General features: G+C 73.8%; 115 protein-coding genes, 1 tRNA gene and 2 pseudogenes (2 of these 118 cut by a window edge). 50 read left to right on the top strand and 68 right to left on the bottom strand.

Going from position 1 to position 110,076, the window contains the following annotated elements; translation table 11 throughout:
* On the bottom strand, positions 1-393 hold the 5' portion of the coding sequence (locus tag ACIBPB_RS22940; RefSeq protein ID WP_396841522.1) for a DsbA family protein. Its footprint begins 231 nt before the window's first position; 393 of the gene's 624 nt are visible here — the first part of the coding sequence; the start codon lies at positions 391-393; its stop codon lies off the left edge, out of view.
* A gap of 225 nt (positions 394-618) precedes the next feature.
* Here ACIBPB_RS22940 and pepN point away from each other — a divergent pair, with 225 nt between their 5' ends.
* Complete coding sequence (gene pepN / locus ACIBPB_RS22935) at positions 619-3,165, top strand: aminopeptidase N (protein ID WP_396841521.1); 2,547 nt, start codon at positions 619-621, stop codon at positions 3,163-3,165.
* A gap of 83 nt (positions 3,166-3,248) precedes the next feature.
* Positions 3,249-3,812, top strand: coding sequence for a Uma2 family endonuclease (locus tag ACIBPB_RS22930; protein ID WP_396841520.1), 564 nt, complete (start codon positions 3,249-3,251; stop codon positions 3,810-3,812).
* Positions 3,813-3,878: 66 nt separating this feature from the next.
* Here the strand turns inward: ACIBPB_RS22930 and ACIBPB_RS22925 are convergent, their stop codons facing one another.
* The 14 genes from ACIBPB_RS22925 to ACIBPB_RS22860 all read right to left on the bottom strand — a co-directional run bounded on the left by ACIBPB_RS22925 (position 3,879) and on the right by ACIBPB_RS22860 (position 17,036).
* Positions 3,879-4,292, bottom strand: a complete 414-nt coding sequence (locus ACIBPB_RS22925) for a DUF5130 family protein (protein ID WP_357318659.1) — start codon at positions 4,290-4,292, stop codon at positions 3,879-3,881.
* A complete protein-coding gene (locus ACIBPB_RS22920; protein WP_396841560.1) occupies positions 4,279-4,566 on the bottom strand; it encodes a hypothetical protein in 288 nt (95 codons plus the stop codon). The genes ACIBPB_RS22925 and ACIBPB_RS22920 overlap by 14 nt, the downstream gene beginning before the upstream one ends.
* Before the next feature lie 74 nt (positions 4,567-4,640).
* The gene (locus ACIBPB_RS22915) at positions 4,641-6,104 is read right to left on the bottom strand and encodes an amidase (RefSeq protein WP_396841519.1); all 1,464 of its coding nucleotides are present in this window, start codon (positions 6,102-6,104) and stop codon (positions 4,641-4,643) included.
* Positions 6,105-6,202: 98 nt separating this feature from the next.
* Positions 6,203-7,219: an amidohydrolase family protein gene (locus ACIBPB_RS22910; protein ID WP_396841518.1), complete on the bottom strand. Its 1,017-nt coding sequence runs from the start codon at positions 7,217-7,219 to the stop codon at positions 6,203-6,205.
* A complete protein-coding gene (locus ACIBPB_RS22905) occupies positions 7,219-7,743 on the bottom strand; it encodes a 3-hydroxyanthranilate 3,4-dioxygenase (RefSeq protein ID WP_396841517.1) in 525 nt (174 codons plus the stop codon). Before ACIBPB_RS22905 ends, ACIBPB_RS22910 begins: the two co-directional genes overlap by 1 nt.
* Positions 7,740-8,162, bottom strand: coding sequence for a RidA family protein (locus ACIBPB_RS22900; RefSeq protein ID WP_396841516.1), 423 nt, complete (start codon positions 8,160-8,162; stop codon positions 7,740-7,742). Before ACIBPB_RS22900 ends, ACIBPB_RS22905 begins: the two co-directional genes overlap by 4 nt.
* A complete protein-coding gene (locus ACIBPB_RS22895) occupies positions 8,159-8,932 on the bottom strand; it encodes a 2-keto-4-pentenoate hydratase (RefSeq protein ID WP_396841515.1) in 774 nt (257 codons plus the stop codon). Before ACIBPB_RS22895 ends, ACIBPB_RS22900 begins: the two co-directional genes overlap by 4 nt.
* Positions 8,929-10,044, bottom strand: coding sequence for a 4-hydroxy-2-oxovalerate aldolase (gene dmpG, locus ACIBPB_RS22890; protein WP_396841514.1), 1,116 nt, complete (start codon positions 10,042-10,044; stop codon positions 8,929-8,931). Before dmpG ends, ACIBPB_RS22895 begins: the two co-directional genes overlap by 4 nt.
* Complete coding sequence (locus tag ACIBPB_RS22885; protein ID WP_396841513.1) at positions 10,041-11,027, bottom strand: acetaldehyde dehydrogenase (acetylating); 987 nt, start codon at positions 11,025-11,027, stop codon at positions 10,041-10,043. The genes dmpG and ACIBPB_RS22885 overlap by 4 nt, the downstream gene beginning before the upstream one ends.
* 76 nt (positions 11,028-11,103) lie before the next feature.
* Entirely contained in the window at positions 11,104-11,898 is a 795-nt protein-coding gene (locus ACIBPB_RS22880; protein ID WP_396841512.1) for a 2-keto-4-pentenoate hydratase, read from the bottom strand.
* 119 nt (positions 11,899-12,017) lie between these two features.
* A complete protein-coding gene (locus tag ACIBPB_RS22875) occupies positions 12,018-13,499 on the bottom strand; it encodes a 2-hydroxymuconic semialdehyde dehydrogenase (RefSeq protein ID WP_396841559.1) in 1,482 nt (493 codons plus the stop codon).
* 20 nt (positions 13,500-13,519) lie between these two features.
* Entirely contained in the window at positions 13,520-14,851 is a 1,332-nt protein-coding gene (locus ACIBPB_RS22870; RefSeq protein WP_396841511.1) for an FAD-dependent oxidoreductase, read from the bottom strand.
* On the bottom strand, positions 14,848-16,143 hold the full coding sequence (gene kynU / locus ACIBPB_RS22865) for a kynureninase (RefSeq protein ID WP_396841510.1): 1,296 nt from the start codon (positions 16,141-16,143) through the stop codon (positions 14,848-14,850). The genes ACIBPB_RS22870 and kynU overlap by 4 nt, the downstream gene beginning before the upstream one ends.
* A 14-nt stretch (positions 16,144-16,157) precedes the next feature.
* Positions 16,158-17,036 carry a tryptophan 2,3-dioxygenase gene (locus tag ACIBPB_RS22860; protein ID WP_396841509.1) on the bottom strand — a complete coding sequence of 293 codons (879 nt, stop codon included), beginning with the start codon at positions 17,034-17,036 and terminating at the stop codon, positions 16,158-16,160.
* Positions 17,037-17,184: 148 nt separating this feature from the next.
* On the opposite strand from ACIBPB_RS22860, the gene ACIBPB_RS22855 reads away from it, so the two are divergent.
* The 3 genes from ACIBPB_RS22855 (at position 17,185) to ACIBPB_RS22845 (ending at position 19,161) form a co-directional block, all read left to right on the top strand.
* Positions 17,185-17,655, top strand: coding sequence for an Lrp/AsnC family transcriptional regulator (locus tag ACIBPB_RS22855; RefSeq protein WP_396841508.1), 471 nt, complete (start codon positions 17,185-17,187; stop codon positions 17,653-17,655).
* Positions 17,656-17,781: 126 nt separating this feature from the next.
* Positions 17,782-18,291, top strand: a complete 510-nt coding sequence (locus ACIBPB_RS22850; protein WP_396841507.1) for a hypothetical protein — start codon at positions 17,782-17,784, stop codon at positions 18,289-18,291.
* Positions 18,292-18,303: 12 nt separating this feature from the next.
* Entirely contained in the window at positions 18,304-19,161 is an 858-nt protein-coding gene (locus ACIBPB_RS22845; protein WP_396841506.1) for a class F sortase, read from the top strand.
* Positions 19,162-19,170: 9 nt separating this feature from the next.
* Here the strand turns inward: ACIBPB_RS22845 and ACIBPB_RS22840 are convergent, their stop codons facing one another.
* The gene (locus ACIBPB_RS22840; protein WP_357318612.1) at positions 19,171-19,710 is read right to left on the bottom strand and encodes an HNH endonuclease; all 540 of its coding nucleotides are present in this window, start codon (positions 19,708-19,710) and stop codon (positions 19,171-19,173) included.
* A gap of 445 nt (positions 19,711-20,155) precedes the next feature.
* Between ACIBPB_RS22840 and ACIBPB_RS22835 the strand changes: the two genes are divergently transcribed.
* From ACIBPB_RS22835 to ACIBPB_RS22820, 4 genes are all read left to right on the top strand, one after another.
* Positions 20,156-21,307: an epoxide hydrolase family protein gene (locus tag ACIBPB_RS22835; protein ID WP_396841505.1), complete on the top strand. Its 1,152-nt coding sequence runs from the start codon at positions 20,156-20,158 to the stop codon at positions 21,305-21,307.
* Between the two features lie 157 nt (positions 21,308-21,464).
* Positions 21,465-22,511, top strand: a complete 1,047-nt coding sequence (locus ACIBPB_RS22830; RefSeq protein ID WP_396841504.1) for a mechanosensitive ion channel family protein — start codon at positions 21,465-21,467, stop codon at positions 22,509-22,511.
* A gap of 243 nt (positions 22,512-22,754) precedes the next feature.
* Positions 22,755-24,116, top strand: coding sequence for an MFS transporter (locus ACIBPB_RS22825; RefSeq protein ID WP_396841503.1), 1,362 nt, complete (start codon positions 22,755-22,757; stop codon positions 24,114-24,116).
* A gap of 76 nt (positions 24,117-24,192) precedes the next feature.
* Entirely contained in the window at positions 24,193-24,582 is a 390-nt protein-coding gene (locus ACIBPB_RS22820) for a globin (protein WP_396841558.1), read from the top strand.
* 27 nt (positions 24,583-24,609) lie between these two features.
* Here ACIBPB_RS22820 and ACIBPB_RS22815 read toward each other — a convergent pair whose 3' ends face one another.
* The 4 genes from ACIBPB_RS22815 to ettA all read right to left on the bottom strand — a co-directional run bounded on the left by ACIBPB_RS22815 (position 24,610) and on the right by ettA (position 28,133).
* On the bottom strand, positions 24,610-25,194 hold the full coding sequence (locus tag ACIBPB_RS22815) for a YbjN domain-containing protein (RefSeq protein ID WP_357318603.1): 585 nt from the start codon (positions 25,192-25,194) through the stop codon (positions 24,610-24,612).
* Positions 25,195-25,325: 131 nt separating this feature from the next.
* Complete coding sequence (locus ACIBPB_RS22810) at positions 25,326-26,003, bottom strand: hypothetical protein (RefSeq protein WP_396841502.1); 678 nt, start codon at positions 26,001-26,003, stop codon at positions 25,326-25,328.
* Positions 26,000-26,443, bottom strand: coding sequence for an acyl-CoA thioesterase (locus tag ACIBPB_RS22805; protein ID WP_396841501.1), 444 nt, complete (start codon positions 26,441-26,443; stop codon positions 26,000-26,002). Before ACIBPB_RS22805 ends, ACIBPB_RS22810 begins: the two co-directional genes overlap by 4 nt.
* 13 nt (positions 26,444-26,456) lie before the next feature.
* On the bottom strand, positions 26,457-28,133 hold the full coding sequence (gene ettA, locus ACIBPB_RS22800; protein WP_396841500.1) for an energy-dependent translational throttle protein EttA: 1,677 nt from the start codon (positions 28,131-28,133) through the stop codon (positions 26,457-26,459).
* Between the two features lie 317 nt (positions 28,134-28,450).
* Between ettA and ACIBPB_RS22795 the strand changes: the two genes are divergently transcribed.
* Both ACIBPB_RS22795 and otsB read left to right on the top strand, forming a co-directional pair.
* Entirely contained in the window at positions 28,451-29,851 is a 1,401-nt protein-coding gene (locus tag ACIBPB_RS22795) for a trehalose-6-phosphate synthase (RefSeq protein ID WP_357318594.1), read from the top strand.
* Positions 29,852-29,883: 32 nt separating this feature from the next.
* Entirely contained in the window at positions 29,884-32,448 is a 2,565-nt protein-coding gene (gene otsB / locus ACIBPB_RS22790; RefSeq protein ID WP_357318757.1) for a trehalose-phosphatase, read from the top strand.
* 80 nt (positions 32,449-32,528) lie between these two features.
* Here the strand turns inward: otsB and cobA are convergent, their stop codons facing one another.
* The 3 genes from cobA to cobC all read right to left on the bottom strand — a co-directional run bounded on the left by cobA (position 32,529) and on the right by cobC (position 36,176).
* Positions 32,529-33,899, bottom strand: coding sequence for a uroporphyrinogen-III C-methyltransferase (gene cobA / locus ACIBPB_RS22785; protein WP_396841499.1), 1,371 nt, complete (start codon positions 33,897-33,899; stop codon positions 32,529-32,531).
* A 76-nt stretch (positions 33,900-33,975) separates the two neighbouring features.
* A complete protein-coding gene (gene cobT, locus ACIBPB_RS22780) occupies positions 33,976-35,049 on the bottom strand; it encodes a nicotinate-nucleotide--dimethylbenzimidazole phosphoribosyltransferase (protein WP_396841557.1) in 1,074 nt (357 codons plus the stop codon).
* Complete coding sequence (cobC, locus tag ACIBPB_RS22775) at positions 35,049-36,176, bottom strand: Rv2231c family pyridoxal phosphate-dependent protein CobC (RefSeq protein WP_396841498.1); 1,128 nt, start codon at positions 36,174-36,176, stop codon at positions 35,049-35,051. Before cobC ends, cobT begins: the two co-directional genes overlap by 1 nt.
* A gap of 133 nt (positions 36,177-36,309) precedes the next feature.
* On the opposite strand from cobC, the gene ACIBPB_RS22770 reads away from it, so the two are divergent.
* Entirely contained in the window at positions 36,310-38,442 is a 2,133-nt protein-coding gene (locus tag ACIBPB_RS22770) for a transglycosylase domain-containing protein (RefSeq protein WP_396841497.1), read from the top strand.
* Between the two features lie 108 nt (positions 38,443-38,550).
* Here the strand turns inward: ACIBPB_RS22770 and ACIBPB_RS22765 are convergent, their stop codons facing one another.
* On the bottom strand, positions 38,551-39,120 hold the full coding sequence (locus tag ACIBPB_RS22765; RefSeq protein WP_046566243.1) for a GNAT family N-acetyltransferase: 570 nt from the start codon (positions 39,118-39,120) through the stop codon (positions 38,551-38,553).
* Positions 39,117-40,754 carry a cobyrinate a,c-diamide synthase gene (locus ACIBPB_RS22760; RefSeq protein WP_396841496.1) on the bottom strand — a complete coding sequence of 546 codons (1,638 nt, stop codon included), beginning with the start codon at positions 40,752-40,754 and terminating at the stop codon, positions 39,117-39,119. Before ACIBPB_RS22760 ends, ACIBPB_RS22765 begins: the two co-directional genes overlap by 4 nt.
* A 134-nt stretch (positions 40,755-40,888) precedes the next feature.
* Between ACIBPB_RS22760 and ACIBPB_RS22755 the strand changes: the two genes are divergently transcribed.
* Entirely contained in the window at positions 40,889-41,701 is an 813-nt protein-coding gene (locus tag ACIBPB_RS22755) for an SURF1 family protein (protein WP_396841495.1), read from the top strand.
* A gap of 151 nt (positions 41,702-41,852) precedes the next feature.
* On the opposite strand, the gene ACIBPB_RS22750 is transcribed toward ACIBPB_RS22755, so the two are convergent.
* The 4 genes from ACIBPB_RS22750 to ACIBPB_RS22735 form a co-directional block, all read right to left on the bottom strand.
* On the bottom strand, positions 41,853-43,433 hold the full coding sequence (locus tag ACIBPB_RS22750) for an ATP-dependent DNA ligase (protein WP_396841556.1): 1,581 nt from the start codon (positions 43,431-43,433) through the stop codon (positions 41,853-41,855).
* Positions 43,434-43,574: 141 nt separating this feature from the next.
* Positions 43,575-43,781 (bottom strand): hypothetical protein, encoded by a 207-nt coding sequence (locus tag ACIBPB_RS22745; protein ID WP_357318566.1) that lies wholly within the window; start codon positions 43,779-43,781, stop codon positions 43,575-43,577.
* A 128-nt stretch (positions 43,782-43,909) separates the two neighbouring features.
* Positions 43,910-45,274: a dipeptidase gene (locus tag ACIBPB_RS22740; RefSeq protein WP_396841494.1), complete on the bottom strand. Its 1,365-nt coding sequence runs from the start codon at positions 45,272-45,274 to the stop codon at positions 43,910-43,912.
* A gap of 21 nt (positions 45,275-45,295) precedes the next feature.
* Entirely contained in the window at positions 45,296-45,961 is a 666-nt protein-coding gene (locus tag ACIBPB_RS22735) for a uridine kinase (RefSeq protein ID WP_396841493.1), read from the bottom strand.
* A gap of 132 nt (positions 45,962-46,093) precedes the next feature.
* On the opposite strand from ACIBPB_RS22735, the gene ACIBPB_RS22730 reads away from it, so the two are divergent.
* Positions 46,094-46,495 (top strand): rhodanese-like domain-containing protein, encoded by a 402-nt coding sequence (locus tag ACIBPB_RS22730; protein WP_396841555.1) that lies wholly within the window; start codon positions 46,094-46,096, stop codon positions 46,493-46,495.
* Positions 46,496-46,597: 102 nt separating this feature from the next.
* Here ACIBPB_RS22730 and ACIBPB_RS22725 read toward each other — a convergent pair whose 3' ends face one another.
* The 3 genes and pseudogenes from ACIBPB_RS22725 to ssb form a co-directional block, all read right to left on the bottom strand.
* The gene (locus ACIBPB_RS22725) at positions 46,598-48,136 is read right to left on the bottom strand and encodes a cobyric acid synthase (RefSeq protein WP_396841492.1); all 1,539 of its coding nucleotides are present in this window, start codon (positions 48,134-48,136) and stop codon (positions 46,598-46,600) included.
* A 173-nt stretch (positions 48,137-48,309) separates the two neighbouring features.
* Positions 48,310-49,278 (bottom strand): annotated as a pseudogene (locus ACIBPB_RS22720) (cobalamin biosynthesis protein); the annotation flags it as partial.
* Positions 49,279-49,389: 111 nt separating this feature from the next.
* Positions 49,390-50,208 carry a single-stranded DNA-binding protein gene (gene ssb, locus ACIBPB_RS22715; RefSeq protein WP_396841491.1) on the bottom strand — a complete coding sequence of 273 codons (819 nt, stop codon included), beginning with the start codon at positions 50,206-50,208 and terminating at the stop codon, positions 49,390-49,392.
* A 315-nt stretch (positions 50,209-50,523) separates the two neighbouring features.
* On the opposite strand from ssb, the gene ACIBPB_RS22710 reads away from it, so the two are divergent.
* Positions 50,524-50,946 (top strand): HPF/RaiA family ribosome-associated protein, encoded by a 423-nt coding sequence (locus tag ACIBPB_RS22710; protein WP_396841490.1) that lies wholly within the window; start codon positions 50,524-50,526, stop codon positions 50,944-50,946.
* Between the two features lie 197 nt (positions 50,947-51,143).
* A complete protein-coding gene (locus ACIBPB_RS22705; RefSeq protein WP_396841489.1) occupies positions 51,144-52,172 on the top strand; it encodes an alpha/beta hydrolase in 1,029 nt (342 codons plus the stop codon).
* Between the two features lie 10 nt (positions 52,173-52,182).
* On the opposite strand, the gene ACIBPB_RS22700 is transcribed toward ACIBPB_RS22705, so the two are convergent.
* Positions 52,183-52,923 (bottom strand): hypothetical protein, encoded by a 741-nt coding sequence (locus ACIBPB_RS22700; RefSeq protein ID WP_396841488.1) that lies wholly within the window; start codon positions 52,921-52,923, stop codon positions 52,183-52,185.
* Positions 52,924-53,090: 167 nt separating this feature from the next.
* Between ACIBPB_RS22700 and ACIBPB_RS22695 the strand changes: the two genes are divergently transcribed.
* Positions 53,091-53,163, top strand: a tRNA-Arg gene (locus ACIBPB_RS22695).
* A gap of 73 nt (positions 53,164-53,236) precedes the next feature.
* Here ACIBPB_RS22695 and ACIBPB_RS22690 read toward each other — a convergent pair.
* Both ACIBPB_RS22690 and ACIBPB_RS22685 read right to left on the bottom strand, forming a co-directional pair.
* Complete coding sequence (locus ACIBPB_RS22690) at positions 53,237-54,382, bottom strand: tyrosine-type recombinase/integrase (protein WP_396841487.1); 1,146 nt, start codon at positions 54,380-54,382, stop codon at positions 53,237-53,239.
* Positions 54,379-54,930: a hypothetical protein gene (locus tag ACIBPB_RS22685; protein ID WP_396841486.1), complete on the bottom strand. Its 552-nt coding sequence runs from the start codon at positions 54,928-54,930 to the stop codon at positions 54,379-54,381. Before ACIBPB_RS22685 ends, ACIBPB_RS22690 begins: the two co-directional genes overlap by 4 nt.
* 162 nt (positions 54,931-55,092) lie before the next feature.
* On the opposite strand from ACIBPB_RS22685, the gene ACIBPB_RS22680 reads away from it, so the two are divergent.
* The 6 genes from ACIBPB_RS22680 to ACIBPB_RS22655 all read left to right on the top strand — a co-directional run bounded on the left by ACIBPB_RS22680 (position 55,093) and on the right by ACIBPB_RS22655 (position 58,337).
* The gene (locus tag ACIBPB_RS22680; RefSeq protein ID WP_396841485.1) at positions 55,093-55,299 is read left to right on the top strand and encodes an excisionase family DNA-binding protein; all 207 of its coding nucleotides are present in this window, start codon (positions 55,093-55,095) and stop codon (positions 55,297-55,299) included.
* Complete coding sequence (locus tag ACIBPB_RS22675) at positions 55,296-55,583, top strand: hypothetical protein (RefSeq protein ID WP_396841484.1); 288 nt, start codon at positions 55,296-55,298, stop codon at positions 55,581-55,583. Before ACIBPB_RS22680 ends, ACIBPB_RS22675 begins: the two co-directional genes overlap by 4 nt.
* Complete coding sequence (locus ACIBPB_RS22670; protein ID WP_396841483.1) at positions 55,580-56,857, top strand: AAA family ATPase; 1,278 nt, start codon at positions 55,580-55,582, stop codon at positions 56,855-56,857. Before ACIBPB_RS22675 ends, ACIBPB_RS22670 begins: the two co-directional genes overlap by 4 nt.
* Positions 56,858-56,943: 86 nt before the next feature.
* On the top strand, positions 56,944-57,147 hold the full coding sequence (locus ACIBPB_RS22665; RefSeq protein WP_396841482.1) for a hypothetical protein: 204 nt from the start codon (positions 56,944-56,946) through the stop codon (positions 57,145-57,147).
* 66 nt (positions 57,148-57,213) lie between these two features.
* Positions 57,214-57,951, top strand: coding sequence for a hypothetical protein (locus ACIBPB_RS22660; protein WP_396841481.1), 738 nt, complete (start codon positions 57,214-57,216; stop codon positions 57,949-57,951).
* Between the two features lie 104 nt (positions 57,952-58,055).
* Positions 58,056-58,337: an HNH endonuclease gene (locus tag ACIBPB_RS22655; RefSeq protein ID WP_396841480.1), complete on the top strand. Its 282-nt coding sequence runs from the start codon at positions 58,056-58,058 to the stop codon at positions 58,335-58,337.
* A 154-nt stretch (positions 58,338-58,491) separates the two neighbouring features.
* On the opposite strand, the gene ACIBPB_RS22650 is transcribed toward ACIBPB_RS22655, so the two are convergent.
* From ACIBPB_RS22650 to ACIBPB_RS22595, 12 genes are all read right to left on the bottom strand, one after another.
* The gene (locus ACIBPB_RS22650) at positions 58,492-58,728 is read right to left on the bottom strand and encodes a hypothetical protein (RefSeq protein WP_396841479.1); all 237 of its coding nucleotides are present in this window, start codon (positions 58,726-58,728) and stop codon (positions 58,492-58,494) included.
* Positions 58,729-58,871: 143 nt separating this feature from the next.
* Positions 58,872-60,890: an FtsK/SpoIIIE domain-containing protein gene (locus tag ACIBPB_RS22645; RefSeq protein WP_396841478.1), complete on the bottom strand. Its 2,019-nt coding sequence runs from the start codon at positions 60,888-60,890 to the stop codon at positions 58,872-58,874.
* A gap of 2 nt (positions 60,891-60,892) precedes the next feature.
* Positions 60,893-61,084 (bottom strand): hypothetical protein, encoded by a 192-nt coding sequence (locus ACIBPB_RS22640; protein WP_396841477.1) that lies wholly within the window; start codon positions 61,082-61,084, stop codon positions 60,893-60,895.
* Between the two features lie 2 nt (positions 61,085-61,086).
* A complete protein-coding gene (locus tag ACIBPB_RS22635; RefSeq protein WP_396841476.1) occupies positions 61,087-61,854 on the bottom strand; it encodes an ABC transporter permease in 768 nt (255 codons plus the stop codon).
* Positions 61,851-62,045, bottom strand: coding sequence for a hypothetical protein (locus tag ACIBPB_RS22630; protein ID WP_396841475.1), 195 nt, complete (start codon positions 62,043-62,045; stop codon positions 61,851-61,853). Before ACIBPB_RS22630 ends, ACIBPB_RS22635 begins: the two co-directional genes overlap by 4 nt.
* Complete coding sequence (locus tag ACIBPB_RS22625; RefSeq protein ID WP_396841474.1) at positions 62,042-62,485, bottom strand: DUF6907 domain-containing protein; 444 nt, start codon at positions 62,483-62,485, stop codon at positions 62,042-62,044. The genes ACIBPB_RS22630 and ACIBPB_RS22625 overlap by 4 nt, the downstream gene beginning before the upstream one ends.
* Before the next feature lie 338 nt (positions 62,486-62,823).
* The gene (locus tag ACIBPB_RS22620; RefSeq protein WP_396841473.1) at positions 62,824-63,234 is read right to left on the bottom strand and encodes a hypothetical protein; all 411 of its coding nucleotides are present in this window, start codon (positions 63,232-63,234) and stop codon (positions 62,824-62,826) included.
* Between the two features lie 49 nt (positions 63,235-63,283).
* Positions 63,284-63,610, bottom strand: coding sequence for a hypothetical protein (locus ACIBPB_RS22615; RefSeq protein WP_396841472.1), 327 nt, complete (start codon positions 63,608-63,610; stop codon positions 63,284-63,286).
* Positions 63,611-63,776: 166 nt separating this feature from the next.
* A complete protein-coding gene (locus tag ACIBPB_RS22610; RefSeq protein WP_396841471.1) occupies positions 63,777-64,754 on the bottom strand; it encodes a hypothetical protein in 978 nt (325 codons plus the stop codon).
* A 248-nt stretch (positions 64,755-65,002) separates the two neighbouring features.
* The gene (locus tag ACIBPB_RS22605; protein WP_396841470.1) at positions 65,003-65,335 is read right to left on the bottom strand and encodes a hypothetical protein; all 333 of its coding nucleotides are present in this window, start codon (positions 65,333-65,335) and stop codon (positions 65,003-65,005) included.
* Positions 65,336-65,609: 274 nt separating this feature from the next.
* Complete coding sequence (locus ACIBPB_RS22600) at positions 65,610-66,149, bottom strand: hypothetical protein (RefSeq protein WP_396841469.1); 540 nt, start codon at positions 66,147-66,149, stop codon at positions 65,610-65,612.
* A 171-nt stretch (positions 66,150-66,320) separates the two neighbouring features.
* Positions 66,321-66,893, bottom strand: coding sequence for a histidine phosphatase family protein (locus ACIBPB_RS22595; protein WP_396841468.1), 573 nt, complete (start codon positions 66,891-66,893; stop codon positions 66,321-66,323).
* Between the two features lie 181 nt (positions 66,894-67,074).
* Between ACIBPB_RS22595 and ACIBPB_RS22590 the strand changes: the two genes are divergently transcribed.
* Positions 67,075-67,596 carry a SigE family RNA polymerase sigma factor gene (locus tag ACIBPB_RS22590; RefSeq protein ID WP_396841467.1) on the top strand — a complete coding sequence of 174 codons (522 nt, stop codon included), beginning with the start codon at positions 67,075-67,077 and terminating at the stop codon, positions 67,594-67,596.
* The gene (locus ACIBPB_RS22585; RefSeq protein WP_396841466.1) at positions 67,596-68,825 is read left to right on the top strand and encodes a hypothetical protein; all 1,230 of its coding nucleotides are present in this window, start codon (positions 67,596-67,598) and stop codon (positions 68,823-68,825) included. The genes ACIBPB_RS22590 and ACIBPB_RS22585 overlap by 1 nt, the downstream gene beginning before the upstream one ends.
* Before the next feature lie 7 nt (positions 68,826-68,832).
* On the opposite strand, the gene ACIBPB_RS22580 is transcribed toward ACIBPB_RS22585, so the two are convergent.
* A complete protein-coding gene (locus ACIBPB_RS22580; RefSeq protein ID WP_396841465.1) occupies positions 68,833-68,955 on the bottom strand; it encodes a hypothetical protein in 123 nt (40 codons plus the stop codon).
* A gap of 68 nt (positions 68,956-69,023) precedes the next feature.
* On the opposite strand from ACIBPB_RS22580, the gene ACIBPB_RS22575 reads away from it, so the two are divergent.
* The 4 genes from ACIBPB_RS22575 to ACIBPB_RS22560 all read left to right on the top strand — a co-directional run bounded on the left by ACIBPB_RS22575 (position 69,024) and on the right by ACIBPB_RS22560 (position 73,033).
* On the top strand, positions 69,024-70,202 hold the full coding sequence (locus ACIBPB_RS22575) for a sensor histidine kinase (RefSeq protein WP_396841464.1): 1,179 nt from the start codon (positions 69,024-69,026) through the stop codon (positions 70,200-70,202).
* Between the two features lie 55 nt (positions 70,203-70,257).
* Complete coding sequence (locus ACIBPB_RS22570) at positions 70,258-71,532, top strand: hypothetical protein (protein WP_396841554.1); 1,275 nt, start codon at positions 70,258-70,260, stop codon at positions 71,530-71,532.
* Entirely contained in the window at positions 71,502-72,218 is a 717-nt protein-coding gene (locus ACIBPB_RS22565) for a response regulator transcription factor (protein ID WP_396841463.1), read from the top strand. Before ACIBPB_RS22570 ends, ACIBPB_RS22565 begins: the two co-directional genes overlap by 31 nt.
* A gap of 74 nt (positions 72,219-72,292) precedes the next feature.
* On the top strand, positions 72,293-73,033 hold the full coding sequence (locus ACIBPB_RS22560; protein ID WP_396841553.1) for a hypothetical protein: 741 nt from the start codon (positions 72,293-72,295) through the stop codon (positions 73,031-73,033).
* Between the two features lie 120 nt (positions 73,034-73,153).
* On the opposite strand, the gene ACIBPB_RS22555 is transcribed toward ACIBPB_RS22560, so the two are convergent.
* The gene (locus tag ACIBPB_RS22555) at positions 73,154-73,906 is read right to left on the bottom strand and encodes a lysophospholipid acyltransferase family protein (RefSeq protein WP_396841462.1); all 753 of its coding nucleotides are present in this window, start codon (positions 73,904-73,906) and stop codon (positions 73,154-73,156) included.
* Between the two features lie 98 nt (positions 73,907-74,004).
* Between ACIBPB_RS22555 and ACIBPB_RS22550 the strand changes: the two genes are divergently transcribed.
* Complete coding sequence (locus tag ACIBPB_RS22550) at positions 74,005-74,388, top strand: VOC family protein (protein ID WP_396841461.1); 384 nt, start codon at positions 74,005-74,007, stop codon at positions 74,386-74,388.
* Between the two features lie 100 nt (positions 74,389-74,488).
* On the opposite strand, the gene ACIBPB_RS22545 is transcribed toward ACIBPB_RS22550, so the two are convergent.
* From ACIBPB_RS22545 to ACIBPB_RS22520, 6 genes are all read right to left on the bottom strand, one after another.
* Positions 74,489-76,549 (bottom strand): glycogen debranching N-terminal domain-containing protein, encoded by a 2,061-nt coding sequence (locus ACIBPB_RS22545; protein ID WP_396841460.1) that lies wholly within the window; start codon positions 76,547-76,549, stop codon positions 74,489-74,491.
* Positions 76,549-76,920: an SCP2 sterol-binding domain-containing protein gene (locus ACIBPB_RS22540; RefSeq protein ID WP_396841459.1), complete on the bottom strand. Its 372-nt coding sequence runs from the start codon at positions 76,918-76,920 to the stop codon at positions 76,549-76,551. Before ACIBPB_RS22540 ends, ACIBPB_RS22545 begins: the two co-directional genes overlap by 1 nt.
* Positions 76,921-77,134: 214 nt before the next feature.
* Positions 77,135-77,551, bottom strand: a complete 417-nt coding sequence (locus tag ACIBPB_RS22535) for a CBS domain-containing protein (protein ID WP_396841458.1) — start codon at positions 77,549-77,551, stop codon at positions 77,135-77,137.
* A gap of 114 nt (positions 77,552-77,665) precedes the next feature.
* The gene (locus ACIBPB_RS22530; RefSeq protein ID WP_396841457.1) at positions 77,666-78,691 is read right to left on the bottom strand and encodes an aspartate-semialdehyde dehydrogenase; all 1,026 of its coding nucleotides are present in this window, start codon (positions 78,689-78,691) and stop codon (positions 77,666-77,668) included.
* Between the two features lie 224 nt (positions 78,692-78,915).
* Entirely contained in the window at positions 78,916-80,262 is a 1,347-nt protein-coding gene (locus ACIBPB_RS22525; RefSeq protein ID WP_396841456.1) for a M16 family metallopeptidase, read from the bottom strand.
* Positions 80,263-80,344: 82 nt separating this feature from the next.
* Positions 80,345-81,637, bottom strand: coding sequence for a M16 family metallopeptidase (locus ACIBPB_RS22520; protein ID WP_396841455.1), 1,293 nt, complete (start codon positions 81,635-81,637; stop codon positions 80,345-80,347).
* Positions 81,638-81,718: 81 nt separating this feature from the next.
* Here ACIBPB_RS22520 and ACIBPB_RS22515 point away from each other — a divergent pair, with 81 nt between their 5' ends.
* Positions 81,719-82,483 carry a phosphodiesterase gene (locus tag ACIBPB_RS22515; RefSeq protein ID WP_396841454.1) on the top strand — a complete coding sequence of 255 codons (765 nt, stop codon included), beginning with the start codon at positions 81,719-81,721 and terminating at the stop codon, positions 82,481-82,483.
* Here the strand turns inward: ACIBPB_RS22515 and ACIBPB_RS22510 are convergent.
* Positions 82,450-82,665 (bottom strand): hypothetical protein, encoded by a 216-nt coding sequence (locus ACIBPB_RS22510; protein ID WP_046566263.1) that lies wholly within the window; start codon positions 82,663-82,665, stop codon positions 82,450-82,452. The genes ACIBPB_RS22515 and ACIBPB_RS22510 overlap by 34 nt on opposite strands.
* 331 nt (positions 82,666-82,996) lie before the next feature.
* Between ACIBPB_RS22510 and ACIBPB_RS22505 the strand changes: the two genes are divergently transcribed.
* The 3 genes from ACIBPB_RS22505 to ACIBPB_RS22495 all read left to right on the top strand — a co-directional run bounded on the left by ACIBPB_RS22505 (position 82,997) and on the right by ACIBPB_RS22495 (position 84,859).
* Complete coding sequence (locus tag ACIBPB_RS22505; protein ID WP_396841453.1) at positions 82,997-84,082, top strand: 3-deoxy-7-phosphoheptulonate synthase; 1,086 nt, start codon at positions 82,997-82,999, stop codon at positions 84,080-84,082.
* A gap of 288 nt (positions 84,083-84,370) precedes the next feature.
* Positions 84,371-84,604, top strand: a complete 234-nt coding sequence (locus tag ACIBPB_RS22500) for a hypothetical protein (RefSeq protein ID WP_396841552.1) — start codon at positions 84,371-84,373, stop codon at positions 84,602-84,604.
* A gap of 42 nt (positions 84,605-84,646) precedes the next feature.
* Positions 84,647-84,859, top strand: a complete 213-nt coding sequence (locus tag ACIBPB_RS22495) for a hypothetical protein (RefSeq protein WP_396841452.1) — start codon at positions 84,647-84,649, stop codon at positions 84,857-84,859.
* Positions 84,860-84,984: 125 nt separating this feature from the next.
* Here the strand turns inward: ACIBPB_RS22495 and ACIBPB_RS22490 are convergent, their stop codons facing one another.
* The 3 genes from ACIBPB_RS22490 to ACIBPB_RS22480 all read right to left on the bottom strand — a co-directional run bounded on the left by ACIBPB_RS22490 (position 84,985) and on the right by ACIBPB_RS22480 (position 86,237).
* A complete protein-coding gene (locus ACIBPB_RS22490; RefSeq protein ID WP_396841451.1) occupies positions 84,985-85,524 on the bottom strand; it encodes a DUF1360 domain-containing protein in 540 nt (179 codons plus the stop codon).
* A 72-nt stretch (positions 85,525-85,596) separates the two neighbouring features.
* Positions 85,597-85,920 carry a hypothetical protein gene (locus ACIBPB_RS22485; RefSeq protein ID WP_357318465.1) on the bottom strand — a complete coding sequence of 108 codons (324 nt, stop codon included), beginning with the start codon at positions 85,918-85,920 and terminating at the stop codon, positions 85,597-85,599.
* Positions 85,920-86,237, bottom strand: coding sequence for a DUF6158 family protein (locus tag ACIBPB_RS22480; RefSeq protein WP_357318462.1), 318 nt, complete (start codon positions 86,235-86,237; stop codon positions 85,920-85,922). The genes ACIBPB_RS22485 and ACIBPB_RS22480 overlap by 1 nt, the downstream gene beginning before the upstream one ends.
* 122 nt (positions 86,238-86,359) lie before the next feature.
* Between ACIBPB_RS22480 and ACIBPB_RS22475 the strand changes: the two genes are divergently transcribed.
* Complete coding sequence (locus tag ACIBPB_RS22475; RefSeq protein ID WP_396841450.1) at positions 86,360-86,779, top strand: hypothetical protein; 420 nt, start codon at positions 86,360-86,362, stop codon at positions 86,777-86,779.
* A gap of 26 nt (positions 86,780-86,805) precedes the next feature.
* A complete protein-coding gene (locus ACIBPB_RS22470) occupies positions 86,806-87,135 on the top strand; it encodes a DUF3817 domain-containing protein (RefSeq protein WP_396841449.1) in 330 nt (109 codons plus the stop codon).
* 10 nt (positions 87,136-87,145) lie between these two features.
* On the opposite strand, the gene ACIBPB_RS22465 is transcribed toward ACIBPB_RS22470, so the two are convergent.
* The gene (locus ACIBPB_RS22465; RefSeq protein WP_396841448.1) at positions 87,146-87,670 is read right to left on the bottom strand and encodes a DUF6232 family protein; all 525 of its coding nucleotides are present in this window, start codon (positions 87,668-87,670) and stop codon (positions 87,146-87,148) included.
* A 500-nt stretch (positions 87,671-88,170) separates the two neighbouring features.
* On the opposite strand from ACIBPB_RS22465, the gene ACIBPB_RS22460 reads away from it, so the two are divergent.
* A complete protein-coding gene (locus tag ACIBPB_RS22460; RefSeq protein WP_396841447.1) occupies positions 88,171-89,139 on the top strand; it encodes an NlpC/P60 family protein in 969 nt (322 codons plus the stop codon).
* A 74-nt stretch (positions 89,140-89,213) separates the two neighbouring features.
* On the opposite strand, the gene ACIBPB_RS22455 is transcribed toward ACIBPB_RS22460, so the two are convergent.
* The 3 genes from ACIBPB_RS22455 to ACIBPB_RS22445 all read right to left on the bottom strand — a co-directional run bounded on the left by ACIBPB_RS22455 (position 89,214) and on the right by ACIBPB_RS22445 (position 92,522).
* Positions 89,214-90,203: an RNA polymerase sigma factor RpoD/SigA gene (locus ACIBPB_RS22455; RefSeq protein ID WP_396841551.1), complete on the bottom strand. Its 990-nt coding sequence runs from the start codon at positions 90,201-90,203 to the stop codon at positions 89,214-89,216.
* Positions 90,204-90,663: 460 nt separating this feature from the next.
* Positions 90,664-91,611 (bottom strand): N-acetylmuramic acid 6-phosphate etherase, encoded by a 948-nt coding sequence (murQ, locus tag ACIBPB_RS22450; RefSeq protein ID WP_396841446.1) that lies wholly within the window; start codon positions 91,609-91,611, stop codon positions 90,664-90,666.
* On the bottom strand, positions 91,608-92,522 hold the full coding sequence (locus tag ACIBPB_RS22445) for a MurR/RpiR family transcriptional regulator (RefSeq protein WP_396841445.1): 915 nt from the start codon (positions 92,520-92,522) through the stop codon (positions 91,608-91,610). Before ACIBPB_RS22445 ends, murQ begins: the two co-directional genes overlap by 4 nt.
* Positions 92,523-92,835: 313 nt before the next feature.
* Here ACIBPB_RS22445 and ACIBPB_RS22440 point away from each other — a divergent pair, with 313 nt between their 5' ends.
* Entirely contained in the window at positions 92,836-93,525 is a 690-nt protein-coding gene (locus tag ACIBPB_RS22440) for an SDR family NAD(P)-dependent oxidoreductase (RefSeq protein WP_396841444.1), read from the top strand.
* Here ACIBPB_RS22440 and ACIBPB_RS22435 read toward each other — a convergent pair.
* Entirely contained in the window at positions 93,510-94,241 is a 732-nt protein-coding gene (locus ACIBPB_RS22435; protein ID WP_396841443.1) for a dTMP kinase, read from the bottom strand. The two genes, ACIBPB_RS22440 and ACIBPB_RS22435, sit on opposite strands and share 16 nt — an antisense overlap.
* A 154-nt stretch (positions 94,242-94,395) precedes the next feature.
* Here ACIBPB_RS22435 and ACIBPB_RS22430 point away from each other — a divergent pair, with 154 nt between their 5' ends.
* The 5 genes and pseudogenes from ACIBPB_RS22430 (at position 94,396) to ACIBPB_RS22410 (ending at position 96,807) form a co-directional block, all read left to right on the top strand.
* Positions 94,396-94,974 (top strand): nucleotidyltransferase, encoded by a 579-nt coding sequence (locus ACIBPB_RS22430; protein WP_357318434.1) that lies wholly within the window; start codon positions 94,396-94,398, stop codon positions 94,972-94,974.
* A gap of 56 nt (positions 94,975-95,030) precedes the next feature.
* Complete coding sequence (locus ACIBPB_RS22425; RefSeq protein ID WP_357318733.1) at positions 95,031-95,240, top strand: hypothetical protein; 210 nt, start codon at positions 95,031-95,033, stop codon at positions 95,238-95,240.
* A 10-nt stretch (positions 95,241-95,250) separates the two neighbouring features.
* A pseudogene (locus ACIBPB_RS22420) lies at positions 95,251-96,028 on the top strand (metallophosphoesterase).
* A complete protein-coding gene (locus tag ACIBPB_RS22415) occupies positions 96,019-96,162 on the top strand; it encodes a GPGG-motif small membrane protein (RefSeq protein ID WP_165435832.1) in 144 nt (47 codons plus the stop codon). The pseudogene ACIBPB_RS22420 and the gene ACIBPB_RS22415 overlap by 10 nt, the downstream one beginning before the upstream one ends.
* Positions 96,163-96,309: 147 nt before the next feature.
* Positions 96,310-96,807: a TspO/MBR family protein gene (locus ACIBPB_RS22410; protein ID WP_396841442.1), complete on the top strand. Its 498-nt coding sequence runs from the start codon at positions 96,310-96,312 to the stop codon at positions 96,805-96,807.
* A 37-nt stretch (positions 96,808-96,844) separates the two neighbouring features.
* Here the strand turns inward: ACIBPB_RS22410 and ACIBPB_RS22405 are convergent, their stop codons facing one another.
* Entirely contained in the window at positions 96,845-97,624 is a 780-nt protein-coding gene (locus ACIBPB_RS22405; RefSeq protein WP_396841441.1) for a peptidoglycan DD-metalloendopeptidase family protein, read from the bottom strand.
* 264 nt (positions 97,625-97,888) lie between these two features.
* Between ACIBPB_RS22405 and ACIBPB_RS22400 the strand changes: the two genes are divergently transcribed.
* The 5 genes from ACIBPB_RS22400 (at position 97,889) to ACIBPB_RS22380 (ending at position 104,155) form a co-directional block, all read left to right on the top strand.
* On the top strand, positions 97,889-99,229 hold the full coding sequence (locus tag ACIBPB_RS22400; protein WP_396841440.1) for an ABC transporter substrate-binding protein: 1,341 nt from the start codon (positions 97,889-97,891) through the stop codon (positions 99,227-99,229).
* Positions 99,230-99,300: 71 nt separating this feature from the next.
* On the top strand, positions 99,301-100,347 hold the full coding sequence (locus tag ACIBPB_RS22395) for a carbohydrate ABC transporter permease (protein ID WP_396841439.1): 1,047 nt from the start codon (positions 99,301-99,303) through the stop codon (positions 100,345-100,347).
* Position 100,348: 1 nt separating this feature from the next.
* Complete coding sequence (locus ACIBPB_RS22390; protein WP_396841438.1) at positions 100,349-101,308, top strand: carbohydrate ABC transporter permease; 960 nt, start codon at positions 100,349-100,351, stop codon at positions 101,306-101,308.
* Between the two features lie 60 nt (positions 101,309-101,368).
* Entirely contained in the window at positions 101,369-102,442 is a 1,074-nt protein-coding gene (locus ACIBPB_RS22385) for a LacI family DNA-binding transcriptional regulator (protein ID WP_396841437.1), read from the top strand.
* A 69-nt stretch (positions 102,443-102,511) separates the two neighbouring features.
* Positions 102,512-104,155 carry a glycoside hydrolase family 13 protein gene (locus ACIBPB_RS22380; protein ID WP_396841550.1) on the top strand — a complete coding sequence of 548 codons (1,644 nt, stop codon included), beginning with the start codon at positions 102,512-102,514 and terminating at the stop codon, positions 104,153-104,155.
* A gap of 55 nt (positions 104,156-104,210) precedes the next feature.
* On the opposite strand, the gene ACIBPB_RS22375 is transcribed toward ACIBPB_RS22380, so the two are convergent.
* The 3 genes from ACIBPB_RS22375 to xylA all read right to left on the bottom strand — a co-directional run bounded on the left by ACIBPB_RS22375 (position 104,211) and on the right by xylA (position 108,414).
* Positions 104,211-105,629 carry an MFS transporter gene (locus ACIBPB_RS22375; protein ID WP_396841436.1) on the bottom strand — a complete coding sequence of 473 codons (1,419 nt, stop codon included), beginning with the start codon at positions 105,627-105,629 and terminating at the stop codon, positions 104,211-104,213.
* Positions 105,630-105,766: 137 nt separating this feature from the next.
* Positions 105,767-107,215, bottom strand: coding sequence for a xylulokinase (gene xylB / locus ACIBPB_RS22370; protein ID WP_396841435.1), 1,449 nt, complete (start codon positions 107,213-107,215; stop codon positions 105,767-105,769).
* Between the two features lie 11 nt (positions 107,216-107,226).
* Positions 107,227-108,414 carry a xylose isomerase gene (xylA, locus tag ACIBPB_RS22365; RefSeq protein WP_396841434.1) on the bottom strand — a complete coding sequence of 396 codons (1,188 nt, stop codon included), beginning with the start codon at positions 108,412-108,414 and terminating at the stop codon, positions 107,227-107,229.
* 49 nt (positions 108,415-108,463) lie between these two features.
* Between xylA and ACIBPB_RS22360 the strand changes: the two genes are divergently transcribed.
* Together ACIBPB_RS22360 and ACIBPB_RS22355 are read left to right on the top strand one after the other, a co-directional pair.
* Positions 108,464-109,723: an ROK family protein gene (locus ACIBPB_RS22360; RefSeq protein WP_396841433.1), complete on the top strand. Its 1,260-nt coding sequence runs from the start codon at positions 108,464-108,466 to the stop codon at positions 109,721-109,723.
* Positions 109,724-109,855: 132 nt separating this feature from the next.
* Positions 109,856-110,076 carry the start of a PP2C family protein-serine/threonine phosphatase gene (locus ACIBPB_RS22355; protein ID WP_396841432.1) on the top strand. It continues 1,444 nt past the right edge of the window, so only the first 221 of its 1,665 coding nucleotides appear in the window; the start codon lies at positions 109,856-109,858; its stop codon lies beyond the right edge, outside the window.

Here is a 110,076-nt window from a genome sequence, read left to right as displayed (position 1 = left end):
CAGCGCCTCGTCGTACTCGGTGGAGTCGGCGGCGTCGGCCAGCGCCGGGTCCAGCCCGACGTCGGTGAGCGCGCCGACCAGCAGCTCCCGGCCGAGCTCCTCCTTGCCGAGGTGGATCCGGGTGCCCAGGGCGGTGTAGAGGCGGGCCAGCACCTCGCCGCCGTGCGCCTGCTCGACGGCGATGCAGACCCGTACCGGGCCCCAGCCCTTCTGCATCAGGTCCTGGTACTGCTCGGGCAGGTCCCGCCCCTCGTTCAGCACGGACAGGCTCATCACGTGGAAACGGATCTCCACGTCCCGGACCTGCTCGACCTCCAGCAGCCAGCGGGAGGTGATCCACGCCCACGGGCAGAGCGGGTCGAACCACATGTCCACAGCGACACGTTCGGTCACGGTGATATCCCTTCACGACTTCGCGCGCCGGACCCCGGCGCGCCGCTACCCCGATCCTCACCCCGCGCGGCATCGACCGGCACCGGAATGAGAGCGTGACCTCGGCCACCGCCGCACGTCCGTGCATGGAAGACTCGGTTTCGGGCCGGTCGTCACGAGCTGGCCGGTGAGACGCTGCCGCGGGGCGCGGCGAGACGAGTGGGATGGAGACGAACAGTGCCGGGAGTGCGCAACCTGAGCCAGGTCGAGGCCACCGAGCGGGCCCGCCTGCTCGACGTGACCGGGTACGACATCAGCCTTGACCTGTCGACCGCCGTACAGGCCGGGGGCCGGACGTTCCGCTCGGTGACCGAGGTCCGGTTCCGCTGCGCCGAGCCGGGAGCGAGCACGTTCATCGAGACGGCCGCCGACTCGGTCCACGCCGCGACGCTCAACGGTACGCCGGTGGACCTCTCCGGCTGGTCCGCGGAGAACGGGCTCACCCTGACCGACCTGGCCGAGGAGAACGTCCTCGTGGTCGACGCCGACTTCGCCTACTCGAACAGCGGCCAGGGCCTGCACCGCACCGTCGACCCGGTCGACGGTGAGACCTACCTCTACAGCCAGTTCGAGACGGCCGACGCGCAGCGCGTCTTCGCCTGTTTCGACCAGCCCGACCTGAAGAGCGTCTACACCTGGCACGCCACCGTCCCCGAGCACTGGCGGGTGGTGTCCAACATGCCGGTGGCGCGCGAGGAGCCGGCCGGCGAGGCGCTGAAGACCGTCCACTTCGCCGAGTCGGCCCGGATGAGCACCTACATCACGGCGCTCTGCGCCGGGCCGTACCACGAGGTGCGGGACAGCCACGACGGCATCGACCTGGGTGTGTTCTGCCGGGCCTCGATGGCGCGCTACCTGGACGCCGACGACCTGTTCCTGATCACCAAGCAGGGCTTCGACTTCTTCCACGAGCAGTTCCAGGTGCGCTACCCGCTGCCCAAGTACGACCAGCTCTGGGTGCCGGACTTCAACGCCGGCGCGATGGAGAACTTCGGCTGCGTCACGCACGCCGAGTCGCACTACATCTTCCGCTCCCAGGTCACCGACTTCGAGTACGAGCAGCGGGCCAACACGATCCTGCACGAGCTGGCGCACATGTGGTTCGGTGACCTGGTCACCATGCGCTGGTGGAACGACCTGTGGCTGAACGAGTCGTTCGCCGAGTGGGCCAGCCACTGGTGCAACACCCACGCCACCCGCTTCGCCGAGGCGTGGACGACCTTCCTGTCGATCCGCAAGAACTGGGGTTACCGGCAGGACCAGCTCTCCTCCACCCACCCGGTCTACTGCGAGATGCCGGACCTGGAGGCGGTCGAGGTCAACTTCGACGGCATCACGTACGCCAAGGGCGCCAGCGTGCTCAAGCAGCTCGTCGCGTACGTGGGCGAGGAGCCGTTCCTGGCCGGCCTGCGGGCGTACTTCGGCAAGCACGCGTGGGGCAACGCCACCTTCGACGACCTGCTGTCGGAGTTGGAGACGGCCTCCGGCCGGGAGCTGCGCAAGTTCGCCGCCCAGTGGCTGGAGACCGCGCAGGTCAACACGCTGCGCCCCGAGGTGACGATCGGCGCCGACGGCGGGTACGAGCGGGTGCTGGTCCGCCAGGAGGCGCCGGCCGGGTACCCGACGCTGCGGACCCACCGGATCGGGGTGGGCCTCTACGACCTGACCGACGGGCGGCTGGTCCGGCGGGAGCGGGTCGAGGTGGACGTGACCGGCGAGGTCACCGAGCTCACCGCGCTGCACGGCAAGCCGGCCGCCGACGTCCTGCTGCTCAACGACGACGACCTCACGTACACCAAGCTGCGGCTGGACGAGCGGTCGATGGCCACCGTGGTGCAGCACATCTCGGGCTTCGACTCGTCGCTGGCCCGGGCGCTGTGCTGGACCGCCGCCTGGGACATGACCCGCGACGCGGAGCTGTCCGGCCGCGACTACGTGGCGCTGGTGCTCGCCGGGCTGCCGGCGGAGACCGACATCAACCTGGTCACCGCGACCCTCCGGCAGGCGACCACCACGCTCACCTTCTACGTCGATCCGGCCTGGGCGCCGACCGGCTGGGCCGACCTGGCCCGGACCGCGCGGACCGCGCTCGCCGCGGCCGAGCCGGGCAGCGGCTTCCAGCTCGCCTGGGCCCGGGCGTACGCCTCCGCGGCCCGCTCCGCCGAGGACCTGGCCACGCTGCGCGGCTGGCTCAACGGCGGGGAGGTGCCGGCCGGGCTGACCGTGGACACCGAGCTGCGCTGGACGGTGCTGCAGTCGCTGGTGGCCAACGGCGCGGCGGGCACCGCCGAGGTGGAGGCCGAGCTGGCCGGCGACCGCACCGCCAGCGGCGAGCGGGAGGCGGCGTACGCGCACGCGCTGGTGCCGACCGCGGAGAACAAGGCGGCGGTGTGGGCGCAGCTCACCGGCCCGGAGGCGCTGCCGAACTGGCGCAACCGGGCGCTGCTGCAGGGCTTCACCCACCCCGCGCAGGTCGAGCTGACCGCGCCCTACCGGGACCGGTACTTCGCCACCGTGGCGCAGGTGTGGGCGCAGCGGGACAGCGAGCCGGCGCAGGAGTTCGTCCAGCTCGCCTACCCGGCGTACCTGGTCGACGAGGACACCGTGACGGCCACCGACGGCTGGCTGGTTCAGGAGGGTCACCCGGCGCCGCTGCGCCGGCTGGTGGCCGAGGGGCGCGACGGCGTCGTCCGGGCGCTCAAGGCCCGCGAGCGGGACGCCCGCAGCGCCTGAGGAAGCGGCACCCGGCCGGGGCCGGCGTGGGCGGGAACCCACGCCGGCCCCGGCCGTTATCGTGTGGAGAGGAGGTGGACGTGATGGCACAGCCGACCCACGAGTGGCGCCCACCGGAGAGACGCTGGCGTGAGCAGGACCTTCTCGACCTGCCCGAGAACGGAAGCCGTTACGAGCTCATCGACGGAAGCCTGCACGTGACGCCACCTGCCGGGCCGGACCACCACGAGTTGGCCGACGACATCCGGATGTCGCTGCGCCAGGCGGCCCCGGCAGGCTGGCGAGTGATTCGCGAAATCGGCGTGCGCATCCCCGACGGCAATCTGATCCCGGACATCACCGTGCTCAAGCCGGACGCGCCCCGGGGCCAGTTGTGGACGGATCCGGCCGACGTCGCGCTGGTCGTCGAGGTGGAGTCGCCCAACAGCCGTCGCCATGACCGGTTCACCAAGCCGGCGCTCTACGCCGAGGCCGGCATCCCGCACTACTGGCGGGTGGAGCGGGGTGACTTCGGCCCGGTGGTATACCGCTACCAGCTGGCGAAGGGCGTGCACTACGACCCGCTCGGCACGATCGGGCCGGACGACCCGGTGCAGGTCGACGAGCCCTGGCCGATGCGCCTCGACCCGAGCGCCTGGCCTCGCTGAGTCGAGCACGAAGAAGCCCGGCCCGCGTTGCTCGCGGACCGGGCTTCGTCGTGGGTGCGGGTCGGCTCAGCCCTTGCCGGCGTGGCTGGCGAGCTGGTCGAGGCCCTGGATGACGCCGCCGGCCAGGTCGCCGCCGCCGAAGGAGGCCACCATGGAGAGCGCGGCGAGCTTGGCGTAGGTGTCCGGGATGCGCTTGCGGGCGTACCGGCCGGTGACGATCTCCAGCTGGCGCTGGTTGGGCGACACCGCGATCAGCACCGAGCGGTCCGGCTCGGCGAGCTGCCGGTGCAGCCGCTCGGCGTGCTCCCGGATCGGCTCGTCGAGGCCGCCCACGTAGACCGAGAAGACCAGCCCGGTGCCCTTGTCGGCCAGGCGCAGCGCCTCGTCGATGCGGAGCAGCTGGCGGGTCGAGAAGGGCCCGTCCAGCACCTCGGGCGGGTTACCGACCCCCGCCGCCGCCTGCTTCTCACCAACGGTCACTTGCGCCTCCGGTTCCACCGGCCGGCGCCTCCCGGCCGGCCAGTTCCTGCTTGCGGCTGGTCAGCGCCGGCGCCTGCGCGCCGGCGGCCAGTGCGGTGCCGGCCGAGTCGGCCAGCTGCTCCGGACGGCCCAGGAACCAGACCGGAGTGAAGTCGAAGCGCCGGCCCGGCCGGTAGCGCTTCGCGCCGCCACCGCCGCCACGGCCGCTGCCGGCGAACACCAGGCCGGCGATCACCAGCACCACGGCCGCCGGGATGCCGACGAAGACCACCAACGTCTCGGTAACAGACAATCCCAACGCCCCCAGGCGGAAAGAGAGACCAGGAATGCTCCGGGTCGGGTGGACGGTCATTCCGACGCGTACCCGATCCCGCTTGTGATGTTCACGTTAGCGGAGCCGGCCGCCCGCCAGATTGCGGGGTGCTGATCCCATCCGCCACAGGCGTGCTCCAGTTGCGCGGCAGCACCGATCAATGTCGCGTCGGCACCGTACCGGCCGGTGAGCAGCACCCCGACGGGCAGCCCGTCGGCGGTGCGACCGACCGGCAGCGAAACGGACGGGTCGCCGGTGACGTTGAAGATGGCGCAGTACGGCGAGAACCGGCGCTGCTGGTCGAAATCGTCCGCCGGGTCGAGGCCGGCGAACGCGCCCACGGGCGCCTGCGGGGCGGCCAGCGTGGGGCAGAGCAGCAGGTCGCAGCCGGCGGTGCGGCGGACGCCGAGGCGTACCTGGGCCTGGAGTTCGCCGAGCGCGGCCATCAGCGCGCCGGCGCCGACGGCCGCGCCCCGCTCGCGCAGGAACCGGGTCAGCGGCAGCAGGTCGCTCTCCCGCCCGCCGGGCACCGGGGCGAGCGCCAGCACGTACCAGACGGTCTCGAAGAGCGGCCAGGCCGCGGGGCCGAGCGGCGCGGGAACCTCGACCACCTCGTGGCCGGCCGCGGTGAGCAGCTCGGCGGCCCGGTCGACGGCGGCCAGGCAGTCGGGGTGCACCGGCACGTCGGCGAGCATCGGCGCGGTGAAGCGGCCGATCCGCAGCCGGCCCGGGGCGGCGTCCCGGGCGGCGGCCAGGTAGCCGCCGGCGGGCGGGACCGGCGGCAGGTACGGCTCGCCGGGCACCGGCCGCGCGAGCACGTCGAGCAGCGCCGCGACGTCGGTGACGGTCCGCCCCAGCGGGCCGTTGGTGGGCAGCCCGAATGCGCCGAAGCCGAGCGGGCCGCCGGAGACCAGCCCCCGGCTCGGCTTGTAACCGACCAGGCCGCACAGGGACGCCGGGATGCGCAGCGAGCCGCCGCCGTCGGAGCCCTGCGCCACCGGTACGAGGCCGGCGGCGACCGCCGCGGCCGCGCCGCCGCTGGACCCGCCCGCCGTGTACGCGAGGTGCCACGGGTTGCGGGCCGGCGGCGCCACCAGGCCCTCCGAGTAGAGCGAGCAGCCCAGCTCGGAGGTGGTGGTCTTGCCGAGGCTGACCAGTCCGGCGTCGGCCATGAGCCGCACCACGTCGGCGTCGACGGGCGGGACGAAGTCGGCGAACGCGGCCGAGCCGAAGGTGGTGCGTACGCCGGCGGTCAGCGTCAGGTCCTTGATCGCGGTCGGTACGCCGTGCAGCGGCCCGCGCTCGTCCACCGGCGCGGCGTCGGCGGCCCGCGCGGCCGCCCGGGCCCGCTCGGGGGTGACGGTGACGAACGCGCCGACGGTGTCGGCTAGCGCGTCGACCCGGCGCAGCTGGTGCTCGACCAGCTCCACGCTGGACAGCTCACCCCGGCGGATCGCGGCGGCCTGCTCCAGCGCGGTCAGGTCGTGCGGCTCGGCCATACCGCCATCCTGCCCGTTGATCGCGGCTTAATCGACTCACCGTGCGGCAAGTCGGCCGGTCCCTGTGCAGGGACACCCCGACTCGCCGCGGCTCGGTGTCAGCCGTGCAGGAAGCGCAGCGCGTTGCCGCCGAGCAGCTTGTCCCGCTGGTCGGCGGTGAGGAAGTCGGCCTTGTGGACCACCTGCCCCACCGGCCGCTCCCCCAGCGGATACGGGTAGTCGCTGCCGACCAGCACCCGGTCCTCGCCCAGCGTGTCGACCAGCAACCGCAGCGCGGCCGGCTCGAACACCACCGAGTCGACACTGAACCGGTCGACGTAGCTGCTGGGCGGGGCGGTGGAGGCGCCCCGGACCAGGTCGCCACGGCGGTGCCAGGCGTTGTCGGCCCGGCCCAGCCAGAACGGGAAGCTGCCGCCGCCGTGCGCGAAGCAGATCCGCAGCGTCTCCGGCACCCGGTCGAAGACCCCACCGAGGATGAGCGCCAGCACGGACAGGTGCGTCTCGGCGGGCATCCCGGCCAGCCAGCGGGCCATCCAGCGGTCCAGCCGGGGGCCGCCCGGCATGTCCCACGGGTGCACGAAGACCGGGGCGCCCACCTGGGCGCAGTGGGTGAGGAACTGCACGATGCCGGGGTCGTCGAGGTCCCGGTCGCCGACGTGGTTGCCGATCTCCACCCCGGCGTGCCCGGCCGCCAGGCAGCGGTCCAGTTCGGCGCAGGCGGCGTCCGGATCCTGCAACGGCACCTGGCAGAACGGCACCAGCCGGCCACCCCCGGCGGCGGTGACCTCCAGCGTCAGGTCGTTGAAGATCCGGGCCACCTTGACCGCCTGGTCGGCCGGGCGGTCGTAGCTGAAGAAGACCGGGGTGGGCGAGACCACCTGCACGTCCACCCCGTCGGCGGCCATGTCGGCGAGCCGGGTGCCGGCATCCCAGCACTCCGCGCCGACCGGCCGGAACTCCGTCCCGCCCACCATGATCATGGCGGCGCGTTCGGAGTCCACCCGCAGCCAGGGCCAGCCGGACCCGCCGCAGGCCGCGGCGAGGTCCGGCCATCCCTTCGGTACGACGTGCGTGTGCACGTCCACCAGCGGGGACCGCGCGGCAGATCCGGTCATCAGCCCTTGCCCGGGTGCAGCGCGCCGCAGTTGGTGCAGGTGCGGGCCTTCTCGTCGGCGTAGAACGCCTGGAACACCGGGGGCAGGTCGGCGGCGATGTCGCGCACCTGGAGCTCTACCTCGTGCACAAGGTGGCTGCACTCGGGGCAGTACCACCGGAACTTCTCCAGGGTGCCCTCCTCGCGGACCCGCTCGATGACCATGCCGATCGAGCCGGCCTCCGGCCGCTGCGGCGAGTGCGGGGTGTTGCGCGGCAGCATCCACATCTGGCCCTCGCGGACGTGCACCGTACGCGGGCCCTCCGGCAGCATCAGGTTGATGTGCATGTTGCCCTTGACCTGGTAGAAGAACTCCTCGTACGGGTCGACGTGGAAGTCGGTGCGCTGGTTCGGGCCGCCCACCACCATGACGATGAAGTCGTCGCTGCCGGGCAGCATCTCCTTGTTGCCCACCGGCGGCTTGAGCAGGTGCTGGTTCTCCCCGATCCAGCCGGAGAAGCTGAACGGCTCGGCGATCTCACTCATGACGGACCTCCCGACGGTAGTAGGGCCACGGCCTGCATCTCGATCAGCAGGTGCGGGTGCGGGAGCTGGTGCACGGCCACCGTGGTCCGGGTCGGACCGGTGGCGTCGAAGAACTCCGCCCACACCTCGTTGTAGCCACCGAAGTCGTTCATGTTGACCAGGTAGCTGGTGACCTGCACCAGGTCGGACAGGTCCGCCCCGACCGACGCCAGCAGGTCGCCGATGTTCTCGATCACGGCCCGGGTCTGGGCGCGGATGTCCAGGTCGGTGGTGCCGAACTCGTCCACCGTCACGCCCGCGAAGGTGTTGTCCGGCCGCCGCGACGACGTGCCGGACACGAAGACGAACCCGCCGGCCACCTTCACGTGCGGAAACGCCCCCCGCGGCACGGCCTTCCCGGCCACCACCCGAGCGGTCACGACGCAGCTCGCAGCGACGCCGTGCCCAGCTTCTCGACGACGGCGCGGACGTGCGCGCCCGGGCGCAGCGGCACGGCGGCGGTGGCCGCGCCGGCCAGGAACACCCAGCCCTCGCGCAGCCGCACGCCGTGCCGGCCGGCCAGCCGCAGGCCCTCGTCCAGGGCGCGGCGCGGGTCACCGAGGATCGCCGCCGTCGAGCCGACCTGGGCCACCCGCCCGTCGATCTCCAGCAGCACGCCCAGGTTGTCCAGCCCGTCCGGCACCGGCGACCAGGGGCCGACCACGAACGCCGCGGCCGAGGTGTTGTCGGCGATCACGTCCGGCAGGGAGAAGGTGAAGTTCGCGTACCGGGAGTCGATCAGCTCGATCGCCGGGGCCACCGCGCGGACCGCCTCGGTGAACGCGCCGACCGGTTCGCCGGGCTCGGGAAGGCGGTCCAGCAGGAACGCCACCTCGGGCTCGACCCGGGGGTGGATGAACTCGGCCACGTCGACCGTGCCACCGTCGGGCACCCGCATCACGTCGGTGAGCCGGCCCCAGATCACCTCGTCCACGCCCACCTGGGCCATCTTGGCCTTGCTGGTCAGCCCCATCTTCAGCCCGATCAGCCGCTCACCCCGGTCCAGCCGGCGTTGCAGCAGCGCGGTCTGCACCGCGTACGCGGCGTCGACGTCGAGGCCGGTCTCGGCGGCGAGCTGCGGGATGGCGCTGGCGGTGTCGGCCGCCGCGCCCAGCTTCTCGGCGATGCCCGCGATGTCCGGCCCGATCATGCTGCGCCACCTTTCGTTCGCGGCTCCGGGGCCCGCGGGCCCGGCTCACTCCCGGCGTTCCCCGCCTCCGTGCCGGCGAGGTCGAGCGCCACGTCCACGATCATGTCCTCCTGGCCGCCGACCATCCGGCGCCGGCCCAGCTCGACCAGGATCGACCGGACGTCCACGCCGTACTTCGCGGAGGCGCGCTCGGCGTGCCGCAGGAAGCTGGAGTACACGCCCGCGTACCCCAGGGAGAGCGTCTCCCGGTCCACCTGCACCGGCCGGTCCTGCAGCGGCCGGACGACGTCGTCGGCCGCGTCCATCAACGCGAACACGTCGCAGCCGTGCTTCCAGCCGTGCAGTTCGGCGACGGCCACGAAGACCTCCAGCGGGGCGTTGCCGGCGCCCGCGCCCATGCCGGCCAGCGAGGCGTCCACCCGGACGGTCCGCCCGGACGGGGAGCCGAGCGGCCCGGCGCCGAGGATCCGGCCGTGCTCGACCGCCACCACGCTGTTCGCCACGCCCAGCGACAGGTTGTGGTGGGCGTGGATGCCGATCTGCGTCTGCGGCTCCAGCACCTGCCGGTACGCGTCGACCCGCTCGGCCACGTCGGACATCAGCAGCCGGCCGCCGGAGTCGGTCACGTACACGCAGTGCGCCCCGTACGACTCCATGAGCTTGGCCTGGGCGGCCAGCCCGGCCGGGTCGTTCATGTGCGACATCATCAGGAACCCGGCGACGTCCATGTCGTTCTCCCGGGCCCAGGAGATGTGCTGGGCGGAGATGTCCGCCTCGGTGCAGTGGGTGGCGATCCGCACGCTGGTCACCCCGAGCGCCTTCGCCGCCTTGAGGTCGGCGATGGTGCCGATGCCGGGCAGCAGCAGGGTGGTGAGCCGCGCGCTGGTCAGCACCTCGGCGGCCGCGGCGATCCAGTCCGCGTCGCCGGCCGCGCCGTGGCCGTAGTTGACGCTGGAACCGGCCAGCCCGTCACCGTGCGCGACCTCGATCGCGGCCACCCCGGCCGCGTCCAGCGCGGCGGCGATGGTCCGCACCTGGTCCACGGTGTACCGGTGGGCGATTGCGTGCATGCCGTCGCGCAGCGTCACGTCCTGGATGTAGAGGTCGGTCATGCGATCCCCCCGTTGTGCGCGACCGCGGGGCTCCGCTCCGCCGCGCTCCTCGCGCTCACCCCGGCCGCCGTCCGGAGCGCGACCAGCCGCTCGGCGGTGCGCAGCGCGGCCGAGGTCATGATGTCCAGGTTCCCGGCGTACGCGGGCAGGTAGTGCCCGGCGCCGGAGACCTCCAGGAAGACCGAGACCTGGAGCCCGGTGAAGTGCCGGCCGAGCACCGGCGCGTAGGTGTCCACCCGGTCGAACTGCACGTCCTGCTTGAGCCGGTAGCCGGGGACGTACTCCTGCACGGTGGCCACCATGTCGGCCACCGAGGCGGCGATCGCGGCCCGGTCGGCGTCGGCGTCCGGGCAGAGGCAGTAGACGGTGTCCCGCATCAGCAGCGGCGGGTCGGCCGGGTTCAGCACGATGATGGCCTTGCCGCGCCCGGCGCCGCCGACCACCTCGATGGCCCGGGCGGTGGTCTCGGTGAACTCGTCGATGTTGGACCGGGTGCCGGGGCCGGCCGACTTCGAGGCGATCGAGGCGACGATCTCCCCGTACGCGACCGGGGTGACCCGGCCGACCGCGTGCACGATCGGCACGGTGGCCTGCCCGCCGCAGGTGACCATGTTGACGTTCGGCTCGTGCAGGTGCTCGTCGAGGTTGACCGGCGGGACCACGTACGGGCCGACCGCGGCCGGGGTCAGGTCGACCACGGTCCGGCCGTGCGCGCGCAGCACCTCGTCATGGCGGCGGTGCGCGCCGGCCGAGGTGGCGTCGAAGACCAGCTCGACGTCGGCGAACTCGGGCATCGCCACCAGGCCGTCCACGCCGTCGGCGGTGGTCGCCACGCCGAGCCGGCGGGCCCGGGCCAGACCGTCGGAGGCCGGGTCGATGCCGGCCATCGCGACCATCCGCAGGTCGGTGCTGAGCCGCAACACCTTGATCATCAGGTCGGTGCCGATGTTGCCCGACCCGAGCACCGCCACCCCGACACTCATGCCGGCACTCCGCTTCGCTTCGTGCCGCCATGAGGCACCAGGCGGCTGCGTTGATGATTCGCTGGCTGACGCTCGCTCATCGCGTCTCCTTGGAGAAACAGGTCCGCACCGAGCCGAGCCCGGAGATCCGCGCCTCGTACCCGGCGCCCGGCGTCACCGGCACCATCGGGCCGAGCGCCCCGGACAGCACCACGTCCCCGGCCTTGAGCGGGTCGCCGGCGCGGGCCATGGTGCCGGCCAGCCACTCCAGCGCGTGCAGCGGGTTGCCGAGGCAGGCCGCCCCGGCGCCCACCGAGACCGGCTCCCCGGCGCGCTCCAGCACCATGCCGGCCAGCCGCAGGTCCACGTCGGCGAGCCGGCGCGGCGCGGTGCCGAGCACGAAGAGACCGCTGGAGGCGTTGTCCGCCACGGTGTCCACGATGGAGATGTCCCAGCCGGCGATCCGCGAGTCGACGATCTCGATGGCCGGCAGCACGTGGTCGACGGCGCGGAGCAGGTCGACCGTGGTGACCCGCTCGTCCGGCAGGTCCCGGCCGAGCACGAAGGCAATCTCCGCCTCCACCCGCGGTTGCAGCAGCCGCCCGATCGGCACCTCGACCCCGTCCGGTACGGCCATGTCGTCGAAGAGCACTCCGAAGTCGGGCTGGAAGACGCCGAAGCTCTCCTGCACCGCCCGGGAGGTGAGCCCGATCTTCGCCCCCACCCGACGGTAGCCCTTGCCGAGCCGCTGCCGGGTGTAGACCTGCTGCACCTGGTAGGCGGCCTCGATGTCGCCCTCCGGCAGCAACCGGCCGCGCAGCGGCGGGCAGGGCTTCTCGTCCTGCCGGGCCATGGCCAGTTCCCGGTTGGCGGCCTCGATGTCGACGGTCATGCCGGCTCCTCGCGTTCGCTCACGGCGCTGCGTGCGGTCCGCCGCTCCGGCCCGCTCCGCGCGCTCACGATGCCGGCCATTCTGCCCGCCGCGCGCACCACCGCCGGTCCCCCGCCCGCTCACGACAGGTCCACGCAGACGTTGGTGAGTTCGGAGTAGAAGTCGAGCGAGTGCACGCCGCCCTCCCGGCCGATGCCGGACGCCTTCACCCCGCCGAACGGGGTGCGCAGGTCGCGCAGGAACCAGGTGTTCACCCAGACGATCCCGGCGTCCAGCCGGGCCCCGGCCCGGTGCGCGCGTCCCACGTCCCGGGTCCAGACCGTCGCCGCCAGGCCGTAGTCGGTGCCGTTGGCCAGGGCGTACGCCTCGTCCTCGTCGTCGAACGGCGCGACGTGCACCACCGGTCCGAAGATCTCCTCCCGGTTGGTGCGGGCGTCCGGCCCCAACCCGGTGAGCACCGTCGGCTGCACGTACGCGCCGCCGTCGCGGGCGTCGCCGAAGCGCGGCGTCCCGCCCCCGGCGCGCACCTCGGCGCCCTCGGTACGGGCCAGGTCGTAGTGGCCGAGCACCTTGTCCCGGTGGCTGTGCGAGATCAGCGGCATGTTCACCGTCGCCTCGTCCGCCGGCCAGCCGTACGCCAGCTCGTCGGCGCGCTTGGCCAGCCGGGCGGTGAACTCCTCGAAGACCGGCCGCTGCACGTAGATCCGTTCGGTGCAGAGGCAGACCTGGCCGCCGTTGGTGAAGCTGGACCGGACCGAGCCGGCCACCGCGGCGTCCAGGTCGGCGTCGGCGAAGACCAGCCCGGCGTTCTTGCCGCCCAGCTCGAAGCTGACCGCCTTCACCCCGTCGGCGGCGGCGCGCATGATGGCGCTGCCGGTGGCCGACTCGCCGGTGAAGGTGATCGCGTCCACGCCCGGGTGCCGGGTCAGGTGCTCGCCGGCCGAGCCGGGGCCGAAGCCGTGCACCAGGTTGAACACGCCCGCCGGCACGCCGGCCGCGGCCATCACCTCGGCCAGCAGGGTGGCCGAGGCGGGGGTCTCCTCGCTGGGCTTCACGATCACGGCGTTGCCGCAGGCCAGCGCGGGGGCCACCTTCCAGGTGAGCAGGAGCAGCGGCAGGTTCCACGGCACGATGATCGCGACCACGCCGACCGGCTTGCGGACGGCGTAGTTCAGCGCCCGGCCACCGGTCGGAGTGACCGTGGTGAACGACTCGGTCGGCGCCGTCGCCACGATCTCGGCGAACGCCCGGAAGTTGGCGGCGCCCCGCGGGATGTCCAGCGTGCGGGCCTGGGAGATGGCCTTGCCGGTGTCCGCCACCTCGGCGGCGACCAGGTCGTCGAAGCGGCGTTCCAGCTCGTCGGCGACCCGGCGCAGCACCTCGGCGCGCTCCCGCTCACCCATCCGCCCCCACGGCCCGCGCAGCGCCGCCCGGGCCGCGGCGACCGCGTCGTCCACCACGGACGACGACGCCTCGACCACCTCGAAGACGGGTTCGCCGGTGACCGGGCTGCGCTTGGTGAACCGGGTGCCGGTGTCGGTGAACGCGCCGCCGACGAAGTTGCGCAGCAGGCCGGGGCCGTCCGGCGCCTGCCCGGCCATCAGCCGGGGATCCCAGAGCGTCATCGCCGCCTCCCGCGCCCGACCGCCAGCACGGCGCCGGCCAGCGCGGCCAGCGCGCCCGCCGCCACCGCCCCCACCACCTGGTACTGCCGGCGCACCCGGCGGCGCACCTGCGCGTACGGGGTGGTGGAGAAGGAGACCAGCTCGTACTGCGACACGTACCGGCCGGGCAAGGCCCGCTCCAGCGCGTGCTCGATCTTCTTGCGGGTCTGGAACACCGGGGAGGCGACCTTGTCCCGCATCTCCACGAAGTTGGCCAGCGCCATCCGGGCGATCGCCTCGGCGTTGGCCTGCCGGCGGTGCTGGAACAGCGGCAGCGCCGACGCCCACTGATCCCCGCACTCGTCCAGGCAGCGGTCCAGCTCGACGACGTCCTCGAAGGCGCAGTTCGCGCCCTGGCCGTAGAACGGCACGATGGCGTGCGCCGCGTCGCCGAGCAGGCCCACCTTCCCGGCCACCTGCCAGGGCGTGCAGCGGACCGTGCCGAGCACGCCGACCGGGTTGTGCTGGTAGTCGTCGACCAGGTTCGGGGCGAGCGGCACCAGGTCCGGGTAGTGGGTGGCGAAGTACCGCTCGACGGCCGCCGGGCTGCCCAGCGAGGCGAAGCTCTCGGTGCCGTGGGTGGGCCAGAACAGCGTGCAGGTGAACGAGCGGTCCGGGTTGGGCAACGCGATCATCATCGAGGTGCCGCGCGGCCAGATGTGCAGCGCGCCCGGGTCCAGGGCGAACTCGCCGCCGATCGGCGGGATGGTGAGTTCCTTGTAGCCGTAGTCGAGGAAGTCCAGGCTCTCGGTCAGCACCCCGTACCCGAGCAGCTGCCCGCGCACCGCGGAGCCGGCGCCGTCGGCGCCGAGGACGACCGACGCGGTCTCGGTGACCTTGCCCTGCGGGGTCTCGAAGGTCATCTCGCCGCTGGCCGGGTCGAGGCCGACCAGCCGGTGGTCGAAGGCGATCCGCACGCCGGGCCGGGCGGCGGCGGCGGTGAGCAGCGCGTTGTTCAGCGCGCCCCGGCTGATCGAGTTGATCGCCCGATCGCCGGAGACGCTGTACGACTGGAACTGCGCCTCCCCCTCGACCGGGTGGATCATCCGACCGCGCATCGGCAGCGCGTCGGCCATCACCTGCTCGTCCAGGCCGATCCGGCGCAACGCGTCCAGCCCCCGGTCGGAGAGCGCCAGGTTGATCGAGCGGCCCCGCTCCACCGTCCCGGTGCGCGGGTCGGGTCGCCGCTCGTAGAGGGCGACCGGGTAGCCGCGCCGGGCCAGGAAGCAGGCCAGCAGGCAGCCGGCCAGCCCGGCGCCGACGACGGCGATCTCGTCGCGTTCGGTCATCGGTTCTTCTCCACCGTCGCGGCCAGCGCGTCGGCGACCCGCCAGCAGTCGTGGTACGTCGAGTAGAGCGGCACCGGGGCGAACCGCACGATGTCCGGCTCCCGGGCGTCGGCGATCACGCCGTGCTCGTGCCGCAGCCGCCGGGTCAGCTCGTTGGCGCCGCCCACCGCGCCCCCGGCACCCGTCCCGATCCGGACCGAGAGCTGGCAGCCCCGCCGCTCGGGATCGCGCGGGGTGACCACGGTCAGCGGCCGGTCGGCGGTCACCTCGTCGAGCAGCCGTTCCAGGTAGCCGGTGAGCCGGAGGCTGCGCTCCCGCAGCGCCGGCATGCCGACCGAGTCGAACAGCTCCAGGGAGGTACGCACCGGCCCCATCGCGAAGATCGGCGGGTTGGAGATCTGCCACGCCTCGGCGGTGGCCGGCGGCCGGGACACCGGGGTCATCTGGAACCGGGTGGCCGCCTCGGTGCTCCACCAGCCCTCGAAGCGGGGCAGCGTCGGGTCACCCAGGTGCCGCTCGTGCACGAAGACGCCGGCCAGCGCGCCCGGCCCGGAGTTCAGGTACTTGTAGGAGCACCAGGCGGCGAAGTCGACGTCCCAGTCGTGCAGGGCCAGCGGGACGTTGCCGACCGCGTGCGCCAGGTCCCAGCCGACCACCGCGCCGGCGGCGCGGCCGGCCGCGGTGATCGCCGGCAGGTCCATCAGCTCGCCGGTCAGGTAGTTGACGCCGCCGAGCAGCACCAGCGCGACGGTGTGCCCCTCGGTGGCGAGGAAGTCGAGCACGTCCTGCGTCCGCAGGGTGTCCTCGCCGGGGCGCGGCTTCAGCCGGACCACGGTGGTGTCCGGGTCGAGGCCGTGGAAGCGGGCCTGGCTGCGCACCGCGTAGCTGTCCGAGGGGAAGGCGCTGTCCTCGATGACGATCCGGGTGCGCTCCCCCGCCAGCCGGTAGAAGCTCACCATCAGCAGGTGCAGGTTGACCGTGAGGGAGTTCATCACCACGGTCTCCGCGGGGAGCGCGCCGACCAGTCGCGCGGCCGGCGCGGTCAGCAGCTCGTGGTACGGCAGCCAGGGCCGCTCCGCCTCCAGGTGCCCCTCGACGCCCAGCCGGCGCCAGGCGTCCAGGTCGGCGAGGAGTTCGTCGCGGGTGGCCCGGGGTTGCAGGCCGAGCGAGTTGCCGGCCAGGTACGCCGCCTCCGGGTAGCGGCCGCCGTCGGCGGGCGGCACCAGGAACAGGTGCCGGTGACCGGGGTCGTCGGCGTCGAGCTTGCGGGCTTCGACTTCTTCGGTGTGCATGTCCTGTTCTCCGGTCACATCGCGGTGCGGGCCGACCACAGCTCGGGGAAGACCACCCGGGCCATGCTGCGCTGCAACCATGCCAGGCCGGCGGAACCACCGCTGCCGACCTTGGCGCCCATCGAACGCTGCACGGCCTTGATGTGGTGCCAGCGCCAGTCGCCGAATCCCTCGGCCACCTCGGTCAGCGCGTCGCCGAGCAGCCGCAGGTGGTTCTCCGGGCCGGCGTCGCCGTAGATCCGCACCCAGGCGGCCTCGACGGCCGGGTGCGCCTCGTGCTCGGCCGACACGTCCCGGGCCAGCAGGTCGTCGGGGAGGTCGAAGCCGCGCCGGGCGAGCAGGGCGACCACGTCGTCCCAGAGGCTCGGCGTGCCGAGCGCGGCGGTCAGCTCCGCGTGCACCTCGGCCTGCCGGCGGAACGGCCGGATCAGCGCCGGGTCGCGCAGCCCGAGCAGGAACTCCAGCTGGCGGTACATCGCCGACTGGAAGCCGGAGCCCTCGCCGAGCCGGTCCCGGAACCGGTTGAAGTCGGCCGGGGTCATCCAGCGCAGCCCCTGCCAGGCGGCGTTGAGGCCCTCCAGGTGCAGGGCGGCCCGGCGCAACGGCGGCAGCGCCTCCCAGATCCGGTCGGCCCGCAGCTCCCGCTGGGCGTGCCGCAGCTCGTGACAGGTCAGCCCGAAGTACAGCTCCATGATCTGGCTGACCATCAGGAAGGACATCTCGCCGGGGTCGTCGCTCAGCGGCTGCTGGAGCCGGTGCAGCGTGCTCGCCCGCACGTACGCGTCGTAGGGCACCCGGTCGCTGAACTCCAGCGTCGGCTCGCCCCCGTTACGCGCCGCCCTGGCCGCCCGCTGCTGCGGGGTGGCCGGACGGACAACCGTGGTCTGTTCCACCCGTCGTCTCCCTCCGTACGCGCGGTAGAGGCCATGATGCCGGGGGTGGATCGGCAGATGGAATGCCTGTTCAACGGCGGTACGGTGGGAGCACTTCTCACTCTGAAGGCTTCTGCCGCATTCGACTTCACGGAAGAAAGGTCACCGCGTGGACGACATGGACTGGGCCCTGCTGCGCGAGCTCCAGGCCGACGCCCGGCTCTCCTACAGCGAGCTGTCCCGCCGGGTGCACCTGTCCCCGCCGGCGGTGGCCGAGCGGGTCCGCCGGCTGGAGGAGTCCGGGGTGATCACCGGCTACCACGCCCGGGTGGACCTGACCCGGGCCGGCCGGACCGTGCTCGCGATGATCCGGATGTCCTGCTACGGCTCGCGCTGCATCCTCAACGACCCCGAGGTGGCGGACTGGCCGGAGATCATGGAGATCCACCGGATCACCGGGGACGCGTGCAGCATGCTCAAGGTCGCGGCCGGGTCGATGGGCGAGTTCGAGGCCGTCATCGACCGGCTCGCCCCGTACGGCCAACCGTCCAGCACGATGGTCCTCTCCACCCCGCTGGACTGGCACCCGGTCACCCCGCTGCCGCCGGCCGCGCCGCCCCCGCCCGGCCGCCGCCGCTGAGCCTGGGCGGACGGGCCGCCCGGGGGTTGGCCGCCGGGCGCCCGTTAACACCCGAACCCCCCGGGAATGCAGGCCCCCACTGCCCGTCAGCAGGATTCCGGTGCACCGCGCCGGAAGGGGGGAATCATGCGAGGGCTCCTGTCCCGCCGCGCCATGTCGGCCGTGCTGAGCGTGCTCGGCCTGGTCGCGGCGTTCGTCCTGATCGGTGTCTCCCCGGCCCGGGCCGGGGAGAACGTCTTCGTCGAGGTGACGCCGAACAGCGCCCAGGCCGGCACCCGGGTGAGCATCCGGGCCAGCTGCGACAACAACAACGACCGGCAGGCCCAGGTGAACTCGGACGCCTTCGGTCGGGTCGTGCTCCGGCCGAGCAACGGCTTCCTCACCGGCGCGGTCACCATCCCGGGCAACAAGGCGCCCGGCGACTACCCGGTGAACCTGACCTGCTCCAACGGCAACACCGCCTCGACCATGCTCACCGTGCTGAACATGGCGCAGCCGAGCAAGGGCCCGGCGACCGGGGGTGGCGGCACCGCGGGCGGCCGCGGCGCCGGCTCGCTGCTGCTGGTCGGCGGTCTGGTCGCGGTGGCGGTGGTGGCGGGCGTGAGTGCCCGGCGCAAGACCGGTAGCCGCTTCTGACGGGGCGCGGCCATGGCCCGCTCATCGCGCCGCCACGACCGCCCCCGGTCGCAGCCGGACCGGGGCCCACGCCGGCCGGGCCGGCACCGGGCCGGATCGGCGGCCGGGACCGGCGTCCGCCTGGTGTCCCGCGCCGCGCGCCGGTTCGCCCGCGCCGCCGGGCACGCCTTCTCGGCCAGCGTCACCACCACCGAGCCGCCGACCCGCCCGGTCCCGGCCCGCACCAGGGCCGCCGGCCAGCCGCGGTACGCCGGCCAGCGCGGCCCGGGCGCCCCGGTGCTGGTGGTCGCCGCGCTGATGGCGCTGATCGTGGCGATGCTCGGGGTGGAACGGGTGACCGGGATCAGCGTGCTGCCCGAGCAGCTCACCGCCGGGCTGCGCCCGCCGCCGAAGAAGTTCCCCGTGCTGACCGCCAGCCCGCCGACCGACCTCAGCATCAACGACATCGACCTGCGGGCGCCGGTGCACCGGGTCGGCCTGGCCTCCGACGGCAGCATCGCCGTACCGGACGTCGGACGTGCCGGCGAGGTCGGCTGGTACGACCAGGGCCCCACCCCCGGGCAGTACGGGCCGGCGGTGATCGTCGGGCACGTCGACACGACCACCGGACCCGCCGTCTTCCACGACCTGAAGAACCTCGACGACGGCGACCGGATCGAGGTGACCCGCGAGGACCACTCGGTCGCCGTCTTCGAGGTGACCCGGATCGAGCGCTACGGCAAGGAGCGCCTGCCGGTGGCGGACGTGTACGGCGACTTCAGCCGCCCCAACCTGCGGCTGATCACCTGCGGTGGGCGCTGGGTGGGCGGCGAGACCGGGTACGCCGACAACCTGGTGGTGTACGCCTCGCTGGTGCAGGCGCGGCGCTGAGCGGCCGGGTCAGGCCGCCTCGGACTCGGGCTCGCGCAGGTCGAGCCAGTCCGCCCAGCGCGGGTCCGGCGCCCGGTGCCCGAGCACCCGCCACGCCGTCCCTTTGGGGATCGCCGGCGGGTTGTGCAGCCGCCAGCCCAGCTCGGCCGGGGTCTTGTCGCCTTTGGTGTGGTTGCACCGGGCGCACGCCGCCACCACGTTCTCCCAGGCGTGCCGGCCGCCCCGGCTGCGCGGGAAGACGTGGTCGATGGTCTCCGCCGGCCCGCGGCAGTACGCGCAGCGCCAGCCGTCACGGGCGAAGATCGCCCGGCGGGAGAGCCCGATGTGGGTGCGGTACGGGACCCGGACGTAGCGGGTCAGCCGGACCACCGAGGGGACCGGCAGCGCGTTGCGCGCGCTGTGCAGGATGCCGTCGCCGTCGGCGACGCAGACCGCCTTGGCGGAGAGCACGAGGATGGCGGCCCGACGCACCGACACGACACACAGCGGCTCGTAGGTGGCGTTGAGAACCAGCGCACCGGAGCCCGCGGTGGGTCGTATGTCAGGCATCGCGCTCACCCTCCCGGTCCAGCCGCTCCTGCCGCTGTCGCGCCGGGCCCGCCCCCGCGGGCAGCGGGGAACGACACCGACGCCGGCCGGATCACCGACGTCCGTTGCGCCCATCGTCCCTGATCGCGCCCCGGATTGCACGCACGAATCTGGCTTCGGGCCGGCGGATCACCCGCATTGGGCGGATCTCCGCTCCGGCCGGGGTGATTCCTGGCGTGGTCTGCCGTCGTTCCACAGCCCTTGTCGGTATCGGTCGCGCCCCGGCGGGACCTGCGTCCGATGATCTTCGGGCTGGCGGCGGGGAGGGCGGTGTGGGTAGGGTGATCAAGTCAGCGATGAGGGGAGGTGAGCCCGGTGAACACCCAAGATCACGTCTGGGCGCTCCACCCGGCCATCCCGGTCCGCTGACTTCGCGTCGGGGAGCGCCTTCCTGACCGGAGGAACAATGACCTTCTCCCCGTTCCGTATCGACGTATCCGACGAGGTACTCGATGACCTGCGGGCCCGACTGGCCCGTACCCGCTTCACGGACCGCAGCGGCGATCGGCCGTGGCAGGCCGGCGCGGACCCCGACTACCTGCGGGACCTGGTGTCCTACTGGGCCGACGGGTTCGACTGGCGGGCCCGGGAAGCCGAGCTCAACGCGTTGCCGCATTACCAGGCCCGGATCGGCGGCCGGCGCCTGCACTTCCTGCGCCTGCCCGGGGTGCGTCCGGCCGGCGCGCCCGCGCCGCTGCCGCTGATCCTCGGCCACGGCTGGCCCAGCAGCTTCGTGGAGATGTTGCCGCTGGCCGATCGCCTGACCGATCCCGCGAAGTACGGGGCCGACCCCGCCGACGCATTCGACGTGGTGGTGCCCTCACTGCCGGGCTTTCTGTACTCGGAACTGCCGAAGGGTCCGCTCACCCGGGCCGCGATGGCGCAGACGCTGCACCTCTTGATGACCGACGTCCTCGGCCACCAGCGTTACGGCGCCTTCGGCGGGGACGTCGGCGGCGTCGTCACCGGCTGGCTGGGCGCCCGGTATCCCGAGCAGGTGGTCGGCATCCACATGATCCACCCACCGTTCCCGGCCAGCTTCGACTCCCGCCCGCTGTCGCCGGCCGAGCAGGCGTTTCTCGATGCCGAGGCGGCGTACGACCAGACCGATGGCGGGTACAGCGCCATCATGGGCACCCGGCCGGACACCATCGCCGCGGCGCTGGCGGACTCGCCGGCCGGACTGGCCGCCTGGCTCGTCGACAAGTACCGGGACTGGAGCGACAACCACGGGGACCTGGAAAGCCGGTTCGACCGGGACACCCTGCTCACGATCATCACCCTGTACTGGGCGACCGGCGCGATCGGCTCCTCGTTCCGGCAGTACTTCGACTACCACCACAACGGTCCACGACCTGACATCACGGTGCCGGCCGCGTTCACGGTGAGCACCGAACCGTCGATGGTCGACTTCCCGCGCGAGATCGCCGAACGCGCCTGCACCGACATCCGGCACTGGAGTGAACCCGGCCGGGGTGGACACTTCATGCCGCTGGAGGAACCGGACCTGCTCGCCGGCGAACTGAGGCGGTTCTTCACGTCGCTGCGCCCGAACTGACCAGCGCGGGAGCCGGGTCACCTCGGCCCGGCTCCCGCGCCCGGTTCGACCCACGTCGATCGAGAAGCCCGGCGCCGGCCGTGCCTGACACGGTCCGCCCCGTGGGTGACGGTGGGTCACCGATCACCGCCCGGCCGGCGTGCGGTACGAAAGCAGGGTGAACGTCTCCGAGCTGATCGCCACGTTGTTGTCCGCCGTTTCCGACCGGCGCCCGGACTGCCAGGGCAGCAGCTCCTGCGAGTGGGTGTACAAGGTCACCAACTCCGCCTGGTTCGCCGAGAGCAGCTACTGGATCCTGTTCAAGCCGCTGCGGGTGATCCTGATCCTGCTGCTGGCCGTGGCCGCCCGCTGGGCGCTGCACCGGACGATCAACCGGCTGGTCCGGACCACCACCGAGGGCGCCGTGCCCACCATGCTGCGGCCGCTGCGGGAGCGGATCCCCAGCGCCTCGCTCAGCCCGGAGCAGTTCGTGCCGGAGCGCCGCCGCCAGCGCGCCGAGGCGATCGGCTCGGTGCTGCGCAGCCTGGTCACCGCGTTCGTGTTCGGCATCGCGCTGCTGATGGTGCTCAAGGAGTTCAGCTTCGACCTGGCCCCGCTGCTGGCCAGCGCCGGCATCGCCGGCGTGGCCCTCGGCTTCGGCGCGCAGAGCCTGGTCAAGGACCTGATCGCCGGTCTGTTCATGCTGATCGAGGACCAGTACGGGGTGGGCGACACGGTGGACCTGGGCGAGGCGACCGGGGTGGTCGAGGCGGTCGGCCTGCGGGTCACCACGGTGCGGGACGGCCGGGGCGTGCTCTGGTACATCCGCAACGGCGAGATCGTCCGGGTCGGCAACAAGAGCCAGGGCTGGGCCCTGGTGGTGGTCGACCTGCCGATCGGCTTCGCCAGCACCGAGGAGGCCACCGCGGTGCTGCGTACCGCGGCGGCCTCGGTGGCGATGGACCCCGAGCTGGCCCCGCGGATCGTCGAGGAGCCGGAGGTGCTCGGCGTGGAACAGATCACGGTCGACGGCTCGGTGATCCGCACCGTGGTCAAGACGACCGCCGACGGGCAGTTCGCGGTCGGCCGGGAGCTGCGCCGCCGGCTGGCCGAGGCGCTGGAGAACTCAGGCATCACCGCCCGGATCGCGGCGGCCCGGCTCTACCCGGGGATGCCCGCACCGGCGCCGGCCCAGGGCGAGACGGGCACCGGCGGGCCCACCTGAGCCGCCGCCACACGGCCCGCTCCGGGGGACCGATTTCGGGGGTCGCGCTCCGTGCGGCCCCTCGGGTATCGTCCGTTCGTTCAGTCGGACAAGCGACGATCGATCCGTTCACCCTAGCTGTGGTTCAGACAATCGGGCAGAATCCGGTGAACACGCTTTCCTGAGCGTGCCCGTGTCCTCGCTGATCCGAGATCTGACGACGGTCCCCGGTCAGGCCATCACGAGTGGCCGACGCCGGGGGCGATGGAGGCGACGGTGTCCGACGAGCGACCCGCCCCGGAGGGCCCGGCGACCTTCCACGACGTGTTCGGTCAGGCCGAGTTCCGCGCGCTCTTCGCCGCCACCGCCCTGTCCTGGATCGGCGACTACATCGCGAAGGCCGCCGTCACCCTCCTCGTCTACCGGCAGACCGACTCGGTGGCGCTCTCCGCCGCCGCGTTCGCGGCGAGCTACCTGCCCTGGCTGGTCGGCGGCCCGGTGCTCGCCGCGGTCGCCGAGCGGCACCGCTACCGGCAGGTCATGGTGACCTGCGACCTGCTCCGGATGGCGCTGATGGTGCTGGTGGCGCTGCCCGGAGTGCCGCCGTGGGCGGTCCTCGTCCTGCTCTTCCTGGCCACTCTGGCCAACCCGCCGAGCCAGGCCGCGCGCTCGGCGGTGATCCCGCAACTCCTGCACGGCGACCGGCTGGTGGTCGGGCTCTCGGTCATCTCCAGCGCGGGGCAGGCGTCCCAGGTCCTCGGTTACCTCATCGGCGCCGCGATCGCCGCGTTCAGCCCGCCCGCCGCCCTGCTGGTCAACGCGGCCACCTTCGCGGCGTCGGCCGCCCTGGTCCGCTTCGGCCTGCGGAACCGGCCGTCCGCGATGACCGCCGCGCACCGCAGCCACCTGCTGCGGGAGACCGCCCAGGGCTTCCAGATCGTCTTCGGTCAGCCGGTCCTGCGGGCCATCGCCGTGCTGGTGTTCAGCGCGATGCTCTTCTCCATCGTGCCGGAGGGCCTGGCCGCCGCCTGGGCGACCGAGCGCAGCGGCGGGGCGCTGAGCAACGGCAGCGCCCAGGCGGTCATCATGGCCGCCAACCCGGTCGGCTACATCCTCGGCGGGCTGGCGGTCGGTCGGCTGGTCAGGCCGGCCCGGCGGCTGACCCTGATGCGCCCGCTGGCGGTCCTCGCCCCGCTGGTGCTCGTCCCGGCCCTGTTCGACCCGCCGCCGGTGGTGGTGGCGTTGCTCGCCGCGGCCTGCGGCTTCGCCGTCGCCGGGGTGGTGCCGGCGGCCAACGGGCTGTTCGTCCGCGCCCTGCCGGACGGCTACCGGGCCCGGGCGTTCGGGGTGATGGCCAGCGGCACCCAGATCATCCAGGGCGCCGCGGTGCTGGTCACCGGCCTGCTCGCCGAGCGCTTCGCGGTCCCCGCCGTGGTCGGCGTGTGGAGCGCCGTCGGCGTGGTGCTGATGCTGGCGGCGGCGCTGACCTGGCCGCGCCAGGAGACGGTGGACGCCGCGGTCGCGGCGGCCAGCCGCGCCGACTCGGCGGGCCCGGAGGGCCACCGACCGCACGTTCCGGCCCGTCCGGCCGGCGACCGGGCCCGGCGCCGGCACGCGGTCACCTGACCCGACCGGCGGTGGGCGGCGGCCAGCCCGCGACCGGACCTGGCAGGATGGGTGGGTGACTTCCCCAGGCGAGTCGATGACCCTCTTCGAAGCGGTCGGCGGCGAACCCACCTTCCGCAAGCTGGTGGACGAGTTCTACGCCGGTGTCGCCACCGACCCGTTGCTGCGGCCGATGTATCCCGAGGAGGACCTCGGCCCGGCGGCCGACCGGTTGACCCTCTTCCTCATGCAGTACTGGGGCGGCCCGCACACCTACTCCGAGCAACGCGGCCATCCCCGGCTGCGGATGCGGCACGCGTCGTTCCGGATCGGGGCGGCCGAGCGGGACGCCTGGCTGCACCACATGCGGCGGGCGATGGACCGGCTGGACCTGCCACCGGAGATCGCCGCCGCGTTCTGGGACTACCTGGAGCGGGCCGCGTACTTCATGGTCAACGTGATGGAGGATCCGGCGGCCGGGGCCTGACCGCGCCGGGCCCCGACGTCCCGCCGGTCAGAGCAGCGCGCCCTCGTCGTGCAGCCAGTCGACGAACGTGGTCGCCACCGCGGCGCCGCAGTCGAGCATCTCGACCAGCAGCGCGTCGTGGGTGCCCGCGCCGAGCGGGACCTGGAGTTCCGCGTAGATCGGCAACTGGCCGCGCTCGGTCGGGTCGCCGATGTACGCCTTGCAGAACCGCCGGGTGTGGTTCCACTCGTTGACCACCCGGTAGGCCCGGTCGGCCCAGTCCGGCGGCACCGTCGCGTGCGGCCGGGCCCGCATGACCAGGATCTCGTCCTCCGGCCCCTCCAGGGTGACCAGCACGGCGTGCCGCTCCCACATGGCCAGCAGGTTGCCGTCGCCGTCGGCCAGGTAGCGCACGTCGAGCAGGTCGAGCGCCTCGCAGACCCGGCTGAGCGTGACCGGCGCGACAGTGGCCGGCATGTCGGCGATCACCGACCGCTCGGCGGCCACGTCGTCCGCCGGCTGGCGGGGGGTCGGTGGTCCGACCCGGACGTTCTCCTCCACTGTGATCCCGGTTCGAGTTTCCGGATCGCCGCCGCCGGCGGCGGGACCTGGGCGCCATGACCACCACGGCATCGCTCGCGCACCTCACTCCCCAGCGGATCCAGCCGCCTACGGTGCGTTGGATCCGAGGATGGACGGTACCCGGACAGCCGGGTTGAGGCATCCCCCCAACGGCCGCCCCAAACCGGAAGAACGAATAGGGGTCATCCTTTCGGCCGACCCACGGTCGGCCTCAGCGCGAGTTCCGCGACCTTCCGCGACCAGGTCGCTCCGTACGGTCCCACGAGTCCGACCCATCGGCCGGCCACCCGCACCTGGACGTCGCCGGGGCCGAGAAAGCCCATCCGGACCAGCCCCTGGACCAACCGCTGCGACACCTCCACCGGCGCGTCCGGCGCGTCGTCCGGGGTGACCACCACCGCCACGTGGTCCAGCAGCGCGTCCCGCACCATCCGCTGCCCCACCGCGCGGCCACCCACCCCGTGGGCGACCGCCTCGCGCAGCGTCCCGGCGGCCGCGGTGGCGATCCGGCGAACCTCGTCGGCGGGCAGCGCCTCCACCGCCCGGCTCGCCGCCGGCGGCAGCGCCCAGCGCCACCCGTCGTCCCGGCGCCGGGGCAGCGCGGAGCCGCCCGCCTCCAGTTCGCCGAGCAGCTCGGCGGCGGCCACCGTGACGTCGCCGGGCGCCGAGCCCGCGACGGTACGGACCACCAGCACCTCCCACGGCAGCCGGGCCCAGAGCGCGGTGCGTCCCGCGTCCGGCACCGGCCGGAGCCGGACCAGGGCGCCCCGGTCCAGCCGGACCAGCCGGGCCAGGAAGGCGCCCGCGTCGGCCACCCCGGACAGCCCGTGCCCGACCGCCGGCCCGGCGCCCCCGGTCACGGCGCCGTCCCGGGGGCGTACCGGAGCAGGAAGGCCCGCTCCTCCGGGGAGATCCGGCGCGGTCGCTGCGCGGCCAGGTCGAACGGGACCAGCACCGAACGGGCGGTGCTGGCCAGCACCTCGCCGTCGTACAACTCGTAGGCGACGGTGAACGAGGCGGCCCGCAACTGCTCCACCCAGAGCTCGATCCGGACCGCCGGGGCGGCCTCCGCGGTGGCCCGGCCCAGCGCGTAGTCGACCGGGCGCAGGTAGTCGACCTCGTGCCGGCGGATGACGACCCCGTCGGCGAACGAGCCCACTCCCCAGGCCCTGCCGCCGGCGAACATCATCGCCACCCGGGCCTCCTCGTAGAGGGTGAGGAAGCGGGCGTTGTTGACGTGCCCGTACGCGTCCAGGTCGGACCAGCGCAGCGCGCAGTGGTAGACAAACCGGTCAGCCAAGGGTCAGCACCGGTCAGTCACGGGTGAGCTTGCGGTAGGTCACCCGGTGCGGACGGGCGGCCTCGGCGCCCAGCCGGTCGATCTTGTTCTTCTCGTACGCCTCGAAGTTGCCCTCAAACCAGAACCACCTGGCCGGGTTCTGGTCGTCGCCCTCCCAGGCCAGGATGTGCGTGGCGACCCGGTCCAGGAACATCCGGTCGTGGGAGATGACCACGGCGCAGCCGGGGAACTCCAGCAGCGCGTTCTCCAGGCTGCCGAGCGTCTCGACGTCGAGGTCGTTGGTCGGCTCGTCGAGCAGGATCACGTTGCCGCCGATCTTGAGGGTCAGCGCCAGGTTGAGCCGGTTCCGCTCGCCACCGGAGAGCACCTTGGTCGGCTTCTGCTGGTCCGGCCCCTTGAACCCGAACGCCGCGATGTAGGCCCGCGACGGCATCTCGACCTTGCCCACCATGAGGTGGTCCAGCCCGTCGGAGACGACCTCCCAGACGGTCTTGTCGCCGGCCAGGCCCTGCCGGTTCTGGTCGACGTAGGACAGCGAGACGGTGGGGCCGACCTTGACCTCGCCGGCGGTCGGCTGCTCCAGCCCGACGATGGTCTTGAACAGGGTGGTCTTGCCGACGCCGTTGGGGCCGATGATGCCGACGATGCCGTTGCGCGGCAGCGAGAACGACAGGTTGTCGATCAGCACCCGGTCACCGAACGCCTTGGTCAGGCCGTGCGCCTCGATGACGGTGCTGCCCAGACGCGGGCCCGGCGGGATCTGGATCTCCTCGAAGTCCAGCTTGCGGGTCTGCTCCGCGGCGGTGGCCATCTCCTCGTAGCGGTCGAGGCGGGCCTTGGACTTGGTCTGCCGCGCCTTCGCGTTGGAGCGGACCCACTCCAGCTCCTCGTCGAGGCGCTTCTTCATCTTCGCGTCGCGGCGACCCTCGACCGCCATCCGGGCGGCCTTCTTCTCCAGGTAGGTGGAGTAGTTGCCCTCGTACGGGTAGGTCCGGCCGCGGTCCAGCTCGAGGATCCAGTTGGCCACGTTGTCGAGGAAGTACCGGTCGTGGGTGATCGCGATCACCGTGCCGGCGTACTTGGCAAGGTGCTGCTCCAGCCACTGCACGCTCTCCGCGTCCAGGTGGTTGGTGGGCTCGTCGAGCAGCAGCAGGTCGGGGGCCTCCAGCAGCAGCTTGCACAGCGCCACCCGGCGCCGCTCGCCACCGGAGAGCTGGGTCACGTCGGCGTCCGGCGGCGGGCAGCGCAGCGCGTCCATGGCCAGTTCCAGCTTGGAGTCGATGTCCCACGCGTCGGCGTGGTCCAGCTCCTCCTGGAGCTTGCCCATCTCCTCCATCAGCTCGTCGGAGTAGTCGGTCGCCATCTGCTCGGCGATCTTGTTGAACCGCTCCAGCCGGGCCTTGGTCTCGGCGACCGCCTCCTCGATGTTGCCGAGCACGGTCTTGGCGTCGTTGAGCGGCGGCTCCTGGGCCAGCATGCCGACGGTGTAGCCGGGCATGAGCCGGGCCTCGCCGTTGCTCGGCTGGTCCCAACCTGCCATGATCTTGAGGAGGCTGGACTTACCCGCGCCGTTCGGGCCGACCACACCGATCTTGGCCCCTGGCAGGAAGTTCAGCGTCACGTTGTCGAGCACGACCTTGTCGCCGTGCGCCTTGCGCGCCTTTTCCAGGACGTAGATGAACTGGGCCACGGTGCGGGCTACCTCCGTCGGTTGCGATCGCGAGCTTGTGGGGCGCGGGCGCGGACGGCGAGGTCCGCCCGCCGCCGGCCGGCAGCCGGCCGCGCGCACGCCATCGTCAATCCTGACAGGTACGCCGGGCTGCGCCCACATCGCCCCGCCCGGCGGGCCAGCCGGCGGGCAGAGGCGGGCCCGGTGTCGACAAGATCACGAGGGGGGTTCGGTGGATCTGGAACGGGTAGGTGACTCCGGCACGGGGGAACAGACGCCGCAGCTACGCTCAGTACGCTCATCGCGGTGGACCCGTCAGCACCCGGAGGTGGCCGATCGTGACCGTCCGTAGCTCCTTTGTCGTAGTGGCGAACCGCCTGCCGGTCGACGAGGTGAGCACACCCGAAGGGCGGCAGTGGCGGCGCAGTCCGGGTGGGCTGGTGACCGCGCTGCATCCGGTCCTGGCCGAACACCAGGGCACCTGGGTCGGCTGGGCCGGGGGCACCGGCGCCGCCCCGGAGCCGTTCGACCTGGAGGGGATCCGGCTGCACCCGGTGCCGTTGAGCGCCGAGGAACTCGAGCGCTACTACGAGGGGCAGTCGAACGCGACGATCTGGCCGCTCTACCACGACGCGGTGGAGACGCCGGCCTACAAGCGCCGCTGGCGCGAGGCGTACCGGCTGGTCAACGCGCGGTTCGCGGAGGCCGCCGCGGATGTCGCGGCCGAGGGCGCGACGGTCTGGGTGCAGGACTACCAGCTCCAGCTCGTGCCGGCGATGCTCCGCGAGCTGCGGCCGGACCTGCGGATCGGGTTCTTCCTGCACATCCCGTTCCCGCCGATCGAGCTGTTCATGCAGATGCCGTTCCGCACCGAGATCCTGCGCGGCCTGCTCGGCGCCGACCTGGTCGGCTTCCAGCAGCGGCTGGCCGCGCAGAACTTCGTCCGGTTGGCCCGGCACCTGCTCGGCCTCCGGTACGAGGGGCAGATGATCCAGGTCGACGGGCGGCAGGTGAAGGCCGGCGCGTTCCCCATCTCGATCGACACCAAGGAGATGGAGCGGATGGCCGCCGACCCGGCCATCCAGGCCCGGGCCAAGCAGATCCGCGAGGAACTGGGCAACCCGAAGACGATCGTCCTGGGCGTCGACCGGCTCGACTACACCAAGGGCATCGAACTCCGACTGAAGGCCTTCCGCGAACTCCTCGCTGACGGAAAGTTGACAGTTCCGGACGCGGTTATGGTGCAGGTCGCCACGCCGAGCCGCGAGCGGGTCGAGCACTACCAGGCACTTCGCGTCAAGGTGGAACGCGAGGTTGGTCGGATTAATGGCGAATTTGGACGGGTCGGCGTGCCGGCAGTGCATTATCTGCATCAGTCGTACAGTCGCTCCGAACTCGCCGCGATGTACGTCGCGGCAGACGTGATGATGGTGACCCCGCTGCGAGACGGAATGAATCTGGTGGCCAAGGAGTACGTCGCATCGCGCGCCGACCAGGGCGGCGCGCTCGTGCTCAGTGAGTTCGCCGGCGCCGCCACCGAGCTGCGCCAGGCGTTCCTGTGTAACCCGCACGACCCCGACGCGGTGAAGGACGCGCTGCTGCGCGCCGTGCACGTCGAGAAGCCCGAAGCCCGCCGCCGGATGCGGATCATGCAGCGCCACCTGCGCAGCCACGACGTGGGGCACTGGGCGAAGTCCTTCCTGACCGAACTGGGCGTGCCCGATGCGGAGGCCGCGTGAACTCCCCTGCCCCCACCACCGGGCACGTCGGGATGCTGGACCCCGAGCTGCGCGCCGCCATCGGCCGGATCGCGCGCGTCCCGCAGCTCCTGGTCGCCTGTGACTACGACGGCACCCTCGCGCCGATCGTCGAGGACCCGAGCAAGGCCGTACCGCTGCCCGAGTCGGTGGCCGCGGTCCGCGCCCTCGCGTCGCTGCCGCAGACCAGCGTCGCGGTGGTCTCCGGCCGCGCGCTGCGCGACCTGGCCACGCTCTCCCGGCTGCCCAGCGAGGTCCACCTGGTCGGCAGCCACGGCTCCGAGTTCGACATCGGCTTCGTGGAGCGGCTCACCCCCGAGCTGATCGCGGTCCGCGCCCGGCTCCGCGCCGAGCTGCGCGAGATCGCCGCCGCGCACCCGGGCATCCGGCTGGAACGCAAGCCGGCCAGCGTGGCCGTACACACCCGGGGGGTCGACCCGCAGGTCGCCGCGGCGGCCGTCGAGGCCGTCCGCAACGGCCCGGCCACCTGGGAGGACGTCACCGTCACCCAGGGCAAGGAGGTCATCGAGCTGTCGGTGGTGGCCACCCACAAGGGCACCGCCGTCGACCAGCTCCGCACCCAGCTCGCGGCGAGCGCGGTGCTCTTCATCGGCGACGACGTCACCGACGAGAACGCCTTCGGCAACCTGCACGGGCCGGACGTCGGCATCAAGATCGGCCCGGGCGAGACCCGGGCCGACTACCGGGTGGCCGAGCCGATCGAGGCGGCCCGGGCGCTCGGCCTGCTGCTGGAGACCCGGCGGCACTGGCTCTTCGGCGAGCGGGCGGTGCCGATCGAGCGGCACTCGATGCTGGCCAACGGGCGGACCGTCGCGCTGGTCACCCCGGCCGCCAAGGTCACCTGGCTGTGCCACCCGAAGCCCGACTCCGCGGCGATCTTCGCCGACCTGGTCGGCGGCAGCCCGGCCGGGCACTTCACCGTGGGCCCCGAGCGCGCCGGCATCCCGCTCGGCCAGCGCTACCGCAGCAACACCATGACGGTGGAGACCCGCTGGTCCGGGCTGACCGTGACGGACTGGCTGGACCTGCCCGCGCGGGAGACCACCCCGGACGGCCCGGCCGTCGTCACCGGCGACTCGACGCTGGTCCGGGTGCTCAGCGGCACCGGCCGGGTCCGGGTCGAGTTCGCCCCGCGGCCGGAGTTCGGCCAGGTGGCCGTGCAGCTCCAGCCGCTCGACGACGGGCTGCTGGTGCTCGGCTCCAACGAACCGGCCGCCCTTTACTCCCCCGGCGTCGAGTGGGAGGTCACCAACGACGGCGGGTACGAGTCCGCCAAGGCCGTGGTGGATCTCGCCGCGGCCGGCGGCCAGGTCGTGCTGGAGCTGCGCTTCGGCACGCACAGCCTGGAGCACCACCGGGTGCCGATCCACGAGCGGCAGGCCGCCGCCGAGCAGCCCTGGAAGGACTGGGTCGGCACGCTGCGGCTGCCGACCACCGCCCGGGACCTGGTGGCCCGCAGCGCGCTCACCCTGCGCGGGCTCTGCCACGAGCCGACCGGCTCGATCCTCGCCGCCGCGACCACCTCGCTCCCCGAGGAACTGGGCGGGGTCCGCAACTGGGACTACCGCTACTGCTGGCTGCGGGACGCCGCGATGACCGCCCGGGCGCTGGTCGACCTCGGCTCCACCGAGGAGGCGGAGGGCCTGCTCCGCTGGATCGACGGCGTGATCGACCGCACCGGCGGGCACCCGGAGCGGCTGCACCCGCTCTACACCGTCGACGGCTACGAGCTCGGCGCCGAGGCGGTCATCGACACCCTGCCCGGGTACGCCGGCTCCCGGCCGGTCCGGGTCGGCAACCTGGCCAACCACCAGCTCCAGCTCGACGTGTTCGGCCCGGTCGCCGACCTGATCGCCGCGGTGGCCGACGCCCGGGGCTCGGTCCGGGAGGACGAGTGGCGGGTGCTGGAGAACATGGTCGAGGCGGTCCGCCGCCGCTGGCACGAGCCCGACCACGGCATCTGGGAGGCCCGGCTGCCGCCCCGGCACCACGTCTTCTCCAAGGTGATGCTCTGGATGACCGTGGACCGGGCGCTGCACGTGGTACGCCAGCACGGTGGCGAGGACCGGCCGGACTGGGTGGAGCTGCGCGACCGGATCGCCGACAACGTGCTGGAGCACGGCTGGCACCCGGAGGCGGAGGCCTACAGCGTCGCCTACGGGTACGAGGAGATGGACGCCTCGTCGCTCTGGATCGGCATCTCCGGCCTGCTCGCCGGCGACGACCCGCGCTTCCTCTCCACGGTGCTGAAGATCGAGGCGGAGCTGCGCAGCGGCCCGGTCGTCTACCGCTACCACTGGGACGACGGCCTGCCCGGCCGGGAGGGCGGCTTCCACATCTGCACGGCGTGGCTGATCGAGGCGTACCTGCGCACCGGCCGGCGCAGTGACGCCGAGGAGCTGTTCACCCAGATGATCGACACGGCGGGCCCCACCGGGCTGCTCCCCGAGCAGTACGACCCGCTCGCCGAACGCGGCCTGGGCAACCACCCCCAGGCGTACAGCCACCTGGGCCTGATCCGCTGCGCCCTGATGCTCGACAACATGCTCAAGCAGTAACCCTCAGCGGCGGCCGCCCGCGCCGTTGCGCATGAAGTTGTGGTCACCCGCACCGCCGCGGCGTGACCACAACTTCATGATCAGCCCTCGGCGTCCTCCGCCGGGGCGGCGCCGGCCGGTGGGGTGAGGGCGTGGACGACGTCGCCGATGACCACGATGGCCGGTGGGCGGAGGGCGGCGGCGGCCACGTCGGCGGCCACCGCGCCCAGCGTGGAGCGCAGGGTCCGCTGGCCGCTGGTGGTGCCCTCCTGGATCACCGCGGCCGGGGTCCGCGCCGGCCTGCCGTGCGCCACGAGGGTGGCGCTGATCGCGGCGAGGTTCTTCAGGCCCATCAGGATCACCAGGGTGCCGCGCAGGCCGGCCAGCGCGTCCCAGCGGACCAGCGAGGCCGGCGAGTCGGGCGCGACGTGTCCGGAGACCACGGTGAACTCGTGCGCCACCGCCCGGTGGGTGACCGGCACACCGGCCACCGCGGGCACCGCGACCGCGCTGGTCACCCCGGGCACCACGGTCACCGGCACGCCCGCCGCGGCGCAGGCCAGCAGCTCCTCGCCGCCCCGACCGAAGACGTACGGGTCGCCGCCCTTGAGCCGTACCACGACCTTCCCGGCCAGGGCCCGGTCGACCAGGATCCGGTTGATCTCCTCCTGGGCGCGGGACGGCCCGTACGGGATCTTGGAGGCGTCGACCAGCTCGACGTCCGGGCGCAGCTCGTCCAGGAGCAGCCCGGGGACCAGCCGGTCGGCGACCACCACGTCGGCCTCGGTGAGCAGCCGCCAACCCTTCAGGGTGATCAGCTCGGGGTCGCCGGGCCCGGCACCGACCAGCGCCACCCGACCTCCGGCCGTCCCGGCCGGCACGGCCGAACCACCAGGGACGGCCGGATCATCAGGCGCGGCCAGGTCACCCGGCGCGGCCGAGCCACCCGGCGCAGCAGGGCCACCCGGCGCGGCAGGGCCACCGGGCGCGGCCGGGAGCCCACTCCGGGCCGCGAGTAGCTCGCGGACCGCGTCGCGGACGGCCATCGCGCGGCGCGGGTCGCCGCCGCCCAGCACGGCCACGGTGACCGGGCCGTGCCGGGTCACCGCCGGGGTCCACGCGGAGGCCGCCGCCCGGTCGTCGGCGCGGACGCAGAAGACCCGGCGTTCGGCGGCGGCGGCGCTGACCGCCGCCGCGGCCATCCGGTCGTCGATGGCCACCTGGACCAGCCAGGCGCCGTCCAGGTCCTCGGGGACGAACCGGCGCGCCGCCCAGTGCAGCCGGCCGGCGTCGGCGTGCGCCCGCAGCGCCGGGGTCAGCTCGGGGGCGACCAGCAGGACGTCCGCGCCGGCGTCGAGCAGCGCCGGCACCCGCCGGGTGGCCACCGCTCCCCCGCCCACCACGACCACCCGGCGGCCGGCCAGCCGCAGCCCGAGGGGGTACGGGTTGCCGGCACCGCCCGGCGTACTCACGCCGCCGCCTCGGGCGAGGCGGGGTGCGGTCGCGGGGCCACGCCGTGGGCCGCCCGCGACCAGCCTGCTGCCCCGCTCACTTCTCGGCCACCCCGGCCGAGTCGAAGGTGGCCACCTCGTGCAGCACCCGGACCGCCCCGGTCACCACCGGCAGCGCGAGCAGCGCGCCGGTGCCCTCGCCGAGACGCAGCCCGAGGTCGACCAGGGGTTCGAGGTCGAGGTGCCGCAGCGCCACGGTGGCACCCGGCTCGGCGGACCGGTGGCCGGCGATCATCGCGCCGACCGCGTCCGGGGCGAAGGCGGCGGCGGCGAGCGCGGCGCTGACCGCGATCACCCCGTCCAGCAGCACCGGCACCCGGCGGGCGGCGGCACCGAGGATCAGCCCGGCCAGCGCCGCGTGCTCCAGCCCGCCGACGGCGGCCAGCACGCCCAGCGGGTCGGTCGGGTCGGGGGCGTGCCGTGCCAGCGCCGCCCGCACCACGCCGACCTTCCGGGCGTACGTCTCGTCGTCCACCCCGGTGCCGCGCCCGGTGACCTCGGCCGGGTCGGCGCCGGTGAACGCGGCGACCAGCGCGGCGGCCGGGGTGGTGTTGCCGATGCCCATGTCGCCGGTGAGCAGGATGCCCGCCCCGGCGTCGACCAGGTCCCCGGCGACCCGGATGCCGATCTCCACCGCGGCCCGGGCCTCGTCCCGGGTGAGCGCGGCGGTGCCGGTCATGTCCCGGGTGCCGGTCCGGACGTTCGCCGCCACCAGCCGGGGGCCGGCGGCACCCGGGGCGGCCGGGTCCACCGGCAGCGGGGTGGCCACCCCGACGTCGACCACGGTGACCGAGGCGCCGGCCTGCCGGGCGAACGCGTTGACCACCGCGCCGCCGGCCAGGAAGTTGCCGATCATCTGGGCGGTGACCTCCTGCGGCCACGGGGTGACGCGCTGGGCGTGCACGCCGTGATCACCGGCGAAGATCGCCACCGCGGCCGGCTCGGGCAGCGGCGGCGGGCAGTTGCCGGCCAGCCCGGCGAGGCGGACCGACAGGGGCTCCAGGGCGCCCAGCGAGCCGGCCGGCTTGGTGAGCCGTCCCTGTAGTTCCCGCGCCGCCGCCATGGCGGCCTCGTCCAGCGGTCGGACCGCCGCGACGGTGGATTCCAGCATCATGCCTCCAGGATCTCGGCCAGCACGTCGATGAACGCGTCGGTCGTCGCCGGATCGCGCACCGCGATCCGTAGCCAGTCCGGGCCCAGCCCGGGAAAGGTGTCGCCCCGGCGGACCGCCCAGCCACGCTCGCGCAGCCGCTCCCGGACCTGGTCGGCGCCGGGCCGGTGGACCAGGACGAAGGCGCTGGCCGGGCGGCCCGCGACGCGTACGCCGGGCAGGGCGGAGAGGCGCGCCACCAGGTGCTCGCGGTCGGCGGCGAGCCCGGCGGCGATGGCGCGCTCGGCCGCGACCGCGGCCGGGGAGGCGCAGGCGGTGGCGGCGGCGAGCGCCGGGGTGGAGACCGCCCAGAGCGGCTGGGCGGCGGCGAGCCGGTCGAGCAGCGCCGCCTCGCCGAGCAGGTAGCCGACGCGCAGCCCGGCCAGCCCCCAGGTCTTGGTGAGGCTGCGCACCACCAGGAGACCGGGCAGGTCCCGGCGGTCGGCGAGGGACTCGGGCTCGCCCTCGACGCCGGGGGCCAGGGTGGTGTCGGCGAACGCCTCGTCGACGACCAGCGTCCGGCCGGGTCGGGCCAGTTCGGCGAGCGCGCCGGCCGGGTGCAGCACGGAGGTCGGGTTGGTGGGGTTGCCGACGATCACCAGATCGGCGTCGGCGGGCACCCGGGCCGGGTCGAGGCGGAAGTCCTCGGCCGGGTCGAGCAGCACCCGCTCGACGGCGTGCCCGGCGGCGCGCAGGGCGGCCTCCGGCTCGGTGAACTGCGGGTGCACCACCACCGGCCGGCGGGCGTCGCGCAGCGCCCGGGCGATCAGCACGAAGCCCTCGGCCGCGCCGGCGGTGAGGAGCACCTCCTCCGGGGGGCGCCGGTGCCGGGCGGCGACGGCGGCGCGGGCCGGCGCCGGGTCGGGGTACGCGGCCAGCCCGCCCAGCGCGGCGACCAGCGGGTCGGCCAGCCAGTCGGGCATCGGGGCGCGGCGCACGTTGACCGCCAGGTCCACCAGGCCCGGGGTGGCCTCGGCGTCCCCGTGGTGGCCGAGGTCCGGCTCGACGGCTGCCGGTCGCGGCGCGCCGCGCTGGGGTTGCCGTACGTCCGGCCCGGCTTCGGTCGTTCCGGTCAGCTGAGCACGCATGTCCGCGATCCTGCCGGGAAGGCGACGCCCGGGACAGCAGGTCCCGGCGTGGGCCGCGTCACCACCGCGCCACCCGGTCGCCCGTTTATGAATTCTTCTCATTTCTGAATCGGAAATGTCATAGCTTGACCCTGTGAGCAACCGACCCCTTGCCTCCGCCGGTCGTGCCATTCCTCTCCTCCGCGCCGGGCTGATCGCCGGCATCGTGGTCGCCGCCGCGGCGTACCCACTCGCCGCCGTCACCGGCCTCGGCGCCAAGGCCACCGCGCACGCCGTGCAGCAGAAGACGGACATCCTGAAGACCGCGCTGCCCGCCGAGACGTCCTACGTCTACGCGCCGGACGGCAAGACCGTGCTGACCATGTTCTACGAGGAGTACCGGCAGTACACCAAGATCGAGGACATGTCGCCGAACATCCAGCAGGCGATCGTGGCCGCCGAGGACAACCGCTTCTACCAGCACCACGGCGTCGACCCGAAGGGCGTCGCCCGCGCCTTCGTCTCCAACGCCCGCTCCGGCGGGGTCTCCCAGGGCGCCTCCACCATCACCATGCAGTACGTCCGGATGGCCCTGCGGGACAGCGCCAAGACGCCGAAGGAGGTCCAGGAGGCCACCCAGCAGACCAGCCTGCGCAAGGTCAAGGAAATGCGGATGGCGCTGGACATCGAGAAGCACCTGACCAAGGAGCAGATCCTCGAGCGCTACCTCAACTCGGCCTACTTCGGCCACCGGGCGTACGGCATCTACGCGGCCTCGCAGATCTTCTTCTCCAAGACCCCGGCCACCCTCAGCCCGGTCGAGGCGGCCACCCTCGCCGGCCTGGTCAAGTCGCCCTCGGAGTACGACCCGATCACCTCGGACCAGAAGGACGCCACCGCCCGGCGCAACTATGTGCTCGACAACATGGCCCGCCTCGGCTACCTGTCGCCCAACGCCGCCACCGCGGCCAAGGCCGAACCGATCCGGCTCAAGCTCACCGACCCGCCGAACGACTGCGCCTCGATCGACGACAAGTACCGCACCTGGGGCTTCTACTGCGACTACCTGAAGAACTGGTGGAGCGCCCAGCCGGCGTTCGGCGAGAACCGGCTGGAACGGATGGACAAGCTACGCCGCGGCGGCTACCGGATCGTGCTGGCCCTCGACCCGAAGATCCAGGCGGCGGCCGAGAAGAACGTGGGCGCCAAGGACAACACCGGCAGCCCCTTCGCCAACGGCGTGGTGGTCGCCGAACCGGGCACCGGGCGGATCAAGGCGATGTCGGTGAACCGCACCTACTCGCTGGACCTCAGCCAGAACGGGCCCAGCTCCAACCCCGAGGCCGGCCCCAAGGTCAAGGCCAACTATCCGAACACGGTCGCGCCACTGCTCGGCGGCGGCACCCTCCCGGGCTATCAGGCGGGATCGACGTTCAAGATGTTCCCGATGCTCGCCGCGCTCAACGCCGGCATGCCACTGTCCACCGCGTTCGACTCGCCGTACCGGTACAAGTCCGCCGTGTACGACGGCTGGGCCCCGTCCAACGCCAGCGGCGCGATGACCGGCCGGCAGACCATGTGGTCCGGCTTCGGCAAGTCGGTCAACACGTACTTCGTGCAGCTCGAGGAGAAGGTCGGCGCGGACACGGGCGTACGCCTCGCCGAACAGCTCGGCCTGCGCTGGCGTACCGACGTGGACCGGGACCAGGCGTCACCGGGCAAGGCGAAGAAGTGGGGCGCGTTCACCCTGGGCGTCTCCGACGCCACCCCGCTGGAGATGGCCAACGCGTACGCGGCCGTGGCCGCCGACGGGCGGTACTGCGAGGCGATCCCGGTGAACTCGATCATGAACCGGGACGGCACGCCGGCCACGTACACCACCCCGGGCGGGGTGCAGCGCGAGGTCGCCAAGCCGCGCTGCCGGCAGGTGGTCAGCGCGGACGCGGCCCGGGCGGCCACCGACGCGGCCCGCTGCCCGACCGGTGACACCCCGGCCAAGGGCAGCTGCGGCGGCTGGTCGACCGCGGACAGCGTCCGGGGCACGGTCGGCCGGCCGGTCGCCGGCAAGACGGGTACCACCGACAGCACCCGGTCCGCCTGGTTCGTCGGCTACACCCCGGAACTGGCCGCGGCGAGCTTCATCGCCGACCCGGACAACCCGTTCAACGCCGTCGGCGACGGCCAGTCCCAGATCCCGGTGAACGCGGTCGCGATGACCCTGCGGGACGCCCTGAAGGGCCAACCCACCCGCCAGTTCACCCCGCCGTCGGACCAGATCGTCGGCTGACCCACCCTGGACCGCCCGGGGGTGCGCCCGGGTTAGTGGATCAAGAGGTTTGCGCGCGGGATCACCCGATACCCGCGGGCAGACCTCTTGATCAACTCTTGCGGACCGTCAGCGCAGGTCGGCCGCGACGAACGACCACAGTTCCAGGTCGACCCGGGCGCCCCGGACGAAGCCGGCGTTGCGCAGCAACCCCTCGTAGCTGAAGCCGGCCTTCTCCGCCACCCGCCGGGAGGCCACGTTCCCCGGCGCCACCCGCAGCTCCACCCGCTGGAAGCCGTGCTCCAGGATCAACGCGATGGCCAGCGCGTCCACCGCCTCGGCGGCCAGGCCGTAGCCACGGGCGTCCGGGGCGATCGCGTACGACACCTCGGTGAGCCGGGCGCCCCAGTCGGTGCGCCGGGTCCACAGGCAGCCGACCACCCGCTGGTCCTCCCGGCGGAGCACCCCGTAGTGGTCGCCCTCCCCGCTGTCCCGCCGCTGCCGGGCCAGCTCGGTGCACCAGGCCCGGCCGTCGATCTGCCCGGACGACTCGGCCAGCGGCAGCCACCGCTGGGTCTGCCGGTCGGCGAAGACCGCGTCGACCGCGTCGGCGTCGGCCGCCGCCAGCGGGCGGACCTCGGTGCGCGGGGTGGAGACGGTCAGCGCCGGGAAGCGGCGCACGGCGACCTGCCCGATCACGCCGTGGCCTCCGCCGGAACCAGGGCCGCCGCGACCAGCCGGGCCGCGATCTCCGGGTACGCGGCCCAGTGCGGCACGAGCTGCGAGGCGTGCACGCCCCGCCAGACGAAGCCCTCCGGCGAGCCACCCTCCCAGCTCCACGCGGCCCGCTCGCCGGCCCGCGGGGTGAGCACCGCGGCGTGCTGCTTGTGCCCGACCACGGTGGCCCCGGCCGGCGCCACCACGCTGTCGGTGCGCGCGGTCGCCGCCCGGTAGCCGATCACCAGGCCGTCCCGGCTGGCGCCCACCGCGTCCAGCACCCCGCACATCGGCAACCCGTCCAGCTCCCGAGCCAGCCAGAGCAGGCCGGCGCCCTCGGCGATCACCGGCCGGCCGGTACGCGCCAGCTCGGCCACGGCAATGCAGAGCCGGCGGTTGGCGGAGAGCCGTTCCGCGTACGTCTCGGGGAGGCCGCCGCCGACGACCAGCGCGCGGGTCCCGGCGGGCAGGGCCTCGTCGCGCAGCGGGTCGACGATGACCACCTCGGCGCCCGCGGCGCGCAGCAGCTCGGCGGTCTCCGGATGGCTGTAGCTGCCGCCCGGGCCGCCGGCCAGCGCCACCACCGGCCGCTCCCCGGCCGGCGCTGCTCGGCCGGACGTCGTCCCGCCGGGCACGGTTCCGGTGTCGGCGGCTGCGGTCGGCGCGGCTCCGTCGGGCGTCATTCCGCCCGGCGCGGCTCCGTTGGAGGCGGCTCCGTCGGGCGTCGTTCCGCCCGGCGCGGCTCCGTCGGCGGCGGCTGCGGTCGGCGCGGCTCCGCCCGGCGCCGTTCCGCCGGGCGCGGCTCCGTTGGACGCCGCTCCGGCGGGCGGGGACCCATCAGACGCGGCTCCGGCGGGCGGGGCTCCGTTGGACGCGGCTCCGGTCGGCTGCGGCGACCACGGCGTGACGGTCAGCTCCGGGGCCGAGCCGGCCAGCGCCAGCAGCCGGTCCAGGTCGACGGTGGCGGTGACCGCCTCGCCGAGCCGGCGCACCGCGCGTTCCGCCTCGGGGTCCCGCTGGACGACCGGGACCATGCCGTGCCGCCGGGCGGGCAGCACCGGGGGCAGCTCGTGGCGGCGCAGCGCGCCGTAGACCGGCACGCCGACGTCGTCGAGCGCCTCGCGCAGCATCGCCTCGTGCCGGGGCGACGCCACCCGGTTGAGGATCACCCCGCCCAGCCACAGCTGCTCGTCGTACGCCCGGAAGCCGTGCACCAGGGCGGCCACCGACTGGCCCATCGCGGCCACGTCCACCACCAGCACCACCGGGCTGCGCAGCGCGGTGGCCACGGCGGCGGTGGACTCGGTCTCGGGGTGACCGGAGATCGAGTCGTAGAGCCCCATGGTGCCCTGCACCAGCGCGAACCCCGCCCCGCTCGCGCCGTGCGCGAAGAGCGGCGCGATCCGCTCGGGGCCGACCAGCCGCGGGTCCAGCACCCGCCCCGGACGACCGGCCGCCAGCCCCAGGTAGGCCGCGTCCACCTGATCCGGCCCGATCTTGAAGCCGGCCACGTCCAGTCCGCGGTCGGCGAGGGCGGCGAGCAGGCCGAGCGAGAGGGCTCCGGTGCCGTGCCCCGAGGAGGGGGCACTCAGCACCACGCGCGGCACGACGGTCATCATCGACTCCTGGTCCGGGTGGTTTCCGCCCGCGTGACCATACCCGCCCGAGCCGACACGTGGCGGCCGCCGGCCGGCCCGATTCGGGCCGGCGCAGCTCAGTGGCGCCGCTCATACGGGTAGCCTTGGCCAACGTGTACCGGTTCCTGCTGACCCCGCGCTGGCTTGGCTATCTCGCGCTGACCCTGGTCGCCGCCGCGGTGATGGTGTTCCTCGGCAACTGGCAGCTGGACCGCTACCGGGGCCGCACGGCGGTCAACGAACGGATCGACGCGGGCGCCACGATGAGCCCGGCCCCGCTGCACGACGCCCTGCCCGCCCCCACCGGTGGGCCCGGCAGCACCGGCCCGGCCCCCGCCGAGCGGGTCACCTGGACCAAGGTGACCGCCACCGGCCGGTACGACACCGCCAACGTGGTCCTGGTCCGCGGCCGGACCGTCGACAACAAGGTGGGCTTCGAGGTGCTCACCCCGCTGGTCCTCGCCGACGGCACGGCGGTGCTGGTCGACCGGGGCTGGATCCCAACGGCCCCCGGTGCCGGCGCCACCGCCCAGCCGTCGGTGCCGGCCGCGCCGGCCGGCGACGTGACGCTCACCGGCCGGGTGGTGCCCAGCGAGAGCGGCGGCACCGTCGGCCGGCGCGACGGCAAGCTGGAGACCCGGCGGATCAGCGTGGCGCGGATCGCGAAGCAGCTGCCCTACCCGGTGGCCGGCGGCTACGTCCTGCTCGACGAGCAGACGCCGGCCGCCGACCCGGCCTTCCAGGCGGTCCCGATCGGGCACACCAACAACTGGCAGAACTTCGGCTACGTGGTCCAGTGGTGGATCTTCGCGGCCATGAGCCTGGTCGGCTACGGCTGGGTGGCCCGGCGCGAGGCCCGCCGGCTGGCCGGCCTCGACGGCCCGCGCCAGCCCGTCGACCGGGCCGCCGAACCGACCCCCGCCTGACGGCCCCGCACCTGCCCCGGCCGGCCCCTCGACCACCCCGCCCCGGTCGACCCCGCGCCAGTCCCGGCCGGCCCCTCGACCACCCGTCCCGGCCCGCCGCGATCGTCCGTCCCGACCGACCCCGAACACCCGTCCCGGCCGGTCCCGGGGATCAGCCGACCCGGCCGGCGTGGATGGCCCGGACCGCGTCGATCGTGTCCGCCTCGGCGGCGGTCTTGTCGTGCCGGTAGCGCACCACCCGGGCGAAGCGCAGCGCCATCCCACCCGGGTAGCGGCTGCTCGTCTGCACCCCGTCGAAGGCGATCTCGACCACCTGCTCCGGCCGGACCCGGACCACCCAGTCGCCCTTCTCGACCGCCAGGTCGAGGAAGCGCTCGGTCTGCCAGCGCAGCAACTCGTCGGTGAGCCCCTTGAACGTCTTGCCGAGCATGACGAACTCGCCGGTGTGCGGATCCCGCGCGCCCAGGTGCAGGTTGGACAGCCAGCCCTGCCGGCGGCCGCTGCCCCACTCCACCGCCAGCACCACGAGGTCCAGGGTGTGCCGGGGCTTCACCTTCACCCAGGCGGTGCCGCGCCGCCCGGCGTCGTACGGGGCGGCCGGGTCCTTGACCACCACCCCCTCCTGGCCGGCGTCGATCGCCGCGGCGAAGGCGGCGCCGGCCTGCTCCGGGCCGTCCACCTCCAGCCGGCCCACCAGCAGGGTCGGGTCGACCGCGCCGGCCAGCGCCGCCCACCGCTCCCGGCCGGGCAGGTCGATCAGGTCGGCACCGTCCAGGTGCAGCAGGTCGAAGAAGTACGGCGTGAGCACCGTGTCGCCGGTGCGCTCGGCGGCGGCGAGCACCGCGGGCGCCACCGGGGTGCGGCCGGTGGTGCTGGGCGTGGTGCGCCGGGCGGCCCGGCTGGACGTCTCCTGGAACGGCAGCGGCCGCCCCTCGGCGTCGAGCCCGATCGCCTCGCCGTCGAGCACCAGCTCCCGCGCGGGCAGCGCGCGCACGGCGGCCACCACCTCGGGCAGCCGGGTGGTGATCTCGTCGAGGCTGCGGGTGAACACGGCGATGTCCTGCCCGGACCGGTGCACCTGGATGCGGATGCCGTCGAGCTTGACGTCGACCACCGCCGGGGTGCCGGTGGCGGTCAGCGCCTCGTCCACGGTCGGCGCGCTCTGCGCCAGCATCGGTGCCAGCGGGCGGCCCACCTGGAGCCCGAACCCGGCCAGCGCCGCGGCGCCGCCGGAGAGCGCCGCGACCGCCACCGCGCGCAGGTCGCCGGCGAGCAGCAGGGCCCGGCGTACGGCGGTCAGCGGCACCTCGGCGGCCCGGGCCACCGCGTCGGCGAGCAGCCCGGCCTGGGCGCCCTGCCGCAGCTCGCCGCTGAACAGGCCGACCAGCATCCGCTGCTCGTCGGCGGTGGCCGCGGCGAAGAGACGGCCGACCAGCTCGCGCCGGCGGGCCTGCGAGCCGGCGCCCCGGACCGCGGCGAGCTCCGCGACGGCCGCGTCCACCGCGGCCACGGTCAGGGTCGGCTCGGCGGCCGGTGGCGGCAGGTCGCGCAACCCGGCCCAGCCCACCCCGGTCTGTCGTTGGCGCAGCTCACCGGCGAGGTAGCCGGCGCCGGCCGGGACCTCGTCGGGGTCGAGCGAGCGCAACGCCGCGGCGAGCAGCTCCACCTTGGCCCGCCGGCCGCTGGTGGCGCCCACCGCGGCGGAGGTCGCCGCCAGGTCGAGGAACCGCACGTCCCTCATCCTGCCAGCCACCACCGACACGGCGGGCTCTCCCCGGCCGGGCGACGGGTCCCGAAACGCCGCCCGACCGGAGCCACCGCCGACAGGGCCGCCGCCCCCGGACCGGTACGCCCCCGGGCCGGCCCGTGCGGCTCAGGCCGAGACCGGCTCCTCGATCCGCAGACCCCGGCCGCGCACCTCCTCGGCGATCCGGCTGAGCAGCCCGTCGAGCGCGACCAGCGCGGCCGACAGGTCGCCGAGCTGTGCCTTGAGCGTGTCCTCGGGCCACGCGGAGACATCGACGTCCCCCAGAGCGCTGACGGCGGCCTGCAGCCGCGCCATCTCGTCATTCGTACGCATGTACGAGAGGCTATAACACCCCGTCGCCCGACACACCGCAAACTCCGACATCGAGCGCGAAGTTACGGTTCCGACACCTCAGGGCCGATTTCGCGCCCCCCCGTGGCCCGCCGGCCAGCCGTTCCGGACTACCGGCCCGCGCCCGCCTCGGCGACCTTGGCCAGCAGCAGCGCCTCGGCCAGGCAGACCCGCGCGAACTCGCCCAGGTGCAGGCTCTCGTTCGGGCCGTGGGCCCGGGCGTGCGGGTCCTCCACCCCGGTCACCAGGATCGCCGCCTGCGGGAACATCTCCTGGAAGGTGGCGATGAACGGGATCGAGCCGCCGACGCCGATGTCCACCGGGTCGGTGCCGTCCCAGGCGCCCCGGAACGCCGCCCGTGCCGCGTCGAACATCGGGCCGGTGGCGTCGATGACGCACGGTGCGCCGTCGTGCTCGAAGGTCACGCTGACCCGCGCGCCCCACGGGGCGTGCCGCTCCAGGTGGGCGGTGAGCGCCGCGTACGCCTTCTTCGGGTCGTCGCCCGGCGCCAGCCGTACGCTCAGCTTCGCCTTGGCCGACGGGACCAGCGCGTTCGGCGCCTCCCCGGTCGCCGGCGCGTCCACGCCGAGGATGGCCAGCGCCGGCTTCGTCCAGAGCCGGTCGGTGATCCGGCCGGTGCCGAAGAGCTGCACGCCGTCGGCCAGGCCGGCCTCGGCGCGGAACCGCTCCTCCGGGTAGTCGACGGCGGCGCCCTCCCGGCCCACCAGGCCCGCCACGGTCACGTTCCCGGCCTCGTCGTGCAGCGTGCCGAGCAGCTTGACCAGCGCGGTCAGCGCATCCGGGACGGCGCCGCCGAACATCCCGCTGTGCACCGCGTGGTCGAGGGTGCGTACCTCGACGAAGCAGTTGACGATGCCGCGCAGCGAGGTGGTCAGCGCGGGCACGCCGACGTCCCAGTTGGCGGAGTCGGCGATCACGATCACGTCCGAGGCCAGCTCGTCGCGGTGCTCGGCGAGCAGCCGCTCCAGCGAGTCCGAGCCGTACTCCTCCTCGCCCTCGATGAAGAGCACCACCCCGACCGGGAGCCGGTCGCCGAACGCGCGCAGGGCGGCGACGTGCGCCATGATGCCCGCCTTGTCGTCGGCGGCGCCCCGCCCGTAGAGGCGGCCGTCCCGCTCGACCGGCTCGAACGGGTCCGACTCCCACAGCGCGCGGTCGCCGACCGGCTGGACGTCGTGGTGGGCGTACATCAGCACGGTGGGCGCGCCGGGCGGGGCCGGCTTCGTTCCGATCACCGCCGGCTGGCCACCGGAGCGCACGATCTTCGTGTCGAGGCCGCAGCCGCGCAGCAGCTCGGCCACCGCCTCGGCGGAACGCTCGACGTGCGAGTGGTCGAAGCCCTCGAAGGCGATGCCCGGGATGCGGACGAGGCGTTCGAGGTCGGCACGGACTCCGGGCAGTTCACGCTCGACGGCGGCCCGCACCTCGGACTCGGAGATGATCGGTGTGGTCATGACCGGCATCGTATGCCGGCCTTACCGAGGCCACCCCCCGAGCCCGCCGGCCGATGCCGCCGGCGCGCACCGGCGAACGTAGTAGCGGGCCGGGTCGTGCGGCAGGTCGGGGGCGCCGTCGACCACGACGTCCGCCGCCGGTTCGGTGCCGTCGGCCGCGAAGTGCGCCCGCTCCCCCGCGTGCCAGCGGCGCAGCTCGGGCAGGATCTCCGCGCCGTCGCGGACGAGGGCGCGGGCCAGCCGCAGCCCGGCCGGCGCGGTGACGAAGACCGACAGGGTCAGCTCCGGCCGCACCTGGGCCCGCGCGGCGCTCACCCCCTCCACGATCAGCACCGGCCCGGCCGGGACCGGCACCGGCCGGTCCAGGAAGGTGCGGCGCACCCAGCTGTACCGGCGGTAGCCGCCGGGCCGGCCGGCGCGGACCGGCGCGAGCACCCACTCCTCCAGCCGGGGCCAGAAGGTGAGCTGGTCGTCCCAGCCGTCGAGCAGGTCGTCGGTGCGGACCACCGGCGGCCGCCCACCGCCGGGCAGGGCGGCGACGGCGTCCGCGAGGCGGGTCGCGAAGACGCTCTTGCCCGCGCCGCTCGGCCCGTCGACCGCCACCAGGCGGGTACGCCCCAACCGCGCCGGCCCGGCCAGCACCCGCCGGGCCAACCCGGCGTACGCCTCGACCACCGCGACCGTCACCCGGCCGAGGCTAGCCGCCGGGCCGCGTACGCCCGGGGCGTCCCCCGTCCGCTGGATCCTGCGGTGGCGCAGCCCGTTCCCCGGGCGGGGCCGCGTCGCCGGCGTCATCATCGGGTGGTGCTCCATGACGTGATGTGTCCGGGCGTCGACGCCCTGCTGGAACAGGCCCGGGCCGGGCTCCGCCGGCTCACCCCGCACCAGACCGTCGAGGCGGTCCGCAACGGGGCGCTGCTGGTCGACACGCGAACCGAGACGCAGCGCCGCGAGCAGGGCGAGCTGCCGGGCGCGATCGTCATCGACCGGACGGTGCTCGAGTGGCGGCTGGACCCGGCGAGTGACTGGCGGATCCCCGAGGCCACCGGTTACGACCGGGAGATCGTGTTGGTCTGCCGGCAGGGCTACAGCTCCAGCCTGGCCGCCGCCAGCCTGCAGACGCTCGGCCTGCGCCGGGCCACCGACATGATCGGTGGCGTGCAGGGTTGGCGGGAGGCCGGCCTGCCGATGTCCGACCGCCCGGCCGACGTGCGCTACTGAGGACGCGCCGGGGCCGGCTGCCGAGGTGTGGCGGGCGCGATGAAGCTGGCCGGCGAGCGTCGGTGGGGCCGCGCGGACCGGAGCACGCCTCGCTGCCGCGAACTAGTGGGGTGCGCCGGGCGGGATGAACGGCAGGCCCGGCGGCGGGCCGGCCTCGATCAGCCGCCACAGCGCGTCGGTGTCGAGATGCTCCTCGACCAGGTCGCCGAGCAGGTCCAGGGTGCGCTCGCGGGCGGCGGCGAACTCGGTGTCGGGCGCGACCTTGAAGCCGGTACGCCCGGCGAGCCGGGCCACCTCGGTGAGGAACCGGCGGCGGAACTCGTCGGACTCGAACGCGCCGTGCCAGTGGGTGCCGTGCACGGCGCCGAGCCGGGCGCCCTCCCCGGTGCCGTCGGCGTGGCGCAGCAGCGGCGGCAGGGCCGGGTCGGCCGCCGAGACGTACCCGTGGTGGATCTCGTAGCCGTGCACCGGGACGTACCCGTCGGCGGTGCCGCTGGCCCGGCGGACGGTCTTGCGCGGGTCGAAGGTGATCTCGATGGGCAGCAGGCCGAGCCCGGGCACGCTGCCCCGCCGGCTCTCCACCGGATCGTGGATCGCCCGGGCCAGCATCTGGAACCCGCCGCAGATGCCCAGCAGGGGCCGGCCGGCGGCGGCGTGCGCGGTCACGGCGTCGGCCAGCCCGGTCTCCCGCAGCCAGGCCAGGTCGGCCACGGTCGACTTGGACCCGGGCAGCACCACCAGGTCGGCGGCGGCCAGTTCGGCGGGCTCGACGGTCAGCCGGACCCGGACACCGGGCTCGGTCGCGAGGGCCTCCACATCGGTGGCGTTGCTGATCCGGGGCAGCCGGACCACCGCCACGTCGAGCCAGTCGGTGCCGCGTGGCGCGGCCGGCCGGCCCAGCACCCGCCCGTAGGCGAGCGAGTCCTCGGCGTCCAGCCAGAGGTCCAGCTCCCAGGGCAGCACCCCGTAGGCGGGGCGTCCGGTGACCCGGTGCAGCATGTCCAGCCCCGGCTGGAGCAGCCCACGGTCGCCGCGGAACTTGTTGATCACGAAGCCGGCGACGAGGGCCTGGTCGGCCGCGTCGAGCAGGGCCACCGTGCCGAACATCGAGGCGAACACGCCGCCCCGGTCGATGTCACCCACCACGATCGTGGGCAGGCCGGCGTGCCGGGCCAGGCCCATGTTCACGTAGTCGCCGCCCCGCAGGTTGATCTCGGCGGGGCTGCCGGCGCCCTCGCAGATCACCACCTCGTACGCCGCGCGCAGCTCGGCCAGGGCCGCGTAGGCCGTCTCGGCCAGCCGGGGACGCAGCTCGCGGAAGTTGCCCGCGGTGACCGTGTCGACCGCCGCGCCGAGCAGCACCACCTGGCTGGCGTGGTCACTGCCCGGCTTGAGCAGCACCGGGTTGAAGCGCAGGTCGGGGGTGAGCCCGCAGGCCGCGGCCTGCATGGCCTGGGCCCGGCCCAGCTCGCCGCCCCGGCCGTCCGGCCCGACCACGACCGCCGAGTTGTTGGACATGTTCTGCGCCTTGAACGGCGCCACCCGCACCCCACGGCGGTGCAGCCACCGGCAGATGCCGGCGGTGAGCACGCTCTTGCCGGCGTCGGAGGTGGTGCCGGCGACCAGCAGCCCGCCGCTCATCGGCCCGGTCGCCCGGGTGCCGTCGCCGGGGCCGGACCGGGCCGGGGCAGCGCGCCCCGGCGGTGGTCCGCGCTCCGGCGGCCCGCCCCGCCGCGCTGGTCCGGGTCGGGGTGACCTTCCGCCGCGCGGCGCACCGAAAGGCTCGGGTGCGCCGCGGCGCCGGGCCGGTGCCGGCGCAGGCCGCGCAGCGCGGCGCGGCCGGCCACGCCGGCCAGGCGGCCCACGGTCACCGGATACGCCGCGGCGAGACCGAGCGCGGCCAGGCCGACGGCGCCGGAGATCCGGGCGGCGCGGGTCAGGTGCCGGGCCTCGGGACGGGGGCCGTCGCCGAGGAAGGGTCGGGTCTCGGCCCGGCCGAAGTAGACGTTGCGCCCGCCGAGCCGGACGCCGAGCGCCCCGGCCATCGCCGCCTCGCACTGGCCCGCATTGGGACTCGGGTGGTCGTTGCGATCCCGCCGCCACACGTGCAGGGCGGCCCGGCGGTCCCCGTGCGCGACCGGCGCGACGGCGATGGTCAGCAGCCCGGTGAGCCGGGCCGGGGCCAGGTTGAGCAGGTCGTCCAGCCGGGCCGCCGGGGTGCCGAAGCGGGCGTACCGGGGTGAGCGGTGCCCCACCATCGCGTCGAGCGTGTTCGCCGCGCGGTAGCCGAGCAGCCCGGGCAGCCCGGCGACCGCACCCCAGAGCAGCGGGGCGACCACCGCGTCGGAGGTGTTCTCCGCGACCGACTCGACGGTGGCCCGGGCCAACTCCGGCTCGTCCAGCGTCGACGGGTCCCGGCCGCAGAGGTGGTTGAGCCGGCCCCGGGCGGCGGGCAGGTCACCCCGGCGCAGCGCCCGCGCCATCAGCCGCGACTCGTGGCGCAGGGTGCGGCCGCCCAGCACGCTCCAGGTCCCGGCGGCCACCAGCGCCGCGCGGGCCAGCGGCCGCCGCCGGGTGGCCAGGGTCGCGGCGACGCCGAGCAGGACCGGGCCACCCACCGCGAGCGCGGTGAACCCGGCCCCGGCGGTCCGGTCGGGCCGGTAGACCCGCCGCTCCAGCGCGCCGGCGGTCCGGCCGAAGCCGGCCACCGGGTGCCAGCGGCGGGGATCGCCGAGCAGCGAGTCCAGGGCGTACCCCGCCACCAGCCCCGCCGCGTTCGCCATGGCGTCCGCCTGCCGCACCCGCATCACCTCCGGCCGGCCAGCCTAGTCGTACGGCGGGGTGGCCACGTCGGGCTCGTCGCCACCCCGCTCACGGCAACAGGATCCACCGGCTCAGGCCGGCACCGCCGCCCGGCGGCCGCCGCGCCGGCCCCGACCCGTGCGGGTGACGCCGTCGGCGGGAACCGACCCGCCGGGCTCGGCCGCCTCGTCGTCGCCCACCCCGGCCGCGTCGTCGACACTGTCGCCGTCGTCGCTGTCGTCCCCGTCGTCGTCGTCGCCGTCGCCGTCGCCGCCGGGACCCCCGACGAGGCCGTCGCCGCGGTCGGCGGTCAGCTCGTCGAAGGGGTCGGCCGGTTCGCCGAAGGCACCCGACGAGGGCTCGTCCAGGCCGTCGTGGATCGCCGGGCCGGTAGCCGGGCCGCCCAGCTCCAGCGGGTCGAACTCGTCGTCGATCGGCCGGTCGTCGAACGAACTGGGCGCCCGGGTGACCGGGACCGGCTCGGTCGCCTCACCGTGCACCCGCCGTTCCGCCTCGGCGTCCTCGACGGCGCTGGTCGCCAGGCTCGGCCGGTTGCGCACGAAGCGGCCCCGGCCGCGGGACAGGTCGTGCCCGACCGCGACCGCCTCCAACTCGTAGAGGGTGCGGTGGTTGCCGGCGTCGTCGGTCCAGTCACGGGTGTAGAGGCGGCCGGCGACGACCACCGGGTCGCCGACCGCCACCGAGGCGGCCACCCCCTCGGCCAGCTTCCGCCAGCAGTTGACCCGTACGCGCAGGCTGTTGCCGTCGACCCAGCGCCCGGAGTCCCGGTCCAGCCGGCGGGCCGTGGAGGCGACCTTGAAGTTGGCGACCAGGGTGTTGCTCTGCGTGGTACGGCGCCACTCGGGCGCGGTCAGCACGTTGCCGACGATGGTGACGTACGTATCGAACATCGGCCCTCCCAGGGACACTCGCTTGTCCGGCCGAGCCTCGACCCGCGACGTGCCCGCGCACCAGCCGCGCCGCCGCCGGCTGTGGACAACCAACCGGCCTGTGGACAACTGCCTGATCATGGCCCCGGCTGCTAGGGCGCCGTCGCGGCCCAGGCCGACAGAGCGCCGTCGAGGCCCGGGCCGACCTGCGGCGTGACCCGATCGGGCGACCGGCGCCACAGGGCGGTTCCGGACGGGTCCCGACTGGGTATGGAGTTGATCAACCGAGAGAAAGGGAGTGCCGATGCATCTCCGAGACGTCAGCGAGGTTCGGCGATGAGCGCCGTGACGAACCCCGCGACCGTGGCCGAGTGCCTGCGGGTCGGCGCCGGGTTCTCCCAGGGCGACCGGAACTGGATCGCGGAGCGGTTCGCCACCCTCGACGCCCGGCTCGCGGGCTTCCACGCCGACGCCACCGAGCTGGAGGTGTCGGTCAAGGACCGGGACGCCAAGGGACAGAAGGTCACCCTGGAGTGCTGGATCGCCGGCCGGCAGAAGATCGTCACCACCTCCGGCGAGGAGGACCTGCACGCCGCCCTCAACGACGTCCGGGACGACCTGCGGCGCCGGCTCAACGACGCGAAGACCCGACAGGAGCCGCGTCACAACAAGCACATCCGGGAGCTGCCCGAGCCCGACACCGGCCAGGTGACGGACCGCGACGCCGACCCGGACCGGCTCGACGCCGAGACCGCCTGACCGCCCGACCGCTTGGCCGCCTGACCGCCTGGCCGCCCGACCGCGCCGACGGTCCGGCCCGGTCGCCGGTGGTGATCCACCCGTGATGCGGCAGGTCGGGGTATCCGCGCTTCGGGACACCCCGACCTGCCGCAACCGGTGAAGGACGGCGCTGGCGGGGCTACCGCCCGGTAGCGGGGCGGCGTACCGTCGCGGTCGTGGAACCGGACGTGCTGGGACCGCCGTACGAGCGGCACACGATCGACCTGGGCAGCGACGACGAGGGACCGGTGGTCGCCACCCTGGTCCGTCGCCGGGCCGCGCGCCCGACCGGCCGGGCCGTGCTCTACGTGCACGGCTTCGTCGACTACTTCTTCCAGACCCACGTCGCCGACTTCTTCGCCGAGCGCGGCTGGGACTTCTACGCACTCGACCTGCGCAAGTACGGCCGCAGCCTGCTGCCGCACCAGACCCCGAACTTCTGCCGCGACCTCAGCGACTACTTCCCGGAACTGGACGCCGCCGCCCAGATCGTCCGCACCGAGGACGGGCACGACACCCTGCTCGCCATGGGCCACTCCACCGGCGGCCTGATCGTCTCGCTCTGGGCGCACGCCCGCCGCGCCGACGGCCTGGTCGACGGGATCGTGCTGAACAGCCCCTTCTTCGACATCAACGCCCCCTGGCTGGTCCGTCGACCCCTCGCGGCCGCCGTCTCCCGGCTGGGCCGCCGGGCGCCGCACCGCATCCTCCCCTTCGGGCTGGGCACCGTGTACGGCGAGAGCCTGCACGCCGACCACCGCGGCGAGTGGCGGTACGACCTGGCCTGGAAACCGCTCGCCGGGTTCCCGGTGCGGGCCGGCTGGATCAACGCGATCCGCTCCGGTCAGCGCCAGCTCCGGGCCGGCCTGGACATCCCGGTGCCGGTGCTGCTCGCCTGCTCCACCCGCAGCTACCGGGGCACCCGCTGGCACGAGTCGGCGACCCTCGCCGACGCCGTGCTCGACGTGGAGCACATGGTCCGCTGGGCGCCCCGGCTGGGCCGGCACGTCACCGTGGCCCGTTTCGACGGCGGGCTGCACGACCTCACGCTCTCCGGCCCCGCCGTACGCGAGAAGGTCTTCGCGGAGGTCGGACGGTGGGCGGAGGGCTTCCTCGGCGCGGGGCCGACCGGTGCCGCACCGGACGGCCCGCCGGCGGCGCGGCGGCCGGCCGACGACCGGGCCGGCGCGGCCACCGACGGCTGAACCGGACCGGTCAACCGACGTCGGCGGTCGCCTCGGCGAGGGCGGACCGGATCCGGTCGAACGTCGCCACCGGGTGACCGCCCGGCACGGCCGGCAGCAGCAGGCCGAGGCAGTGCAGCGCGAGCTCCCCGTCGGGGCCCGCCTCGACGCCGAACACCGGTGCGCCCACGTACCCGGCGGGCAGCTCCGTGTCGACCCGCAGCCCGTCGCCGTCCCGGACCACCCGCTCGATCACCGCCTCCAGCGGCCGCGACCCGTCCTCGCCGACGCCGAGGGCCAGCACGAACGCCGACCCGGGCGCGGCGCCGACCCGGCCCACCGCGTCGGCCCGCGCGGCCACCGCGTCGCTCACCTGCTGGGTACGCCAGCGCCAGCCCTGGTCCTCGGCGTGGCCGTGCAGCCCGCCGGTGGGCATCGCGGCCACCCCGATCTGGGGCAGGTGCAGCCAGTGATCGGCGAAGCGCGGCAGGACGATCGGCTCCGCCGCCGCGTCGGCCGGCTCGGTCACACTCGGCCGCAGCCCGATCTCGCCGTACGCCGGCCGGGTGGTCACGTCCGCGGTCAACAACCACTCGTGCACCACCTCCCCGTCGTCGGTCGCGCCGACCATCTCGGTGTAGAAGAAGGCGGTGCCCATGGTCTCGCCGGTCCCGCCCGGCCGGTCGTACCCGCCGAGCGGCAGGATGGCCCGCCCCAGCAGCTGGCACAGCTCGTAGACGATCTCGTTCTCGGTTTCCTGATCGAGCAGCACGACGCCGAGGGTACGGACGGGAACCACCGCCGCGCCCCGGGACCCGGGTATCCCGGATGCGCCGGCCCGGGCGCACCTGGCACGCTGATCGAGACGTGGCCGCGACCACCCGTTCCGCCGGTGGACCACAGCTCGGCGGTACCCTCTTGGCGCGACTGCGTCGCCGCGCGCCCGTAGCTCAGCGGATAGAGCAGGGGACTTCTAATCCCAAGGCCGCAGGTTCGAATCCTGCCGGGCGCACCGCTATTCACCTGCGACGATGGTAACCCATCGACGTTCGTTCGGGAAGGTCCGTTGCAGTTCCCGTTGCAATTTAGTCCCACAGCGCGCCGCCGATGCCCTCGGCCGCAGCCCGCGAAAGCTCCGGCGCGACGTGCGAGTACGTACCCAGCGTGAGCCCGATCTGACTGTGCCCGAGCAGTTCCATCACCACCCGGGCCGGCACGCCCTGCGCGAGCAGGATGCTCGCCGCCGTGTGCCGGGCGTCGTGCAACCGGGCTTCCCGCACCCCGGCATCCCGGCAAAGCTGCTTCCACTGTGCCCAGTCCGCCCGGGGGTCGATCGGCTTCCCGTTCGGCTGCGTGAACACCAGGTCGTGTTCCTCCCACAGCTCGCCGGCAAGCTGCCGCTCGGCATCCTGCGCCGCTCGGTGCTTCCCGAGCGCGTCGACCAGCTGGGGCGGCACGGCGACGGTGCGCCGGCTGGCGCGTGACTTGGGCTCGACGAACACCAGCCCGCGCCCGGTGAGCCGTTGCAGTTGCCACCGGACCCGCAGCACGCCGGCGGCCAGGTCGACGTACTGCCACCGCAGCCCGAGCGCTTCACCCTGCCGCAGTCCGAGCGCCAGCGCGACCGACCAGCGGGCACCGTTGCGCCGGTCAGCCGCAGCGGCGAGCAGCGCGCGGGCGTCAGCCGCGGTGAGCGGTTGGACCTCTGCCCGGCTCACGCTCGGCGAGTCGACCAGGGCGCACACGTTGCGGGCCACCCGGCCGCGCTGGTGCGCCACCTTCAGCGACCGGGACAGGATCCGGTGCAGCTGCAGCACTGTCGCCGGCGCCATGCCGGCCGCCTCCAAGGTGCCGTAGAACCGCTCGACGTGCTCCGGCTGTAGCCGGTCGAGCCGGTGCTCACCGAGCCCGGGGATTAGGTGCCTGGCCACCTTGGAGCGGTAGCCCTGCAACGTGGACGGTCGCACCTTCCGTTCGGCCACGTTGTCGAGCCAGTACGTCAGCCACTCCCCCACGGTCGGCGGCTTCCCGGCGCTGGTCACGTCGCCCGCGTCGCGCTTGCGTTCCAGCTCGCGCACCTTGGCGGTGACGGCTTTCTCGGTGCCGGCCTGGACGTGCCGCCGGTCGGTGCGTCCGTTGTCCTTGACGCCCATCGTCACGTAGCCGTGCCAGCGGCCATCCGAGCCCTTGAAGATGGAGCTACGCCCGTTCGCCTTCCGCCCGCTGGTCACCCCGCTCGCCCCTTCCGTGCTGGCGGCAGGAAGCCCCGCCGCCGCGCCTCGCCGATCCACCGGTGCACGGTTGGGATGGGTACGCCGGCCTCGTCGGCGAGGGCGGGCGCGACTGCGCGGCTCTGCGCGACAGCTTCCCGGTACGCGGCGGCCACTGAGCGGTAGAACCCGTCCGGGTCTGTCCCGTCCGGCCTTGTCAGCCGGGGACGGCCGGACGGGGCAGCTTCCGCCGTCTCGGCTGAGGCGCTGGCCAGCGCCTCACGGGCAGCGGCGGCGAGCGGCCCCATCACGTCCGGATCGATTCCTGCCGGCGGGACCATGTTGACGGTCGTGGTGATTGAGCCGATGGGGAACCGCTTGAGCGTCGTCGAGTCGATCGGGTCGCCGACCAGCATCAACGCAGTGATCTGCTTCCGGCCGCGCGGATCTTCCTCGGCCCTGGCCAGCGCCAGGCAGTCGGCTACGTCGGTGGTAAGGGCGAACCAACCATCGGCCTGCACAGACTGCGCCAGCTGGCGGCGTCGGTGTTCGTCGTCAGTGAGAGTCACCGCGCCATCATGCACGGTGATCGGTTAACCGCGCAACACTCGGCGAACTTCCGCGAGTGGTGCGGAACTTGCGCGCACGATCACGGCGTGCTACTCATACCTCTGACCGCGAATTGCTCGCATCCTGATCGGTCAGGATGCGAAAACCCCCGGAGGTATGCCGTGGATCGGCCCACAAACGCCCTGATGCTGACGGTGGAGGAAGCCGCGCAGCAGCTGCGGATCGGCCGAACGCAGATGTTCGCCCTGATCGGCTCCGGACAGGTCAACTCGGTGAAGATCGGCCGCAGCCGGCGTGTCCCCCGGGCCGCGCTCGACGCCTACGTGACCCAGCTCGCCGGGCAGCAGTCGGGGGCGAAGGTCGCGTGACCACCGAAGCGAACGCCCGCCCCGCGGCGAACGGGACGGGCGTCGAGCAGGTCGGGCAGACCAGTAGCCATGCTACGCACCTTCCGCCCGGCTGGCACGAACAGGCCGACTACGAGGGCCGGTGGCAGTACGCCGAGGGCTACGCGGCCGGCTACGCCGCCGCCGAGCGAGCGATAGCCAGCGAGATCACTGAGGCCCTGGGCGTGCGCCCGATGGAGCCCCGGAAGGTCATCCGCTGGCTCGTCGCCGGCGTGGGCATCGCCCGGAAGGAGACGCCGGCATGACCGACGACCAGGTGGTCGACGCCGCCATCGCGGCCGGATTTGTCGACGAGAGCAGCACTACCCGGGCCAAACTGGTCCGGCTGTCCACAGTCAAGCGTGAGCGCATCGACTGGCTGTGGCCGGGCTACATCGCCCGGGGCAAGCTGCACGTCATCGACGGCGACCCGGGGCTCGGCAAGAGCACCGCCACGGCCGACCTCGCCGCCCGGATCACCACCGGGAAGCCGTGGCCGGACGGTCAGCCGGGATGCACCCCGGCTGGCGTGGTGCTGCTCTCCGCTGAGGACGGGCTCGGCGACACCATCCGCCCCCGGCTGGAAGCCGCCGGGGCCGACCTCGAGCGGGTGGTGGCACTGACCGGCATCACCACCTGCGACCCGGAGACGGGTGAGCTGTACGAGCGGATGCCATCTCTCCCCGGCGATATTCCAACGATCCGCGCGGCCATCCACCAGGTACGCGCCGCGCTGGTCATCATCGACCCGCTCATGGCCTATCTCGGCGGCGACGTCAACTCGCACCGGGACCAGGACGTGCGACGCGCTCTCGCCCCGCTGGCGAAGATGGGCGAGGACACCGGGGCCGCCATCAAGCTCATCCGGCACAACAACAAGGGCGGCGGCAACAACGCGCTGTACCGGGGCGGCGGGTCCATCGGCATCATCGGCGCCGCCCGGCTCGGCTTCACCTTCGCCCGCGACCCCGAGGACGAACACCGCGTCATCGTCGCGTGCACCAAGGCCAACATCACCGCCATCCCGCAGAGCCTCGCCTATCACCTGGTCGACAGCCCCGAGCATGGCTGCGCCCGGGTCGAGTGGCACGACGGGCCGGTCGGCTACACCGCCGCCGACCTGCTCGCCGCTTCCCACGAGTCCGCCGACGACCGGGCCGACCGCAACGACGCCGCCGCCTGGCTGCGGGCGTACCTGCTCGACAACGACGGCGAGGCCGAGGCCTTGGCGGTCTACAAGGCTGGCGAGAAGGCTGGCTTCACCCGGGACACCCTCAAGCGGGCCAAGAAGCGCGCCGGCGTGAAGGCCGAAAAGGGCGGCTTCGACGCCGGGTGGATGTGGCGCTTCACCGACGAAGAGAGCAGCGAAGGGAGCACGAAGGGAGCGAAGAGCGCACCCCCCGAAACCATGCTCCCTTCGCTCCCTTCGGTGCTCCCTTCGGAGCCCGGCACGCCTCACCGCTGGTGGATCGGTGCCAACCGGCCCGAGCACCCCGACTGCCTCGCCTGCCGCGCCATGCGCCCCGGGGAGCCGGCATGACCAGCACCGGCCCGCTGACAGCCACGGAGAGCCAAGATCTCGCCCTGCCGAGGGGTACGGGCACCACCGAAACCGACAGGAGAGCGATGAGGCCCCTCCGCTACGACTTCCCCCACCGGGTCCGCCACGTCGGCGGCGCGCAGCGCGAGCTACGCCGCCTCGAACGGTCCATGACCGTCGCCTACCACCGGCGCGACAAGTTCGCCCTGGACTACCTCACCCGCCGGCACCAGCGAGCGGAGCAGGCCTACCGCCGCCTGCTCGCCCAACAACCCACCACCGACAACTGATCGCCCACACACAGGAGGCACACCGCCATGCAATTCACTCCGCAGTTCCACCTCATCAACCGCGCCATGACCACCGCCGGCGGCACCTACCCCGAACCCGTCGCCCAAGCGTTCGCCGAACTCAAGCAGGTCCGCGCCACCGGCGGCCAGATCCCACGGCCCACCGTCGTCGACCTCGCCCGCGCCGTCCTCGACGCCATCCGCGCCGGCCGCGACCCCCTCGACGACGAGCAGGTGCGCCGCACCGTCACCGCCCGCGGACTCGACGTCGGCATGCAAAGCGGCATCGCCAACGCCCTCGCCGACGCCTGCGAGTTGCACATCTTCGACCTGCTCCGAGACCACTTCGACGACATCATCGACACGCTCAAGACCGCATGCGACAGGCTCGGCCAGATCCTCACCGACGCTCACGGCATCCTCGGCGACGCTGACCTGGCCGACGCCAACGCAGTGCTCCAGCTCGGCCCCGACGCCGCCCGAGCGTGGGCCGACGTCAAAGCCGCAGCCCAGAAGATCGACGTCATCAGCATGGGCTGGCAGACGCTCGCCGAGCTCACCCAGCGCGCCAGCGCACAGCCCACGGTGAGGCTCGCCAACGTCGACCTAGACACGTTCGAGCGGCTCGGCCACAAGGCCGACGCGTGGACGCTCGTCCGCAACGGGCAGACCATCGACCTCGCCACCCGGCAGACCGCCCGCGAACGGGCCGACCAGCTGGCCGAAGCCCGCGAGCAGCGCGCCAGGGACCACGCCAACGAGTTCACCAACGCGTACCGGCGCTCGCAGGGCGTAGCGGCCTGACGGACCCAGGGGGCGGTCCCCGCTGGCCGCACTCCCAGCCTTACATCGCTGACACACACAGAGCCCCACGCCGCAGGCGCCACCCGAACGGGAGGAGGCAATCAGTGGCCCCACGTCGCAACATCACCATCAGTAGACGGCTGCGCGCGACCATCGCCCGCGGTCGCCCGCCGTGCCACCTCTGCGGGGAGCCGATCAACTACGACCTGCCCCACACTGACCCGATGAGCTTCGAGCTCGACCACATCGTGCCGCTTGCCAGAGGCGGGGCAGACCACATCAGCAACGCCGCTGCCAGTCACCGGGCGTGCAATCGGACGAAGGGCGACCGTACCGACGGCGGGCCGATCCTGCGCCGGTCGGGCAGCCTCGCCCGGCCGCAGTGACCCAGGGGGACGACTCCCCGCCCCGGCCCCCTCGTTACTCCCAGCCTTACAACAGATCCCTCTCCGGGCTTTTTTCCACCAGGGGCGGTACGCCCCGTAGACACGCAGAACGGCCCGCCAGGCGCGATCCTGGCGGGCCGTTCGCTGTGTCTGGTCAGGCTTGGCGCTGCACTCGCCTGGCCCGGTTCCACGCTCGCCGGCCGAGCCGTAGCCGCTTGCCGGTGGCCGAGCACCAGCGGCACGGGCGGGACAGCTTGCGCCGGCTCTTGCTGCGGTGGTGGCCGCGACCGTCGCACAGCCAGCAGTCACGGAACGGCCGGATGATGCACGAGCCGGCGTACCAGAGCAGCGCGGCGAGGATGATGCCGGTCGCGGTGAGGGTGCCTCTCACGGTTACCTCCTGGGGGCGGTTTTCGGTGGCCGGTCGCGGGTGCCGCGACCACGCGACCATCGGGCGTCTGTGCTGGTCGCGGCCGGTCGCGGCGGTGGTCGCACTTCCGCGACCGGGGTGCGTGCCGCGACCGGCCATGCGACCTACTCGGCTTCGATCTCGCGCCGCTGCTGGGCGGCGTCGAGCGCCGACCGGCGGGCGCCCTTGATGTTCTTCCGGCCGACCTTCACGTCCTGCGAGTCGACGCCGTACCGGGCCAGGGACTCCCGCACCATGTCGGCGGTGATCCCGGCGTACATCTCCGGCCACTGCTCGGCCAGCCGTTCGGCGAGCACCGCCCACGGGACGCCGGCCTCACCGGGCCGCAGCACGGTCCGGGCGTCGGCGAGCATGTCCCGGGCCTCGACCCGCTCGACGTCCTCGCCGATGATGGTCTGCCCGCGTAGCTGGGCGGCACGGGCGAGGATCGCCGCGGCTGTCTTCGGGTCGGGGAAGAACGACCGCACCGAGCCGGGCTTCTCCAACCCGGTCAGCACGCCCCACCCGGCGTCGACCTTCGGCCGGTAGACGGTGGCGGTCAGCCCGCGCTTGTACGCCCCGGTGCCGAGGATCATGTCGTTCTCGACCTGGCCGCCGACGGACAGGCACCAGCGGATCGTCACGCACCGGGTGATGTTCGGCGGCACGCTGTCCCGGTCGGCGATCTGCGTTGCCAGCACGAGGATGATGCCCAGCGCCCGGCCGCGCTTGGCGACCCGCTCGGCGGCGTCGGCGGCGTCCGGGTAGGCGAGGAACAGTTCGTGCACCTCGTCGAGCAGGATGAACACCGGGTGCAGCCCGGAACCGCGCTTGGCGGCCAGCTCGGGCGTCACCTTCCCGAGCGGGGCGTCACCGCGCTCCCTGGCCCGCTTGATCCGGGCGCCGCGCCGCTCGCACTCCGCGAGCGCCCACGTGAGGATGTCCCGCCCGGTCTGCAGGGCCTCATCGTCGACGCCGCACGCGTACGTGCTGCACAGCTCGGCCATGTCGAGGAAGTCGCCGGTGCCCTTGAACTCGGCCACCTTGAGCTCACACGTCGGGTCGAGCGCGGCGATCGTGGCGAGCGTCCGGGCGGCGTACGACTTGCCCGAGCCCGGCTGACCACCGATCAGCGCGTTCGACTCAAACAGGGTGACGGTGACCGGCCGCTGGCGGGCGTCGGTGCCGAACGGCTGCGGCTCGAAGATGCTCGTGCGCGCGTTGCTGGCCGCCAGCTGCCACCGCGGCTGCCCCATCTTGGACGACGGCTGGAAACCCACCCACAGGTCGACCTGGCCCGGGTGGTCCGGGCCGACCTCCGGCCACACCTGGTCGACCGGCAGCCGCAGCGCCCCGGCGAGGTTGTCGCGCTTCTCCAACAGGGCCGTTGCGACGACCGCCCCGGGCAGGTCGAAGCGGGCCATCCAGCCCGGTCCCTGCTTGTGGATGCCGGGCGGCGGGAACGTGAGCTGCCCGGGGTCCTTCACGCCGATCCCGAGCGCCACCACGGCGTTACGGACCATCTCGGCGGTCAGCTTGGTGAACGCCGCCCGGGTCACCACCCGGTCAACGATCGGCCGGTCAGCCGGGCGCCCGTAGTGGGCGGCGACCAGGACCAGGCCGACGACGGCGGCCCACCATCCGACCGGCGGCATCCCGGCCAGCTCGGCGGCGACGACGCCGGCCAGCAGCAGCACCAGGCCCCCGCCGACCACCCACCACCGGGCCGCCGACGCCTTCTCCCGCCGGCGGTCGAGCTGCTGCCAGGTGTGCGGGTCGTTCTTGCTGGCCGCTTCCTGCCGCAGCTGGAAGTTCTCCCGGCCACCGACCGCCCACCACATCACCGACCCGGCCGCGCGGGCGGCACCTCGAGGCGCGTACAGCGCGACCTTGGCGGCGTACTTCGGCGAGCGGGTCAGGTGGTAGAGGGCGGTGTGCCCGCCGTAGCCGGCCGACCAGCGGACCAGCGCCCGCCGACCCTCGGGGTTGCGCAGCACAGCCGGCACGATCGGCCGGCGCGCGTCGGTGCGGCTCACCACGTCGGCGAACGTGGTCCGCCGGTCCGGGGCGTCGACCGGGCCGCCCACCTTGGCGGCCTCGATGACGTGCCGCTCGTCGTCGTACTCCATCGGAAGCGTGGTCATGGTCAGTACCTCCCCTGCGCCTGGTCGGCGAGGTTGCGAGCGCGGATAGCGAGGATCGGGAGCAGGTCGCGCCACGGCATCGTCGGCTCGACCATCTCGGCTTCGATGAACGCGGCCAGGGCGTGAGCGGCGCCGGCCGCGGCCCCGAGCCGCGTCAGCAGCTCGGGGCACAGCGTGCAGTCGTTCTCGGCCACGGTCAGGCGTCCTCACGCACGAGGTGCGCCAGCGCGGCACCCATGCCGAGCACCGCCACCGGCAGGCAGGCAACGGCGGTGGTGATCCACCACGGGGCGGCGGTGACCCCGGCTGCGGCGAGCAGGTGATAGGCGACCTGCCCGAGCGCACCGACCGCCAGCGAGCCGAGCGCCGACCAGCGGGCGAACGCTCGCGCCCGGTCCGGCACCCGGCCGGACAGCCACACGTACAGCGCGTACGCCCCGTACGTCTCCACCCCGATCGGGAGCGTGATGGCGGTGTTCAGGCTCACCCCGTCGGCGATCCCGGGCAGCGGGTGCACCACCCCGAACCCGGTGAGCCCACCGAGCCCGACCCACCCCGACCAGATCGCCACGAACGCCGGCAGAGCCAGCAGCACCACCGGCCACACCACCGCACGGCGGGCGGGCGGCGTACCCGGGTGACCGGGTGCCGTGACCTGCTCGACCGGCTCGGCGACCGGCTCGGCCGCAGCGGGCTCGACCAGCGGCACGGACTCGGGCACGACCGGCACCGGCAGCGGGTCCGGGCCGATCGGCTCGGCGTAGTCCCACGGGTCCCGGGCGGGCTGCTCGTCGGCGAGCCGGGCGCGCAGCTCGTCCGCCTTCGGCGCACCGATGCGGAACTCACGCATGAGCCGGTTACGGCTGGGCACCTCGCCGAGCTCGTCGGCGAGCCGCCGGGCGACCGGCACCAGCTCGTCGACCGGCTGCGGGTAGCGGGTGCCGTTGATGGTCGGGGCGGTCATCGGGTCAACTCCTTGGACAGCGCGCGGACGGTCTCCTCGGTGGCGTCCTCGCGGCCGGCGGCGCGGATCACCGCGCCGTACTCGTCGGCGTGCTGGTAGACGAAGTGCCGGGCGACCAGGGCGACGCCGCCGACGACCACGGGCAGGCCGAGCGCGGCGAGCAGCAGGTTGAACAGGGCAGCGTGGCTCACCGGACACCCCCACGGCGAACGCGGCTGGCACGGGCGAACGCGGCGGCGGCCATCAGCGCGCCGGCGAGCTCTTCGATCTGCTCGGGCGTGCCCGTCCAGCCCTGGCAGCCCTGCTCGCCCGGGTGGGCGCCCTCCGGGCCCTCAGCGATGGACAGGACAACGCGGGTCGGGGTGGTGACCTCACCGGCCTCGGTGGTCGACTCGACCCACACGGCGGCGGTGGCCGGCTTGTCGATCCACGCCGGGTCCTGCGAGGGCAGCTCGACCATGACCCGCTCGTGCACCTGGCCGATGGTGAACCCGTTGATGTCGGTCGGGTCGTTGGTGTGGTCGTCGGTGCACCAGACCGGGCAGAGCGCCGGCAGCGGAAGGCTGCGCAGGGTGGGGGCGTCGACCAGCCGGGACGCCGCGGGGACAGGAGCAGATGCCAAAATGGCCATGGGTCGGACCTCCACTGTCCGATCAAGGGCCCGGCCGGTGTTCCAGCACCGCGTTTCCGGGCCCGCCTACGTTCTGTAGCCCTTCCGGGCCGTTGCAGATCCTGTTGCAGTTCGCGTGAGTCCGTGATCGTTTCCGGCGGTCCGCGTACGTGCTCTGACCTGCAATTTGGTACGTAGGTGAATCTCAGTGGACGCCCGACGGGGCAACTTCTAATCCCAAGGCCGCAGGTTCGAATCCTGCCGGGCGCACCCTTCCCACCGCAGGCCAGCGGCTTTCCGCATCCGGTCGAGACGATCACCACGGCCTCCGGCCTGCCATTCGTACAGGGCGGAGCCGGCTAGATCAGGCCCGAGTCAAGCAGCTCGTACGCCGAGATGACTCGGGGCTGGATCTCTGGCGGCCCGTCGGCGCGCAGCTCGTCCAGGACGACGCGGGACCGATGCTTGTCGGTCGACATCAGCTCAAGGATCGTGGTCTGGAGCCCATCCTGGTCGTCGCCAAGATTTCGCCCGGATGCCGTGATCAACAGCGGCAGCACGTCAATCCCGCCAAGACCCGCCAAGGCATCGGCGATGACATCGCGGCCATAGAAATGGCCGGTGTTCAGGAAGTTGTCGAGTTCGACCGCCAGCAGGGGTAGCAGAGATGTGTCGCCACTCCGCGCGATCTCGCCCACAAGCTGGTAGGCCCGCGTGCTGTCATCGTCCGGATCGTCGATGCAGTCGAGCAGCTCTGCCATGGTTGCCACGGGCACGAAGGTACCGCGGGCTCCCCCAGCCCGCCGCCGGCGGCCGGCCTCACAGCTTGAGCCGTCGAGGCGTCCCGGACACCAGATCCTCAGCGCGCCTGCGCCGAAACTCCACCACGGTCAACGCCGTGGCGATCAACGGTCCCAGCGGCAACGCGAACATGAGGTAGATCGCCCATGGTCTCTCTCCCAGGAGGAAGCCGGCAACCAGCGGCACAATCCAGGACCAGGCGAGCAGGCCCGGTCCCCAGAGTCGCCACGGCGATGCCCCTGGTACGGCCTCCCAGAAGTCAAGCCGGCCGAGGCAGGCACCGATCACACCTGACCAGGTAACGAGCAGAAGCACTATCCCCAGCAGGTAGCCGAGCCCCTCCACGGCGGGATTGTGCGCTTCCGGACGAGCCAGAGACAACCCTCCCGGGGTCAGACAACCGAGCGCCGGCGGCCCACGTGCCGGCAGCCGGTGCCCTGAGCGGCCAGCACAAGGGACGAGCGGTCACCGGCCTGCTGTCGACGATGACGCCACCCACGCCACGAGGCGGTCAACCGGTCTCCCGGACCAGGCGGTACAGCTCCCGCCGCAGTACCGGCCATTCGTCGACGATCGGGTACCGCGCGGCGCCCACCGCGTCGACCATGGACATCCCCTTGCCCATCGCCGCGTACAGGGCGTAGACGGCGTCGGTGCAGGCTCGATCGTCGGCGCCCTGCGCCGTGAGGCGGAGGATCCGCGACCGGGTTTCCCCATCCAGGGTCAGGCCCTGCTCGACGGCCTCCACCACCTGCCTCGCCAGGGCGTCGTCGCTGAACCTGAACCGCGTTGTCACCGCCCGCACGGCGAGCGCCAGCGCCGCCCGCCGCACCGACTCCGGCGCGGCCCGCAGTCGCGCGTCGAGGTCGGGCTCGTAGTGACCAAAGTTCGAGGGCGGCCTGGGTTCCGGGGGAAACGACCCCAGCCGCACCGTCACCCACGGTCCGGCCTGCGGGTCGGCGCCCTCGTCGTTCATCCACTCCGCCGGCAGCCGCACGCCGGTCCGCCGTTCGACAAACGCCATCACCGCGGATTTCACATACCCGGTGCCCTGCGCGGCGCGCACGTCGTCCAGGTCATCATCGAACACAGCGGGGTCATCGCCGTGCCGGCGCTCGGGATCGTTCATGTCCATCCAGGCGAGCACCTTGCCGTACACCGCGTAGGTGACGCCGCCGTTGCCGTTGATGGTCCAGTCGACGGTGTGCACCCGTACGCCGTCGCTGAGCCAACGCAGCACGTCAGGCTGGCCCAGCGCGCAGCCGGCGTCCTGGAACACCACCACGTTGGGGCCGATCTGAGCCAGGTCGGCAAGCTCGCCGCTGTGGTCCTCACCCGGCTCGACACGTCTGGCCCGCAGGCGTTTGATGACCCCGTCGATCGTGGCCTCGGCACTCGCCGACTGGACCACCGCCCAGCTCAATCCCTCGGCGAGCCACTCCCGATCGGTCAGGAAGTCGTCGTAGTAGCGCACCATGTCCGACACCATCCGCAGACAGTACGACGATCGTGGTCACCGTCGGCGCCCGTCCAGACCCACGAGGGCGGTGAAACCCTTCTCGCCCGGGATCAAGACGGGTCGGTGCCCCGCGACTGGTTCTTCGGCGAGGTGACGGCGCGTTTCGGACTGGCATCGGCGGACGACACCTGGCGGCGGTACCGACGCCGGATGCCGGAGTTGGTGAGCTGCCGCAGCAGTCGGGGACACCGGCGGTCCACGGCTTCCGAGCGCCGAGATCAGGTCGAGGGTGTGATGACCGCGTAGGCGGCCGTGACATCGCTCAGGTCCGGCCCGAGGCTGATCTGGATGCCGGTTGCGGGCAGCGGCGTGCCGTTCCGGAGCACGCTGCCGTCGCAGGGCAGGTCGCCGCTGGCCACGGGCACCTTCGCGTCCTGCCCGGTGCTGAGCACTTCGTACCTGAGAACCCTGCCCGGCGTCGCGGACAGGCAGGCGGCGTCCAGGGTGTACGGCTGGCCCGCGGTGGCCGCTCTACGTGCCGTGCTGAGCATCGTCTGGGTTTTCGCGATGTAGACGATGCGGCTGACCTCGTCGGGGGTGACGGCGGGCACCGGAAGATCCTGCGGGACCGCGGTCGTGGGCCTGGAGGACATGGTGCTGGCCGGCTGCGCCGAGTTCGCTGGCGACGGGGGAGAGGTGGCGTCGCTCGTACAGCTCGTGCCGCAGGCAAGCAGGAGCGCCGAGAGCAGGGTGCACACGCGGCGCGAGGACGGCATGGCGCTGATCATCGCAGGGGGTCGATCCAGATTGCCAGGGGCGCCCGGGTACGTCAGCCGTCAGCCGTCAGCAGGCGCGGCGGGCGGGCCGTAACCGCTACGGACGGGTTCAGCACATGGTCATGGCGTCCCGGTGCCATTCGCTGCCGAACAGGGTGACGGGATAGCTGACCTCTCTGGTCCGCGCGTCCCCGGTCTCCACCGAGAGCCGCAGCGACAGTGGATCCGGCTGGAAGGCGGTCCTGCAGTCGAACCGCAGCTCGACCACGACCTGGCCGGTGCCGCCGGCGGGTAGCAGCCGGGAATCCTCGATGCTGCGCAGCACGACGCCGGGCCGCTCCGCGGTGACCCCACGGACGGTGACCGGCGCGGGTCCGGTGTTGACCACCATCAACAGCCCGGACAGTTGGACGGAGCCCTGGACGGACGAGCCGCCCAGGTTGCCCGATCGGGGCACGGCCACCAGGGCGACCACCGCGTTCCGCTCCCGCTGCGCACGCGCGTCCCGCAGCTGGCTGATGCCGACCCCGCCGAGCACGACGCCGGCCACGAAGGCGGCGACGAGCCCCAGGGCGACCTTCCGGCCGGCCGTGACGGAGTCGGCGTCCGGCCGCGCCGGCCGCTGGTCCTGGTCGTCCAGGTCGATCATCGGCTGCTCCGCGACATGGCGTGAGCCTAGGGTGCGCCGCGCCGACGCGCGGCCCGCCGCAACGCTGGACCGGCAACGTGCGGCCCGCCGCAACGGTGGGCCGGCAGCGCGCGGCCCGCCGCAACGGTGGGCCGGCAGCGCGCGGCCCGCCGCAACGGTGGGCGGGCTGGGTCAGAGGTGGCCGATGTCGTTGAAGCACACCAGCGCGGGCGACCGCCCGGTCTCCCACCGCACGATGGTCAGCCCACAGTTGTCCTGGTTGAGGCCCGCCCACCGCCACGTCGGGGCGTCCAGGACATGCCGGACGAACCAGCCGATCACGAAGTTGTGGGTGACCACCAGTTCGTGCCGGTCCTCCGTGCCGACGGTGCCGAGCTGCTCGACGGCCGCCTGCAGGGCGACGGCGTCCTCGTCCCGCTCCTCCCCCGGCACCCCGTCCAGCCATGGCAGCAGACGGCTCGGGTAGTCGCCGCGGCGTGCGGCGGAGGGCACCGGCGTACGGTCCGCGGCGAGGTCACAGGCGTGTCGGGGAACTTGCGGCAGGTAGTCCGCGATCACCTCGGCGGTCTCGGCCGCGCGGGGCAACGGACTGTGGTGGATCGTCGTGAACGGCACGCCCTTGAGCCGGCGGCCGAGCCGATCCGCCTGGGAGCGGCCCAGCGCGGAGAGGCCACCGGGCGCGGAATGGCCGTCCGCCGGATCCTGCTCACCGTGGCGGACCAGGTACAACAGCGTGCGAGCCATCCATGCCCCCTCGTCGGAACCGGCGATCCGCCCGATCCTGCCAGACGCGGCGCCGCCGGCAGGGCCGCACGGTCTCCGCTCGGCTCGCGGACCCCGCACCGCCGTGCAACCTTTCCCGGGCCGGCACCGACATAAGGACGACCAGAGCCCACCGTCCATGCCGTCTGAACAAGGGAGCAGGATGCGGCCCGACCTCGAACGGGACTACGTCGAGTACGTGCAGGCGCGGCTGCCTCGCCTGCACCGGACGGCGTACCTCCTCTGCGCCGACGCGTTCCAGGCCGACGACATCGTCCAGGCGACGCTCACCGCGCTCTACGTCAACTGGAAGCGCGCCGCGAGCGCCGACAACCTCGACGGGTATGTGCACCGGATCCTGGTCCGGCGCTACCTGGACGAGCGACGGCGTGGGTGGTCCAGGGTGCTGCTCGGCGACCGCCTGCCGGAGGTGTCCGCCCCGGCCGGTCACGACGTCGAGGAACGGGACGCGCTGGTGACGGCCTTGCGGGCGTTGCCGAAGGGCCAGCGGGCCGCGGTGGTGCTGCGCTACCTCGACGACCTGTCGATCGAGGCGACCGCGGCGGCCCTCGGCTGTTCGGCGGGGAACGTCAAGAGCCAGTGTTCGCGAGGGCTCGCCGCGCTGCGCGGGGTGCTCGACGGGCGGCATCCGGTCGCGGTCGCAACGGAAGCGAAGGAGCGGTGATGAACGAGGAACAGGAACTGCGGGCCCGGTTCGAGGCGGTGGAGGTGCCGCCCAGCCGCCTCGAGGTCGACGCGCTCGTCCGCGCCGGCAGGCGGCGCGCCTTTCGCCACCGCTCGTTTCAGGGGGCCGGCGGCGTGGCGCTGGCGACAGCCGTGCTGCTCGCGGCGCCGTCGATCCTGACCGACGCGGGGGGCGCGCAGCCGGCCGCGGGGCCGGCCGACCCGTCGGCCGCGACCGGTCCGGCCGCCAGGCCCGCCACGCCGCCGGCTCCGACCGAGCCGGCCGTGCCGGCGTCGGCCGGCGGCGCCAGCCGGGCGCCGACCGCGCCGGGCGTGAGCTGCCCGGTCACGGAACTGCCCGTGCCGCCCGGGATGACCGACGTCGCGGTCGCCGCGGTGGACCCGACCGGCCGGTACGTCGTCGGCAACAGCACGGTCGGCCAGAACTTCCGGCCGGTGCTCTGGACCGACGGGCAGCCGCGGGCGTTGCCGGTGACCGCCGAGTCGGTCCAGGCGACCGCCGTCAACCCGGCCGGGGTGGTGGTCGGTCTCGTCCAGGACGGGCCGGTGGAGTACGTCTTCCGCTACGAGAAGGGCCGGTACACGCGGCTGCGCACCCCGGCGGGCAACTGGCACGTGTACCCGAGCCCGGCGATCAACGAGGCCGGCGACATCGTGATCAACGCGGAGCCGAGCGGGAACGTGGGCGGCAAGGGCAGCATCGTGCTGCTGTGGCGGGCGGGCTCGACGGCGGCGCGGAAGCTCCCCCTGCCCCAGGGCGCCAACGCCTTCGCCGTCACCGACGACGGCACGATCGTCGGCGCGATGTACCGCGACGGCACGGCCGTGGCCGGGTACGCCTGGGACCAGCGCGGCAAGGGCCGGAAGCTGGCGGCGCCGGCGGGCGAGAAGGCGGCCGCCTACGCGGCGCGGGGCGGCTGGGCCACGGGCGGCCTGTGGCCGTCGCAGACCGCCGCACGGTGGGATCTCCGCACCGGCAAGGTCGACCAGCTGAAGACGGCGGGGCCGGGCGACGCGGTCAACGCGGCCGGCTGGGTGGTGGCGCAGGGTTCGCTCGTGAGCGCGGGTGGGCCCGTCGGGCTCGACGTGCCGAGCGGGCAGCGGGCGGTCGCGGTCGCGGTGTCCGACACCGGGCTGGTGGTCGGTCAGGCCCGCAGCGACGACGGCGCCGGGCGGCAGAACCTCGGACCGCGCGCCTGGCGGTGCTGACCCGGCGCTACGCGGTGGCGGCGGTGCTCGGGACCAGCGCGCACCTGCTCGGGGTGGCGTTCAGCTGACCGGCGGCGGATCGGCACAGCGACGCGCCGCGTACGGTGGGTGACCGGTTGTCGGTCGACATGCTATTCTCCGTCGTCGATCTAGGCCGTGCGGACCCGACCGGGTCGCTGCCGGAAGGACGCTCCCCCGATGCCGGTCGTTGCCGCCACGACCTCGCCGCCGACTCCGCTGGACCGGCCGGCCGGCGGCGCGTTCACGCTGATCTTCACCACCCTGCCGGCGCTGCTGCGGCTGACCTGCGGGCCGGCCTGCGGGGTGGCGGCCCTCGCGGTGAGCAGCCCGCCGGTCCGGGTCGCGCTGCTGGTCCCGGCGGTCGCCGCGCTGACCGCCTGGTCCGTCTGGTACGCGGCCCGCGCGTTCCGGCACGGCATCGGTGGCGCGCTGGTGGCCGGGGACGTCGCGCTCACCACCGCGGCCGGGTTGGCGATGCCGTGGCTGGTCGCGCCGGAGGTGCTGCCCGGCGAGGGAAGCTGGATCGCGGTGCTGGCCAGCACCACGGTGATCAACGCCCAGGCCACCGCGCCCGCCCGCTGGTCGGTGCCGGCCGGGCTGCTGGTGACCGCCGGTTACGTCACCGGCGCGACCGCCGCCGGCAACCCGGCGGAGGCCCGCGCGCACGCGGCCACCCTGCTGGTGCAGACCGCCTGCACGGCCGTGATGACCGCGGTGATGCGGCGCCGGCTCGGCCGCGCCGACGCCGCGTTCGCCGACTACCAGCGGCTGGCCCGCGACGCGGTGGTGGCCCGCACCGCCCGGGAGGCGGAGCGGCGACAGAACCGGGACCTGCACGACACGGTGCTCAGCACGCTGACCATGGTCGGGCTCGGCGCGGTGGCCGGCCCGTCGGCCGGGCTGCGCGAGCGGTGCGCCGCCGACCTGCGCAGCCTCACCGCCCTGGCCGAGGCCCGGTCCGCGCCGACCGGCGGCGCGACGGCCCTGGACGAGCGGCTGCGCGCGGTCCTGGCCCGGTTGCCCGAGCTGCCGGTCACCGCGACGCTGGCACCGTGCACGGTGCCCGGCGTGGTCGCCGACGCGCTCGCCGAGAGCGCGGCCGCCGCCCTCGCCAACGTGGCGCGGCACGCGGCGGGCGCGCCCGCCGTGCTGCGCCTGGACCGGGTCGCCGGGACCGTCGTGGTCGAGGTGGTCGACGACGGGCCGGGCTTCGACCCGGCCACCGTCCCCGCCCACCGGTACGGCCTTCGCGAGTCGATCCACGGCCGGATGTCCACGGTGGGTGGCCGCGTCGTGGTGACTTCCGCCCCTGGCGCCGGCACCCGGATCCGGCTGGAGTGGTCCGGTGGCGACTGATTCCGGCACGGCGCTGACCCCGGCCGTACCCGCCGGTGCGGCCCGCCGGGGCGTCCTGCGGCCCTGGGGGTCCGCGCCGGGCACGGTGCCGGCCGCCCGGCCCGAGGCCGCGACGGTGGCCAGCGCCGCCGCCGACGCCTCCGATCGGGGCGCCCGGATCGCCGCGGTCACCATCGCGCTGGCCTGGCACCTGGCCATCAGCCTGCCCGGGGTGCTCGGCGCGTGGCCGCGGCTGGCCGCCCCGGCGGTGGTCGGGGCCGGCTGGCTGGTCACCGCCGCGGTCGGCGTGGCGACCGGCGTACGCCTGCTGCGCGGCGGCCCACCCCCGGCCCGGCGGCTCGCCGTGGTGCTGCTGGTGGTCGACGCCGCGGTCTTCGCGGCGGCCGGCGAGGGCGTCCTGTTCACCTCGGCGAACTGGGTGTGGAGCGGGCTCGCCTGGTTCTTCCTGCTGGTGCTCTGGCGGCGGCCGGTGGGGTGGCTGCTCATGCTGCTCGGCGCGCACGCGGCGATCGCCCTCGGCGCGGTGCTCGCGCACGGCGCCACCGCCCCGGCCGACCTCACCCGCTACGCCATGTACGTCTACGGCACCTCCTCGCTGCCGGTGGCGGTCTTCGCCGGCGCGGCGGTGCTCGCCGCGCTGGCCCGGGACCGGACCCGTACCGCGGCGGCGGCCGGCGCGGTGGCGGCGGAACGGGTCGCGGCGGAACAGGCCCGCCAGGAGCGGCAGGCCCGGCTCGCCCTGGTCAGCGGCACCGCCGAGGAGGTGCTGGCCGCCCTCGCGGCCGGCGACGCCGACCCGGCCGACCCGGAGGTACGCCGCCGGTGCGTGCTGGCCGCGGCCCGGCTGCGCCGGCTGATCGCCGAGGCGGACGACGTGCCGGACCCGCTGCTGCACGAGTTGCGGGCCGCCGCCGACCTGGCCGAACGCAACGGCCTGCCGATCGAGCTGGTCGCCGTCGGCACCCCGCCCGAGCTGCCCGTCGAGGTACGCCGGCGGCTGGCCGACCCGCTCACCGCGGCGCTGGCCGCCGCGCGGGACTGGGCCCGGATAACCGTGCTGGCCGGCCCGGACGAGGTGGTGGTCAGCCTGGTCACCCCCGACCACGACGGCCCCGACCCGATCGGGCTCGATCCGCCCCGGGACGCCACCTGCCGGCGGGACGACCCACCGGCCGACGGCCGGCAACCGGTCCCGAGCGCCGCCCGCCGGCCCGGCGGCCGGGTCACGGCCGACGGCCCACCCGAACCGGGCGGCGGCGCTCCGGTGGAACACGTGCACGAGCGGGACGGGGAGATCAGATGGACGCAGACGCGGTGGCGGAGGACGTGACCGGCGGACGGCCGATCGGGGTGGCCATCGTGGACGACCATCCGGTGGTGATCGACGGGGTGCGGGCCTGGCTGGCGAGCGAGCCGCGGCTGCGGGTGCTGGCCACCGGCGACGATCCGGACGTGGTGCTGCGGGCCGCCCCGGAGGCCGACGTGGTCCTGCTCGACCTGCGGCTGCACGGGCGGATGGTGCTCGACAAGCTGGCCGAGCTGAGCGCCGCCGGGCGGCGGGTGGTGGTCTACTCCGAACACGGCGACCCGCAGACGATGCTCGCCGCGCTGGACGCCGGCGCGGCCGCCTTCCTGGCCAAGCACGAGGGGCGCGAGCACTGCGTGGCGACCGTGCTGGCCGCCGCGACCGACCGCCCGTACGTGCCGCCGACGCTGGCCGGAGCGATGGTCGGCGACCCCCGTCCGGACCGGCCGGCTCTGTCCGACAAGGAACGCGAGGCCCTGCTGCTCTGGTTCCAGTCGATGTCGAAGGCGTCGGTGGCGCGCCGGATGCGGATCAGCGAGCACACCGTGAAGCAGTACGTCGACCGGGCGCGGATCAAGTACACCCGGGCGGGTCGACCGGCCGCCACGAAGGCCGCCCTGCTCGCCCGGGCGATCGAGGACGGGCTCGTCCGGCCGGAGGAGATCGGCATCTACCGGTCACACGCGCAGACCGACCGGCCGACCCCCTAACGGCTGTCATGACAGCCGCTGTCGGGTGGGCGACGCTCGACGTACCGCCGACAGACTCCGGGGAGGTCGTGACCGTGCTGGAGGACGCCGCTCCCTTCTTCATCGGCCCGCACCGCTTCGACGCGGACGACGAGCCGGCCCGTCCCGTGCTCGACCGGCGCTACACGCTGGTCCCCGAGCCGGGCGAACGGGTGCTGGGGCAGCACCAGCTGCGGGTGACCGGGCACCTGCTCGGGCCGACCGAGCGCACCCGTGTCTGGCGACTCCCCTCGCCGGCCACGGTCACCGTGACCGATCGGCGCCTCGCGTACGTCTGCTCCGGGTCGGAGCTGTCCCTGGTCCCCGGGCGGGGCGGCCGGACGGGGGCCCGGCACCGGCGCCCGGCCCGGCTGTCCCGTCTGGTCAGCGGGCAGATCCGCTGGCAGTGGCCGTCCCGGCTGGAGCTGGTCGACGGCCCGGACGGCGGGGTCGAGCTGCTGGTGGTCTGCGACGCGCTGCGGACGATCCGGCAACCGGCGCTGGCGCTCACCGGGCCGGTGGCCCAGATCGGCCCGCTCTTCCGGCAGGTACGCCGCGCGGTGGCCACGTTCCGGCTGGTGCACGCCGAGCTGGTGGACCTCTCCCCGCCGGAGCGGGACGCCCTGCTGAGCCGGGTCGACGCGGCCGGGCCGGCCCGCGGCGCGGTGACCCTGCCCGGCGCGCTGCCGGTGGAGTTCCTGTCCCGGGACGACTACTACCGCCCGGCGGCGCAGGAGTCGCCGGCCTGGGCCGGCCCGGAGTTCCCGGCCCGGGACCATCCCGGTTCGGCCTGCTGACCCCGCCCCGACCGGCCCGGCCCGTTCGCCCTGCTGACGCCGCCCCGACCGCCCCGGCCCGGCCAGGTTCGTCCTGCTGACCCCGCCCCGACCGGTCAGGTCCGGGGCCGGGGTCGGCGGTCAGGAGGCGCTGGAGGTGCGCCGGCCCGCCCGGTCCAGCTCGGCGGCCTGCTCGGGGGTGGGCGCGCTGCCGCCCAGGTGGGCCGGCTGCCACCAGGCGTCGTCCGGGCCGGCCGGCTGCTCCGGGTAGTCCCGCTGCGCCTGGTCGACGAGCGCGGTGAGCCGGCTGCGCAGCGCGGCGGTCATGGCGTTCGCGTCCGGGTGCTCGGCCGGGTCCATCGGCTCGCCGACCAGGATGGTGATCGGGGTGTGCCGCCGGGTCAGGGTGCGCGGGCGGCCCTTGGTCCAGAGGCGCTGGGTGCCCCAGAGCGCGACCGGCAGCAGCGGCACGCCGGCCTCCTGGGCCATCCGGGCCGCCCCGTTCTTGAGGTCCTTGACGGTGAAGGAGCGGCTGATGGTCGCCTCGGGGAACACGCCGACCACCTCGCCCCGGCGCAGCGCGCTGACCGCCGTGGCGTACGAGCCGGCGCCGGCCGACCGGTTCACCGGGATGTGCTTCATGCCGCGCATCAGCGGGCCGGAGATCTTGTGCCGGAAGACGGCGTCCTTGGCCATGAAGCGGACCAGCCGGCGGGACTCGTGAGCGCCGTACCCGCAGAAGATGAAGTCCAGGTAGCTGACGTGGTTGCTGGCCAGCACGGCGCCGCCGGTGCGCGGCACGTGGTGGCTGCCCCGCACGTCGAGGCGCAGGTCGAGGATCCGGAACATCGTCTTGGCGGCGGTGATCACGGGCGGGTACACGAGTTCCGACATTCACCAACTTTACCCCGAGTAGGTTACGGGACCGTAGGGGCGAGCTGCGTTCCTCGACACCGTCCTGCCGGCCGGCGGGGCCGACTACGGTGCAAGGCATGCCCGAGCTCGCCTCGATCGTGATCCACTGCCGCGATCCCTACCTGCTCGCCCCGTTCTGGAGCGTGGTTACCGGCCTGCCCGTGGTCGAGGAGGACCGGGTGAAGCTCGCCGAGCGTTCCCTCGACCCGGACGAGGCGGTGCTGCTGCGCGACCCCGGCGGGCGCCGCCCGGACGTCTGGCTCACGCCCGCCGCGCCGCTGCCCGGCCCGGGCCGGATCCACCTCGACCTGGTCGGCGACGCGGAGGAGCGGGCCGCCGTGCTGGAGGCGGGCGCTACGGTGGTCCGCGAGTTGCCCCGCTGGACCGTGCTGGCCGACCCGGAGGGCAACGAGTTCTGCCTGATCCCGCGCAACGAGGCCGACCCACGACCGGTGGACTGACGGTCCGGTGCGCCACCGGACCGGCGGCACCCCACGACCGCGCGCACCCCACGACCGACGGCGCCCCACGACCGACGGCGCCCCAGGACCGGCGGCCGGGTCAGCCGTCGAGCTTGTTCAGGTCCAGCCGGCCCCGCGCGAAGGCGTCCACCCGGCCCCACCGGCCCGGGATGTCCAGCACCTCGATCCGTCCCATGCCGATGGGCAGCCGCGGGTCGACGGCCAGGTGCCCCTCGTGCGGCTCCAGCCCCAGCATGGTCCGCAGCAGCAGCAGCGGCGTCCCCGTCGACCAGGCCTGCGGGCTGCACGCCGTCGGGTACTCGACGGGGAACTTCGTCAGCTCCCGCTGGTAGCCGCCGAACGCCTCCGGCAGCCGGCCGTCGAAGTACCGCGCCGCGTCCAGGATGCCGCTGGCGACCTGGGCGGCCTCCTCGGCGAAGCCGTACCGACGCAGCCCCCAGGCGATGAAGGAGTTGTCGAACGGCCAGATCGTGCCGTTGTGGTAGCCGATCGGGTTGTAGCGGATCTCGCCCTCGGCCAGCGTCCGTACCCCCCAGCCGGACCAGAGCCGGGGCCCGACCAGGTGCTCGGCGATCTGGGCGGCCCGGTCGTCGGCCACGATCCCGCTCCAGAGCAGGTGCCCGATGTTGGAGCTGAGCACGTCGCACTGCCGGCCGTCCGGGTCCAGCGCCAGGGCGTAGTAGCCGCGGTCGGCGACCCACCAGTCGCGGTTGAACCGTTCCTTGAGCGCCGCCGCCTCCCGCTCCAACTGCTCGGCGTACGCCGGGTCGTCCCAGAACTCCCGGGCCAGCCGGGCGGCGCGCATCTTCGCGTCGTACGCGTACCCCTGCACCTCGCAGGTGGCGCGCGGGAACGGCGGCAGCGTGCCGTCGGCGTACGAGATCGAGTCCCAGGAGTCCTTCCAGCACTGGTTCTCCAGGCCGGTGTCGGTGTTGCGGCGCTCGTACCAGATGTAGCCGTTGCCGAGCAGGTCGGCGTAGGTGTCCACCCAGCGCAGCGCGGCCCGGCACTCCTGCTCCAACTCCTTGACCAGCGCGACGTCCCCGGTCCACTTCTCGTACTCGTCGAGCAGCACCACGAACAGCGGCGTGGCGTCCACCGAGCCGTAGTACGGCGAGTGCGGCTGTTCCTCGAAGGCGGCCGTCTCTCCGTAGCGCATCTCGTGCAGGATCCGGCCGGGGTCCTCCTCCCGGAAGTCGTCGAACCGGGTGCCCTGGAGGGCGCCGAGGACGCGCAGCGTGGTCTTGGACAGGTCGGGCGTGAACGGCAGCACCTGCAGGCAGGTGAGGATGCTGTCCCGGCCGAACATGGTCATGAACCAGGGCAGGCCGGCGGCGGGGAGGGTCTGGCCGCCGAGGGAGAGCGGCGAGAAGCGCAGCGCCGCCAGGTCGATCAGGCTGCGCCGGTACGTCGAGCCCAGCTCGATGTGCTCGGTGTTCACCTTCGGCGCCCGGCGGATCCACTCCTCCAGGTCGTGCTGGAGCGCCGACCGCTCGCCGCCGTGCGCCCGCAGTCCCATCCGCAGGTCCCGGCCGCCCGGTCCGACGGCGAACGTCTGCACGTCGATGGCGGTGTCCCACTGCTCGTTGGGCTCCAGCCGAATGCTGTACGCGAAGCCGTTGCGGTCGTACCGGGCCGGCTCGGAGGACGAGATGACGGTTTCCCGCTTGAAGTTGCCGCGCCGGTAGCCCAGCCGCAGCTTGTCCGGCTCGGCCTGGCTGTAGATCTCGCCCTTCTTGTTGAGGATCTCGTCCTTGACCTGGAAGAGGTCGGCGAAGTCGGAGGCGGCGTCCATCCGGATCTCCAGCTCGACCGGCTTCTCGTCGTGGTTGAGGATGGTCAGCCGCTCCCGGAAGCTGCCGCCGACGGCCCGCTCCCGGATGATCGACAGCTTGGCGTCCACGTAGTGGGTGGCCATGCCGGGTACCAGGAAGAAGCGCGCCTCGTAGTACTGGAGGTCGTCGTAGGAGAGGGCGTTGAGCCGCTCACCGTTGACCGTGAGCACCCACTTGGACAGGAAGCGGGTGTCGATGGAGAAGAGCCCGGTCGGCTCGGTGGGGGTGGCCTCGATGTCGCCGGTGTCCTCGGACACCACGAAGGTGTTGCCGTCGAGGATCCGGATCGTGTTCGTGTCCGCCATCAGCGGGCCTCCTCTCGGAACGCGTGGTGCGGACCCCGGGAGTTCGGCGGGCCGGGAAAGAGCCGCTCGACCTGGAGCACCAGGCGCAGGTCGCCGGTGACGGTCATGTCCCCGCGCAGCAGCGCGGCGATGGCGTTCTCCTCGCCGGTGACCAGTTCGCCGAAGAGCCGCGGATCGGCGCCGACCACCGTGTCCGCCTCCTGGTCCTGCTGCCGGACCCGGAGCCTGCCCCGATCGATCTCCAGCAGCCAGTGCGTCGTGTGCGCCCCCTCGTGCAGGTCGAACCGCAGGGTGCCGGCGGTCTTCGCCAGCAGGGGCTCGTACCCGCGCCGGTCCATCTCCTCGAAGAACCTCGTGGTCGCGTCCACCATCGGGTCCACTCCTCCCGCGATCCGCGGCGTTCGACGTCGGAGAAGGGGTCCCCGCCGGGCCCGGCGTCAACCTCGCCCGGTTGGGGTGAGCCGGTTCGGGTGAGCCGGTTGGGGTGGGCCGCTGAGGGTTGGCCGCCGGGCCGCCCCAGCCGGGCGGACGGCACGCGAACGCCGGCCCCCGAACCGGGGGCCGGCGTCGTCGCGGCGGATCAGCTCAGTTGTTCGGATCGTCGGCGCTGATGTCGGCCAGCACCGACTGGGGCTCCCGCTCCACGGCCAGGTCGCCCACCGAGACCAGCCCGATCAGCCGGCCGTCGTCGACCACCGGCAGCCGGCGGACCGCGTACGTCCGCATCAGGTCGGCGGCGGCCACCGCGTCGTCGTACTGGCTGACCGTCACCACGTCCTTGCTGGTGATCTCGTTGAGCCGGGTGGTGTTCGGGTCCAGGCTCTCGGCGACGCCCCGTACCGTGATGTCCCGGTCCGTGACGATGCCGACCACGTTGTCGCCGTCGGTCACCACCACGTCGCCGATGGCGCTGTCGCGCATCTCCTGCGCCGCGGCGGTCAGGGTGTCGTTGCCGTCCATCGTCACCAGCCGGGTCGTCATGAATTCTCCGACCGTTGTCATGGTGCTCCCCTCTCGGTGTCGGCACCGCCGTCTACCCGCCGCCCGGGGCGGGGTAACCGTCCCGCGCTCACCGCGGGCGCGGGCCGCGCGGAGGCGCGCCGACGCCGGGCGGGGTCAGCGGCGCTCGGCGGCGACCAGTTCGGCGAGCTGCACGGCGTTGAGCGCGGCACCCTTGCGCAGGTTGTCGTTGGCGCAGAACAGGGCCAGGCCGTGCTCGGCGGTCTCGTCGGCCCGGATCCGCCCGACGTACGTCGGGTCCTGGCCGGCGGCCTGCAGCGGGGTCGGCACGTCGGAGAGCGCCACGCCGGGCGCGCCGTCGAGCAGCTCGCGGGCCCGCTCGGGGCTGATCGGCCGGGCGAAACGCGCGTTGATCTGCAGCGAGTGGCCGGTGAAGACCGGCACCCGCACGCAGGTGCCGGAGACCTTGAGGTCCGGGATCTCGAGGATCTTGCGGCTCTCGTTGCGCAGCTTCTGCTCCTCGTCGGTCTCGAAGGAGCCGTCGTCCACGATCGAACCGGCGAGCGGGAGCACGTTGAAGGCGATCGGCCGGGCGAAGGAGCGCGGCGCGGGGAACTCCACGGCCGACCCGTCGAAGGCGAGCCCGGTGGCGTGCTCGGCCACCTTGCGGACCTGCTCGTCCAACTCGGCCACCCCGGCCAGGCCGGCGCCGGAGACCGCCTGGTAGGTGGCGACCACGAGGCCGACCAGCCCGGCCTCCCGGTGCAGCGGGCGCAGCACCGGCATCGCGGCCATGGTGGTGCAGTTGGGGTTGGCCACGATGCCCCTGGGGCGCTCGGCGATGGCGTGCGGGTTGACCTCGGCGACCACCAGCGGCACCGCGGGGTCCATCCGGAACGCCGACGAGTTGTCGATGACGACCGCGCCGGCCTCGGCGACCCGCGGGGCCAGCTCCCGGGCGGTGCCCTTACCGGCCGAGAAGAGCGCGATGTCCAGGCCGCGGTAGTCCGCGGTGGCCGCGTCCTCGACGGTGACCTCGCCGTCGCGCCAGGGCAGCGTGCGCCCGGCCGACCGGGCCGAGGCGAACAGCCGCAGCTCCTCCACCGGGAAGCCGCGCTCCGCCAGCACCTGCCGCATCACGCCACCGACCTGGCCGGTGGCCCCCACAATGCCGATCCTCATGCCCGCGAGGCTACCCAGCGCGGCGGCCGGACCGGGAACGCTTTCCCACCGCGCGGGCCGCGCGGCGCGCGTCCGGGGCCGGCGCCGGCCGGGCGCGGCACCGGCAACGATCGGGCGGCCGGAGCGCGGCGCCCGGAAGATCGCCCGCCGCCGGCCGGTCCGGCCGCAGCATCCACGGCCGCGACCGGCCGGCGGCGACCGGCCGACGCGACCAGGATCACACGTCAGGCGGTGTGGTCGATCACCTCGCCGAGCCCGGCGGCGACCAACTCGTCGCGGATGACCGCCGCGTCGCCCTCGACCACCAGGGTGAGCGAGTCCGGGCGCAGGTGCGCCGCGGCCGCCGCGGACACCTCCTCGACGGTCGCGGCGAGCAGCGCCTCCCGCAGCCGGGCGTGGTAGTCGTCCGGCAGGTCGTGCACCACCAGCGTGGTCAACGCCGACGCGATCGCCCGCGGGCTCTGCAGCTCGACCGAGAGCTGGCCGGCCCGCCAGGACCGGGCCACCGCCAGCTCGTCCTCGGTCACCCCGGTCAACTGGGTACGCGACACCTCGCCGACCGCCTCGACCAGCGCCGGCGCGGTCACCGCGGTCTGCACCCCCGAGCTGATCCCGAACCGCCCGAACCGGCGGGACGAGGCGAAGTCGCCCCGAATGCCGTACGTGTAGCCGCGCACCTCCCGGATCAGGTGGTTGAGCCGGGAGGTGAACGCCCCACCGAGCACCGTCCCGGCGAGCGTCATCGGCACGTGGTCCGGGTGGGCGCGGTGCGGCGACGGGTGGCCGAGCCGGAGCGTGGACTGCACCGAGCCGGGCCGGTCGACCAGGATGACCTTGCGCTGGCCGGCGAGCGGCACCTCGATCGGCTCGCCCTTCACCACCGGACCGCCGCCGCTGCCCGCGAACACCGTGGCGGCGAGCGCGTCCAGGTCGATCCGGTCCAGGTCGCCGGCGACGATCAGGGTGCCCGGCCGGATGAACCACTCGGAGTGGAAGACGGTCACGTCGTCCACGTCCAGGGCCGCGACGCTCTCCGGGTCGCCGTACATCGGCCGGCCCCAGCGGTTGTCCGCGCCGAACAGGTCGGCCCGGAGCACCGCGTCGGCCCGGGGGCCCGGGTTGGCCCAGTCCATCCGCAGCGCGGTGGCCTCGTCGTCGCGGACCCGCAGCACGTCGGCCGGGTCGAGCCGGGGCGTCCGGACGGCCTCGGCGAGCAGCGCGACCGCGGCGCCCAGCCGGTCCACCGGGACCTGCACGCTGATCTGGAACGAGTCCCAGTCCAGCCCGGTCACCAGCTCGGTGCCGAGCGCCTCGATGGCCAGCGCGTACGCGGTGCCGTCCCGCTGCGCGGTGCCCTCCTCCAGGGCCTTGGCGAGCACCCCGCCGAGCCCCTCCTTGCCGACCGGCTCCCGCCCGGCGCCGGCGTCGAGGAGCAGCAGCGCGACGGCCAGGTTCTGCCCGGGCAGGTGCGCGGCGACGACCTGGCCGCCGGCCGCGCTGCGGCGGACGACCTGCGGGAACCGGTACGGTCGGGCCGGGCCCGGGCCGGGGCGGGTGGCGATCAACGTCATCGGGGCTTCCTCTCGTTCGCGGCCGCCGGGCTCGCCTGCGGGCCGCGTCGCGTCGCCGGGGCGCGTCGCTCGGCGCCCGCGCTCACCGGTTCTCCTCGGGCAGGTAGGTCAGGGTCGCCCGGTCGGCCGCGCCGAGCAGCTCGGCGGCCTGCTCGGCGATCTGCTCGGCGGTGACCGCGAGCCAGCCGGGCAGCCGCTCACCGATCTTCGCCGGGTCACCGAACTGGGTGGCGTACCGGCCGAGCACGTCGGCGCGGCCGTCCACCGTGGACATGTGCCGCCACCACTGGGTGCTCAGCAGCGCCTTGGCCCGGTCCAGCTCGGCGGCGGTCACCGGCACGGTGGTCAACTCGTCGACGACCTCGGCCAGCCCGGCGCGCAGCCGTTCGGCGTCCACCCCGGGGCGGGCGGTCGCGGTGGCGATCAGCGGGGCCGGCGCGTACGCCAGGTCCACCCCGTACGCCCCGACCAGGTCCGGCTGGGCGATCCGTTCGCCGTCGGCGAGCCGCTGGTAGAGGCGGCTGCCCCGGCCGGTGCCCAGGACGGTGGCGAGCACGGTGGTCACGTCGTACCCCGGGGTGCCGTAGGGGTGGGTGCGGTGCGCGATGTACACGCGGGGCGCGGGCACGTCGGCGACGACGGTCTCCGTGGCGGGTTGCCCGGTCGGCGGCACGCTGCGCCCGTCCGGCGCGGCGGGGATCTCCGGGCGCGCCGGGATGGCCCCGAAGTACTTCTCGGCGAGCGCGAACACCTCGGCCGCCGGGGCGTCGCCGACGACGGTGAGCACCGCGTTGTTCGGCGCGTAGTAGGTGGTGTGGAAGGCCTGGAAGGTGGCCAGGTCGGCGGCGTTCAGGTCGGCCATCGAGCCGATGGTGGCGTGATGGTAGGGGTGGCCGGGCGGGTAGAGCAGCGGGAGCAGCCGCAGCCAGGCGTCGCCGTACGGGACGTTCTCGTAGCGTTGGCGGCGCTCGTTCTTCACCACGTCGCGCTGGTTGTCCAGCGTCTCCTGGGTCAGCGCCGGCACCAGGCCGCCCATCCGGTCGGCCTCCAGCCAGAGCGCCAGCTCCAGGTGCTCGGCCGGGACCGTCTCGAAGTAGTTGGTCCGGTCCGGGTTGGTGGTGGCGTTCAGCGAGCCGCCGGAGCCCTGGATCAGCTTCATGTGCTCGGTCTTCGCGACGTTCACCGAACCTTCGAACATCAGGTGCTCGAAGAGGTGGGCGAAACCGGTCTGTCCGTCGGGTTCGTGCCGGGAACCCACGTCATACCAGAGGTTGACCGCGACCGCCGGCGCGGTGCGGTCCTCGCTCACCACCACCCGCAGGCCGTTGTCCAGTCGGGTGGTCTCGATCGGCCAGGGGTAACCGCTGTCGGGCATGGCACCGACGCTATCCGATCTCGCGGGCGGAAAGGGGACACGTGGGAGCATCGTCGGCCCGCGCCGGGGTACCCGCCCAGCATGCCCACCCCCACCTCCCCCGCCCGGCCGCTGCGGGCCGCGGTGCGCCGCCGGGCCGGCGCGGCCGTCGAGCGGGCGGCCGCCGCACTGGCCCGCCGCCGGCACGCCCGGCTGCTGCATCCGGCCGGCCGCACGTTCGCCGCCGAGGTCCTCGTCTGGGGTACGCCCGGCCCGCCCACCGGGATCGACCTGCTCGACCGGCCCGGCCGCTGGCCGGCCACCGTACGGCTGTCCAAGGGAGTGCCCACCCCGGGGAGCTGGCCCGACGTGCTCGGCCTGGCGGTGCGGCTGCACCGGGACCCGGAGCCGCCGGTGGACCTGCTGGTCAGCTCCAGCGGCGCGGCGCCGGTGCTGCGCCACCTGCCGCTGCCCCGGCGCCGCTTCACCGGGACGTACACCTCGATCATGTCGTTCCGGGCCGGCCGGCGGCGGCTCTACCTGGCCGCGCTGGCCGACCCGGAGTCGCCGGAGCTGGGCCGCGACCTCGCCGGCGTCGCCGCGACGGTCGCCACCGACCAGCCCCGGCTGGTGCTCGCGGTGGCCTCGGCGGCCGGACCCTGGCGGCCCTTCGGCGAGGTACGCCTGGACCGCCGGCGCGGCGCCCGGGAGGACGCCGCGCTGGCCTTCGATCCGATCGGTAACGCGCCTCCGGGGCTGCGCGTCCGGGGCCTGCTGGGCTGGCTGCGGGACACCAGCTACCGGGGCTCGCGGCGGGCCCGGGGCGCGAGCGCTCAGTCGGGCGGCTCGACGGGGGTCACGGTCTGATCGGAGGTGCGGTGCTCCAGCACCGTGTCGGGCGCGGCGTTGCGGTCCTCCTCCCGGATGTCCGATTCGGTGAGGATCGCGTCGGCCTGGGCCTCGGGATCGTCGCTGCCCGCCGCCGCCTCCTCGGGCAGCAGGTGGGCGCGGGACTCGATGCGCTCCTGGTCGCTCTGCTCGTGCGTCATGCCGTTCCCCATACCCCCGCCGGCCCGACCCGGAACGACCCGGGCGGCGCGAGGGCCGCGCCGGGCCCGCGTCCCAGCATCCGATACGGGTGGCCGGTGTGGCCGCGACGGGGTGAGCAGGGCCGTCGCGTCGGGTACGCTGGCCCCCGTGACGCGGTCGTATCGATGGTTTAGGCAGCCGGCTGGAGGAGCCGGTGACTCGACCATGAACTGACGTCACTTCCTCTTCGAGCCGGCCGGGCAGGGATCATTCCCTGCCCTTTCGCGTACGAGCAGCCGGCTCGACCTCGGGCGCCGGCCCCGGGGCACGGTCGGCGGAAGGAACCCCACCGTGACGACCCCGGACGCCCATCGGGTCATCGACCAGCGGATCGACCGTGTCGTGCCGCTGACCACCCCGGCCCTGCTGCTGCACGAGCTGCCCCTGGACCCGGCGCTCGCCGACGCGGTGCTGGCCGGCCGGCGTGCCGTCGGCGGCGTGCTGGACCGCGCCGACGACCGGCTGCTGGTGGTGGTCGGCCCCTGTTCGGTGCACGACCCGGCCGCCGCCCTCGAGTACGCGGGCCGGCTCCGCGCGGCCGCCGACCGGCTCGCCGACGACCTGCTGGTGGTGATGCGCGTCTACTTCGAGAAGCCGCGCTCGACCGTGGGCTGGAAGGGGCTGATCAACGACCCGGGGCTGGACGGCTCCGGGGACGTCAACGGCGGTCTGCGGACCGCCCGGGCGCTCCTGCTCGACGTGCTGCGGCTGGGCCTGCCGGTGGGTTGCGAGTTCCTCGACCCGATCACCCCGCAGTACATCGCGGACACCGTGGCCTGGGGCGCGATCGGCGCGCGGACCGTGGAGAGCCAGGTGCACCGGCAGCTCGCCTCCGGCCTGTCCATGCCGATCGGCATGAAGAACCGTCCGGACGGCAGCATCTCCACGGCGGTGGACGCGATCCGCGCGGCGGGGGTGCCGCACGTGTTCCCCGGCATCGACGTCTCCGGCACCCCGGCGATCATGCACACCCGGGGCAACGCCGACGGGCACCTGGTGCTGCGCGGCGGGGGCGGCCGGCCCAACTACGACGCCGAGTCGGTGGCCGGGGCGCTGGACCTGCTGCGCGCCGCCGGGCTGCCGGAGCGCGTGGTGATCGACGCGAGCCACGCCAACAGCGGCAAGGACCACCGCAACCAGCCGCGGGTCGCCGCCGACGTGGCCGCCCAGCTCGAGGCCGGCCAGCGCGGCGTCGTGGGCATCATGCTGGAGAGCTTCCTCCAGCCCGGCCGCCAGGATCTCGACCCCACCCGGGAGCTGGAGTACGGCAAGTCGGTCACGGACGCCTGCATCGGCTGGGACACCACCGCCGACGTCCTCGACCACCTCGCCACCGCCGTCCGCGCCCGCCGCGCCACCCTGCCCACCCCCGCCTGACCGCGCCAGCTCCCCGACGCACAGCGCCGCCCGGCCCCTGGGGGGGCCGGGCGGCGCTGGGTGTCGGTGTGCAGGTCGCCTCTCGGCGAGTGGCGCGACGCGGCTCCAGCCGGACGGTATTCCGCGAAGGCAAATTAGGTGAGGCCCGGGGACACTGGACACACCGACGCTCTGCACAACGGCGGTACCGGGTCCGGTGTTCCGGCCGGTGCTGTGCCGGCCGTCACTCCTGGCGGGACCCGCTGACCGGGCACGGCGGCGACGTTTGACCGATTCGGGCCCGGGTAGCTGATCGGCGTGACCGACGACGCGCCCGTGACCGAGCAACCGGACACCCGGCAGCTCGACGAACTGCTCGACGACCTCTACCGGGGTCAGGAACGGATCACCCAGGCGATGATCTACCGCCGGGCGGTCGCCGCCGAACTCCCCGCCGAGCTGCTCGCCCGGATCGCCGCGCTCCCCGAGGGCGAGTACGCCGTCGACGAGGCGGCCGACCTGCTCGGCGGGACGGTGGCCTGAGACCCCGGCAGCCCCCGACCGGACCACGGAGAGGACAGTGGGATGACCGACAGCGACGACGCACCGCGGCACCACATCGAGGCGCTCGGCCAGCCACCGGAGGGCAGGGACACGCTGCCGGAACCGGACTTCGCCAACGAGCACGACCGCACCGCGGTGGACCGCGAGGTGATCACCGGGGCGGACGAGGACGAGCGGGAGCCGGAGGCGTCGCGCGGCTGGGCCGGCGAGGACCACGGCACCACCCCCACCTGAGCCGGTACGCCGCCGGTCCGGTGCCCGCCGGCGCACCCGGGCCGCCCGCGCACCGTCCGGACCAGGACCGGTACGACCAGGGGCCGGCGCGTTCGCTCGCGCCGGCCCCTGGTGTCGTTCGTGGGTCACTTCTCGTGGTGGCCGCCCTCGGCCGCCTGCTGGGCGACGGCGTAGCCCATCTGGAGGAAGTCGGAGGCCGCGACCGCGGTGAGGGCCGTGGCGATCAGCCGGGTGAGCCGGGGCGCGAGCACCAGCCCACCGGTGAGCCCGGTGGCCACCCAGACGGCCAGGCAGAACGGGCAGCTGACCAGCTCGCCGAGGGCGTGCCGGGTGGGGCTGCCCTGGTCCCGGACCTGCTCCATCACCTCCCCGCTGCCGATCGGGTGGTCGTAGCGGGTGAACGGCGCGCGCAGCGGGCTGGTGATCGCGTCCTTGGACAGCAGCCGGCTGAGCTTGTGCGTCGCCACCGAGAGCAGCACCACGTCGGCCGGGCTGGGCCGCTCCGGCACCGGTCGCCCGGTCGCCTTCACCAACCCCACCAGGGACGCGGTCACCGTCGCGTACGTGCCCATGGCCACCAGATAGCCGCCCAGCGGTCGCTGCTCGTGCGGCGCGTACGCCTGGCGCAGGCGCGCCACCTTCTGCTTCAGGCCACTCCCGGTCACCCGGCCTCCTCGTTGGTCGTCGTGCCGACGCCGGCTCAGCCGGCCGTCAGGGTCGGTCGTCGTGGCGCCGGCTCAGCCGGCCGTCAGGTTGTCGGCCACCTCGCGGGCCAGGCTGGCCAGGATCTCGTCGGCCATGCCGTGGTCGGTGCCGGAGAGGTCGAGCCGGACCCGGGCGCCGCCGGCGTCGGCCGGCTCGACGTCGATGTCCGCCGACCAGCCGGCGGCCTCGGAGCTCCACCGGGCCCGCATGTCCTCGGCGTCGACGACCTCCACCCGGTGCGTGCCCGCGCGCCGCAGCTCCTCCGGCAGCCAGGCGGCCGACCGGTCGGGGTCGGTGGCGGTGTTGAACACCACCTCGGGCGGCGCGGACATGCCGCGCTCGGCGTGGTTGGCCATCAGGCGTCCCGCAGCCGGCTCGGGTCGACCTCCCGGCCCGGGTGCCGGGCCAGGTACTCGGTCTCCAACTCGGCGGTGCGGCGCAGGTGGTTGGCGAGCGCCGAGTCGGTGGCGTGCCGCAGCGTGTCCAGCCGGGTCCGGTGCAGGCTCTGCATCTCCCGGATCAGGTCCTCGTCGCCGAGCTCCGCCGGGTCGATGCCGAGCAGCTCGCCGTCGACGTCGGCGGTCACGGTGTCGGTGCGGGCGTGGTCGCCGTCCCACTCGGGCAGCCGCTGCTCCGGGCTGGCGTCGCCGGCACGGCGTACGGATTCGGTCATCGTCGGCCCCCTCGTCTCGTTCGGGCTGGCGTCTAAACGGATGCCCACCCGCGGTGTGGCCAAACCCCGCCAGCTACGACACCGCGTCGGAGACGGCCGCGGGCCCCGGTACCCTCGATGGCATGAAACGGCTCTGGACACCGGCGTGGGTCGCCCGCCACGTGGCCATGGTCGTGCTGGTCGTGGGCTTCCTCGGGCTCGGGTGGTGGCAGGTCACCCGGGCCGCCGAGGGCAACTCGCTGAGCTTCGGGTACGCGATCGAGTGGCCGGTCTTCGCCGGTTTCGTGGTCTTCGTCTGGTGGCGTGAGGTCCGGCACGCGCTGCGCGGCACGCCCGACGCGGCGGCCACCCCGGCGCCGCCGGCGGCCGCCGGGTCCGAGCCGCCCGCCACCACCCCGGCGGTACGCCGGCCGGTGCGGGTCGGCCGGACGCCGTCCGCCCCGGTCGGCGGCGCGGAGGACGGCGACCTCGCCGAGTACAACCGCTACCTGTCATGGTTGAACGCCAACCCGGGCGCGAGGCCCGGTGACTATCCCGGCTGAGGCCGGCTTCGGAAGGACGGACGACGGTGGGCGGAGCCCTTACCCGGTACCGCGTGATCGCCTGGATCGTGGGCGTGGCGCTGGTGGTGCTGGTCCTGATCGGCATGCCGCTGAAGTACTTCTTCGACGACCCGACCGTGGTGGCGGTGGTCGGCACCGCGCACGGCTGGCTCTACATGATCTATCTGGCGCTGACCTTCGACCTGTCCCGCCGGGTGGAGTGGCCGTTGCGGCGGATGCTGCTCGTCATGTTGGCCGGCACGGTGCCGTTCGTGTCGTTCTACGCCGAGCGCCGGGTGAGCCGCTGGCTGGCCGCGGACGACCCGGCGCCGGCCCCGGAGCCGGTCGCCGGCTGAGCCGGCCGGCTCAGCGGTTCGGCCGCCACACGCCGGACGAGGCCACCGGGTCGGTCCAGCCGCCGCCCAGCCGCGCCCCCTCCCGGGCCCGTTGCAGGGCCCGGGTGACCTGACCGAACTGCCGCTCGTCGTCGCTGCTGAACAGCAGCACCTCGGCGTCGCGGTGCCGGCCCCACAGCTCGTACGCCGGCGGCCGCCAGCGGTCGCCGGCGACCACCAGCAGCAGCGGCAGCAGCCCCACCGCGCCGAGCATCAGGTACGCGGTGGCGGTGAGCCGTTGCAGCCCGCCGGTGAAGCCGAGCAGCACCCCGACCCCGCCGATCAGGGCGGCGGAGATCGTGACGGCCCGCAGGGCCAGCCGGTCGTGCGGCCCGCGGGTGGTCCAGACCTGGGTGAGTTCGGCGACCGGCCAGCTGGCCCGGCCCACGCTGAAGCGTTCGGCGGTCACCACGATGCCCGGCCGGGCGTACAGCAGGGTCGGTGCGGCCGGTCGGGTCGACCGGGGTGGGCGGGTGGTGGAGCCATCGGTCTGCACGGCGTCCTCCCAGGGCTCGCGCGCCGGGCTCCCCCACCACCGACGAGCTGCGCCGACGCCGGTGGCGGGATTCCCGGCTCCGCGCTTCATTGTGTTGCCGGCGCGCCACCCGGGCCGGTCGTTTCCCCTGCTCACCGGTGCGCCGCCCGGCCGCCTCGCACGGTTACCAGCGCCCATTTACCGCTTTGTCGATATTTTGCGGCGCGAGGCCTGGCGACATCCGTCCAGAACGACGAATCGGGCCACCCGCGCTATTCACCCAACCGGCACCAGCGCCCGTACCGTCCGCCCGGCAAACGGTCACCGGACGTCACCGGCACCGCCTGCACTTCCTGACACTTTGCCAACATTCGCCCCTGCTTCCACTCCCGCCCCCACGCGTCCCGGGTTAGGTTGGGCGAGCCGGTCCGGTCCACCGCCATCCACCGGGATGGCCCCGGGCGGTGTCGCCGGGCGGCTCAGCGCGGCCCGGGCGACCGTGGGAGAGGAGCTTTCCGCTCTTGTCGTCACTACGGATCCTGCTGCGCAGCCTCGCGGTGGCCGGCCTCTCGGCTGTGCTGCTCGCCCCGGCGTCGGTGGCTCGGGCCGAGCCCACCCCCGCCGAGCTGACGAAGCAGATCGAGAAGTCCTCGACTGAGCTGGAGCGAATCGTCGAGTCCTACAACAAGCTCAACGAGCAGATCAAGGCGAACAAGGCCACCGCGGCCTCGTTGCAGGCCCGGATCGGCCCGTTGCAGGCGCAGGCCGAGCGGAGCCGGGCCGACGTGGGCCTGCTCGCCGCCACCGCGTACAAGACCGGTGGGATGCGCACCGCCCAGGCGCTGCTGGAGCCGGGCGGGTCGACCTCGCTGCCGGAGCGGCTCGGCGCACTGGACCAGTTGAGCCGGCAGCGGCAGCAGACCATCGACGGTTTCACCACCGACCAGCGAAAGCTCATCGATCAGAAGAGCCAGCTGGACACCACGCTGGCCCGGCAGGCCGCGCAGGCCAAGCAGCTCACCGCGGGCAAGAAGAAGATCGAGGCGGATCTCGCCCGCCTCTACCAGCTCCGCCGCCAGGCGTACGGGCGGGCCACCGAGGCGCCGTCCAGCGCGGGCTCGGCCGGCAGCCCGCCGGCCATCTCCGGCTCCGCCGGCACGGCGGTGCGGTACGCGTACGGCGCGGTCGGCAAGCCGTACGTCTACGGGGCGGACGGCCCCGGCGGCTACGACTGCTCGGGGCTGACCCTGGCCGCGTGGCGAGCCGCCGGCAAGTCGCTGCCGCACAACGCCGCCATGCAGTGGGACGCCACGGTCCGGATCAGCCGCAGCTCGCTGCGCCCCGGCGACCTGGTCTTCTATTCGGGCCTCGGGCACGTGGCGATCTACGTGGGCAGCGGCCAGATCATCGACGCGCCCAGCGCGGGCCGCAACGTCAGCAAGCGCGGCATGGGCATCATGCCGATCGCCGGCTACGGCCGGGTCCGCTGATCGTCTCCAGATACGGCGAACGGCCGGCGTCCCCCTATCGGACGCCGGCCGTTCGTGTTGCCATTGTTCCCTGGTCAGGCCGCCTGCAGTCCCTCGGCCCGGGCCAGCTCGCGGAGCCGGCCGAGGGCCTGGATCTCCAGCTGGCGGATCCGCTCCCGGGAGAGCGAGAACCGCGAGGCGACCTCGGTGAGCGAGTGCTCCCGGCCGTCCTCCAGGCCGTAGCGGGCCCGCATGATGCCGGCGGACCGGTCGTCGAGGTGGTTGAGCAGACCCTCGATCCGCTGCCGCTCCAGGCCGGTGAGGACGATCTCCTCCGGCGACGGGGCGTCGCTGTCGGCCACCAGGTCGCCGAGGTTGGTGTCGCCGTCGTCGCCCACCGGGGTGTCCAGCGAGACGGTGTCCTGCGACCAGCGACGCAGCTCGTTGACCCGCTCGACGGTGACGCCGAGCGCGGCCGCGATCTGCTCCGGCTCCGGGTCGCTGCCCAGCTCACGGGTGAGCTGACGGGCGACGTTGCGCATCCGGTTGACGTCCTCCACCAGGTGGACCGGCAACCGCACGGTCCGCTCCTGCTGGGCGATCGCCCGGCTGATCGCCTGGCGGATCCACCAGGTGGCGTAGGTGGAGAACTTGTAGCCACGCTCGTAGTCGAACTTCTCGACCGCCCGGACCAGGCCGGTGTTGCCCTCCTGGATCAGGTCCAGCATGGGCATGCCCGAGCGCACGTAGCGGCGGGCGATCGACACGACCAGTCGCAGGTTGGCGCGGATGAACAGGTCCTTCGCGCGCTCCCCCTCGACGACCAGCCGCTCCAGCTCGTCCCGGCCGACGCCGGCGGGCACCCGGTCCTCGCCGAGCAGGTGCTCGGCGTAGAGGCCGGCCTCGATCGCCTTGGAGAGTTCGACCTCCTTGGCGGCGTCCAGCAGCGGCGTCCGGGAGATCTCGTGCAGGTAGACGCCGACCAGGTCCCGCTCCTCGGCGACCTCGTCGGTACGCATGCCGATGTTCTTGTCCACGATTGCCACGGTCCCCTCGCTCGCGCCGGTTGCCCGGTTCCTTGCCATCCCCACGTTCATCAGCCCTCCCCGTAACCTCCGCTGTGCCCGTAGGTGCTGACACCTACACAACAGATGAGACGCGTCGGGGATTCCATGTCGTGAGTCGAAACTGTCACGAATGCCTGAGTAGTAGCTGAGAGCCCGATCCATGTTCCCTGTCAGGACCCCTGCTCGGACGACTCGCTGCACCCCGCCGAACCGGGTGTCGGAGCTGCGGAATCGTCGTTTACCCATGGAACCGCACCATTGCGAGATCCCTGGGCCCGCCCGACCCGCGTCACCGGGCACTGCGATCCTGGTCACTGCGTGATACGCGTCCGCGGACCGGTCGGTTCAGCCTCGGGTGAGGATTACCCCACGCCTGGTTGAACAATCCGCAGGGCTGCCGGCGTCCCCCCGTACGAGTGATCCGCGTCGCACCTGGCGACGCGACCGCACCGCGGGCGGCCCGGCGGGCCGGGGCGGCTCAGGAGGCGAGCAGGGCGAGCGCGCCGCGGACCTGGTCGGCGGAGCGGGCCAGGGCGGCCCGGGCAGCGGAGATCTCCGCGCCGGAGACGAGCGCGACCAGCGCGGTCTTGAGGTCGCCGTCGGCCTCGTGCAGGGCCGCCTGGCAGACCTCCTCGGCGCAGCCGGTGGCCTCCATCAGGATCGAGATCATGCGGCCACGGAGTTTGGCGTTGGTGGCCACCATGTCGATCATCAGGTTCGAGTAGACCCGGCCGAGTCGCACCATGACGGCCGTGGAGAACGTGTTGAGCACCAGCTTCTGCGCGGTGCCCGCCTTCATCCGGGTCGAACCGGTGACCACCTCGGGCCCGGTGTCCACCCCGATGAAGACGTCGACCGACGAGGCGGCCTCGGCCTCCGGATTGGCGCAGAGCAGCACCGTCGAGGCGCCCTGCGCCCGGGACGCGGCGAGCGCCCCGAGGACGTACGGGGTGCGCCCGCTGGCCGCCAGGCCGACGACCAGGTCGCCGGCGCCGACGCACTCGGCGGCCTCGGTGGCGCCGCCGCCCTCGGCGTCCTCGGCGTCCTCCACGGCGTGCCACATCGCCTCGGGACCGCCGGCCAGGTGGGCGCAGAACCAGTGCCGCGGCGAGTTGAAGGTGGGGGCCAGTTCGGCGGCGTCGAGCACGCCCAGCCGGCCGGACGTGCCGGCGCCGAAGTAGTGCACCCGGCCACCGCCGCGCAGCGCCGCCACCGCCAGGTCGACGGTCTCGGCGATCTCGTCGAGCACGGCGGCCACCGCGGCCGGCACCCGCCGGTCCGCGTCGTTGATCACGGTGAGCACGTCCCGGGTCGACATCAGGTCGAGATCGACGCTGTGCGGGTTACGCCGTTCGGTGGGGGCGCCGACGCGCACCACGGGCCGCACCATGGCCACCTCGTCCGGCTCCACCCGACCCGCCGTCATGCCCGCCTCCGCCCGGCGCCCACCCGGTGCGACCGGACGGCTTCGGCCGTCGCCTCCAGGGCCTTGCGGGCCTTGGCCCGGTTGCGGGCGGCCACCCCGACGAAGAGGCAGTCGACCACGGTCAACTGGGCCAGCCGGCTGGCCATCGCGCCGGAGCGGTAGGTGGTCTCCCGGGCGGCGGTGGTGAGCACGAAGTCGGTGACCTCGGTGATCGGCGAGCGCGGGAAGTTGGTCAGCGCCACCGTGGTGGCGCCCCGCGCCCGGGCCTGCTCCAGCACCTCGATCACGTCGGAGGTGGTGCCGGTGTGCGAGATGCCGACCGCCACGTCGCCGCGGCCGAGCAGCGCGGCCGAGGTCAACGCCGTGTGCACGTCGGGGAAGTAGAAGGCGGTCCGGCCGATGCGGTGCAGCTTCTGCTGGAAGTCGGAGGCGACGAAACCGCTGGCGCCGGCGCCGTAGACGTCGATCCGTCCGGCCGCGACGATCGCCTCGACCACCTGCTCGCAGACCGCCGGGTCGAGTTGCTCCGCGGTCTCCTCGACGGCGCGCGCGTCGTTGAAGGCGATGGTCGCGATGATCTGGGCGAGGTCGGCGCCGGGCGGGATGTCACCGCCGACCACCCGGGCGTCCGGCGGCTCGATCCGGCGGGCGGCCTCGGCGGCGAGCCGGATCCGGAGTTGCGGGTAGCCGTCCATGCCGACCGAGCGGCAGAACCGGATGACGGTGGCCTCGGATGTCTCGGCGGCGGTGGCGAGGTCTGTGATGGTGCGCCGGGCGGCGTCGGCCGGATCGGAGACGACCAGCCGGGCCACCCGCTGCTCGGCCGGGGACAGCGAGGGGAGCAGCCCGCTGATGTGGACGATCAGTCCACCGGGCTCGTGACTCGCAGAAATCTTCGGACTCTTCGCCACGGATGAAACTTACTTTCACGAGCGCGGACCGTCAACCATGACGCCGCGTATCGGGAAAAGTACCGCCTTCCGCACGCGGCCCGCCCGGCAAGGGTCCCATTCCCGCAGCCCGGCCGCCTCCTCCGGACCGGTGGACTCGACCGCCCCGGCCCACCTGCGGCTCGGCTGTCGTGCACGCGACACCGACCGGACGGTCGGGTCCGGGTCACCGGACGGCGTGGGCGGACTAGCCGGCACCCCGCCAACCCCATCGATCAGCGCAAATCCCGCCCCGCGCACCCCGGGGTCCGGGCCGGCCGCTAGCGTGGGCCCCATGGCGGAACGCACGGTGCTGGTGACCGGAGGCACGGGCGGGCTGGGCGGTGCGGTCACCGCGGCCTTCCTGACGGCCGGCTGGCGGGTGGTCGTACCGGACCGGGAGAGTGCGGGGACGGCGCCGGCCGGCACCGCGCCCGTCCGGGTCACCGCGGACCTGCTGGAACCCGCCGGGGCGGCCCGGGCGGTCGAGGCGGCCACCGCCGACCCCGCGGCGCCGCTGCGCGCGGTGGTCAACCTCGTCGGCGGGTACGCCAGCGGCGGGCTGGTGCACGAGACCCCGGTCGACGAGTTCGACCGGATGCTGCGGCTCAACCTGCGCCCGACGTACCTGGTCACCCAGGCCGCGCTGCCGCACCTGGTGGCGGCCGGCGGCGGCGCGGTGGTCTGCGTCTCGGCCCGGGCCGCGGTGGCGCCGTTCCCCGGCGCGGCCGGCTACGTCACCGCCAAGGCCGCCGTGCTCGCCTTCGCCAACGCGGTGGCGGTGGAGTACCGGCAGCGCGGCGTGCGGTGCAACACGGTGCTGCCCAGCGTCATCGACACCCCGGCCAACCGGGCCGCCCAGCCGGACGCCGACCACCGGCGCTGGGTCCCGCCCGCCGAGATCGCCGCGGTGATCCGCTTCCTGGCCTCCGACGACTCCGCGCCGACCAGCGGGGCGAGCATCCCGGTCTACGGCCGGGCCTGAGCCGGCACCGGGCCGCCCCGGTCCGCGCCACCCCCCGGCGGCCGGGTGCCGCCGGGCGACCGGCCGGGCGACGCGGGTGGGTCGCCGGGGAACCACTCGGTGAGGTGGGCGCGGATCCGGTGGGAGACCTCCTCCGGGCTGCCGTTGGCGTCGACCACCACGAAGCTGGCGTACTCCGGCAGGGTCCGGTAGGCGGTCGCGGCGGCGGTGAGCCAGCGCATGCTCTCGTGGTCCGTGCCGCGCCGTTCGATCCGCCGGTACGCCTCGACCGGATCGACGGCGAGCAGGAAGGTGACCTGGGGCGCCGGGAAGAACCGGTAGCCGGCCCGGGCCAGCCGCTCCCAGCGCTGCCCGCCGTGCGCCCGGATGCTGGCGTACTGGCAGGCCGCGTAGCGGTCCATCACCGCGGTGCGGCCGGTCACCAGGCAGCTCAGCAGGGCCAGCGCGATGGCGAGCCAGCGCAGCACGGACTCGACGGCGAGCAGGCCGTCCCGCCCGACGAGGCGTTGCGCGTCCGGCCGGCCGAGGCGGTGGGCGAGCCGGCCGAGCCAGCGGCGGCCGCCCGCGTTGCGGTGGTAGGTGGCGGGGTGGCCGGCGGCGGAGAGCGCCGCGGCGAGCCGGTGCGCCTGGGTGGTCTTGCCCGAACCGTCGATGCCGATCAGGGCGACGGCGCGCAGTCGGGCCGTGCCGCGCCGCACCCGCAGTGACCTGGCCACCTCCCCGAGGTTATCCGACCCGCACACCACATCGCCGATTTGTCCGCTGCTGTCCCGCTGCCGCACCTGCGGGGCGGGGACAGGTGTGACCGACCGGTACGCCGGGTACGCAAGTTCATTCCCACCGCCACCCACGACGACGGGAGAACCAGACATGGCCGAGCGCGGGGACGAGACCCTGGTGCACACCTTGAAGAAGGTCGCCGCCGTGCTCAAGCAGACCGACATCCCGTTCGCGCTCGGCGGCAGCTTCGCCGTGTACGCCCACGGCGGCCACTCCAGCGACCACGACGTCGACTTCCTGATCCGGGAGCAGGACGTCGACCAGGCGCTGGAGGCCCTGGTGGCGGCCGGTTTCACCGCCGAGCGCCCGCCGGAGGACTGGCTGGTCAAGGTCTATGACGAGGGGCGGATGGTCGACCTGATCCACCGCCCGATCGAGACCCCGGTGACCGAGGAGACCTTCGCCGACACCATCGTGCGGCCGGTGGACGCCATCCACATGCCGGTCCTCTCGGCCAGCCAGCTCATGGTGCACAAGCTGCTCAGCTTCTCGCAGCACTACTGCGACTTCGCCCGCGCCCTGCCACTGGCCCGCTCGCTGCGGGAACAGATCGACTGGGACCGGGTACGGAAGGAGACGCAGCACTCGCCGTACGCCGAGGCGTTCCTGGTGCTGCTCGACCGGCTGGACGTGCTGCCCGGCGCGTCCGCAGGAAGGGAGACCCCGTGACCGGACCGCACGGCGACGCCCCGCCCGACGAGTACCTCGAGGCGGAGATCCAGAGCATGCTCGCCGAGGACCCGTCCGTCGCCGAACAGGGCATCACCGTGGTGCACCGCGAGCGCGGGCTGGTGATCTACGGCGAGGTGGAGAGCCCGCACCGACGGGAGGAGATCCTGCGCCGGGTCGCCGAGCGCTTCCCCCACGTGCCGATCACCAGCGACATCGGGGTGATCCGCACCCAGGCGCCCAGCCAGGTCGAGGAGCTGCCGTGAGGGAGGTTCGATGGTGATCCGGATCGCCGCCGTCGGGGACGTGCACCTGGACGAGGACGTGGTGGGCCGGTTCCGGCCGGCACTGGAGGAGCTGCCCGACTGCGCGGACGTGCTGCTGCTGGCCGGGGACCTGACCCGGCACGGCACCGAGGCCGAGGCACGCTGCGTGGCGCAGGAGTTCGGCAACCTCGGGGTGCCGGTGATCACCGTGCTCGGCAACCACGACCACCAGTGCGACCAGGTGCCACAGGTGGTGAAGGTGCTGGAGGACGTCGGGATCACCGTGCTGGAGGGGACCGGGATCGTCCTCGACTGCGCCGGCGGGCGGCTCGGCGTGGCCGGGGTGAAGGGCTTCGGCGGCGGTTTCGCCGGCCGCTGCGCCAGCGACTTCGGCGAGCCGGAGATGAAGGCGTTCGTGCGGACCACCCGGGAGAGCGCCGACGCGCTCGCGGCGGCGCTGCTCGGGCTCGACTGCGACCGGCTGGTCGCGTTGACCCACTACTCGCCGGTGCCGGACACGCTGGCCGGCGAACCGCTGGAGATCTATCCGTTCCTCGGCTGCTACCAGCTCGGCCAGGCGATCGACTCGGCGCCCACCGCGCTGGCCCTGCACGGGCACGCCCACCACGGCAGCGAGCGCGGCACCACCCCCGGCGGGGTGCGGGTCCGCAACGTCGCCCATCCGGTGATCAAGCAGGCGTACAGCATCTTCCACCTCGGAGATCAGCTGGACTGACCGGCAGGTTTCCTGGATCGGACCACCGGGTATTCAGCCGCCATGGAGCTGATTCTCTGGATTCTCGCAGTCGTACTGGTGGTCGCCGGCATCCTCGCGCTGTTCCGCCGGCAGATCCTCTGGGGCATCGTCCTCATCATCGTCGGTCTGCTCGTCGGCCCGGGTGGCGTCAGCATCTTCAATTAGCCGACAGGTCGTTTCCACCCCTGACCCGCCGGGGTCGTCGGGCCCGGATCTCCGTCCTCCCAGACAGGAGCTTCCGGTCCCGGCGACCTCGGCGTTCGGCGTGTCCGGCCCGGTTTGCCGACCGGTCGGCCGGGGCATGCCGGGGGCATGACGATCTCCGGGAGCATCCGGCGCGCCGGCCGCGGCGCGCGGCGGTGGTGGGCCCTGCTCGGCTTCGGCGCGGCGGTGACCGCGGCCGCGGCGGTGGGTGGGCTCGGCGTGCGGGGCACCAGCGAGGAGTACGCGGGCCTCGCGCAGCCGTCCTGGGCGCCGCCGTCCTGGCTCTTCGGCCCGGTCTGGACCGTGCTCTACGGCCTGATCGCGGTCGCCGGCTGGCTGGTCTGGCAGCGGGCCGGTTGGGGCCCGGCGCTCTGGGCCTGGGTGGTCCAGCTGGCGCTGAACGCGATCTGGACCCCGCTCTTCTTCGCCGCCGGTCGGTACGGCCTCGCGTTCGCCGAGATCGTGCTGATGTGGCTGGCCGTCGGGGCGACCGTGGCGCTGTCCGGGCGGGTCTCCCGGCCGGCGGCCGGTCTGCTGGCCCCGTACTGGGCCTGGGTCACCTTCGCGGCCGCCCTCAACTTCACCATCTGGCGGCTGAACAGCTGAGCCCGTGGGGCCCCGGGTCGGGGCCCCACGGCCCGGGTCAGCAGCGGGGCACGCCCGGGATGTAGCCGTCGTAGCCGGTGTAGACGTAGGCGTCGGAGATGAACCGACCGGAGCCGATCCGGTCCCAGATGGTGCTGGTGCCGTAGGTGCCGCTGACCGAGGTGCCGCTGGTCTGGCAGTAGATGGTGACGTTCGCGCCGTCGGCCACCGTGCCGACCGCGCTGTAGCCGGTGCCCGGACCCGAGCGGACGGTCAGCGCCACGCCGGAGGTCGTGTTCACGGTGCCCGCGCCGGTGTTCGTGCCGGAGCAGCCGTTGTCGCTGGTGTAGGTCTTGGTGCCCCAGTAGAGGGCCAGGGCCCCGTTGAACCGGACCTGGATGTCGCTGCCGTTGAGCCGCTGCTCGTAGTGCAGGTGCGGGCCGGTGGAGCCGCCGGTGCTGCCCACGTACCCGATCACCCGGCCGTAGCCGACGGTCTGCCCGACCGAGACGTTGAAGCTGCTCAGGTGCGCGTAGTAGGTGGTGTAGCCGTTGCCGTGGTCGACCCGGACGTACTTGCCGTAGCTGGTGCCGCCGAGGTCGGTGACCCGGTCGACGGTGCCGGGGGCGCTGGCCACCACCGGGTCACCGAGGTCGTCGGTGCGGTTGAAGTCGACGGCGTACGCCGGGCTGTGGTCGGACCGGGTCTGCCCGGACCAGGACTGGTTGCACGGGAACGGGACCTTGAAGGTCGGCGCCGCCATGGCCGGGGCCGCCGGCACCAGCGTGGCCGCGAGGACCACGCCCACGGTTGCGAGGCTGAACCACCGCTTGCGCATCCACTGCCTCCTATGTCGAATTCTTTCGATTGGTAGGGACAGGGTGACAGAAACCTCCATCGATGGGAAGGGACCGCCGGCGGTGGTGGGATGGGCGGAGTGTGGGAGCGTGTCCAACTGCCGGTGGGCGGGTTTCGGGATTGTTACCGGGCCGTGTCCGCCAGGGGGTGGACCTGAGCGGATGCAAGCGCTTACATGTGGGGACGACCATCGGACCGGCGCGGGTTCGACTCCCTCCACGCGCCGGCTAGGAAGGAGATCGGCATGGCGTTTGCCAGATCGCGCCAGGCTCTCGCGATCGCCGGCGTGCTGGGCCTGGCGCTCGGCGTCACCGCCTGCGGCACGGGCAACGACAAGAAGAGCAGCAAGGCGGGCTCCGCCGAGTGCGCCGCATACGAGAAGTACCAGGGCCACGACGGCAAGAAGGTCAGCATCTACTCGTCGATCCGGGACATCGAGGCCGACCGCCTCAACCAGTCCTGGAAGGAATTCGAGGAGTGCACCGGCATCGACATCGACCACGAGGGCAACGCCGAGTTCGAGGCGCAGCTCCCCGTGCGGGTCGACGGCGGCAACGCGCCCGACCTCGCCTTCATCCCGCAGCCGGGCCTGCTGAAGCGGTTCGTCGACGCGGGCAAGCTCAAGCCGGTCGGCGCCGACACCAAGGCCATGGCGGAGCAGAACTACTCCCCCGACTGGCTGAAGTACAGCACCGTCAACGGCCAGCTCTACGGCGCCCCGCTGGGCTCCAACGTGAAGTCCTTCGTGTGGTACTCGCCGAAGACCTTCAAGGAGAAGGGCTGGACCGTCCCCACCTCGTGGGACGACATGATCAAGCTCTCCGACCAGATCGCGGCCAGCGGCACCAAGCCGTGGTGCGCCGGCATCGAGTCCGGTGACGCCACCGGCTGGCCGGCCACCGACTGGATCGAGGACGTGCTGCTGCGCACCGCCGGCCCCGAGGTCTACGACCAGTGGACCACCCACCAGATTCCGTTCAACGACCCGAAGGTCGTCGACGCGGTCAACCGGGCCGGCACCATCCTGAAGAACGAGAAGTACGTCAACGGTGGCTTCGGCGGCGTGAAGAGCATCGCCACCACCGCGTTCCAGGAGGGCGGCACGCCGATCACCACCGGCAAGTGCGCGCTGCACCGGCAGGCGTCCTTCTACGCCAACCAGTGGCCGCAGGGCACCAAGGTGGCCGAGGACGGCGACGTCTTCGCGTTCTACTTCCCGGCCATCGACCCGGCCAAGGGCAAGCCGGTGCTGGGCGGCGGCGAGTTCGTCGGCGCGTTCAACGACCGGCCCGAGGTCCAGGCGGTGCAGACCTACCTGGCCTCCGGCGAGTACGCCAACAGCCGCGCCAAGATCGGCGACTGGGTGTCCGCGAACAAGAAGCTGGACCTGAACAACGTCCCGAACCCGGTGGACAAGCTCTCCGTGGGCATCCTCCAGGACGAGAAGACGGTCTTCCGCTTCGACGGCTCGGACCTGATGCCGGCCGCGGTCGGCGCCGGCACCTTCTGGAAGGGCATGGTGGCCTGGATCAACGGCAAGGACACCACCACCGTCCTGAACGACATCGAGGGCAGCTGGAAGTGAGCTGAGCAGGTGGCCCGGTCCGCGACGCGGGCCGGGCCACCGCTCACAACCGAACCCTTGAAGGAGGGTTGATGGAGTTCGACTTCGCGGCGGAACAGCCGAAGTTCCTCATGCTGATGTACGGGCTGATCGCTTTCGTCGCGGTGGTGGGCGGACTGCTCCTGCTCCTCGACGTGGTGCCGAGCTGGTTCGCCCGGCGCCGGGAGGCCCAGCTGGTCGCCGCCTCGGTGGGCGGCGTGCCGCTGCCCCGCCGGCGCAAGCAGCGCGAGGGCGCGTTCGCGTTCTTCTTCCTGCTGCCGACGCTGCTGTTGCTGACCATCGGGCTGGTGGTCCCGGCCATCCGCACCACGCTGCTCTCCTTCATGGACTCCAGCAGCACCAACTGGGTGGGCGCGCAGAACTACGAATGGATGTTCTCCGAGGACTCGATCGTCCGGGTCCTGATCAACACGCTGATCTGGGTGATCCTGGTGCCACTGGTGGCCACCGGGTTCGGCCTGATCTACGCGGTCCTGGTGGACAAGGCCCGGTTCGAGGCGGTCGCCAAGTCCCTGATCTTCCTGCCGATGGCGATCTCGTTCGTCGGCGCCTCCATCATCTGGCGGTTCGTCTACGCCTACCGCGGCGAGGGCGACCAGATCGGCCTGCTCAACCAGATCGTGGTGAGTCTCGGCGGCGAGCCGAAGCAGTGGCTGCTCGAATCGCCGCTCAACACGTTCCTGCTCATCGTGATCATGGTCTGGATCCAGGCCGGCTTCGCGATGGTGGTGCTGTCGGCCGCCATCAAGGCCATCCCGGCCGACATCGTCGAGGCGGCCCGCCTGGACGGGGTCAGCCCGTGGCAGATGTTCTGGCAGATCACCATGCCGAGCATCCGGCCGGCGCTGATCGTCGTGGTGGTCACGCTCTCCATCGCCACGCTCAAGGTCTTCGACATCGTCCGGACCGCCACCAACGGCAACTACGACACCAACGTCATCGCGACCGAGATGTACAACCAGGCGTTCCGCTACCAGGAGAACGGGCAGGGCTCGGCCCTGGCGGTGTTCCTGTTCGTCCTGGTGATCCCGATCGTGATCTACCAGATCCGCAACCTGCGCAAGCAGCGGGAGGGCTGAGATGACCACCGCCACGCCCACCGTCGGAGTCGGCGCCCAGGCCACCGAGCCGATCACCCGGGCCGCCCGGGTCCGCAAGCGCCTGAACAGCCGCACCGCCACGCTGGTGTCGATCGTCATCGCGGTGCTCTGGACCATCCCGACCTTCGGCCTGTTCATCTCCTCGCTCCGGCCGGAGGACGAGATCAAGACCACCGGGTGGTGGACGTTCTTCAGCAACCCGCAGGTCACCCTGGAGAACTACCAGGAGGTGCTGTTCAGCACCGGCTCGTCCGGGCAACTGGCCAGCTACTTCATCAACTCGCTGGCGATCACCATCCCCTCGGTGCTCTTCCCGCTCGCGTTCGCGTCGCTCGCGGCGTACGCGCTGGCGTGGATGAACTTCAAGGGGCGGGACTGGGTCTACATCGGGATCTTCGCGCTGCAGATCGTGCCGCTGCAGATGGCCCTGGTGCCGCTGCTGCGGTTCTTCTCCACCGGCGTCACCCTCGGCGGCGTGCAGATCCTCCCGGCCTGGGACCTGGTCGACGAGCAGAAGTTCGCCCAGGTGTGGTTCGCGCACACCTGCTTCGCGCTGCCGTTCGCCGTGTTCCTGCTGCACAACTTCATCTCGCAGCTGCCCGGCGACCTGATGGAGGCGGCCCGGGTCGACGGGGCCACCCACCCGAAGATCTTCCGCACCATCGTGCTGCCGCTGATCACGCCCGCGCTGGCGGCGTTCGGCATCTTCCAGTTCCTCTGGGTCTGGAACGACCTGCTGGTGGCGCTCATCTTCGCGGGCGGCGGCAACGAGACCGCCCCGCTCACCGTGCGGCTGGCGGAGCTGGCCGGCACCCGGGGCAACGAGTGGCAGCGGCTGACCGCGGGCGCGTTCGTGTCGATCGTCGTACCGCTGATCGTGTTCCTGTCCCTCCAGCGCTTCTTCGTGCGAGGTCTGCTCGCCGGCAGCGTCAAGGGTTGATCCGCGACGCCGCCGCCGGCCTCCGGCGGCGGCGGTCGCGGGCCGGAGGCGGGAACACCGATGACCAAGATTGACGACGTCGCCCGGTTGGCCGGGGTCTCCACGGCCACGGTCTCCCGGGCGCTCCGGGGCCTACCGACGGTCTCGGCCGCCACCCGGCACCGGGTGCTCGCCGCCGCCGAGCAGCTCCAGTACGCGGTCTCGCCGAGCGCCTCCCGGCTGGCCGGCGGGAAGACCGGCACCGTCGCCGTGGTGGTGCCCCGGATCACCCGCTGGTTCTTCGCCACCGTGGTGGAGGCGGTCGAGGCCCACCTCCACGAGAACGGCTACGACCTGCTGCTCTACAACCTGGGCGGCCGGGAGCAGACCCGGCGGCGGGTGCTGCGCACCGCCAGCCTGCACAAGCGGGTCGACGCCATCGTGCTGGTGGCCACCCCACTGCGCCCCGCCGACGTGACCGCGCTGACCAAGCTGGAGCTGCCGGGGGTGACCGTCAGCTCCGGCAGCGGGGTGCCCGGCTGGCCCTGCGTACGCATCGACGACGTGGCGGCCGCCCGGACCGCCACCCGGCACCTGCTCGACCTCGGCCACACCCGGATCGCGCACATCTCCGGCGACCCGGACGACGAGCTGGCCTTCACCACCCACCTGGACCGCCGGCGGGGCTACCAGGCGGAGCTGCGCGCGGCCGGCATCCGGCCCGACCCGACCCTCGACGTCGAGTCGCAGTTCACCATCGACGGCGGCAGCCGGGCCACCGCCGAGCTGCTGGCCCGGGGCGAGCCGCCCACCGCGATCTTCGCCGCCTGCGACGAGATGGCGATGGGCGCGATGACCGCGCTGCGCGACGCCGGGCTGCGGGTGCCGCAGGACGTCAGCGTGATCGGCGTCGACGACCACGACGTGGCGGCGGCGCTCGGGCTGACCACCATCGCCCAGCCGGCGGCCGAGCAGGGGCTGCTCGCCGCCCGGATCCTGCTCGATCCGCTCGGCGTCGGCGCCGCCGAACCGTACCCGGGGCTGGTGCCCGCGCCGCGCGGCGCGGCGGCCACCGGCGACCCGCCGACGCCCCCGGTGATCCTGCCCACCCGGCTGGTGGTGCGGGAATCGACCGCGCCGCCCCGGGCACACTGAAGGATCCGGCCGCCCGCGCGACGGCCGGGAACGACCGAAACGGTCACCGCACGACACAGGGAGAACGCTCTGAACACCGACGCGACGCAGCAGGAACCGGCCACCGGCTGGTGGACCGAGGCCGTCATCTACCAGATCTACCCGCGTTCGTTCGCCGACTCCAACGGCGACGGCATCGGTGACCTCCCCGGCATCACCGCCCGCCTCGGTCACCTCGCCGAGCTGGGGGTCGACGCGGTGTGGCTGTCGCCGTTCTACCCGTCGCCGCAGGCCGACGCCGGGTACGACGTGGCCGACTACCGGGACGTCGACCCGCTCTTCGGCACGCTGGCCGACGCCGACAAGATGATCGCCGAGGCGAAGGCGCGCGGGCTGCGGGTCATCGTCGACCTGGTGCCCAACCACACCTCGTCCCGGCACCGCTGGTTCGAGGCCGCGCTCGCGGCCGCCCCCGGCAGCGCCGAGCGGCAGCGGTACGTCTTCCGGGACGGCCGGGGCCCGCAGGGCGCGCAGCCGCCCAACGACTGGCAGAGCGTCTTCGGCGGCCCGGCCTGGTCCCGGTTGCCGGACGGGCAGTGGTACCTGCACCTGTTCGACTCCGGCCAGCCGGACCTGAACTGGGACAACCCGGAGGTACGCGCCGAGTTCCTGGACATCCTCCGGTTCTGGCTGGACCGCGGGGTGGACGGCTTCCGGGTGGACGTGGCGCACGGCCTGATCAAGCAGGCCGACCTGGCCGACTGGCAAGAGCCGCAGGAGATCCTCTCCGGCCAGGAGGTCGACCAGCCGCGCCCGCCGATGTGGGACCAGGACGGCGTGCACGAGATCTACCGCGAGTGGCGCCGGGTGCTCGACGGCTACGACGGCGAGCGGATCCTGGTCGCCGAGGCCTGGGTCGAGCCGGCCGAGCGGCTGGCCCGCTACGTCCGACCCGACGAGATGCACCAGGCGTTCAACTTCGAGTACCTGCTCGCCTCCTGGACCGCCCCGGCCCAGTACGCGGTGATCACCCGCTCGCTGGAGGCCACCGACTCGGTCGGCGCGCCGACCACCTGGGTGCTCTCCAACCACGACGTGGTCCGGCACGCGTCCCGGCTCGGCCTGCCGGTCGGCGGTGGCCGGCCGAACGGCATCGGCATCGGCGACCCGCAGCCGGACGCCGCGCTCGGCCTGCGCCGGGCCCGGGCGGCCAGCCTGCTGATGCTGGCCCTGCCCGGCTCGGCGTACCTCTACCAGGGTGAGGAGCTGGGGCTGCCGGAGCACACCACGCTCCCGGACGAGGCCCGGCAGGACCCGACCTGGGAGCGCAGCCTGCACACCCAGCGCGGCCGGGACGGCTGCCGGGTGCCGATCCCGTGGGAGGCCGACGCCCCGTCGTACGGCTTCGGGCCGACCGACGCGAGCTGGCTCCCCCAGCCCCCGAGCTGGGCCGAGTACGCGCTCGACCGGCAGCAGGGCGTGCCCGGCTCGACCTACGAGCTGTACCGCACGGCGCTGCGGCTGCGCCGCGAGCACGGCCTGGGCCGCGGTCCGCTGCGCTGGCTCTCCTCCGGCGACGAGGTGGTCGTCTTCACCAACCGCGACCTCACCGTGCTGACCAACTTCGGCGCGGCGCCGGTGCCGCTGCCGGCCGGTGCCGAGGTGCTGGTGGCCAGCGCCCCGCTGGAGGGCGACGCCGTCGGCACCGACGTCACCGTGTGGTACCGCGGCTGAGGTGTGCGGCGGGCCCCCGGTCCACGCCGCGTGGCGTGGACCGGGGGCCCTTTGCTCACAGGCGGTCGGCGCGGGTGTGCAGGAGGTCGTGGACCGACTCGATGTCCCCCGGTGAGGTCCGGGCGGCCAGCCAGTACATGACGCCGGTGGGAATGAAGAAGAGCTGGAACGCGGCCAGCCCGACGGCGTAGTTCAGCGGCGGCGGGAACGCCGCCCGCAGCCCGGCGAACGCCACCCCGACCAGCCCGTTGCCGGCCGCCCGGCCCACCCCGTTGACCAGGTTGCCGAGGCTGTAGACGGTGCCCCGGTGCTCGGGCGGGTTGACGTCCGCGATCAACGCGAACCAGTTCGGCGAGTTGGCCGAGGTCAGCGCCAGGGCGAGCACGGCGGTGAGCAGGCTCAGCCCGACCGTGGGCTCGGTGACCACGCTGCGCAGCACCGCGCCGATCACCGCGCCGGAGCTGCCGCCGTCCGGCACGTCGATCCGGATCGGCACCAAGAACAGGACCAGGTAGAACGGCACGGCCGCGAGGATGCCCACGGCCGCGACCAGGGCCCGCCCGCTCGGGGTACGCCGTTGCAGCGCGTCGCCGGCCAGCCCGCCCACGATCGACAGCACCCCGCCGAGCTGGAACAGGGTGGCGAAGACGCTGCCGACCACCACGGCGGTGGCCGCCGAGTAGCCCTGCGCCTCGGCCCGCTGGCTGAACAGCACCGGCAGCCAGACCAGCGAACCGAACGCGGCCTGGGCGGTCAGCCCCTGCAGGATCAGCCAGCGGTTGGTCCGCCGGGCCAGGATCCGGGGCAGGTCGGCGCGGCTGATCCGGTAGTCGTACTCGCCGCCCGCGTCGAGCGCCGCGGCCAGCTCCGGCTCGCTCTGCCCGCGCCGGATGTCGTAGGTGAACAGGTACGCCATGGTGGCGGCCAGCCCGACCACGGTGAGCACCAGGAACGGGCGCCGCCAGTCGACGGCGCCGAGGATGCCGCCGGCCAGCGTGCCGGCCAGCGTGCCCACCCCCTGCGACAGCCCCCAGAAGCTCATCACCAGGCCCCGGCGGCGGGGCGAGATCAGGTCGGTGACCACCGAGAAGCCGACCGAGCCGACCGCGCCCAGCCCGACCGCCGCGACCAGCTGCGCGGCCAGGAACGTCGGGTAGTGCTGGGCCAGCGCGCTGCCCCCGGTGCCGGCCGCCCAGATCAGCGTGCCCACCATGAGCAGCGGCTTGCGGTTGGTCCGGTCACCCACGTACGCCCAGCCGACCGCGGCGACCGCGCTGACCAGGAAGCTCACCGCGGTGACCAGCCCGAGCAGCCGCTGCGGCACGCCGAGCGCGCCGGAGATCGGCCCGTACAGCGGGGGGACCAGGCCGATCGCCACGTTGTCCAGGGAGGCCAGCAGCACGAACACGACCACGCTGTAGAGGCGGTGGGTCGCTCCCCCGCCCCGGGCGGTGCGCTCGGTGCCCAAGGTCATGCCTGGCACCCAACCAGGATCGGCCGCCGGCCGCCACCCGTCCCGGACTATCGCCGGACCACTCGCCCGGCATCGCGCCGGGGCCGGGCCGGGCGGGGCGCCGCCGGCGGTACGGGACCGTCGGCGGCGCCCGCGACTCAGCCCGCTACCCGGTCGACGACCAGGTCCCGGGCGCGCGCGTAGCGCTCCCGGATGGCGGGCACCGGCTGCGCCGCGTACTCCTCGGTGTCGGCGAGGGTCCACGACGGCGGCGTCGCGCCGCCGAGGGCGACCCAGGCGGCCTGGCGGGCGGCCCCGTCGGCGACGTACTCGCCGGGCGGCGGGACCACCACGGGGCGGCCGAAGACCTGGGGCGCGATCCGGCGTACGGCCGCGGAGCGGGCCCCGCCGCCGACCAGGATGATCCGGTCCGCGCGGGCCCCCTGCGCGGTCAGCGCGTCGAGGCCGTCGGCGAGCGCGCAGAGCATGCCCTCGACGGCGGCCCGGGCCAGGTGGGCCGGGCTCGACGTGCCCAGGGTGAGGCCGTGCAGGGCGCCGGTGGCGGTGGGCCGGTCCGGCGTCCGCTCCCCCTCCAGGTACGGCACCATGACCAGCCCGTCCGCGCCGGGCGGGGCGGCCAGGGCCAGCTCGCTCAGCTCGTCGTGGCCGACCCCGAGCAGGGTCGCGGCGGCGTCCAGCACCCGGGCCGCGTTGAGCGTGCAGACCAGCGGCAGGAACCGGCCGGTGGCGTCGGCGAAGCCGGCCACCGCGCCGGCCGGGTCGGCGGCGGGCTTGTCGGCCACCGCGAACACGGTGCCCGAGGTGCCGATCGAGACGACCACGTCGCCCGGCCCGGCCCCCACGCCGAGCGCGGCGGCGGCGTTGTCCCCGGTGCCGGGGCCGAGCAGGACGGGTCCGGCCGCGCCGTCGGATCCCGGCAGCACCGCCGGGTCGAGCCGGCCGGCCGGCTCCGCCGGGCCGAGCACCTCGGGCACCCGCACCCGCCGCCCGAGGGCCCGCTCCAGCAGGTCCAGCCGGTATCCGCCGGTCCGCGGTGACCAGTAGCCGGTGCCGCTGGCGTCGCCCCGGTCGGTGCGCAGCGCGTCCAGCCCGGGCGCGCCGGCGAGCCGCCAGGTCAGCCAGTCGTGCGGCAGACAGACCGCCGCCACCCGCTCGGCGTTCGCCGGCTCGTGCCGGGCCAGCCAGCGCAGCTTGGTGGCGGTGAAGCTGGCCACCGGCACGGAACCGGTCTCGTCCGCCCAGAACCGGCGGCCGGCCTCGCCGGCGCCGGCCTCGGCGACCAGGTCGCGGGCGGCGTCGGCGGACCGGGTGTCGTTCCAGAGCAGCGCCGGCCGGACCACCTGGCCCGCCTCGTCCAGGCAGACCATGCCGTGCTGCTGGCCGGCGACCGCCACGGCGGCCACGTCGGCCAGCCCGCCGGCCTGGCCGACGGCCGCCAGCAGCGCGTCCCACCAGGCGTGCGGGTCGACCTCGGTGCCGTCCGGGTGCGGCGCGCGGCCCTGCCGGACCAGCGCGCCGGTCTCCGCGTCCCGGACGACCACCTTGCAGGACTGGGTGGACGAGTCCACCCCCGCGACGAGCGGCATGGCGGCCGGCCTCAGCGCGCGCCGAGCAGGTGCTCGACGGCGAGCTGGTTGAGCCGCACGAAACCGAAGCCCTTCGCCCCGGCGGCCGCCGGGTCGAACTCCTCGAACGCCGAGCGGTCGGCGAGCAGCTCGGCGTAGCCCTCGCCGTCGCCCAGGGTCGGCGTGGCCAGCTCGCCGACCTTGCTGGCGGCCAGCGCCTCGACCACCTCCGGGTCGGCCCGGAACGCCGCGGCCCGCTCCTTGAGCAGCAGGTAGGTCTGCATGTTCGCGGCCGCCGAGGCCCACACCCCGGTCATGTCCTCGGTCCGGGACGGCTTGTAGTCGAAGTGCCGGGGCCCGTCGTACGCGGGGCCGCCGTTCGGGCCGCCGTTCTCCAGCAGGTCGACCAGGGCGAACGCGTTGAGCAGGTCGCCGTGGCCGAAGACCAGGTCCTGGTCGTACTTGATGCCGCGCTGGCCGTTGAGGTCGATGTGGAACAGCTTGCCCTGCCAGAGCGCCTGGGCGATGCCGTGGGCGAAGTTCAGCCCGGCCATCTGCTCGTGCCCGACCTCCGGGTTCAGCCCGACCAGCTCCGGGCGGGCCAGGGTGGAGATGAAGGCGAGCGCGTGCCCGACGGTGGGCAGCAGGATGTCGCCGCGCGGCTCGTTCGGCTTCGGCTCGAGCGCGAAGCGCAGGTCGTAGCCCTGGTCGACGACGTACTGGCAGAGCAGGTCCACGGCCTCGCGGTAGCGGTCCAGGGCCGAGCGGACGTCCTTGGCCAGGTCGTACTCGGCGCCCTCCCGGCCGCCCCACATGACGAACGTCTTCGCGCCCAGCTCGGCGGCGAGGTCGACGTTGCGCAGCACCTTGCGCAGCGCGTACCGGCGCACGTCACGGTCGTTGCTGGTGAAGCCGCCGTCCTTGAAGACGGGGTGGGTGAAGAGGTTGGTGGTGACCATCGGCACCACCAGGCCGGTCTCCTCGAGGGCCTTGCGGAACCGGGCGATGTGCTGGTCCCGGGTGGCCGCGTCGGACCCGAACGGGACCAGGTCGTCGTCGTGGAAGGTGATCCCGTACGCGCCGAGCTCGGCCAGCTTGTGGACGGCCTCGACCGGGTCCAGGTCGGGCCGGGTCGCGTCGCCGAACGGGTCGCGGGCCGGCCAGCCGACCGTCCAGAGCCCGAAGGAGAACTTGTCGGCAGGGGTGGGACGGGGTGCCATGGCGGACCTCCGGTGGTGTTGTCGCCAATTTGTTCAACGGTTGAATTAAATGACCGCGGTGTGGCAGTGTCAAGGGGTGACCAGCACGAGTACCGCCGGGGCGGTCCGGCAGGGCAGCCTGCGCGAGCTCAACCTCGCGGTGGTGCTCCGGCGCATCGCGGCCGCCGACCGCCCGCCCTCGCGCGCCGAGATCGCCACCGCGACCGGGCTGACCCGGGCCACCGTCTCCGCCGTCGTCGACGACCTGATCGCCGGCCGGCTGGTCGCCGAGGCGGACCCCGCGCCCCGCACCGGGGCCGGGCGGCCGGCCCGCGGGCTGGTGCTGGCCGCCGACGGCCCGGCCGGGCTCGGGCTGGAACTCAACGTCGACTACCTGGCCGCCTGCGTGGTCGACCTGACCGGCACGGTCCGCCACCACCTGGTGCGCCGGGCCGACCTGCGCCCGGTCTCCCCCGCCGACGCGCTGGCCCGGCTGGCCGCGCTCGCCGCCGAGGCCCGGGCGGCGGCGGTCCGCGACGGGCTGACCCTGGCCGGCGCGGCGCTGGCGGTGCCCGGCCTGGTCGGCGAGGGCGGGCGGGTACGGCTCGCGCCCAACCTGGGCTGGCGGGACGTGGACGTCCCCGGGCTGCTCGCCGGCCGGCCGCTGGTCGAGCCGGTGGCCGGGATCCCGCCGCTGCTGGTGGAGAACGAGGCCAACCTGGCCGCCCTCGGCGAACTGCACGCCGGACCGCCCGGACCGGCCAGCTTCCTGCACGTCTCCGGTGAGATCGGCATCGGCGCCGGGATCGTCCTCGACGGGGCGCTCTACCGGGGCGCCCGCGGCTGGAGCGGCGAGATCGGGCACATCCCGGTGGACCCGCGCGGGCGTCCCTGCCGCTGCGGTGGCCAGGGCTGCCTGGAGCGGTACGCCGGCCAGGAGGCGATCCTGGCCGCCGCCGGGCTGGCCGGCGCCGACCTGCCCGCCGACACCGCCGCCGCCCGGCTGGCGGACCTGGCCGGGGCCGGCGACCCGGCCACCCTGGCCGCCCTGGCGGACGCCGGCACCGCGCTCGGGGTGGCCGTGGCGGGCGTGGTCAACCTGCTGGACCTGGACACCGTGGTGCTCGGCGGCGGATACGCCCCGCTCGCCCCCTGGCTGCGCCCACCGGTGGTCGCGGAGGTCTCCCGGCGGGTCCTCACCGCCGCGTGGTCACCGGTCACCATCCGCCCGGCGGCGCTCGGCGCCCAGTCCGCCGCGGTCGGCGGGGCCGCCTCGGTGGTCCGCCGCATCGTCGACCAGCCGGTCGGCTGGCTGGCCCGGTCCGGCTGACCCGGGGCGCTGCTCGGTGCGGCTCCCCGGCACCCCTCGGTACGCTTGCCGGCAGGCAACCGAACCGGCAACCGAGGGGTGTACCGACAGCATGCGTACAGGTCCACCGGCCGGGGCGCGCCGCGAGCGGCGGTGACGACGGCACCCCGGGGTGGCCTCGCCGGGCCGGTCAGCGGCGGCGGTCAGGCCTCCCCGTCCCAGGTCCGCCCGGTGGCCGGGAGCACGCTGCCGGCCGACCCGCAGCTCGCCCGGGAGCTGCTGGACGGCCTCGCCGAGGCGGTCGTCACCACCGACCACGGCGGCCGGGTGACCCTGGTCAACGCGCTGGCCGGCGCGCTCTTCCCGGAGCTGCG

This window comes from Micromonospora sp. NPDC049836 (assembly GCF_044465125.1).
Classification (GTDB): Bacteria; Actinomycetota; Actinomycetes; order Mycobacteriales; family Micromonosporaceae; genus Micromonospora.
The sequence above is the reverse complement of the archived record's forward strand: the minus strand, read 5'-3'. Positions and strand labels throughout refer to the sequence as shown.

Excerpts from the sequence above, each read along its gene's own strand:
- ACIBPB_RS22930 (WP_396841520.1), top strand. The coding sequence starts at position 3,249 with ATGGCACAGCCGACCCACGAGTGGCGCCCACCGGAGAGACGCTGGCGT.
- ACIBPB_RS22915 (WP_396841519.1), bottom strand. The coding sequence starts at position 6,104 with ATGGCCGAGCCGCACGACCTGACCGCGCTGGAGCAGGCCGCCGCGATC.
- ACIBPB_RS22910 (WP_396841518.1), bottom strand. The coding sequence starts at position 7,219 with ATGACCGGATCTGCCGCGCGGTCCCCGCTGGTGGACGTGCACACGCAC.
- ACIBPB_RS22905 (WP_396841517.1), bottom strand. The coding sequence starts at position 7,743 with ATGAGTGAGATCGCCGAGCCGTTCAGCTTCTCCGGCTGGATCGGGGAG.
- ACIBPB_RS22895 (WP_396841515.1), bottom strand. The coding sequence starts at position 8,932 with ATGATCGGGCCGGACATCGCGGGCATCGCCGAGAAGCTGGGCGCGGCG.
- dmpG (WP_396841514.1), bottom strand. The coding sequence starts at position 10,044 with ATGACCGACCTCTACATCCAGGACGTGACGCTGCGCGACGGCATGCAC.
- ACIBPB_RS22885 (WP_396841513.1), bottom strand. The coding sequence starts at position 11,027 with ATGAGTGTCGGGGTGGCGGTGCTCGGGTCGGGCAACATCGGCACCGAC.
- ACIBPB_RS22880 (WP_396841512.1), bottom strand. The coding sequence starts at position 11,898 with ATGACCGTCGACATCGAGGCCGCCAACCGGGAACTGGCCATGGCCCGG.
- ACIBPB_RS22875 (WP_396841559.1), bottom strand. The coding sequence starts at position 13,499 with ATGGCCGGGCAGGCGCCGGACGGCCCCGGCCTGCTGCGCAACTTCGTC.
- ACIBPB_RS22870 (WP_396841511.1), bottom strand. The coding sequence starts at position 14,851 with ATGACCGAACGCGACGAGATCGCCGTCGTCGGCGCCGGGCTGGCCGGC.
- kynU (WP_396841510.1), bottom strand. The coding sequence starts at position 16,143 with ATGCACACCGAAGAAGTCGAAGCCCGCAAGCTCGACGCCGACGACCCC.
- ACIBPB_RS22850 (WP_396841507.1), top strand. The coding sequence starts at position 17,782 with ATGCGAGGGCTCCTGTCCCGCCGCGCCATGTCGGCCGTGCTGAGCGTG.
- ACIBPB_RS22845 (WP_396841506.1), top strand. The coding sequence starts at position 18,304 with ATGGCCCGCTCATCGCGCCGCCACGACCGCCCCCGGTCGCAGCCGGAC.
- ACIBPB_RS22840 (WP_357318612.1), bottom strand. The coding sequence starts at position 19,710 with ATGCCTGACATACGACCCACCGCGGGCTCCGGTGCGCTGGTTCTCAAC.
- ACIBPB_RS22835 (WP_396841505.1), top strand. The coding sequence starts at position 20,156 with ATGACCTTCTCCCCGTTCCGTATCGACGTATCCGACGAGGTACTCGAT.
- ACIBPB_RS22825 (WP_396841503.1), top strand. The coding sequence starts at position 22,755 with ATGGAGGCGACGGTGTCCGACGAGCGACCCGCCCCGGAGGGCCCGGCG.
- ACIBPB_RS22820 (WP_396841558.1), top strand. The coding sequence starts at position 24,193 with ATGACCCTCTTCGAAGCGGTCGGCGGCGAACCCACCTTCCGCAAGCTG.
- ACIBPB_RS22815 (WP_357318603.1), bottom strand. The coding sequence starts at position 25,194 with ATGCCGTGGTGGTCATGGCGCCCAGGTCCCGCCGCCGGCGGCGGCGAT.
- otsB (WP_357318757.1), top strand. The coding sequence starts at position 29,884 with ATGCTGGACCCCGAGCTGCGCGCCGCCATCGGCCGGATCGCGCGCGTC.
- cobT (WP_396841557.1), bottom strand. The coding sequence starts at position 35,049 with ATGCTGGAATCCACCGTCGCGGCGGTCCGACCGCTGGACGAGGCCGCC.
- cobC (WP_396841498.1), bottom strand. The coding sequence starts at position 36,176 with ATGCGTGCTCAGCTGACCGGAACGACCGAAGCCGGGCCGGACGTACGG.
- ACIBPB_RS22760 (WP_396841496.1), bottom strand. The coding sequence starts at position 40,754 with ATGACCGTCGTGCCGCGCGTGGTGCTGAGTGCCCCCTCCTCGGGGCAC.
- ACIBPB_RS22745 (WP_357318566.1), bottom strand. The coding sequence starts at position 43,781 with ATGCGTACGAATGACGAGATGGCGCGGCTGCAGGCCGCCGTCAGCGCT.
- ACIBPB_RS22740 (WP_396841494.1), bottom strand. The coding sequence starts at position 45,274 with ATGACCACACCGATCATCTCCGAGTCCGAGGTGCGGGCCGCCGTCGAG.
- ACIBPB_RS22730 (WP_396841555.1), top strand. The coding sequence starts at position 46,094 with ATGTGTCCGGGCGTCGACGCCCTGCTGGAACAGGCCCGGGCCGGGCTC.
- ACIBPB_RS22725 (WP_396841492.1), bottom strand. The coding sequence starts at position 48,136 with ATGAGCGGCGGGCTGCTGGTCGCCGGCACCACCTCCGACGCCGGCAAG.
- ssb (WP_396841491.1), bottom strand. The coding sequence starts at position 50,208 with ATGTTCGATACGTACGTCACCATCGTCGGCAACGTGCTGACCGCGCCC.
- ACIBPB_RS22710 (WP_396841490.1), top strand. The coding sequence starts at position 50,524 with ATGAGCGCCGTGACGAACCCCGCGACCGTGGCCGAGTGCCTGCGGGTC.
- ACIBPB_RS22670 (WP_396841483.1), top strand. The coding sequence starts at position 55,580 with ATGACCGACGACCAGGTGGTCGACGCCGCCATCGCGGCCGGATTTGTC.
- ACIBPB_RS22665 (WP_396841482.1), top strand. The coding sequence starts at position 56,944 with ATGAGGCCCCTCCGCTACGACTTCCCCCACCGGGTCCGCCACGTCGGC.
- ACIBPB_RS22660 (WP_396841481.1), top strand. The coding sequence starts at position 57,214 with ATGACCACCGCCGGCGGCACCTACCCCGAACCCGTCGCCCAAGCGTTC.
- ACIBPB_RS22645 (WP_396841478.1), bottom strand. The coding sequence starts at position 60,890 with ATGACCACGCTTCCGATGGAGTACGACGACGAGCGGCACGTCATCGAG.
- ACIBPB_RS22635 (WP_396841476.1), bottom strand. The coding sequence starts at position 61,854 with ATGACCGCCCCGACCATCAACGGCACCCGCTACCCGCAGCCGGTCGAC.
- ACIBPB_RS22625 (WP_396841474.1), bottom strand. The coding sequence starts at position 62,485 with ATGGCCATTTTGGCATCTGCTCCTGTCCCCGCGGCGTCCCGGCTGGTC.
- ACIBPB_RS22610 (WP_396841471.1), bottom strand. The coding sequence starts at position 64,754 with ATGGTGTCGGACATGGTGCGCTACTACGACGACTTCCTGACCGATCGG.
- ACIBPB_RS22600 (WP_396841469.1), bottom strand. The coding sequence starts at position 66,149 with ATGATCGACCTGGACGACCAGGACCAGCGGCCGGCGCGGCCGGACGCC.
- ACIBPB_RS22595 (WP_396841468.1), bottom strand. The coding sequence starts at position 66,893 with ATGGCTCGCACGCTGTTGTACCTGGTCCGCCACGGTGAGCAGGATCCG.
- ACIBPB_RS22590 (WP_396841467.1), top strand. The coding sequence starts at position 67,075 with ATGCGGCCCGACCTCGAACGGGACTACGTCGAGTACGTGCAGGCGCGG.
- ACIBPB_RS22585 (WP_396841466.1), top strand. The coding sequence starts at position 67,596 with ATGAACGAGGAACAGGAACTGCGGGCCCGGTTCGAGGCGGTGGAGGTG.
- ACIBPB_RS22580 (WP_396841465.1), bottom strand. The coding sequence starts at position 68,955 with ATGTCGACCGACAACCGGTCACCCACCGTACGCGGCGCGTCGCTGTGC.
- ACIBPB_RS22575 (WP_396841464.1), top strand. The coding sequence starts at position 69,024 with ATGCCGGTCGTTGCCGCCACGACCTCGCCGCCGACTCCGCTGGACCGG.
- ACIBPB_RS22565 (WP_396841463.1), top strand. The coding sequence starts at position 71,502 with ATGGACGCAGACGCGGTGGCGGAGGACGTGACCGGCGGACGGCCGATC.
- ACIBPB_RS22555 (WP_396841462.1), bottom strand. The coding sequence starts at position 73,906 with ATGTCGGAACTCGTGTACCCGCCCGTGATCACCGCCGCCAAGACGATG.
- ACIBPB_RS22550 (WP_396841461.1), top strand. The coding sequence starts at position 74,005 with ATGCCCGAGCTCGCCTCGATCGTGATCCACTGCCGCGATCCCTACCTG.
- ACIBPB_RS22545 (WP_396841460.1), bottom strand. The coding sequence starts at position 76,549 with ATGGCGGACACGAACACGATCCGGATCCTCGACGGCAACACCTTCGTG.
- ACIBPB_RS22540 (WP_396841459.1), bottom strand. The coding sequence starts at position 76,920 with ATGGTGGACGCGACCACGAGGTTCTTCGAGGAGATGGACCGGCGCGGG.
- ACIBPB_RS22535 (WP_396841458.1), bottom strand. The coding sequence starts at position 77,551 with ATGACAACGGTCGGAGAATTCATGACGACCCGGCTGGTGACGATGGAC.
- ACIBPB_RS22530 (WP_396841457.1), bottom strand. The coding sequence starts at position 78,691 with ATGAGGATCGGCATTGTGGGGGCCACCGGCCAGGTCGGTGGCGTGATG.
- ACIBPB_RS22525 (WP_396841456.1), bottom strand. The coding sequence starts at position 80,262 with ATGACGTTGATCGCCACCCGCCCCGGCCCGGGCCCGGCCCGACCGTAC.
- ACIBPB_RS22520 (WP_396841455.1), bottom strand. The coding sequence starts at position 81,637 with ATGCCCGACAGCGGTTACCCCTGGCCGATCGAGACCACCCGACTGGAC.
- ACIBPB_RS22515 (WP_396841454.1), top strand. The coding sequence starts at position 81,719 with ATGCCCACCCCCACCTCCCCCGCCCGGCCGCTGCGGGCCGCGGTGCGC.
- ACIBPB_RS22510 (WP_046566263.1), bottom strand. The coding sequence starts at position 82,665 with ATGACGCACGAGCAGAGCGACCAGGAGCGCATCGAGTCCCGCGCCCAC.
- ACIBPB_RS22495 (WP_396841452.1), top strand. The coding sequence starts at position 84,647 with ATGACCGACAGCGACGACGCACCGCGGCACCACATCGAGGCGCTCGGC.
- ACIBPB_RS22485 (WP_357318465.1), bottom strand. The coding sequence starts at position 85,920 with ATGGCCAACCACGCCGAGCGCGGCATGTCCGCGCCGCCCGAGGTGGTG.
- ACIBPB_RS22480 (WP_357318462.1), bottom strand. The coding sequence starts at position 86,237 with ATGACCGAATCCGTACGCCGTGCCGGCGACGCCAGCCCGGAGCAGCGG.
- ACIBPB_RS22475 (WP_396841450.1), top strand. The coding sequence starts at position 86,360 with ATGAAACGGCTCTGGACACCGGCGTGGGTCGCCCGCCACGTGGCCATG.
- ACIBPB_RS22455 (WP_396841551.1), bottom strand. The coding sequence starts at position 90,203 with ATGGCAAGGAACCGGGCAACCGGCGCGAGCGAGGGGACCGTGGCAATC.
- murQ (WP_396841446.1), bottom strand. The coding sequence starts at position 91,611 with ATGACGGCGGGTCGGGTGGAGCCGGACGAGGTGGCCATGGTGCGGCCC.
- ACIBPB_RS22440 (WP_396841444.1), top strand. The coding sequence starts at position 92,836 with ATGGCGGAACGCACGGTGCTGGTGACCGGAGGCACGGGCGGGCTGGGC.
- ACIBPB_RS22430 (WP_357318434.1), top strand. The coding sequence starts at position 94,396 with ATGGCCGAGCGCGGGGACGAGACCCTGGTGCACACCTTGAAGAAGGTC.
- ACIBPB_RS22425 (WP_357318733.1), top strand. The coding sequence starts at position 95,031 with ATGCTCGCCGAGGACCCGTCCGTCGCCGAACAGGGCATCACCGTGGTG.
- ACIBPB_RS22415 (WP_165435832.1), top strand. The coding sequence starts at position 96,019 with ATGGAGCTGATTCTCTGGATTCTCGCAGTCGTACTGGTGGTCGCCGGC.
- ACIBPB_RS22410 (WP_396841442.1), top strand. The coding sequence starts at position 96,310 with ATGACGATCTCCGGGAGCATCCGGCGCGCCGGCCGCGGCGCGCGGCGG.
- ACIBPB_RS22405 (WP_396841441.1), bottom strand. The coding sequence starts at position 97,624 with ATGCGCAAGCGGTGGTTCAGCCTCGCAACCGTGGGCGTGGTCCTCGCG.
- ACIBPB_RS22400 (WP_396841440.1), top strand. The coding sequence starts at position 97,889 with ATGGCGTTTGCCAGATCGCGCCAGGCTCTCGCGATCGCCGGCGTGCTG.
- ACIBPB_RS22395 (WP_396841439.1), top strand. The coding sequence starts at position 99,301 with ATGGAGTTCGACTTCGCGGCGGAACAGCCGAAGTTCCTCATGCTGATG.
- ACIBPB_RS22390 (WP_396841438.1), top strand. The coding sequence starts at position 100,349 with ATGACCACCGCCACGCCCACCGTCGGAGTCGGCGCCCAGGCCACCGAG.
- ACIBPB_RS22385 (WP_396841437.1), top strand. The coding sequence starts at position 101,369 with ATGACCAAGATTGACGACGTCGCCCGGTTGGCCGGGGTCTCCACGGCC.
- ACIBPB_RS22375 (WP_396841436.1), bottom strand. The coding sequence starts at position 105,629 with ATGACCTTGGGCACCGAGCGCACCGCCCGGGGCGGGGGAGCGACCCAC.
- xylB (WP_396841435.1), bottom strand. The coding sequence starts at position 107,215 with ATGCCGCTCGTCGCGGGGGTGGACTCGTCCACCCAGTCCTGCAAGGTG.
- xylA (WP_396841434.1), bottom strand. The coding sequence starts at position 108,414 with ATGGCACCCCGTCCCACCCCTGCCGACAAGTTCTCCTTCGGGCTCTGG.
- ACIBPB_RS22360 (WP_396841433.1), top strand. The coding sequence starts at position 108,464 with ATGACCGCGGTGTGGCAGTGTCAAGGGGTGACCAGCACGAGTACCGCC.